The sequence below is a fragment of the Streptomyces shenzhenensis genome, assembly GCF_021462265.1.
Lineage (GTDB): Bacteria > Actinomycetota > Actinomycetes > Streptomycetales > Streptomycetaceae > Streptomyces > Streptomyces shenzhenensis.
Window position 1 is genome coordinate 1 of record NZ_JAJONF010000007.1, and the last position, 114,000, is coordinate 114,000.

The 114,000-nt window shown below is 71.0% G+C and carries 100 protein-coding genes, 1 tRNA gene and 2 pseudogenes (1 of these 103 only partly in view); 47 read left to right on the forward strand and 56 right to left on the reverse strand.

The window, feature by feature from the left end:
- Window positions 1–403 precede the first annotated feature (403 nt).
- Window positions 404–3,415, forward strand: a complete 3,012-nt coding sequence (locus LQ326_RS11980) for a S53 family peptidase (RefSeq protein ID WP_234535543.1) — start codon at window positions 404–406, stop codon at window positions 3,413–3,415.
- A gap of 529 nt (window positions 3,416–3,944) precedes the next feature.
- On the opposite strand, the gene LQ326_RS11985 is transcribed toward LQ326_RS11980, so the two are convergent.
- The 4 genes from LQ326_RS11985 to LQ326_RS12000 form a co-directional block, all read right to left on the reverse strand.
- Window positions 3,945–4,017 (reverse strand) — tRNA-His (locus LQ326_RS11985).
- A gap of 114 nt (window positions 4,018–4,131) precedes the next feature.
- Window positions 4,132–4,734 (reverse strand): oligoribonuclease, encoded by a 603-nt coding sequence (gene orn, locus LQ326_RS11990; RefSeq protein ID WP_234535545.1) that lies wholly within the window; start codon window positions 4,732–4,734, stop codon window positions 4,132–4,134.
- Window positions 4,735–4,968: 234 nt separating this feature from the next.
- Window positions 4,969–6,141, reverse strand: a complete 1,173-nt coding sequence (locus tag LQ326_RS11995; protein ID WP_234535546.1) for a helix-turn-helix domain-containing protein — start codon at window positions 6,139–6,141, stop codon at window positions 4,969–4,971.
- Window positions 6,142–6,518: 377 nt separating this feature from the next.
- Window positions 6,519–6,857: a hypothetical protein gene (locus tag LQ326_RS12000; protein WP_234535548.1), complete on the reverse strand. Its 339-nt coding sequence runs from the start codon at window positions 6,855–6,857 to the stop codon at window positions 6,519–6,521.
- A gap of 389 nt (window positions 6,858–7,246) precedes the next feature.
- Here LQ326_RS12000 and LQ326_RS12005 point away from each other — a divergent pair, with 389 nt between their 5' ends.
- Entirely contained in the window at window positions 7,247–7,774 is a 528-nt protein-coding gene (locus LQ326_RS12005; protein WP_089105170.1) for a universal stress protein, read from the forward strand.
- 154 nt (window positions 7,775–7,928) lie between these two features.
- Window positions 7,929–8,495, forward strand: coding sequence for a GPR1/FUN34/YaaH family transporter (locus tag LQ326_RS12010; protein ID WP_234535550.1), 567 nt, complete (start codon window positions 7,929–7,931; stop codon window positions 8,493–8,495).
- A gap of 210 nt (window positions 8,496–8,705) precedes the next feature.
- Here the strand turns inward: LQ326_RS12010 and glmS are convergent, their stop codons facing one another.
- On the reverse strand, window positions 8,706–10,523 hold the full coding sequence (glmS, locus tag LQ326_RS12015) for a glutamine--fructose-6-phosphate transaminase (isomerizing) (RefSeq protein ID WP_234535552.1): 1,818 nt from the start codon (window positions 10,521–10,523) through the stop codon (window positions 8,706–8,708).
- A 30-nt stretch (window positions 10,524–10,553) separates the two neighbouring features.
- Window positions 10,554–10,811 (reverse strand): hypothetical protein, encoded by a 258-nt coding sequence (locus LQ326_RS12020; protein WP_089105178.1) that lies wholly within the window; start codon window positions 10,809–10,811, stop codon window positions 10,554–10,556.
- Window positions 10,812–10,976: 165 nt separating this feature from the next.
- Between LQ326_RS12020 and LQ326_RS12025 the strand changes: the two genes are divergently transcribed.
- Window positions 10,977–12,542: a purple acid phosphatase family protein gene (locus LQ326_RS12025; RefSeq protein WP_234535554.1), complete on the forward strand. Its 1,566-nt coding sequence runs from the start codon at window positions 10,977–10,979 to the stop codon at window positions 12,540–12,542.
- A 69-nt stretch (window positions 12,543–12,611) separates the two neighbouring features.
- Here the strand turns inward: LQ326_RS12025 and LQ326_RS12030 are convergent, their stop codons facing one another.
- Window positions 12,612–13,745 carry a DUF4429 domain-containing protein gene (locus LQ326_RS12030; protein WP_234535557.1) on the reverse strand — a complete coding sequence of 378 codons (1,134 nt, stop codon included), beginning with the start codon at window positions 13,743–13,745 and terminating at the stop codon, window positions 12,612–12,614.
- Window positions 13,746–13,827: 82 nt separating this feature from the next.
- Here LQ326_RS12030 and LQ326_RS12035 point away from each other — a divergent pair, with 82 nt between their 5' ends.
- Window positions 13,828–15,429, forward strand: coding sequence for a beta-N-acetylhexosaminidase (locus LQ326_RS12035; RefSeq protein WP_308401904.1), 1,602 nt, complete (start codon window positions 13,828–13,830; stop codon window positions 15,427–15,429).
- A gap of 59 nt (window positions 15,430–15,488) precedes the next feature.
- On the opposite strand, the gene LQ326_RS12040 is transcribed toward LQ326_RS12035, so the two are convergent.
- From LQ326_RS12040 to LQ326_RS12065, 6 genes are all read right to left on the reverse strand, one after another.
- Window positions 15,489–17,258, reverse strand: coding sequence for an IucA/IucC family protein (locus LQ326_RS12040; RefSeq protein ID WP_234535559.1), 1,770 nt, complete (start codon window positions 17,256–17,258; stop codon window positions 15,489–15,491).
- Window positions 17,255–17,818, reverse strand: a complete 564-nt coding sequence (locus LQ326_RS12045; protein WP_234535561.1) for a GNAT family N-acetyltransferase — start codon at window positions 17,816–17,818, stop codon at window positions 17,255–17,257. Before LQ326_RS12045 ends, LQ326_RS12040 begins: the two co-directional genes overlap by 4 nt.
- Window positions 17,815–19,092, reverse strand: a complete 1,278-nt coding sequence (locus tag LQ326_RS12050; protein WP_234535563.1) for a lysine N(6)-hydroxylase/L-ornithine N(5)-oxygenase family protein — start codon at window positions 19,090–19,092, stop codon at window positions 17,815–17,817. Before LQ326_RS12050 ends, LQ326_RS12045 begins: the two co-directional genes overlap by 4 nt.
- On the reverse strand, window positions 19,076–20,518 hold the full coding sequence (desA, locus tag LQ326_RS12055; RefSeq protein ID WP_234535565.1) for a lysine decarboxylase DesA: 1,443 nt from the start codon (window positions 20,516–20,518) through the stop codon (window positions 19,076–19,078). Before desA ends, LQ326_RS12050 begins: the two co-directional genes overlap by 17 nt.
- A 127-nt stretch (window positions 20,519–20,645) precedes the next feature.
- Window positions 20,646–21,491: a siderophore-interacting protein gene (locus tag LQ326_RS12060; RefSeq protein WP_234535567.1), complete on the reverse strand. Its 846-nt coding sequence runs from the start codon at window positions 21,489–21,491 to the stop codon at window positions 20,646–20,648.
- A 98-nt stretch (window positions 21,492–21,589) separates the two neighbouring features.
- Window positions 21,590–22,636: an ABC transporter substrate-binding protein gene (locus LQ326_RS12065; RefSeq protein WP_234535569.1), complete on the reverse strand. Its 1,047-nt coding sequence runs from the start codon at window positions 22,634–22,636 to the stop codon at window positions 21,590–21,592.
- A gap of 440 nt (window positions 22,637–23,076) precedes the next feature.
- Between LQ326_RS12065 and LQ326_RS12070 the strand changes: the two genes are divergently transcribed.
- Window positions 23,077–23,931 carry a hypothetical protein gene (locus LQ326_RS12070; protein ID WP_234535571.1) on the forward strand — a complete coding sequence of 285 codons (855 nt, stop codon included), beginning with the start codon at window positions 23,077–23,079 and terminating at the stop codon, window positions 23,929–23,931.
- Between the two features lie 699 nt (window positions 23,932–24,630).
- Here LQ326_RS12070 and LQ326_RS12075 read toward each other — a convergent pair.
- Window positions 24,631–24,999 carry a VOC family protein gene (locus tag LQ326_RS12075; RefSeq protein ID WP_234535573.1) on the reverse strand — a complete coding sequence of 123 codons (369 nt, stop codon included), beginning with the start codon at window positions 24,997–24,999 and terminating at the stop codon, window positions 24,631–24,633.
- A gap of 63 nt (window positions 25,000–25,062) precedes the next feature.
- On the opposite strand from LQ326_RS12075, the gene LQ326_RS12080 reads away from it, so the two are divergent.
- Both LQ326_RS12080 and LQ326_RS48660 read left to right on the forward strand, forming a co-directional pair.
- Window positions 25,063–25,524, forward strand: a complete 462-nt coding sequence (locus LQ326_RS12080) for a MarR family winged helix-turn-helix transcriptional regulator (protein ID WP_234535575.1) — start codon at window positions 25,063–25,065, stop codon at window positions 25,522–25,524.
- Window positions 25,525–25,546: 22 nt separating this feature from the next.
- A pseudogene (locus LQ326_RS48660) lies at window positions 25,547–25,813 on the forward strand (methyltransferase domain-containing protein); the annotation flags it as partial.
- Here LQ326_RS48660 and LQ326_RS12085 read toward each other — a convergent pair.
- Window positions 25,810–26,643, reverse strand: coding sequence for a hypothetical protein (locus LQ326_RS12085; RefSeq protein ID WP_234535577.1), 834 nt, complete (start codon window positions 26,641–26,643; stop codon window positions 25,810–25,812). The pseudogene LQ326_RS48660 and the gene LQ326_RS12085 sit on opposite strands and share 4 nt — an antisense overlap.
- 537 nt (window positions 26,644–27,180) lie before the next feature.
- Here LQ326_RS12085 and LQ326_RS12090 point away from each other — a divergent pair.
- On the forward strand, window positions 27,181–28,374 hold the full coding sequence (locus LQ326_RS12090) for an RNA-guided endonuclease InsQ/TnpB family protein (RefSeq protein WP_372496816.1): 1,194 nt from the start codon (window positions 27,181–27,183) through the stop codon (window positions 28,372–28,374).
- A gap of 34 nt (window positions 28,375–28,408) precedes the next feature.
- Here the strand turns inward: LQ326_RS12090 and LQ326_RS12095 are convergent, their stop codons facing one another.
- Both LQ326_RS12095 and LQ326_RS12100 read right to left on the reverse strand, forming a co-directional pair.
- A complete protein-coding gene (locus tag LQ326_RS12095) occupies window positions 28,409–29,053 on the reverse strand; it encodes a dihydrofolate reductase family protein (RefSeq protein WP_234535580.1) in 645 nt (214 codons plus the stop codon).
- Window positions 29,054–29,402: 349 nt separating this feature from the next.
- Entirely contained in the window at window positions 29,403–29,783 is a 381-nt protein-coding gene (locus LQ326_RS12100) for a hypothetical protein (protein ID WP_234535582.1), read from the reverse strand.
- A 430-nt stretch (window positions 29,784–30,213) separates the two neighbouring features.
- Between LQ326_RS12100 and LQ326_RS12105 the strand changes: the two genes are divergently transcribed.
- Together LQ326_RS12105 and LQ326_RS12110 are read left to right on the forward strand one after the other, a co-directional pair.
- Window positions 30,214–30,933 (forward strand): peptidoglycan-binding protein, encoded by a 720-nt coding sequence (locus LQ326_RS12105; protein WP_234535584.1) that lies wholly within the window; start codon window positions 30,214–30,216, stop codon window positions 30,931–30,933.
- A gap of 27 nt (window positions 30,934–30,960) precedes the next feature.
- Window positions 30,961–31,854, forward strand: a complete 894-nt coding sequence (locus LQ326_RS12110; RefSeq protein WP_234535586.1) for a helix-turn-helix domain-containing protein — start codon at window positions 30,961–30,963, stop codon at window positions 31,852–31,854.
- Between the two features lie 40 nt (window positions 31,855–31,894).
- Here LQ326_RS12110 and LQ326_RS12115 read toward each other — a convergent pair whose 3' ends face one another.
- The 4 genes from LQ326_RS12115 to LQ326_RS12130 are packed head-to-tail and all read right to left on the reverse strand — an operon-like array spanning window position 31,895 to window position 37,543.
- On the reverse strand, window positions 31,895–33,055 hold the full coding sequence (locus tag LQ326_RS12115; RefSeq protein ID WP_234535589.1) for an acyl-CoA dehydrogenase family protein: 1,161 nt from the start codon (window positions 33,053–33,055) through the stop codon (window positions 31,895–31,897).
- A gap of 5 nt (window positions 33,056–33,060) precedes the next feature.
- Window positions 33,061–33,993 carry a hydroxymethylglutaryl-CoA lyase gene (locus LQ326_RS12120; protein ID WP_234535591.1) on the reverse strand — a complete coding sequence of 311 codons (933 nt, stop codon included), beginning with the start codon at window positions 33,991–33,993 and terminating at the stop codon, window positions 33,061–33,063.
- Complete coding sequence (locus LQ326_RS12125; RefSeq protein WP_234535593.1) at window positions 33,990–35,915, reverse strand: acetyl/propionyl/methylcrotonyl-CoA carboxylase subunit alpha; 1,926 nt, start codon at window positions 35,913–35,915, stop codon at window positions 33,990–33,992. The genes LQ326_RS12120 and LQ326_RS12125 overlap by 4 nt, the downstream gene beginning before the upstream one ends.
- Before the next feature lie 11 nt (window positions 35,916–35,926).
- Window positions 35,927–37,543 carry a carboxyl transferase domain-containing protein gene (locus tag LQ326_RS12130; protein WP_234535595.1) on the reverse strand — a complete coding sequence of 539 codons (1,617 nt, stop codon included), beginning with the start codon at window positions 37,541–37,543 and terminating at the stop codon, window positions 35,927–35,929.
- Between the two features lie 85 nt (window positions 37,544–37,628).
- Between LQ326_RS12130 and LQ326_RS12135 the strand changes: the two genes are divergently transcribed.
- From LQ326_RS12135 to LQ326_RS12150, 4 genes are all read left to right on the forward strand, one after another.
- The gene (locus LQ326_RS12135; RefSeq protein ID WP_234535597.1) at window positions 37,629–38,246 is read left to right on the forward strand and encodes an SACE_7040 family transcriptional regulator; all 618 of its coding nucleotides are present in this window, start codon (window positions 37,629–37,631) and stop codon (window positions 38,244–38,246) included.
- 110 nt (window positions 38,247–38,356) lie between these two features.
- Window positions 38,357–39,514 (forward strand): acyl-CoA dehydrogenase family protein, encoded by a 1,158-nt coding sequence (locus LQ326_RS12140; protein WP_181802430.1) that lies wholly within the window; start codon window positions 38,357–38,359, stop codon window positions 39,512–39,514.
- A gap of 35 nt (window positions 39,515–39,549) precedes the next feature.
- Entirely contained in the window at window positions 39,550–40,443 is an 894-nt protein-coding gene (locus tag LQ326_RS12145; protein ID WP_234535599.1) for an acyl-CoA thioesterase, read from the forward strand.
- Between the two features lie 225 nt (window positions 40,444–40,668).
- Complete coding sequence (locus LQ326_RS12150; protein ID WP_234535601.1) at window positions 40,669–40,980, forward strand: hypothetical protein; 312 nt, start codon at window positions 40,669–40,671, stop codon at window positions 40,978–40,980.
- Window positions 40,981–41,070: 90 nt separating this feature from the next.
- On the opposite strand, the gene LQ326_RS12155 is transcribed toward LQ326_RS12150, so the two are convergent.
- Window positions 41,071–41,859, reverse strand: coding sequence for a phosphatase (locus LQ326_RS12155; RefSeq protein ID WP_234535602.1), 789 nt, complete (start codon window positions 41,857–41,859; stop codon window positions 41,071–41,073).
- A 157-nt stretch (window positions 41,860–42,016) separates the two neighbouring features.
- On the opposite strand from LQ326_RS12155, the pseudogene LQ326_RS12160 reads away from it, so the two are divergent.
- Both LQ326_RS12160 and LQ326_RS12165 read left to right on the forward strand, forming a co-directional pair.
- Window positions 42,017–42,179 (forward strand): annotated as a pseudogene (locus LQ326_RS12160) (agmatinase); the annotation flags it as partial.
- A complete protein-coding gene (locus LQ326_RS12165; RefSeq protein ID WP_234535603.1) occupies window positions 42,176–43,867 on the forward strand; it encodes a thiamine pyrophosphate-binding protein in 1,692 nt (563 codons plus the stop codon). The pseudogene LQ326_RS12160 and the gene LQ326_RS12165, both read left to right, overlap by 4 nt.
- Window positions 43,868–44,274: 407 nt before the next feature.
- Here LQ326_RS12165 and LQ326_RS12170 read toward each other — a convergent pair whose 3' ends face one another.
- Window positions 44,275–45,624 carry an NsdA family TPR-like regulatory protein gene (locus tag LQ326_RS12170; RefSeq protein ID WP_234535606.1) on the reverse strand — a complete coding sequence of 450 codons (1,350 nt, stop codon included), beginning with the start codon at window positions 45,622–45,624 and terminating at the stop codon, window positions 44,275–44,277.
- Window positions 45,625–46,184: 560 nt separating this feature from the next.
- On the opposite strand from LQ326_RS12170, the gene LQ326_RS12175 reads away from it, so the two are divergent.
- From LQ326_RS12175 to LQ326_RS12185, 3 genes are all read left to right on the forward strand, one after another.
- Window positions 46,185–46,538 (forward strand): hypothetical protein, encoded by a 354-nt coding sequence (locus LQ326_RS12175; RefSeq protein WP_234535609.1) that lies wholly within the window; start codon window positions 46,185–46,187, stop codon window positions 46,536–46,538.
- 358 nt (window positions 46,539–46,896) lie between these two features.
- Entirely contained in the window at window positions 46,897–47,421 is a 525-nt protein-coding gene (locus LQ326_RS12180) for a P-loop nucleotide/nucleoside kinase family protein (RefSeq protein WP_234535611.1), read from the forward strand.
- A 118-nt stretch (window positions 47,422–47,539) separates the two neighbouring features.
- On the forward strand, window positions 47,540–48,046 hold the full coding sequence (locus tag LQ326_RS12185) for a hypothetical protein (RefSeq protein ID WP_234535612.1): 507 nt from the start codon (window positions 47,540–47,542) through the stop codon (window positions 48,044–48,046).
- A gap of 1 nt (window position 48,047) precedes the next feature.
- Here LQ326_RS12185 and LQ326_RS12190 read toward each other — a convergent pair whose 3' ends face one another.
- A complete protein-coding gene (locus LQ326_RS12190) occupies window positions 48,048–48,407 on the reverse strand; it encodes a peptidase inhibitor family I36 protein (protein WP_234535614.1) in 360 nt (119 codons plus the stop codon).
- A 193-nt stretch (window positions 48,408–48,600) separates the two neighbouring features.
- Here LQ326_RS12190 and LQ326_RS12195 point away from each other — a divergent pair, with 193 nt between their 5' ends.
- Entirely contained in the window at window positions 48,601–49,140 is a 540-nt protein-coding gene (locus tag LQ326_RS12195) for a Uma2 family endonuclease (RefSeq protein ID WP_234535616.1), read from the forward strand.
- Between the two features lie 54 nt (window positions 49,141–49,194).
- Here LQ326_RS12195 and LQ326_RS12200 read toward each other — a convergent pair whose 3' ends face one another.
- Window positions 49,195–50,001 (reverse strand): endonuclease I family protein, encoded by an 807-nt coding sequence (locus LQ326_RS12200; protein WP_234535618.1) that lies wholly within the window; start codon window positions 49,999–50,001, stop codon window positions 49,195–49,197.
- Window positions 50,002–50,139: 138 nt separating this feature from the next.
- Window positions 50,140–52,494 (reverse strand): ArnT family glycosyltransferase, encoded by a 2,355-nt coding sequence (locus LQ326_RS12205; RefSeq protein WP_234535621.1) that lies wholly within the window; start codon window positions 52,492–52,494, stop codon window positions 50,140–50,142.
- A gap of 260 nt (window positions 52,495–52,754) precedes the next feature.
- Here LQ326_RS12205 and LQ326_RS12210 point away from each other — a divergent pair, with 260 nt between their 5' ends.
- The 3 genes from LQ326_RS12210 to LQ326_RS47825 are packed head-to-tail and all read left to right on the forward strand — an operon-like array spanning window position 52,755 to window position 58,054.
- A complete protein-coding gene (locus LQ326_RS12210; RefSeq protein WP_234535623.1) occupies window positions 52,755–54,008 on the forward strand; it encodes an AAA family ATPase in 1,254 nt (417 codons plus the stop codon).
- On the forward strand, window positions 54,008–54,688 hold the full coding sequence (locus tag LQ326_RS12215; protein ID WP_234535625.1) for an RloB family protein: 681 nt from the start codon (window positions 54,008–54,010) through the stop codon (window positions 54,686–54,688). Before LQ326_RS12210 ends, LQ326_RS12215 begins: the two co-directional genes overlap by 1 nt.
- 48 nt (window positions 54,689–54,736) lie before the next feature.
- Complete coding sequence (locus LQ326_RS47825) at window positions 54,737–58,054, forward strand: N-6 DNA methylase (RefSeq protein ID WP_308401905.1); 3,318 nt, start codon at window positions 54,737–54,739, stop codon at window positions 58,052–58,054.
- Window positions 58,055–58,120: 66 nt separating this feature from the next.
- On the opposite strand, the gene LQ326_RS12230 is transcribed toward LQ326_RS47825, so the two are convergent.
- Both LQ326_RS12230 and LQ326_RS12235 read right to left on the reverse strand, forming a co-directional pair.
- On the reverse strand, window positions 58,121–59,176 hold the full coding sequence (locus LQ326_RS12230; RefSeq protein ID WP_234535627.1) for an esterase-like activity of phytase family protein: 1,056 nt from the start codon (window positions 59,174–59,176) through the stop codon (window positions 58,121–58,123).
- Between the two features lie 111 nt (window positions 59,177–59,287).
- Window positions 59,288–60,133, reverse strand: coding sequence for a serine hydrolase (locus LQ326_RS12235; RefSeq protein WP_234535629.1), 846 nt, complete (start codon window positions 60,131–60,133; stop codon window positions 59,288–59,290).
- Between the two features lie 72 nt (window positions 60,134–60,205).
- On the opposite strand from LQ326_RS12235, the gene LQ326_RS12240 reads away from it, so the two are divergent.
- A complete protein-coding gene (locus tag LQ326_RS12240; RefSeq protein WP_234535631.1) occupies window positions 60,206–60,709 on the forward strand; it encodes a hypothetical protein in 504 nt (167 codons plus the stop codon).
- On the opposite strand, the gene LQ326_RS48665 is transcribed toward LQ326_RS12240, so the two are convergent.
- Window positions 60,698–61,729, reverse strand: a complete 1,032-nt coding sequence (locus LQ326_RS48665) for a 3-alpha domain-containing protein (protein ID WP_372496817.1) — start codon at window positions 61,727–61,729, stop codon at window positions 60,698–60,700. The two genes, LQ326_RS12240 and LQ326_RS48665, sit on opposite strands and share 12 nt — an antisense overlap.
- On the opposite strand from LQ326_RS48665, the gene LQ326_RS12245 reads away from it, so the two are divergent.
- Together LQ326_RS12245 and LQ326_RS12250 are read left to right on the forward strand one after the other, a co-directional pair.
- Entirely contained in the window at window positions 61,614–65,426 is a 3,813-nt protein-coding gene (locus LQ326_RS12245; protein ID WP_234535632.1) for an ABC transporter ATP-binding protein, read from the forward strand. The two genes, LQ326_RS48665 and LQ326_RS12245, sit on opposite strands and share 116 nt — an antisense overlap.
- A gap of 112 nt (window positions 65,427–65,538) precedes the next feature.
- Window positions 65,539–65,931: a hypothetical protein gene (locus tag LQ326_RS12250; protein WP_234535634.1), complete on the forward strand. Its 393-nt coding sequence runs from the start codon at window positions 65,539–65,541 to the stop codon at window positions 65,929–65,931.
- 104 nt (window positions 65,932–66,035) lie between these two features.
- Here LQ326_RS12250 and LQ326_RS12255 read toward each other — a convergent pair whose 3' ends face one another.
- A complete protein-coding gene (locus LQ326_RS12255) occupies window positions 66,036–67,910 on the reverse strand; it encodes a glycoside hydrolase family 3 protein (RefSeq protein WP_234535636.1) in 1,875 nt (624 codons plus the stop codon).
- A 287-nt stretch (window positions 67,911–68,197) separates the two neighbouring features.
- Between LQ326_RS12255 and aroA the strand changes: the two genes are divergently transcribed.
- Window positions 68,198–69,451, forward strand: a complete 1,254-nt coding sequence (gene aroA / locus LQ326_RS12260; protein ID WP_234535638.1) for a 3-phosphoshikimate 1-carboxyvinyltransferase — start codon at window positions 68,198–68,200, stop codon at window positions 69,449–69,451.
- Here aroA and LQ326_RS12265 read toward each other — a convergent pair.
- Window positions 69,435–70,235 (reverse strand): sugar phosphate isomerase/epimerase family protein, encoded by an 801-nt coding sequence (locus LQ326_RS12265; RefSeq protein ID WP_234535640.1) that lies wholly within the window; start codon window positions 70,233–70,235, stop codon window positions 69,435–69,437. The genes aroA and LQ326_RS12265 overlap by 17 nt on opposite strands.
- Window positions 70,236–70,269: 34 nt before the next feature.
- On the reverse strand, window positions 70,270–71,205 hold the full coding sequence (locus LQ326_RS12270) for a bifunctional helix-turn-helix transcriptional regulator/GNAT family N-acetyltransferase (protein ID WP_234535642.1): 936 nt from the start codon (window positions 71,203–71,205) through the stop codon (window positions 70,270–70,272).
- 396 nt (window positions 71,206–71,601) lie between these two features.
- On the opposite strand from LQ326_RS12270, the gene LQ326_RS12275 reads away from it, so the two are divergent.
- The gene (locus LQ326_RS12275; protein ID WP_234535644.1) at window positions 71,602–72,018 is read left to right on the forward strand and encodes a hypothetical protein; all 417 of its coding nucleotides are present in this window, start codon (window positions 71,602–71,604) and stop codon (window positions 72,016–72,018) included.
- Between the two features lie 165 nt (window positions 72,019–72,183).
- Here the strand turns inward: LQ326_RS12275 and LQ326_RS12280 are convergent, their stop codons facing one another.
- On the reverse strand, window positions 72,184–73,230 hold the full coding sequence (locus tag LQ326_RS12280) for a LacI family DNA-binding transcriptional regulator (RefSeq protein ID WP_234535646.1): 1,047 nt from the start codon (window positions 73,228–73,230) through the stop codon (window positions 72,184–72,186).
- A 239-nt stretch (window positions 73,231–73,469) separates the two neighbouring features.
- Between LQ326_RS12280 and LQ326_RS12285 the strand changes: the two genes are divergently transcribed.
- The 5 genes from LQ326_RS12285 to LQ326_RS12305 all read left to right on the forward strand — a co-directional run bounded on the left by LQ326_RS12285 (window position 73,470) and on the right by LQ326_RS12305 (window position 77,356).
- Window positions 73,470–74,627 (forward strand): Gfo/Idh/MocA family protein, encoded by a 1,158-nt coding sequence (locus LQ326_RS12285; RefSeq protein WP_234535648.1) that lies wholly within the window; start codon window positions 73,470–73,472, stop codon window positions 74,625–74,627.
- Window positions 74,624–75,775, forward strand: coding sequence for a dihydrodipicolinate synthase family protein (locus LQ326_RS12290; protein WP_234535650.1), 1,152 nt, complete (start codon window positions 74,624–74,626; stop codon window positions 75,773–75,775). Before LQ326_RS12285 ends, LQ326_RS12290 begins: the two co-directional genes overlap by 4 nt.
- 32 nt (window positions 75,776–75,807) lie before the next feature.
- Window positions 75,808–76,605: a sugar phosphate isomerase/epimerase family protein gene (locus LQ326_RS12295; RefSeq protein ID WP_234535972.1), complete on the forward strand. Its 798-nt coding sequence runs from the start codon at window positions 75,808–75,810 to the stop codon at window positions 76,603–76,605.
- An 80-nt stretch (window positions 76,606–76,685) separates the two neighbouring features.
- The gene (locus LQ326_RS12300; RefSeq protein ID WP_181805319.1) at window positions 76,686–76,967 is read left to right on the forward strand and encodes an Arc family DNA-binding protein; all 282 of its coding nucleotides are present in this window, start codon (window positions 76,686–76,688) and stop codon (window positions 76,965–76,967) included.
- Entirely contained in the window at window positions 76,964–77,356 is a 393-nt protein-coding gene (locus LQ326_RS12305; RefSeq protein ID WP_234535652.1) for a PIN domain-containing protein, read from the forward strand. Before LQ326_RS12300 ends, LQ326_RS12305 begins: the two co-directional genes overlap by 4 nt.
- A gap of 19 nt (window positions 77,357–77,375) precedes the next feature.
- Here LQ326_RS12305 and LQ326_RS12310 read toward each other — a convergent pair whose 3' ends face one another.
- Window positions 77,376–77,555: a DUF397 domain-containing protein gene (locus LQ326_RS12310; protein WP_234535654.1), complete on the reverse strand. Its 180-nt coding sequence runs from the start codon at window positions 77,553–77,555 to the stop codon at window positions 77,376–77,378.
- Between the two features lie 141 nt (window positions 77,556–77,696).
- On the opposite strand from LQ326_RS12310, the gene LQ326_RS12320 reads away from it, so the two are divergent.
- From LQ326_RS12320 to LQ326_RS12330, 3 genes are all read left to right on the forward strand, one after another.
- Entirely contained in the window at window positions 77,697–77,915 is a 219-nt protein-coding gene (locus LQ326_RS12320; protein ID WP_308401907.1) for a hypothetical protein, read from the forward strand.
- A 46-nt stretch (window positions 77,916–77,961) separates the two neighbouring features.
- On the forward strand, window positions 77,962–79,029 hold the full coding sequence (locus LQ326_RS12325) for a DNA polymerase III subunit beta family protein (protein WP_234535658.1): 1,068 nt from the start codon (window positions 77,962–77,964) through the stop codon (window positions 79,027–79,029).
- 383 nt (window positions 79,030–79,412) lie between these two features.
- Window positions 79,413–80,426, forward strand: a complete 1,014-nt coding sequence (locus LQ326_RS12330) for an ArsR/SmtB family transcription factor (protein WP_234535660.1) — start codon at window positions 79,413–79,415, stop codon at window positions 80,424–80,426.
- Window positions 80,427–80,460: 34 nt separating this feature from the next.
- Here LQ326_RS12330 and LQ326_RS12335 read toward each other — a convergent pair whose 3' ends face one another.
- The 8 genes from LQ326_RS12335 to LQ326_RS12370 all read right to left on the reverse strand — a co-directional run bounded on the left by LQ326_RS12335 (window position 80,461) and on the right by LQ326_RS12370 (window position 89,173).
- Window positions 80,461–81,435 (reverse strand): hypothetical protein, encoded by a 975-nt coding sequence (locus tag LQ326_RS12335; RefSeq protein ID WP_234535662.1) that lies wholly within the window; start codon window positions 81,433–81,435, stop codon window positions 80,461–80,463.
- A gap of 39 nt (window positions 81,436–81,474) precedes the next feature.
- Window positions 81,475–81,990, reverse strand: coding sequence for a peptidase inhibitor family I36 protein (locus tag LQ326_RS12340; protein WP_234535664.1), 516 nt, complete (start codon window positions 81,988–81,990; stop codon window positions 81,475–81,477).
- Window positions 81,991–82,208: 218 nt separating this feature from the next.
- The gene (rbsD, locus tag LQ326_RS12345; RefSeq protein WP_234535666.1) at window positions 82,209–82,598 is read right to left on the reverse strand and encodes a D-ribose pyranase; all 390 of its coding nucleotides are present in this window, start codon (window positions 82,596–82,598) and stop codon (window positions 82,209–82,211) included.
- Window positions 82,595–83,584: a ribokinase gene (locus LQ326_RS12350; protein ID WP_234535668.1), complete on the reverse strand. Its 990-nt coding sequence runs from the start codon at window positions 83,582–83,584 to the stop codon at window positions 82,595–82,597. The genes rbsD and LQ326_RS12350 overlap by 4 nt, the downstream gene beginning before the upstream one ends.
- Before the next feature lie 109 nt (window positions 83,585–83,693).
- Complete coding sequence (locus LQ326_RS12355; RefSeq protein ID WP_234535670.1) at window positions 83,694–85,640, reverse strand: ABC transporter permease/substrate-binding protein; 1,947 nt, start codon at window positions 85,638–85,640, stop codon at window positions 83,694–83,696.
- A complete protein-coding gene (locus LQ326_RS12360) occupies window positions 85,630–87,189 on the reverse strand; it encodes a sugar ABC transporter ATP-binding protein (RefSeq protein ID WP_234535673.1) in 1,560 nt (519 codons plus the stop codon). The genes LQ326_RS12355 and LQ326_RS12360 overlap by 11 nt, the downstream gene beginning before the upstream one ends.
- Window positions 87,186–88,217: a LacI family DNA-binding transcriptional regulator gene (locus LQ326_RS12365; RefSeq protein ID WP_234535675.1), complete on the reverse strand. Its 1,032-nt coding sequence runs from the start codon at window positions 88,215–88,217 to the stop codon at window positions 87,186–87,188. Before LQ326_RS12365 ends, LQ326_RS12360 begins: the two co-directional genes overlap by 4 nt.
- Window positions 88,218–88,528: 311 nt before the next feature.
- Window positions 88,529–89,173 (reverse strand): class I SAM-dependent methyltransferase, encoded by a 645-nt coding sequence (locus LQ326_RS12370; RefSeq protein WP_234535677.1) that lies wholly within the window; start codon window positions 89,171–89,173, stop codon window positions 88,529–88,531.
- A 268-nt stretch (window positions 89,174–89,441) separates the two neighbouring features.
- Here LQ326_RS12370 and LQ326_RS12375 point away from each other — a divergent pair, with 268 nt between their 5' ends.
- Window positions 89,442–90,056 carry a helix-turn-helix domain-containing protein gene (locus LQ326_RS12375; protein WP_234535679.1) on the forward strand — a complete coding sequence of 205 codons (615 nt, stop codon included), beginning with the start codon at window positions 89,442–89,444 and terminating at the stop codon, window positions 90,054–90,056.
- Window positions 90,057–90,144: 88 nt separating this feature from the next.
- On the opposite strand, the gene LQ326_RS12380 is transcribed toward LQ326_RS12375, so the two are convergent.
- Together LQ326_RS12380 and LQ326_RS12385 are read right to left on the reverse strand one after the other, a co-directional pair.
- Entirely contained in the window at window positions 90,145–91,128 is a 984-nt protein-coding gene (locus LQ326_RS12380) for an alpha/beta hydrolase (protein WP_234535681.1), read from the reverse strand.
- 167 nt (window positions 91,129–91,295) lie between these two features.
- Window positions 91,296–92,219: an SDR family oxidoreductase gene (locus LQ326_RS12385; protein ID WP_234535683.1), complete on the reverse strand. Its 924-nt coding sequence runs from the start codon at window positions 92,217–92,219 to the stop codon at window positions 91,296–91,298.
- 137 nt (window positions 92,220–92,356) lie between these two features.
- Here LQ326_RS12385 and LQ326_RS12390 point away from each other — a divergent pair, with 137 nt between their 5' ends.
- A complete protein-coding gene (locus tag LQ326_RS12390; protein WP_234535685.1) occupies window positions 92,357–92,959 on the forward strand; it encodes a TetR family transcriptional regulator in 603 nt (200 codons plus the stop codon).
- Window positions 92,960–93,181: 222 nt separating this feature from the next.
- Entirely contained in the window at window positions 93,182–93,958 is a 777-nt protein-coding gene (locus LQ326_RS12395) for a methyltransferase domain-containing protein (protein ID WP_234535687.1), read from the forward strand.
- Between the two features lie 105 nt (window positions 93,959–94,063).
- On the opposite strand, the gene LQ326_RS12400 is transcribed toward LQ326_RS12395, so the two are convergent.
- The 5 genes from LQ326_RS12400 to LQ326_RS12420 all read right to left on the reverse strand — a co-directional run bounded on the left by LQ326_RS12400 (window position 94,064) and on the right by LQ326_RS12420 (window position 98,812).
- Window positions 94,064–94,963 (reverse strand): aminoglycoside phosphotransferase family protein, encoded by a 900-nt coding sequence (locus LQ326_RS12400; RefSeq protein ID WP_234535689.1) that lies wholly within the window; start codon window positions 94,961–94,963, stop codon window positions 94,064–94,066.
- 57 nt (window positions 94,964–95,020) lie between these two features.
- Window positions 95,021–95,935: an MBL fold metallo-hydrolase gene (locus LQ326_RS12405; RefSeq protein WP_234535691.1), complete on the reverse strand. Its 915-nt coding sequence runs from the start codon at window positions 95,933–95,935 to the stop codon at window positions 95,021–95,023.
- Window positions 95,936–96,066: 131 nt separating this feature from the next.
- A complete protein-coding gene (locus LQ326_RS12410; protein ID WP_234535693.1) occupies window positions 96,067–96,849 on the reverse strand; it encodes a VOC family protein in 783 nt (260 codons plus the stop codon).
- A 171-nt stretch (window positions 96,850–97,020) separates the two neighbouring features.
- Window positions 97,021–97,845 (reverse strand): VOC family protein, encoded by an 825-nt coding sequence (locus LQ326_RS12415; protein WP_234535695.1) that lies wholly within the window; start codon window positions 97,843–97,845, stop codon window positions 97,021–97,023.
- Window positions 97,846–97,978: 133 nt separating this feature from the next.
- Window positions 97,979–98,812, reverse strand: a complete 834-nt coding sequence (locus LQ326_RS12420; RefSeq protein ID WP_234535696.1) for a helix-turn-helix transcriptional regulator — start codon at window positions 98,810–98,812, stop codon at window positions 97,979–97,981.
- Between the two features lie 169 nt (window positions 98,813–98,981).
- On the opposite strand from LQ326_RS12420, the gene LQ326_RS12425 reads away from it, so the two are divergent.
- Window positions 98,982–99,722, forward strand: a complete 741-nt coding sequence (locus LQ326_RS12425; protein ID WP_234535698.1) for an SDR family oxidoreductase — start codon at window positions 98,982–98,984, stop codon at window positions 99,720–99,722.
- Here LQ326_RS12425 and LQ326_RS12430 read toward each other — a convergent pair.
- Window positions 99,716–100,039 (reverse strand): hypothetical protein, encoded by a 324-nt coding sequence (locus LQ326_RS12430; RefSeq protein WP_234535973.1) that lies wholly within the window; start codon window positions 100,037–100,039, stop codon window positions 99,716–99,718. The genes LQ326_RS12425 and LQ326_RS12430 overlap by 7 nt on opposite strands.
- A gap of 102 nt (window positions 100,040–100,141) precedes the next feature.
- Window positions 100,142–100,576, reverse strand: coding sequence for an ATP-binding protein (locus tag LQ326_RS12435; RefSeq protein ID WP_234535700.1), 435 nt, complete (start codon window positions 100,574–100,576; stop codon window positions 100,142–100,144).
- Window positions 100,577–100,781: 205 nt separating this feature from the next.
- Between LQ326_RS12435 and LQ326_RS12440 the strand changes: the two genes are divergently transcribed.
- Both LQ326_RS12440 and LQ326_RS12445 read left to right on the forward strand, forming a co-directional pair.
- Window positions 100,782–101,633 carry a helix-turn-helix domain-containing protein gene (locus LQ326_RS12440; RefSeq protein ID WP_234535702.1) on the forward strand — a complete coding sequence of 284 codons (852 nt, stop codon included), beginning with the start codon at window positions 100,782–100,784 and terminating at the stop codon, window positions 101,631–101,633.
- A 7-nt stretch (window positions 101,634–101,640) separates the two neighbouring features.
- Window positions 101,641–101,841, forward strand: a complete 201-nt coding sequence (locus LQ326_RS12445; protein WP_234535704.1) for a DUF397 domain-containing protein — start codon at window positions 101,641–101,643, stop codon at window positions 101,839–101,841.
- 66 nt (window positions 101,842–101,907) lie between these two features.
- On the opposite strand, the gene LQ326_RS48275 is transcribed toward LQ326_RS12445, so the two are convergent.
- Window positions 101,908–102,207 (reverse strand): DUF4328 domain-containing protein, encoded by a 300-nt coding sequence (locus LQ326_RS48275; protein WP_234535706.1) that lies wholly within the window; start codon window positions 102,205–102,207, stop codon window positions 101,908–101,910.
- A 271-nt stretch (window positions 102,208–102,478) separates the two neighbouring features.
- Between LQ326_RS48275 and LQ326_RS12455 the strand changes: the two genes are divergently transcribed.
- From LQ326_RS12455 to LQ326_RS12465, 3 genes are all read left to right on the forward strand, one after another.
- On the forward strand, window positions 102,479–104,377 hold the full coding sequence (locus LQ326_RS12455; protein ID WP_234535708.1) for a multicopper oxidase family protein: 1,899 nt from the start codon (window positions 102,479–102,481) through the stop codon (window positions 104,375–104,377).
- Between the two features lie 252 nt (window positions 104,378–104,629).
- Window positions 104,630–106,900 (forward strand): SF1B family DNA helicase RecD2, encoded by a 2,271-nt coding sequence (recD2, locus tag LQ326_RS12460; RefSeq protein ID WP_234535710.1) that lies wholly within the window; start codon window positions 104,630–104,632, stop codon window positions 106,898–106,900.
- Window positions 106,901–107,097: 197 nt separating this feature from the next.
- Window positions 107,098–108,387, forward strand: a complete 1,290-nt coding sequence (locus LQ326_RS12465; RefSeq protein WP_234535713.1) for a citrate synthase — start codon at window positions 107,098–107,100, stop codon at window positions 108,385–108,387.
- 651 nt (window positions 108,388–109,038) lie between these two features.
- Here the strand turns inward: LQ326_RS12465 and LQ326_RS12470 are convergent.
- The 4 genes from LQ326_RS12470 to LQ326_RS12485 form a co-directional block, all read right to left on the reverse strand.
- Window positions 109,039–111,336, reverse strand: coding sequence for a heavy metal translocating P-type ATPase (locus LQ326_RS12470; protein ID WP_234535715.1), 2,298 nt, complete (start codon window positions 111,334–111,336; stop codon window positions 109,039–109,041).
- Window positions 111,337–111,455: 119 nt separating this feature from the next.
- A complete protein-coding gene (locus tag LQ326_RS12475; RefSeq protein WP_234535975.1) occupies window positions 111,456–111,695 on the reverse strand; it encodes a heavy-metal-associated domain-containing protein in 240 nt (79 codons plus the stop codon).
- A 73-nt stretch (window positions 111,696–111,768) separates the two neighbouring features.
- Window positions 111,769–112,719 (reverse strand): PrsW family intramembrane metalloprotease, encoded by a 951-nt coding sequence (locus tag LQ326_RS12480; protein WP_234535717.1) that lies wholly within the window; start codon window positions 112,717–112,719, stop codon window positions 111,769–111,771.
- Between the two features lie 190 nt (window positions 112,720–112,909).
- Complete coding sequence (locus tag LQ326_RS12485; protein WP_234535720.1) at window positions 112,910–113,110, reverse strand: helix-turn-helix transcriptional regulator; 201 nt, start codon at window positions 113,108–113,110, stop codon at window positions 112,910–112,912.
- Window positions 113,111–113,416: 306 nt separating this feature from the next.
- Here LQ326_RS12485 and iolC point away from each other — a divergent pair, with 306 nt between their 5' ends.
- A protein-coding gene (gene iolC, locus LQ326_RS12490; RefSeq protein WP_234535722.1) for a 5-dehydro-2-deoxygluconokinase crosses the window boundary here: on the forward strand, window positions 113,417–114,000 show its 5' portion. 391 nt of this gene lie beyond the right edge of the window; 584 of the gene's 975 nt are visible here — the first part of the coding sequence; its start codon is at window positions 113,417–113,419; the stop codon falls past the right edge of the window.

Below are 114,000 nucleotides of genomic sequence, written 5' to 3' on the forward strand. Positions count from 1 at the left end.
GGTCACCAACGGGAAGGTCGACTTCTACAACGCCTCCGGGAACGTGAACCTGATCGCGGACCTGACCGGGTACTTCACCAAGTAAGCCCGGGGTGCTGGCCGAACTGCTACTCGTCGGACTGATCGCGGAGTTGGCGGAGGGCGGGCGGGACCGGGGAAGGGGCGACAGAGGGCACGGACCCCTCAGGGATCACCGGACTCGACACCCACGTGATGTCGGAAGTCCTGCGGTTACGTTGAAACCCTGCTGGGGGACATAAGCCATCGATTCTGATAAGAAATGCTCCAAATTCCGGCGAAGTTGGTTAGTTCCCTGCGTGCCGCGTTGAAACCAGCCCGCCGGATTCCGCTCAAGGCGCCGGCGCTGACCGTATTGACGGTGCCTCAGTTGTGAAGGGAATGCATGACCAGGAAGATTCAGGCCGCGCCGGGACGTCGCAGACGCTCGGCGGGCGAGATCGACACGAGGGCCAGGGGAGTGGTGGCGTCCACCGTCACCCTCACTCTCATCACTGCGGCCGCCCTCTCCGCCACCGCGGTCAGCGCCAACGCCACGACGCGGCCGGACGCGCCCAACCGAATAGGCACGGCTCCACGGGTGCCGGCCGGCGCGAGTGCCGTCGGCGCCACCGCCCCGGGAACCACGCTGCACCTCAGCGTGCACCTGTCCCCGCGTGACCCGAAGAGGCTGACCGACTTCGTCACGGCGGTGTCCACCCCGGGCAGTCCCCTGTACCACCATTACTTGGCCAAGGGGCAGTTCGCCTCGGCCTTCGGCCCCACCCGGGCCACCATCGCCGGCGTCTCCCAGGCGCTGAAGGCGGCCGGCCTCAGCCCCGGCAAGGTCAGCTCCGACGGCCTTTCCATCCCCGTGACCGCCACCGTGGCACGAGCGTCCCACGCCTTCGGCACCAAGTTCAGGAACGTCCGGCTGAAGGACGGCACGACCCGCTACCTCAACACCTCGGCCCCCGCACTGCCCGCCGACGTCGCGGCGTCGGTGACCGGGATCGTCGGCCTGAGCAACGTCAGCACCGTCACCAGCCACCACTCGGCCGTCCGGCATGTGAGCGAGCCAACCTCTCTCGCAAGGAGCAGCCCCCGCACGGTGGCCCCCCGGACGTACAGCCCGGGGCTCTGCGCCGACTTCACCGGTTCGGGTCTCACCGACGGCACCGACTACTACAGTCCCGGGAAGCTGGCCGGCAATTACGGGATGACGAGTTCCTCCGCCGTCGGAGCGGGGCAGACGGTGGCCGTGTTCGAGCTGGAGAACGTCGACAACGCCAGCATCGCCTCATACCAGTCCTGCCTGGGCACCAGCACCTCGGTCTCCCACGTGTACGTCGACACGACGGCCGGGTCGGGTGCCGCGGCCGGCAGTACGGTGGACGGCGCGACGGTCGGCGTGGAGTCGGCTCTCGACATCGAGGACCTGATCGGCCTGGTGCCGGGCGCGAGCATCATCGACTACCAGGGCGTGGACGCCTCGTCCGCCACCGACCAGAACGTGATCGACGTCTATCAGAAGATGGTCACCGACGACCAGGCGCAGGTCATCTCCACCAGCTGGGGTCTGTGCGAGGCGCTTGAGAGCAGCGCGACCGCGAACGCCGAGAACACGATCTTCGCAGAAGCCGCCGCCCAGGGCCAGAGCGTCGTCGCCGCCTCGGGCGACAGCGGTTCCAGCGACTGCGAACCCGCGACCGGCTCCTCCTCCGCTGCCGTCGACGACCCGGCGAGCCAGCCCTACGTCACCGGCGTCGGCGGCACCACCATGAACGGTTCGGGCAGCTCCGCGACCCAGGCGGCGTGGAATTCGGGCGGCGCCGGCAGCGGCGGCGGCGTCTCCGCACGCTGGAAGCCGACCGTCTACCAGGGCGGTGTCGCCACCACGACCATGCGGGCGGTCCCGGACGTGGCCGCCCTGGCCGACCCGGGCGCGGGCTACCCGATCTACTACCTGGACGACACCCAGTCCGCCAGCCCCCTCCCCGGCATCATCGGCGGAACCAGTGGCGCGGCCCCTACCTGGGCCGCCGCCATCGTCCAGGCCAACGCCTCCGGCGCCTGCCAGACCAACGGCCAGGTCGGTTTCCTCAACGACGCCGTCTACCGGGCGGGGCGGAGCGACTATCCGAGCGGCTTCTGGGACGTCACCAGCGGCAACAACTCCGTGTTCGCCACCGGCTTCACCGCGGTCGCGGGCTATGACGAGGTCACCGGCCTGGGGGCGCCCAAGGAAGCCGGCCTGATCACCTCGGTGTGCGCCCCCAAGGGCACGGCGGCCACCGGAGCCTCCACCTTCCACCCGCTCGCCAGCCCCGAACGGGTGCTGGACACCCGCAACGGCACCGGCTGGGGCCTGAGTTCCGTCCCGACGAAGCATGCTCTTGTCGCCGGCGGCACCGCCCCGGTCAGGATCGAGGGCGCGGCGGCGATACCCAACAGCGGTGTCACCGCCGTGGTCGTCAACTTCACGGTCACCGGGACCACCGGCGGCGGGCACCTCACCGCATGGCCCGACGGCACCACCAAGCCGTCGACCAGCAGCCTCAACTGGAGTTCCGCAGGCCAGACCATCGCGGCCTCCGCGACGGTCAAGCTGGCCGGCGACGGCGTCCTGGACATCTCGACCAACACCACCACCCAGCTGATCGTCGACGTCCAGGGCTACTACACGAGCGGCACCACCGGGACCCGGTACTCGGCGCTGAACCCGTACCGCCTGCTGGACACCCGCAACGCCACCGGGATCTCCACCACCAGCAAGATCTCCAACGCGGTGATCAGCCTCAAGGTCCGCGGTCATGGAGGCGTACCCAGCAGCGCCACCTCCGTGGTGCTCAACCTGACGGCGACCCAGACCGGCAGCAGCGGCTACCTGGAGGCATACCCCGAGGGCGCCGCCCGCCCGACCGCTTCCAACCTCAACTGGTCGGCCACCGGGACCACGCTCGCCAACATGGCCGTCGTGCCGATCGGCAGTGACGGCAACGTCAGCATCTTCGTCCACGGCACCAGCCACGTGCTCGCCGACGTCTTCGGTTACTTCTCGTCGTCCGGCACGACCTTCAAGACGGTGACCCCGTCACGGCTGTTGGACACCAGGCAGACGACGGCGCTCGGCTCCGGCAAGTCGCTGGCCCTGCAGATCTCCGGTCGTGACGCCATTCCGACGACCGGCGTCAAGGCCGTCGTCCTGACCGTCACGGTCACCGGCACCACCGGAACCGGTCACCTCATCGTCTGGGCCGACGGCACCAGCCGTCCGACCTCCTCCAACCTGAACTGGGTGAAGGGCAGGACGATCGCCAACCAGGTGATGGTGCCGGTCGGCTCCGACGGCAAGGTGGACTTCTACACCAACAGCACCACCAACCTGATCGTGGACGTCGCCGGTTACACCAGCTGAGGCGATCCGGCGCCGCGCTGGTGATGCCCCGCAGACCATCGTGGTCTGCGGGGCATCACAGTTCGGAGTGTCATTGACCTCGATCCTGCGCGCACCCAGCAGAGTCGTAGTCTTGATGACGTAGTTGATCTTCGGGTCCGGGTAGCTGCCAGGAGGCCCGGTAGCAGACTGGCGGCGTCGGGGATTGACACCTCTCAACTATGCACGGACGGGTGCGGACGCGGGAACAACTGCAGGCCGGCTTCGGCGTCAGTGCCGCGACGGGTTACTCCGCATCCGCAGCACCACTCTCCTCCTCGCGTCCTTCGTCCCTGACCAGGATCCCGTCACTCACCGGCGGATCGATGCACAGAAACCAAACAGTCTGCGACTGGACGGATGCTTCAAGTGAGATTCCATATGGATGTACGGCCATCGTCCCTTCCCGGGTGACTCGAATCCCGGGCGTATGGACCGTAGCTCGGCCGCGGCCAAACGACAGAAAAGCCCCTAACCCACGTTTCCGCAGGGCAGGGGCCCTTCCTGTAAGGGTGAGTGACGGGACTCGAACCCGCGACATCCTGGACCACAACCAGGTGCTCTACCAGCTGAGCTACACCCACCACGACCGGCGGTGATTCTGTGGTTTCTCCGACCGGCCGAGAAAAAGTGTACAGGGTCCGAAGGGGTGCTCGCGCACGGCTTTCCGGGAGCCGTCTCCGGGGCCTCCCGGGTGCCTATTCCGCAGGCAGGACGTGCTTGGCCGCGATCGTCCGCGCGGTGTCCGAGTCCGGGCCGGGCTGCGGTACGAAGATGGCCTCGCGGTAGTAGCGCAGTTCGGCGATCGACTCGCGGATGTCGGCGAGGGCGCGGTGGTTGCCGTTCTTCTCGGGGCTGTTGAAGTACGCCCGCGGGTACCAGCGCCGGGCCAGCTCCTTGACGCTGGAGACGTCGACGATCCGGTAGTGGAGGTATCCCTCCAGGGCCACCATGTCCCGGGCCAGGAAGCCGCGGTCGGTGCCGACGGAGTTTCCGCACAGCGGGGCCTTGCCGGGTTCCTTGACGTGCTCCCGTACGTAGGCCAGGACCTGCTCCTCCGCCTCGGCGAGCGTCGTGCCGCCGGCCAGTTCGTCGAGCAGGCCGGACGTGGTGTGCATCTGCCGCACCACCTCCGGCATCGTCTCCAGGGCTTTGGCCGGCGGACGGATGACGATGTCCACGCCCTCGCCGAGCACGTTCAGCTCGGAGTCGGTGACCAGTGCGGCCACCTCGATGAGCGCGTCGTCGGACAGCGAGAGGCCGGTCATCTCGCAGTCGATCCACACCATGCGATCGTTCATGCGACCACCCTAAAGCTGACGTCGGCGTTTGGGTGCCCCCGGTGCAGCGCCGACGTTCGGCCGCCGCCGTGGAGGCTGCGCCGCCCCCGGCCCCGCATCATCGGCCTGCGGCCTCGTCTTCAGAGGCCGGGCGGGCCGAGTGGGGGCCGGGCGCCGTTGTTCCTGGGTGCGGATCGGGCCGGGTGGGGTGGTGAGGGCGGCCCACCCGAGCGGGTCGGGTGGGCCGGTGGTGGGTCAGCTGCCGGTACGGGGGCCCGGGAGGCTCGGTGACAGGCCCACCGTGGCTGTCCTGCGGGTCTGCATCGGTAGGACGCCCTCGGGGTACGGGACCGCGAGCGGACCCGTCTGTGCCAGCGGGGCCGGTTCCGGCGTGTCGGGGCGGTCGGACTGCGGGCGGCGTGCCCGGTAGGCCGCCCGGTACGCCGCCGGGGACGAACCCAGCTGGCGCCGGAAGTGGCCGCGCAGGGCGACGGGGGAGCGGAAGCCGCAGCGGCCCGCCACCTCGTCCACCGAGTAGTCCGACGTCTCCAGGAGCCGCTGGGCCTGGAGGACCCGTTGCGTGATCAGCCACTGGAGCGGCGCCGACCCCGTCAGCGAACGGAAGCGGCGGTCGAAGGTGCGGCGGCTCATGTACGCGCGGGCAGCCAGCGTCTCCACGTCGAACTGCTCGTGGAGGTGCTCCAGCGCCCAGGCGACGACCTCGGCGAGCGGGTCGGCGCCGATCTCCTCTGGTAAAGACCGATCGAGGTAGCGCTCCTGACCGCCCGAGCGGCGCGGCGGGACCACCAGACGGCGGGCGAGCGCGCCGGCCGCCTCGTTGCCGTGGTCCGTCCGCACTATGTGGAGACAGAGGTCTATTCCGGCCGCTGTTCCGGCGGAGGTGAGGACGTCGCCGTCGTCCACGAAGAGTTCCCGTGGGTCGACGTGCACCGACGGATAGCGCTTGGCCAGCGTCGGCGCGTACATCCAGTGGGTGGTGGCCGGGCGGCCGTCCAGCAGGCCTGCGGCGGCCAGCACGAACGCGCCCGTGCACAGTCCGACGATGCGCGCACCCTCTTCATGGGCGCGGCGCAGCGCGTCCAGTGCCTCTTCCGGTGGCGGCGCGGTGATCGAGCGCCAGGCCGGTACGACGACCGTGCCGGCGCGTGAGATCGCCTCCAGGCCATGCGGCGCGGTGAGTTCCAGGCCCCCTGTGGTCCGCAGCGGGCCTTCCTCGCCTCCGCACACCAGCAGTCGGTAGCGCGGTACGCCGGCGTCCTGGCGGTCTATCCCGAACACCGACAGCGGGATGGAACTCTCGAATATGGGGCCGCCGCTGAACAGCAGCACCGCGACGATCTCCTTGCGGCGTCGCCCGGAAAGTTTCCGGACCGCGGCTTCCGGCGCGGCAGTGGAGTCGTGGCTCATCCTGCTAAGCCCCCCTCGGTGGTCGCGGCTCCTCGGTTGTGTCGCTCCTGCACGTTTCCCCTTGGTCCTGCACGAGTCCCCCGCCGTAAGACGTCAAGATCGAATCTACTGGTTTCCGCGGTCTCGCGGTGACCAGTTCGACACGCCGCCGATTGTCGACATGACAACTTGGCGTGAAGCATTCGATCACGAAGGGTTGCACTCACGGGCCGTGCAGGGAAGTGCGCCTCGTGGCAGTGGCCAAACCGCATAGGGTGCGGAGGGTCCCGCAGACCCTTTCCGTGCAGGTGGAACGGGGGTTGGGGGGTGGTCGGAAACCCTCTTTCACAGGTCCGGGAAGTTGGCTGAAAATCAGCGTTCGTGTGCGCGGAAACCGGTCAGTCGACCGGTGTACTGCTCCGGGTGTGACGTCCGCCTCTCCGGGCGGCCGCCGGGTGCCTCGCACCGTGCTCCGAGCGGCGCAGCAGGAAGCGACAGGCGGCGGTGACGGCGGCGAGGCCGAGGGCGGTGCCGGCCGCGCCGGCCGGCGAGGTGCCGTACCAGAGGAGCACCACGGGGACGAGCGCGCAGGAGAACGCGGCCCAGCGGACCACTTCGTCGGCGGTGCCGGGGGCCGGGCGCGGGCCTGGCGTCCGGGGCGGGCCCGGCGTCCGGGGCGGGCCCGGGGCCCGGTGGGCGCCGGGGGCGGTGGGGGCGGTGGCGCGCGGTCGGGGCATGGTCGTATTCCTTCTCGGTGCTCGCGCTAGTCGCGGTGCTTGTGGTACTCCTCGTGCTCCCTCGTGCTCCGTCGTGACGCACTCGTACCGGAATCAACGCGTGTGCGAGCCGTCGGTCACCGTGCGTGCGGCTTCCGGTGCTGTCCGAATCCTGTGCAAACCGCCTGTACGGGGCAGCAACCATTGCGTTACGGGCGCGGCTCGTGCATGCTCCCTGGAACCCCTAACCGACTCCGGGGAAGGTCCCCTACGGAGAGTGCGCGGGATCTGGGCTGAGGAGGCGTGCCGCCGTACCCTTGGGGGTATGGGGTTGGGAAGATGTTTCCCGGACACAGCTCCGCCGCACACTGTCGTCCCTCCCACACAAGGATCACAACGCCGAGACAGCCATGGCCGGTCACGAATTCTTCGATCCAGCGGACCGCAAGCGGCCGGTCGCCGACCCCACGGCGGCCGATGCGCTGGCGGCGGAAGAGTCACGCCCTTCCTGCGATCCCGCCTTCAAGCACGGGGTGGTCGTCGGCTTCGACGGTTCCACCTCCAGCGAGCGCGCCCTCGCCTATGCGATCGGGATGGCCCATCGCTCCCGCGCGGGGCTGATCATCGTCCATGTCGCCAACCGGCTGCCGACCACCGTGTGGGCCGGCTGTGAACCGCCGGTGTTCGTCGACGTGCCGGACCACCGCACCGAGGTGCTCGGGCTCGAACTCGCCTGCGCGGAGTACCTGGCCGAGGTGCCCTGGATCCTCGTCGAGCGCGGCGGCGACATCTGCCACGAACTCGAAGAGGTGGGGCGGGAGTACGAGGCCGACGCGATCGTCGTGGGGTCGACCCACGGAATCGTCGGCCGGATCTTCGGCTCCGTGGCCGGCAGACTCGCCAAGCGGGCCAAGCGGCCCGTCGTTGTCATTCCGTAACTCCGCGTTCTCCCAGGCGAGATGCGCCATGGGGACGGTCCGGCTCTCTTCGTGCGGTGCCTGAAATTCCTGGCGCGTGGAGGTGTTTGTGCCCTTGTGAAGGGCATATATCGGTCACCGCGCACAACTGCACAAGGCATGAAGGGAGCCCGCCGTGGACAATGACGTCTCCGCGGGAAGCGGAACCACCACCGTGGCCGGTCGACTCGCCCTGGGAATAACCCTGTTGGCGTTCGGACTCGGCACCACCGGTGTCATCGACAACGTCACCACCTCTGACGCCGTGTCAATCGCCCACTACGTGGGCGGAGTCGCCCTCTTCCTCGTCGGCCTGCTGGCCTTCCGTGACCGGGACGCCGTGACCGGCACGGGCTATGTGGTCCTCGGCGCGCTCTGGTTCACCTGGGCCGTCTCGTCCGGCGGCCAGTCCTCGGCCAACGGCGCCGGGCTCTTCCTGCTCCTCTTCGCCCTCGTGGCACTGTCGTTGACCCTCGCGGGCGGCGACCAGCTCGGACAGGGCATGCACGGGCTGCTGTTCCTGGCGATGCTGGTGCTCGCCGTCGCGCAGTTCGCCGGCAGTTCGTCACTGACCAAGGCCGGCGGCTGGGTCGCGGTGGCGGCGGGGGCGGTGGCCTGGTACGCCGCGACGGCCGCGCTCGCGCACTGGCCGACGGTGCTTCCGGGACGGGCTGCCGGCCGGGGAGTGACGGCCCACGGCTGAAAAGGCAGCCGACGCCGGGGAGTCGGGCGGCCCCGGCGATCCAATGAGCGGACCCTCGCGTGGCGTTCTGCGCACGTGGGGGTCCGTTCGGCTGTCCGGCCCGTGCGGGTGCGTGGGGGGCTTGTCGCGCAGTTCCCCGCGCCCCTGAAAGAGCAGGGGCCGCGGAACTGCGCATGCATCCCCCAACGCACCCGCACGCCTCGAACGGTCCTACTCCACCGTCACCGACTTGGCGAGATTCCTCGGCTTGTCGATGTCCCGGCCGAGCGCCTTCGCCGTGTGGTACGCGAGGAGCTGGAGGGGGATGCCCATCAGGATGGGGTCCAGTTCGTCCTCGTTCTTGGGGACGATGATCGTACGGTCCGCCTTCTCCTGGTGCTGGTGGGCCACCGCGAGGATCTTGCCGTGGCGGGCCTTGATCTCCTCCAGGGCCGCGCGGTTCTTCTCCAGGAGGTCGTCGTCGGGGACGATCGCCACCGTGGGGAGAGCCGGCTCGATCAGCGCCAGCGGGCCGTGCTTGAGCTCGGAGGCCGGGTACGCCTCGGCGTGGATGTAGGAGACCTCCTTGAGCTTCAGGGAGGCCTCACGGGCCACCGGGTAGCCCCGGACGCGGCCGATGAAGAGCATCGAGCGGGCCTCGGCGTACTCCGCGGCCATCTTCTCGATGTCCGCCTCCTGGGCGAGGATCTCCGAGATCTGGGCCGGCAGCCTGCGCAGCCCCTCGATGATCCGCTTGCCGTCGCGGACCGAGAGGTCGCGGATGCGGCCGAGGTGGAGGGCGAGGAGGGCGAACGCGACCGTCGTGTTCGTGAAGCACTTCGTCGAGACCACGCAGACCTCGGGCCCGGCGTGCACGTACGTGCCGCCGTCCGCCTCCCGCGCGATCGCCGAGCCCACCACGTTCACCACGCCCAGCACCCGCGCGCCCTTGCGCTTCAGCTCCTGGACGGCGGCGAGGACGTCGTACGTCTCACCGGACTGGGAGACGGCGATGTACAGGGTGTCGGGGTCGACCACCGGGTTGCGGTAGCGGAACTCGGAGGCGGGCTCGGCGTCCGCGGGGATGCGGGCCAGCTCCTCGATCATCTGGGCGCCGATCATGCCCGCGTGGTACGACGTGCCGCAGCCGAGGATCTTCACCCGGCGCACGGCACGCGCGTCCCGCGCGTCCAGGTTGAGGCCGCCGAGGTGCACGGTGGAGAAGCGGTCGTCGATCCGGCCGCGCAGCACGCGGTCGACCGCGTCGGGCTGCTCGAAGATCTCCTTGTGCATGTAGGTGTCGTGGCCGCCCATGTCGTACGACTCGGCCTCCCACTCCACGGTGGTCGGCTCGGCCGTCGTCCGGGTGCCCTCGGTGGTGTATGTCCGAAAGTCGTCGGCCTTGAGGGTGGCCATCTCGCCGTCGTCGAGGGTCACTATCTGGCGGGTGTGGGCGACCAGGGCCGCGATGTCGGAGGCGACGAACATCTCCTTGTCGCCGATGCCGAGGACGACCGGGGAGCCGTTGCGGGCGACCACGATCCGCTCGGGGAAGTCGGCGTGCATGACGGCGATGCCGTAGGTGCCCTCGATTAGGTGCAGCGCCTGGCGGACCTTCTCCTCCAGGGTGTCGGCCTGGGAGCGGGCGACGAGGTGGGTGAGGACCTCGGTGTCGGTCTCGGAGAGGAACGCGACGCCGTCCGCCTCCAGCTTGCGGCGCAGCTCGGCGGCGTTGTCGATGATGCCGTTGTGGACGACGGCGACCTTCTGGTCGGCCGACATGTGCGGGTGGGCGTTCACGTCGGAGGGGGCGCCGTGGGTGGCCCAGCGGGTGTGGGCGATGCCGGTGGTGCCCTTGAAGCGCGCCGGCACCTTGGCCTCCAGGTCCCGGACCCGCCCCTTGGCCTTCACCATCTTGAGGCCGGCCGTCTTCGGCGCCGAGACGACGATGCCCGCCGAGTCGTAACCGCGGTACTCCAGCCGCTGGAGGCCTTCGAGAAGGAGGGGGGCGACGTCGCGCCTACCGATGTATCCGACAATTCCGCACATGTATGGGTGTTCCGTATCCCTAGGCCGTAGTCATCCGTAGACCATGCGACGCAACTGCCGGAGGGTGAGCTCCGGCGGAGCGACCGCCCTGTACTTCAGATCCGCCGCGATCCGTTCGAAGATCTCCGCGTTCACCAGGCCTTCCGCCTGGAGCTCGCGGTGGCGGCGCCGGACGTAGTCCCCGGCCGTCTCGTCGAAGTAGGCGAGCACATCCTGGATCACCCGCAGCGCCTCGCCCCGGCTGAGGGGCGTGGACCGCGTCAGGTGATCAACAAGTTCGTCGTGCACCCGGTAGATCCTCGGTTACCGGCGCCGGTTTCGCAAGAATCCTGCCCGATTCCGGGCAGCAGCCTGTTGATCCCCTTGTGGGGTGGTGTTCGGGCGCTGTCCATCCGGAGTCCCGCGCATCGTTGCCTGGGGAGACGATTTTCAGACGCTATGGACATTCCTCGTATGGGCGTACCCGATGAGCTCGCCGAGCGCATGAGCATGGCCGAGCAGCACGAGTACCTCCGCGCCCGGTTCTCCCGGCGCTCCATGATCAGAGGCGGCGCCGTCACACTGGGCGCCGTCACGGGCGGCTCGTTCGTCCTGGGCAGCACCGCCCAGGCCGCCGTCCCCACCCAGTCCTCCGCCCCCGCCACCGAGTACGTCAACGGCGCCTTCGTCGCCCCGTTCGGCCGCCACCTGGCCTACGGCAACGACGCCAGCACCGAGATGACGATCTCCTGGCAGGTCCCGGTCGCGGTGAAGAAGCCCTTCGTCCGCATCGGCACCCACGCCTCGCACCTCTCGGTCAAGATCGACGCCGAGATCCGCACCCTCTACACCCCGGCCGGCATCGGCGCCAGCGGCAACCACACCCAGTACTACGTGCACGCCAAGCTGACCCACCTCAAGCCCGGCCGCACCTACTTCTACGGCGTCGGCCACGACGGCTTCGACCCGGCGTCGCCCCAGTTCGCCGGCACCATCGGCACCTTCACCACCGCTCCCGCGCACAAGGAGCCGTTCACCTTCACGGCCTTCGGCGACCAGGGTGTCAGCTACCACGCCCTGGCCAACGACAGCCTGATCCTCGGCCAGAACCCCAGCTTCCACCTGCACGCCGGCGACATCGCCTACGGCGACCCGGCCGGCCAGGGCAAGTCCACCGACACCGGCTTCGACTCGCGCACCTGGGACCAGTTCCTGGCCCAGACCGAGTCGGTCGCCAAGTCCGTGCCGTGGATGGTGTCGTTCGGCAACCACGACATGGAGGCCTGGTACTCGCCCAACGGCTACGGCGGCGAGGAGGCCCGCTTCACCCTGCCCGACAACGGGCCGGACAAGAAGAACCTGCCGGGCGTCTACTCCTTCGTCCACGGCAACACGGCGGTCATCTCGCTCGACCCGAACGACGTCTCCTTCGAGATCCCGGCCAACCTCGGCATCTCGGGCGGCACCCAGACCACGTGGTTCGAGGCGCAGCTGAAGAAGTTCCGCGCCGCGAAGAACATCGACTTCATCGTCGTGTTCTTCCACCACTGCGCCTACTGCACCTCCACCGCGCACGCCTCGGAGGGGGGCGTGCGACAGGAGTGGGTGCCGCTGTTCGAGAAGTACACGGTGGACCTGGTGATCAACGGCCACAACCACCAGTACGAGCGCACCGACGTCATCAAGGGCAACACCGTCGTCAAGAAGCTCCCGATCGGCGAGACGGCCTACCCCGAGACCGAGGGTGTCGTCTACGTCACCGCGGGCGCGGCCGGCCGCAGCCTCTACGCGTTCTCCGCCCCGGACTCCTACGAGGGCCACCTGAACGAGGTCGACTCCGTCGCCTCCTTCGTCAACACCAAGGGCGGCAGGGTCAACGAGACCGTCACCTGGTCCCGGGTCCGCTACCTGAACTACTCCTTCCTGCGTGTGGACGTCGAGCCCGCACCGCGCGGCCAGTACGCCAAGCTGAAGGTGTCGGGCATCGCCGAGACCGGTGACCGCATCGACCACTTCACGGTGGCGCGCAAGGCCAAGTAGGGCCGGGCCGCGGGGCCGGGCAAGGCCGCCCGCCCGCGAAGCAGGGCGCAAGGCACCCGCAGGCGGTCCTCACATGCGTCTGAGGACCGCCTGTTTGGCCGTCGCGAACTCCTCGTCCGTGAGCACCCCCTCGCGGCGCAGCTCACCCAGCCGACGCAGCCGGCGCAGCAACACGTCGTGATCGGCCCCGGCCGCTTCCGGTTCCGGGGCCGCTTCCGGTTCCCGGACGGCTTCCGGTTCCGGGGCCGCTTCCGGCCTCCGGGCGGTCTCCGGCCCCTGGGACGTCTTCGGTTCCCGGACCGTCTCGGGCCTCCGGACCGTCTCGGGCCTCCGGGCCCTCTCCCGCCTCTGGGACGCCTTCGGCTCCGGGGCCGTCTCGGGGTCTGGGGCCGTCTCCGGCCTCCGGGCGGTCTCCGGCTCCCGGGCGGTCTCCGGCTCCCGGGCGGTCTCCGGCTCCCGGGCGGTCTCCGGCTCCCGGGCGGTCTCCGGTGCCATGGCCGCCGCCGACGGATGCGGCAGCCGTGCCTGTACCGCCGCCGCGAGCAGTGCCGTCAGCGGATCCCGCCTGAACCCCCACAGCTCCACCGCGTTCGGGTCGTACGTGGCCCGCTCCCCGGCCGGCGCGCCGGCCACCCGGAACCGCAGGCAGCCTCGCTCCAGCCCGGCGGACGGCCGCCACTCCACACCGAGGATGTCCGCCAGGGCGAGGGTGCGCGGCCCCGCGGCGGCCTTGGCGGCCTCCGTCTTCCAGTTCCACTCCAGGCGCACCCGCGCCCCGTCGAACGACGCCGTGCCGTCCCCCGCGGAGACCGAGAGCGGCAGCGGCGGACCCGGCAGCAGGTACTCGCGCACCGGCGTGCTCGGCACCCGCGCCAGCAGCAGCGCCTCGCGCACCTCGTCCGTGAAGTACTCGGCGACCCCGTGGCGCTCCGACTCGACGGTCAGCCGATAGGGGTCGTGGGGTTCGGCGAGGCGGCCCCCGGTGGCGTGCAGCAGCGGATCGGCGCCGTCCCGCAGCCGCAGCCTCAGCCGCCCCCGCCTACGGCCCCGCTCGAACGAGATCCCCGCCAACGCGCCCAGCGGGACGACGAGTTCACCCAGCGTCCGGCGCAGCACACTGGCGTTCCCGTCCCGCCCGGGAGTCAGCCGCAGAGCGTCCTGGTCGAAGGCCCAGACGCCGCCCGTCTGGATGATTTCCGCCATGCGTGGATTGTTCCACCGCGAGTGCGGGAGATTGGGCTTGACCAATCCTGGTCGGTCTCGACCCCCGCTGAAGGGAGCGCATGTGCGATCGCACCACAGAACGACTCCCCGTACGGCCCGCGTCCTCGGAACCCTGCTGCTGGTCGCGGCGGCCGGCTCCGTGACGGTCGGCGCCACCCCGGCGGCGGCGCCGCCCGCGCCGACCCCGCTCGGCCGGGTCGTCCCGGCGCCCGCCTCGGTCACGCCCGGCGCGGCGCCGTACCGGATCACCCGCTCCACCGTCATCCGCGCCGACGGCTCAGGCGCGGGCCGCCGGGTCGCCGAGTACCTCGCGCACCTCCTGCGCCCGTCGACCGGCTACCGGCTGCCCGTGACCAGCCGTGGCCCGGCGGGCATCCGGCTCGTCCTGTCCCCCGGCCCGTTCGGGGCCGAGGGCTACCGTCTCCACAGCGGCCGCGACGGCGTCACCATCACCGCGGCCGCGCCCGCCGGCCTCTTCCACGGCGTCCAGACGCTGCGCCAGCTGCTCCCGGCGGCCGTCGAGAAGGACACCGTGCGGCCCGGTCCCTGGCTGGTGGCCGGCGGCACCATCACCGACCGCCCCCGCTACGCCTACCGGGGCGCGATGCTCGACGTCTCCCGGCACTTCTTCACCGTGGCCCAGGTCAAGCGCTACATCGACCAGCTGGCCCTCTACAAGATCAACGAGCTGCATCTGCACCTCAGCGACGACCAGGGCTGGCGCATCGCGGTCGACTCCTGGCCGCGCCTGGCGGCCTACGGCGGCTCGACCCAGGTCGGCGGCGGCAAGGGCGGCTTCTACACCAAGGCCCAGTACCGGGAGATCGTCCGTTACGCGGCCTCCCGCTATCTCGAAGTCGTCCCCGAGATCGACATGCCCGGCCACACCAACGCGGCCCTCGCCTCCTACGCCCGCCTCAACTGCGACGGCGCCGCACCGCCGCTGTACACCGGCACGGAGGTCGGCTTCAGCTCGCTGTGCGTCGGCAGGCGGGTGACGTACGACTTCGCCGACGACGTCATCCGCGAACTGGCCGCCCTCACCCCCGGCCGCTACCTCCACATCGGCGGCGACGAGGCGCACTCCACCAGCCACGAGGACTACGTCACCTTCATGGACCGGGTCCAGCCGGTCGTCGCGAAGTACGGCAAGACCGTGATCGGCTGGCACCAGCTGACCGGCGCCCGTCCGGCGCGCGGAGCCCTGGCGCAGTACTGGGGGCTGGACGACACCGGCGCGGCCGAGAAGGCCCAGGTGGTCAGGGCCGCCCAGCACGGCACCGGCCTGATCCTCTCGCCCGCCGACCGGATGTACCTGGACATGAAGTACACCGAGGACACCAAGCTGGGCCAGGACTGGGCCGGACTGGTGGAGGTGAGGCGGTCGTACGACTGGGACCCGGGCGCCTACCTCCCCGGAGTCCCCGCCTCCTCGGTCCGGGGCGTCGAGGCGCCGCTGTGGACCGAGACCGTCGCCACGGACGCCGACATCGACTACATGGCCTTCCCGCGGCTGCCGGGAGCCGCGGAGCTGGGCTGGTCGCCGGCCGCCACCCACTCCTGGGACGCCTACAAGGTGCGGCTGGCCGCCCAGGCCCCCCGCTGGGACGCCCTCGGCATCACCTACTACCGCTCGCCGCAGGTGCCGTGGCCCGCACCCTAGGGTGAAACCGCCGACGGGCTCCCCCGAGGACCGTACTCGGGGGAGCCCGTCCGTCCGGATCAGAACCCCGCGACGGGATTCCTCAGGGTTCCGACCAGCTGGAGGGCGCCCGACGGGTCCGCCAGGTCCACCATCTGCCTGTTGTCGCGCAGCTGGAGCCGGTTGAGGCAGGACAGCGCGAACTCCGGGGCGAAGATGTCGTACCGTTCGAATTTTTCGGCGAGTTGGGGCGCCGACTCCTGGTACTCGCGGATGACCTCGGCGACCGTCCGCCAGAAGTCGTCCTCGGCCAGGACCCCTTCGGTCGCGAGGTTCGCGGCGAGGAAGCGGAAGAAGCAGTCGAAGACGTCCGTGAAGAGGGAGAGGAGCCTCTTCTCCTCGGGGACGTCGACGCGCAGCCGCTCGACCGCCGGCGGCAGCACCGCGTCCGGGTCCATGACCGCGATCTCCTCGGCGATGTCCTTGTACACCGCCCGCCGCACCACGCCGTCCCTCAGCACCAGGATGACGTTCTCGCCGTGCGGCATGAACACCAGGTCGTAGGCGTAGAAGCTGTGCAGGAGCGGGGTGAGGTAGGCGCGCAGGTACGACCGCAGCCACTCCCGCGCGCCCAGTCCGCTCTGTTCGGCCAGCGCGGCCGCGAAGGAGGCGCCCTCGTGGTCCACGTGGAGCAGGGCGGCCATGGTGGCCAGGGACTCGCCCTCCTGGAGGGACGCCACCGGACTCTCCCGCCACAGCGCGGCCAGCATCTTGCGGTACGGCGAGTGGCGGCCGGTCGCCTTCTCGTACTCCAGGTGCCGGTAGCCGACGGCCGCCCGTTCCCTGATGATCGACAGGCCGGTGGACCTGAGCACCGGGTCGTTCTCGATGAGCCGGGCCAGCCAGTCGTTGATGGCCGGGGTGGCCTCCATGTAGGCGGCCGAGAGCCCGCGCATGAAGCCCATGTTGAGGACCGAGAGAGCCGTCTTGACGTAGTGCTTCCCGGGGTGCGAGCGGTTGAAGAAGGTCCGGACGGACTGCTGGGCCAGGTACTCGTCGTCGCCCTCGCCCAGGCAGACCAGGTGGCCGCGGGCGACCTCGGCGGCGAAGGTGACGGTGAGCTTGTTCCACCACTGCCAGGGATGGACCGGGATGAGGAGGTAGTCGGCGGGATCCAGCCCCCGGTCGCGCAGGACACCGTCGAAGCGCTCGACGGTCCGCACGCCCAGCTCCTCCCGCACGAAGGACCCGTACTCGATCCCCACGCCCGCCGTGAACACGGCCCGTGACCGGTGCGCAGCCAGCCACACCAGCCGGACGGGGCTCGCGGTCTCGGGGGCGTACGCCAGGTAGTCGTGGACGCCGAAGCCGAGCCGCCCGTTGTTGGCGACGAAGCAGGGGTGGCCCTCGGTCATCCCGGCCTCGACGGCCTGGAAGCCGGCCCGGGTCAGCTCGGCGGCCGTGACCGGCGGTCTGGCGAGTTTGTAGCAGGTGCCGGAGAGCGTGGCGGAGATCTCCTCCAGGTAGACCGGCAGGATCTCGTCGCCGAGACCCAGGGTCTGCTTCAGCTCGATGAAGAAGTCCAGGGCGGCGAGGGGGAGTTCGGCACCGTCGCGGGTGCGGGAGACGGAGTCGGCGGCCACCTGCCAGTGGTCGAGGGCGCGGCGGACGGCGGTGAAGCGGTAGCGGGTGAGCCCGTCGTCGCTGCGGACGACGTAACCGTCCCCGTCCTCCTCGGGGGTGATCAGGCGCTCGTGCGCGAACTCGGCGAGCGCCTTGCGTATCAGGAGCCGGTTGGCCTTCTCCCAGCGCTCGGGGGACAGGTGGGCCACGGCGTCGGCGAGGGTCATACGGCGGCCACCGCCCTCTCGAACCGCTCCCGGGTGCAGTAGCTCAGCAACGCCCGCTTCTCCGGCTTCTGGATCTCCCGTACGGGCACGAACCCGACGGCCGCGTTCAGCGCGTGCACGGCCGTGTTGCGCACGTCCGGCTCGACGACGATCCGGCGGGTCGCCGGGTCCTCGAAGAGGTGGGCCACCACGGCCGTGATGACGGCTCTGGTGAAGCCGTGCACGGGGGTGTCCGTGGCGGGGGTGAGGAAGTGCATCCCGACGTCGCCGGGCTCCGGCTCGTACAGTCCGACCAGCTCGCGGTGGGCCGGGTCGTAGTACTCCATGAGGAAGGCGGGCCGGCCGTCCGCGCCGAGGCCCAGCAGCGCGTTGTGGTGCTCGTCGGCCGCGATCTCCAGGTACGCCCGCTCGACGTCCTCAAGCCGGGCGTCCCGCATCATCCAGTAGGCCGCCTTGGGGTGGGTGACCCAGCGGTGCAGCAGCTCGGCGTCCTGGAGGGGGTCCAGGGGCCGGAAGGCGAACGGCGTCGGAGTCGGCGTCGGCATCGGCATCGAGGTCATACGGCGAACTCCTGGAAGGCGATCGTCTTCTCCACCGGGTAGTAGGCGGAGCCGAGCAGCTCGCGGATGATGTACGCGTTCCGGTAGGGCCCCATGCCCAGGTCGGGGCTGGTGACGCTGTGGGTGTGGACGCCGGCGTTCTGCAGGAAGACGCCCCGGCCGGTGACGTCGATCGCGTAGTTGCGGGCCACGTCGAAGTTGCCGTGCGCGTCGTAGCGCAGCCGGTCCCGGACGGGCGCCAGGAACCCGGGCTCGGCGTACTGGTAGCCGGTGGCCAGGATCAGGCCCTGGGTCTCGATCTCGTAGTCCTTGCCCTGCTCCTCCTGGCGGAGCCCGAGCGTGTACGTGCCGTTGTCGTAGGACGCCGCGTTCAGGGACGAGTTGGTGAGGAGCCGGGTGGGGACCGGGCCGCCGAGGTTCTTCCGGTAGAGCAGGTCGAAGATCTCGTTGACCAGGTCGCCGTCGATGCCCTTGAAGAGGCCCTTCTGCTCGGCGGTGAGCCGGTAGCGGGTCGCCTCGGGCAGGGCGTGGTAGTAGTCGATGTACTCGGGGCTGGTCATCTCCAGCGTGAGCTTGGTGTATTCGAGCGGGAAGAAGCGGGGGGAGCGGGTCACCCAGTTCAGGCGGTAGCCGTGGACGTCGATCTCGCCGAGCAGGTCCAGGTAGATCTCGGCGGCGGACTGGCCGCTGCCGACCAGCGTGATCGACTCCTTGGACTGCAGTTCCCGCTTGTGCCGCAGATAGCGCGAGGTGTGGATGAAGTCACCGCCCAGGCCCCGGCAGGCGTCGGGGATGTGCGGCGGGGTGCCGGTGCCGAGGACCAGGTGCCGGGCGCGGAACTCCTCGCCGGCGGCCGTGGTGACGACATAGACGTCGTCCTCGTACCGGACCTGCGTGACTGTCGTGGAGAAGCGGACGCTGGTCAGTTTGTGCGCCGCCCACCGGCAGTAGTCGTCGTACTCGACCCGCAGCGGATAGAAGTTCTCGCGGATGTAGAACGAGTACAGGCGGCCCTTCTCCTTCAGGTAGTTGAGGAAGGAGAACTCGGACGTCGGGTCGGCCAGGGTGACCAGGTCCGACATGAACGGGGTCTGCAGATGTGCGCCGTCCAGGAACATCCCGGCGTGCCACTCGAAGTCGGGCTTGGACTCGAGGAAGACGCCGTCCAGTTCGGCGATCGGCTCGGTGAGGCAGGCGAGGCCGAGGTTGAAGGGGCCGAGCCCGATCCCCACGAAGTCATGGATTCCGGCGGGGTTTTCAGGACGCGCGGTCAAGGGACTCTCCCAGGTACTGCTCGGCGTGGCCGGCGATCAGGCCGAGGACGGCGGCGATGTCGGCCGTCGTGGTCTCGGGGTTGAGCAGGGTGAACTTCAGGTAGTGGCGGCCGCCGACCTTGGTGCCCGCGACCACGGCGTCGCCGGAGGCGAACAGGGCCTTGCGGGCGTACAGGTTGGCGCGGTCGATCCGGTCCGGGTCGGTGACGGCCGCCGGGACGTAACGGAAGACGAGGGTGGAGAGGGCGGGCGCCACGACGACGTCGTAGCGGGGGTCGGCCGCCAGGAGCTTCCAGCCTTCTTCCGCCAGTTCGCAGACCTCGTCGAAGAGTGCGCCGATGCCGTCGGCGCCCATGGTGCGCAGGGTCATCCACAGCTTGAGGGCGTCGAAGCGGCGGGTGGTCTGGAGGGACTTGTCGACCTGGTTGGGGATGCGTTCGGTGACCATGCGGCGCGGGTTGAGGTAGTCCGCGTGGTAGGTCGCGTGGCGCAGGGTCGAGGCGTCCCGGACCAGCACGGCGGACGAACTCACCGGCTGGAAGAAGGACTTGTGGTAGTCCACGGTGACCGAGTCGGCCCGCTCGATGCCGGCGAGCCGGTCCCGGCGCTTGAGGGAGGCGAGCAGCCCGCAGCCGTAGGCCGCGTCCACGTGCATCCAGACGCCGTGCTGCTCGCACAGCCCGGCGATCTCGGGGAGCGGGTCGATGGAGCCGAAATCGGTGGTGCCGGCGGTGGCGACGACCGCCATGGGGACGAGCCCGTCCCGCGCGCAGCGTTCCAGTTCGTGCGCGAGCGCGACCGTTTGCATGCGCTTTTCGTGGTCGACCGGCACCGGGATGACGGAGTCCTGGCTCAGGCCCAGCAGTTTCGCGGACTTCCTGACGCTGAAGTGGCCGGCCTCGGAGGCGAGGATCCGCAGTCCGGCCAGGCTGGCTGTCTTCGCCTCCTCCCTGGCCAGCAGCAGCGCCTGGAGGTTGGACTGGGTGCCGCCGGAGGTGAACACGCCGTCGGCCGCTTCACCGAGACCGATGCGGGCGGTCGTCCAGTCGATCAGTTTCCGCTCGATGAGGGTGCCGCCGGCCGACTGGTCCCAGGTGTCCAGGGAGGAGTTGACGGCGGAGAGCACCGCCTCGCCGAGCACCGCCGGGATGACCACCGGGCAGTTGAGGTGGGCGAGGTAGCGGGGATGGTGGAAGTAGACGGCGTCCCGGAGGTAGACGTCCTCCAGTTCGTCCAGGACCGCGAGGGTGTCGTGCAGCGGCCGGTCCAGGTCGATGCCGTCGATGAGGGGGGCGAGGGCGTCGACGGTGACACCCGTGAACGGCCGGTCGGTGGTGGCGAGTCTGGCCGCCACCCGCTCTACTCCTTCGGTCACGGAGCGGCGGTAGTGCTCCGCGGTCAGGTCATTGAGCAGGTGCGAGCGCATGCGGGGGGCCTCCGGGGCGATCCGTGCGGGAGAGGGGAGCGATCGACTTTGATTAGGTTAGCCTAACCTAAGTAACGCGGGTCAAGTGCTGCTCCTTCCGTGCCAGCCGTCGGGCCGTCCGCCCTGACTACTCGCCCGCGTCCCGGAGTTGTTCCTCCGTCAGTCCCCGCCGCCAGTACCCGACGAAGGTGACCCGCCGCCGGTCGAACCCGCGCTCCCCGACGAGATGCCGGCGCAGTTCCTTCACCCGCCTGGACTCCCCGGCGATCCAGGCGTACGGGCTCGCGCGGAAGGGGAGCCGTGCCCCGCGGATCTCCGCCACGCCGTCGCGGCCGCCCATCAGCCAGGTGATCTCCGCGTCCGCCTCGGTGGTCACGTCCTGGACGTCCCCGGCGCACGGCACCTCCAGCCAGGCGCGCACGCGGACACCGGCGGGGAGGGATTCGAGGATGGCGGTCGCCGCGGGTACGGCCGTCTCGTCGCCCCAGATCAGCACCGGGCCGGTGTCCTCGGGCGGCCGGAAACGGATCGCCCGGTTGTCGGCGACGGCGGGTCCGAGCAGGATCACCCGGTCGCCGGTGCGGGCCCGTGACGCCCACCGGGAGGCGGGCCCGGCGGGGGCGGCCGCGCCCGGCCTGCCGGGCCCGACCCCGTGCAGCACGAAGTCGATGTCGATCTCGTCGGGGTCCCGGCGCAGCGCCCGCAGCGTGTACGACCGCATCACGGCCCGTACGTCGTCCGGGAGTTCACGCCAGCCCTGCCACCAGTGGTCGCCGAGCTCGATCGGCACGGCGGGCTCGGTGTGCCCCTCGGCCGGCAGGAACAGGGAGAGCGACTGGTCGCGCCCGTGGGAGTGGAAGTGCGCCAGATCGGCACCGGCGAAGGTGACCCGGACCAGAGACGGACCGAGCCGCCTCGTCCGTACGACCCGGAGGGAGAAGAAACGGAACGGGGCGGCTACGGCCGTCGTCATATGGGCTCCTGGGAGTCAGGAAGTTGTGTGACGTGCTGGAGTCGGGGCGGGGCGGGGCGGGGCGGCGCGGCGCGGGGCCGGGGCGGGCGGCTTGCGGGTCAGCTGACCTTCTTCGCGGTCTCGATCGCCTTGGCCAGGTTCTCCACCATTGCGACGCACTTGTCGTAGGAGAAGATCGGCTCGGGGGAGCGGGCGATGACCTGGCCCGCCTTGACCGCCGGGAGCTTCTTCCAGGTGGCCTGGGTGATGTCGGCGGGCTGGATGGTCGCCGTACGGTCGTCCATCATGATGATGTCGGCCCGGTACTTGTCGACGTTCTCCCAGCTCAGCGACTCGTACCAGCCGCCGCTCGCCTTCAGTACGGACGCCGACGGCTCGACGAAGTTCACGCCGAGGGCCTTGAAGTACTCCAGGTCCACGGAGAGGCCGGTGCCGGAGACGTAGAACAGGTCCTGGGCGGCGGAACCGGCCAGCACCGTGATGCCGGGGTGTGCCCTGGCCGCGGCGCGCAGCCGCGCGGAGGCCTCCTCGAAGCGCTTCTTGGCGTCCGTGACCTTGCCGGCCGTCATGTCGGCGCCGAGCGACTCGGCGAGCGCCCAGACACGCTGGAGCGGGACGGTCAGCTGACGGTCGTAGGCCGAGATGCCGATGCTGGGGGCGAGCTCGGCGATCTTGTCCTTGGACTCGTCCGGGACGTACCAGAGAGTGCCGGCGCCGTCGAACATGGTGGTGATGAGCACGTCGGGCGCGAGCGCCGCGTACTTCTCGACGTTGAACTGCCCCCACTCGTTGCCGAGGACAGTCAGCTCGCTGATGTCCATGTCGCCGGCCTGGACATCGGCCTTGCCGGCCTTGGTCCTGGTGGGTCCGAAGACGCCCTTGACGCTGACGCCGTAGTCGTACAGCGCGGCCGCGACCCCGACGAACGCGACGATGTTCGCCGGGGCCTTGGCCAGCTTCACGGCCGTCCCCCGGTCGTCCTTGAACGTCCAGGGGCCGGACCTGGCGGCCGTCGTCCCCTTGTCGGAGGAGCCGCTTTTCGCGTCGTCGTCGCCACAGGCCGCGAGCGCGACACCGAGGCCGAGGGCGCCACCGGCGGCGAGGATGCCGCGGCGGGAGAGGTGGGCTGCTCTGACGTTGGACATGGGAATGGCCGCTTTCGGATGTGCGGAAACACCGCCGGACGAGTCGATGCTTAGGTTAGCCTAACCTCACATGTTGTCCAGGCTTCGGGGTCCGTCAATTCGTGCGAAAGTCAGCTCGGTGGCGCCGACTTCCCTTCATCCCGAGCTGGTTGGATCGGTCATGTGGGGCAGTCGCCGGGTCACCACGTCGGATCTGGGCGCGGCGAGACGCGCGGAGTCGTCGGCCTGCCGGGCCGGGGCTCGGCATCGCCGGGGTGGTGGACGGCTCCGGATTCACGGCGCGGTGTGCGCACGAGCAGCCGGCCGATGACCTGCCCCCGTGTGTCCCGGAGTTGCCTGGTGTTCGACATGACGCTATGGCTGTCTGCACGACCGGCGGTTACCGTTACCGCGAGCACGGAGGCTTGAACGCAGGAACTTCGGGTCTGCCGGGGGGAGCCATGGATCCGTTGACGGCGGTGAGCGCCGGCAAGGCTGCGGCGGGGAGACGGTTCGCCTTCTACGTTTCCGTGCAGCTGACCTCTGTCGTGGTCCCTGGCCTCGTCGCGGTGACATGCATGGCCGCGCTCATGTTGCACGCCCAGCACCCGGGAAGAATCGGCCCAGCCCTCAGCGGCGCTGCCCAGAGTCTTCGCGGGCCCGCCATGATCCTCGTCGATGTTTCCTGGCTGGCCTCTGCGTATGTGGTGGGGTACGTCGGCCGGGAGCTGGCGTTCCGCCTGCTCGGCATGGCGGAGCGGCTGAGTTCGCGCCACCGGGTCTCGCTGAGCACGCTGTACGGGGAGTTGGAAGCCTCCTACGGGCGTGCGGCCCTGCGCCGCTGTCTTCGGACCCACCCCCTGCTGAAGTACCTCTTGGACACGGCGAACGGCACGTCATCACGGTCTCAGACCCTGCGGCAGCCAGGTGGTGCGCTGCGCACCGGCAACGTCTACGAGGCTTTCCTCTACGCCAAGTTATGGCTGCGCGAGCACAACCCCGGGCTTGCGCCGGACGCGACCGAGGCGGAGATCAACATCCTCGTCTCCACACTGCTGCCGCTCGCCCTCGGCACCTGGTCCCTGATCGCCCTCGCGTCATTGAGCGTCGCGGCAGCCGCTGCGACCGCAGTCGTCGCGGCAGCCGTCTCTGCCGTCACCTTCGCTCAGGTGCTGCGCCTGCGCCGGATCGAATGCTGGGAGGCGCTGCGCAACCTTCTGGAGGACCACGAGATGCGCCTCGCTGCCGCACGGTTACCGGGATCGCCTTTCACAGCCGACCCCGGCGACGACAGTCAAGACAGCGGAGCGGCGTAGTGGCGCAAGTCGGGCAGTATGCTCTCGCAGGCCGGCCCAGAGAGTGAACACAACGACAGATGTATGTCCGCGTCGGCCCGGTGAGCGGCCACAGCGCGATGGTTCCCGTCAAGCAGGACACAGTGCCTCTCGTCGACCCGGTACGCCGGGAGCATGAGCCGCAGGGGCTCGGTGTCCACGCCGAAGGCTTGCGTCAACGCGGTGACAGTGTTTCTTCGCGCCTCGGGCCAGCTGGGTAGCGTCCGGGCCGCCGCCGCGACAGACAGCGGTCGGCTGTCCGGAGCGTCCCAGCTGCTGCTGGCACCTGCGGGGTCGGCGTACCAGACGGTGAACAGATCTGCCAAACGCCGCTTGGCCGCGTCTCGAGTGAGGACCTCCACCCGGACACGTGTATGAACCTTCGCCAGGCACGCCCAGTTGAGCTGCGCTCGGATGTCCGAGCGGAATCGAGTGGCGAAGTCATCGAGATCCATCTGCAGGCATCCCTTCGTCCGGTCAGAACGAGGCTTTCCCCTCAGGCGCCTGTGAGCAACAACCATCAAGGCAATGGCGATGTCTGCATCCCCCCACCAGGTGCTCACCCCAACCCTGCCCTTCCCGGTGCTGCCGGGAAGGGCGACGATGAAATCGCGAATCAAGGAGCCGACGTGCGGCTGGTTCTGAACGGCGCCTGCCGCGCCGAAGAGCGGGACGTCCGGCTCAGCCGCGGTCGTGGAGGGTCACGTGGTAGCCGTCGGGGTCCGCGAAGGTGAAAGTGCGGCCGAACGGCCCGTCGACGGGCGCCGAGACGATCGTCGTGCCGGCCGCGGCGAGGACGTCGTGGATGTCCTGCGCGTCGGGGGCGTGCAGCCACAGCGCCATGCCCTGGCCCGGCTGCGCGATCGCGTCCAGGTCGACGCCCGCGACGACGTCGCGGACGGCGAACGCGATCGGCTTGGTGTCGAACACGACAGCGTGCGGCGGTCCCGCGGCGGAGCGTTTCAGCCCCAGGTACTGCTCGTAGAAGACGGCGGAGCGCTCCAGGTCGCGCACCTGCAGTGAAATGAAGTCGGGTCCGGTAACGGCCACGATTCCTGCCTCCCATGACATGTCAGTCTTCTGACATGCGAGCCCGTATGTCAGACTTCTGACATGAGTCAAGGTGAATCCGGAATCGAGCTGGACACATCACTGGGGTACATGCTGAAGGCGGCCGCGAGCGCCCTGCACTCCGCCCTGGAGGCCGTGCTGAAGCCGTTGGGCATGACGATCACCCACTACTCCTGCCTGGAGCTGCTAGCCCAGCGACCGGGTCTGTCCAACTCCGAGCTGGCCCGCGGCACCTTCGTCACCCGGCAGTCGATGAACGTGCTGCTGCAGGCACTCGAACGCCAGGGACTCGTCGTCCGCCCGGCACAGGCACCCGTCGGCAGGGCCCTGCCCACCGAGCTGACCGACCGCGGGCGCAGCCAGCTCAAGGTGGCCAGCGCGGCGGTGCGCCGCGTCGAGCAGAACATGCTGGCCGGTCTGGATGCCGGCGAACAAGAACAGATGCGACGCCTGCTCACCGCGTGCATCGCCGCACTGACCGAACCGCCCACGCCGGCGACGTGACCGCTCGGCCGGTGGCACCGGCCGTCACACCACCTGCCCGCACGAACTCGGCCACGAGGTGATCGGCGTCGACGCCTCGCCGGACATGGCCGCCCTGGCCCGCGAGAGCCCGCCGGATGCCGATCTCCACGAGGCCGGCCTGCACCGGCTGCCGCTTTCCGCCGGCTCGCTCGGCACCGTCGTCCGCGCGCCCGCCCTGACACACGTGCCCGCTCTGGCCCCGGCGCCGGCCGAGTTCGCCCCCCGAAGGACTGAGCAACCGGAGCGGATCACTCGGGACGGACCCTAGCCGAGCTTGCGCAGCACCTCGGCGATGGTGGCCCGGTACGTGCGCAGCGCCTGCAGACCGGCGGCGTAGCGGTCGCGGTGCCGTGTGATGTCCACGGCCTGCTGCCGAGCCTGTGCGGCGTGCCAGATCTCGGCCGTGTGGTGGCGGCGCTTGCAGGTGACGTCCGCGACGGCGGTGGCCCGCTCTCGCCGCGTCTGCCGGGTGTTGCCGTCACTGCCCCGTTGCCAGGCGGGGTCCGAGTACGCCGCGACGGGGTCGGGATAGCGGGTGAATCCTTGTTCTGCCACACAGCGGGACCACACGTCCCAAGCCGAGCGGAGGCGCGGGTCGCGCTTGACCGCCTTGTCGACCTCGATCGCCCGGGTACGTGCGTAGAGCCAGTCCCGCTTGACGTCGATGCCGCGCATCAGCCGCCGGCTCGCCTCGGCGTTGCAGGCGGGGAAGTCCGCATACTCGGCGTCGGTCATCCGGCGGCCCTTCGGCTGGAGGACCGGGGACTGTGCCGGGTCCCAGCCGTAGCCCCAGCGGCGGGCGGCGGCGAGATCCAGGGCGCCGTAGTCGGTGCCGACCGCGGTGGCGACGATGGGATCGGTGGGGTAGCGCGGGTCGAGCGGGAAGTCCGGGTGGCCGTGCTCCGCCATGCACTGCCGGACCAGCAACGCCGATGCCCGCTGCGATCGCTGGTAGTCCCGCGGTGTGTAGTCGTAGCGGTCGGCGGGCAGAGGGCCCAGGTCCGACGCCGTGCGGATGATCTCCGGGCCCCCGGCACCGGAGACGCAGATCGCCGCCAGCACCGCCGCGACGCCCAGTCGCCACCCCCGCTTCGTCATGCGTGGAGATGCTAGCGGGCGGCGTGCAGCGGTCGGCCATGGCCCCCGGTGCTCTGGCGGAGAGCTCGATCAGGCGACACCCGCCGAGCGGCTCTCCAGAGCGGCGTACCGCGATCCTGGGGGAAACTCCGCGCTCACCCGGAGCACATACCGCGGGCAAGGAACGCGTCGGCATCTGCGGAGAGAAGGGCGTCCGCTGGGGCGGACGCCCCCTCGCAGTCGCGGTCCGGCCGCAAGCGGGCCCTCGTGTCACCTGGTGTCCTGTGAGGAGGCCCCGGCGTTCACGCCGGGGAGGAATCGCATGACAGCGACGCGGAGCGTCGCTGTATCGGGCCCGTGGGTGCGGAGCGTCACCGTGCCCCTCGGCGGAGCCGGGCGATGGCGAACGTGTGTGCCTGTGTTCGCTGATGGGGGTGATCGTGGCGGGAGTTGTATGTAGGTGTGCGAAGCTCGCTCATATGGTCGTGTGAGGGCAGGGCGGGTGACGGGAGCGAGAGCGGGGGTGTTGGAGTGACGGAAGTCGCGGACAGTGGTTGCGTGGGCCATGCCCGTTACACCTACCGGCTGCGCGTGTCGTCTGCCGCCCGCGCCGCTCTGGTGGCGGAGTGGGACCGGTGCCGCTGGATCTGGAATGAGTGCGTCGCCAAGTCCAGGGCCGTGCACCTGCGCAACAGGGCAACCGGGCAGAAGGCCGCGTGCGGTCCGGCGCAGCTCGACAGGATGCTGACCGAGGCCCGCGCTCGTACGCCGTGGCTGCGTGGGGGCTCGTCGGTTCCCCAGCAGCAGATCATCCGCGATTTCGGCCGCTCCCGCGCCAAGGCGCACAAGGACATCCGGGGGCGGTTGCCGATGGCGCGCCGGGCCGGGATGCCCGGGCACAAGAAGAAGCGCGATGCACTGGCGAGCCTCAACTACACCCAGCGCGGCTTTCGGCTGAAGGACGGCCGTCTGCATCTGGCGGGCGGCATCGTGGTGACGGTGGTGTGGTCGCGGGAGTTGCCGGCCGAGCCGTCCTCGGTGCGCGTGTACCAGGACAGCCTCGGGCACTGGTATGCCTCGTTCGTCGTCCCCGCCCAGGCTCAGCCGTTGCCGGAGACCGGCCGTGCAGTCGGTGTGGACTGGGGTGTGAAGGAGACCGCCACCACCACGTCCGACGACCACGACCTGCCGCACGCTGGGCACGGCAGGAAGGCTCAGACGAAGCTGACCCGGTACGACCGGATGATGGCCCGTCGCAGACCGAGGAAGGGACAGCCCGCCTCGAAGGGCTACCGCGAGGTGAGGAGACTGCGCGCGAAGGCGTACAAGAAGGCAGCCCGGCAGCGGCAGGACACCGGCCGTAAGTGGGCCAAGAAGGTCGTCCGCGACCACGACGCTGTCGCCGTCGAGGACTTCAGGCCGAAGTTCCTGGCCAGGACCACGATGGCCCGTAAGGCCGCTGACGCCGCCATCGGCGCCACCAGGACGGCCCTGATCGAGATGGGCCGCAAGCACGGGCGGGACATCCGCCTCGTCCACCCCGCGTACACCACGATGGACTGCGCGCACTGCGGAGCGAGAGCCAAGCACGCATTGCCGCTGGGTGAGCGCACCTACACCTGCACCGCATGCCGGACCGTGTCCCCCAGGGACAAGAACTCCGCACGCGTGATGCTCGTCCGGGCTGGTCTCAACCCGGCTGGTGCCGATGGCGCAAGACCTCCTGGAGCGCTGCTCCAGGAGGCAGCCTGAGCCAGGAATCCCCTCCCCTCAGGGAGGGGAGGATTCAACTTCGCCAGAACAGGTGGTGCGTCACGCCGCTCGGGCTGGGCACGACCTCCAGGTGGAACCGGTCGAGCAGTTCGTCGGGGGACTCCCAGAGTCGCAGTCCGGACCCGAGCTTCAGCGGCGAGACCGCCACATGCAGGGTGTCGACGAGGCCGGCATCGAGGAACTGCCGGATGGTGGTGACCCCGCCGCCGAGCCGGACGTCCATGCCCCGCGCCGCTTCCCGCGCATGGTCGAGGACCGTGGCCGGGTCGCCGTCGACGAAGTGGAACGTGGTGTCGGAGAGCGTGAACGACGGACGCTTGTGGTGGGTCATGACGAACACCGGTGTGCGGAACGGGGGCTCCTGGCCCCACCAGCCGCGCCACCCATGGTCCTGCCAGGGCCCGCGCTGGGGCCCGAACTTGTTGCGGCCCATGATCTCGGCGCCGATGTTGCGTGCGAAGTCCCGCGTGAAGTAGTCGTCGAGGCCCCGGCTTCCGCCGGGATCCGTGCGCATGGGCGAGTTCGCCGTGGCTCCGGCCCAGCCGAACAGTCTCTCGGGACGGTCGAGGCCGAACGGCCGCTCGAGGCTCTGGTGCTCACCGGCACCGATCCCGTCACTCGAGACGCAGAAGTTCATGACTCTCAGCAGTTGGTCCACGGGTGTCCTCGTCAGTCCTGTCGCGTCATCGTGCGGCGAGGCGCCGCACATCATGACGTCGAACGGGACGCACCCGAATCGACAGCGGCCCGCAGTTTCTTTCCGGGGAACACCGCCCGGGGCCGGCTCGCCGTGCACCACCTGCCCGGGACCGTCCGCACCAGGGGACGGCGCGCTCGGCGACGGATTCGGACTCATGGCGGGCCGCGACGGTGCCCCGTGCGCGTGGCTCGGTTCACCCGAGGCGTCCTGGCCGGTGCGGCCGGCGTCCGACCCGCCCCGTCCGCCTTCCCTCGAACACGGGTCGGCCCCGACGGCGTGGCGGCGTCGGGGCCGAGGCCGGGGAAGGTCAGCCTGTGGTGTCCCACTTCCACGGGCCGCAGATGTCGGGGGCGGCGGGAAGGTTGACGCAGGCCCGGTACTTGATCGTCTGGCCGTTGGTGAAGCTGCGGTTGAAGTCCGTGTGCGTGCCGCAGCCTCCGCTGTGATTCAGCCGCACCGTGCCCGCGCCGGCCCTCTGGTACTGGGCGTACACGCTGTGCCCGTCGCAGCTCGTGTCGGAGACCCGGAAGTCGTCGGTGCTGGTCCAGTAGTTCACCCGGCCCCGCTCCACGCTGCGGGTGTACACCGATGCCTTCCCCGTGGCCGAGGCCGGCACCGTGACCATGACCGTCACGACACCGACGGCGCAGACCGCCACCGCCGTCCTGGCGAGATTGCGAACGTACATGCGGGACCTCCGTTGTGTGGAACGATGTTCGAACGCTCTGCGCCGGTCCCGGACCGGGCCGGGACCGGCGAAACCGACAGCGGCCGATGCCGCTCGGCACGATTCTGAGCGTGACGCCTGGCGTCACGATCGAGCGTGGTGGATGGGCTGGGCACGTCTCCAGGGGCCGTGCACGGCCCGGGACATCCCGGGACGTCTCAGGCCGTGACCTGTGCGGACGCCGCCACCGGGACACGTTCCCGGGAAGTCCTGTGGGGAGGGCGACGGGCTCGTGGACCGTTTGCTGGAGTGACCGGAATCGATCGCAAGAAACCGGGCTTTCAGGCGAATCCCTGACAGGAGCGTCCGAACGACGCGAGAATCGCGATAAGTCCGGCAACGCGGCGTTCCGGAGCTCGTGACGGATCCGGGAGCTGACGGGGGAGGCACGGTGAGGTGGAAGGAACTGCCCGAGTCCCTTGATCCGCACGCCTGGCGGCTTGTGGTGGAGCTGCGGCGGCTGAAGGATCACAGCGGGCTGAGCCTGAAGTCCCTGCAGGCGAAAACGCCCTTCAGCAAGTCGTCGTGGGAGCGGTATCTCAACGGGAAGGCGCTTCCGCCGCAGGACGCTGTCGAAGCGCTGGCGGGGATGGCCGGCGCGGACGGCACCCCGCTGCTGGCCCTGCGGGACGCCGCGCAGCGGACCTCGGCCGCCGCCGCGGTCGCGTCGGCGGAGAGCGGTCCGCCGGTGCACAGGCAGGATCCGCGGCCGGAGATCCGGGTGGCGGCGCTGTCCGTCGCCACGGGGGCGCTGCTGGTCTCCGCGGTCACCTCGGTCCTGCTGATCGCCGGCCCGGGGCGCGGGCAGCCCCCCGCGGCCGGTGCGGCCGGCGTAGGGAAGTACGGATGCACGTACACCCGGCACGGTGACCAGGTGTTCGCAGGGAACAGCACCACCACTTCCCACCTGGTCATGCGGAACGGGACCGGACCCGATGTCGCGGAGGTGCAGTGCCTGCTGCTGCGTCACGAACTGTCACCCGGTGACGTGGACGGGTACTTCGGAGAGCGCACGGAGGCGGAGGTCAGACGGTTGCAGCGGCGGGACCACGTGTCCGACGACGGGATGGTCGGCGAGCAGACCTGGGCCCTGCTGCGGCACGTGGCATAGACGACCGAGGAAGGAAGGACCGGGGCCATGGTGTACTCCGCGGCTCGTCGTCGAGAGCTGCCTCCCGAGCTGCCCGCTGCCTGGTCGTGCCTCGTCACCGGCCTGCGCGACCTGAAGGACGGCAGCGGGCTGACGCTCGCCGAACTGGCGCGGGCGACGGCGATCAGCAGGTCGTCCTGGGAGCGGTACCTCAACGGCAAGCAGTTCCCGCCCAGGCATGCCGTCCAGGCCCTGTGCAAGGCCGCCCGTCACACCGAGGACGAACTCCTGGCGCAGTGGGCGCTGGCGGACGGGGTCTGGAGCAGACGCGGGCAACCGCTGTCCGCCGGTCCCGACGCGGCACCACCGCCCGCTTCCGCCGCTGACGCCGCCGTACTCCGCGGCCCGTCTCCCGCGCAGCGCGCCGGCCGGGTGCACCGCATGCTGATCGCGGCCTCCGCGCTGGTCGACGAGCGGCCCGTGGGTACGGCGGCCGGCGTGCTGCTGCTGTGCGCGGCGATGGTGACGCCCGCCGCCGTCGTCCACGCCTCCCGCACCGCTGCCTCTCAGCCGGCCGCTCGCCCGCCGGTGTGTACGTTGCGGTCGTGCGAGGGCCGGAATCCGCGGACGACGGCGTGCGAGGATCCCGTCACCACCGCCTCCCACACGGCGGCGGACGGCGCCCGGCTCGAAATCCGGCTGAGCCCCAGCTGCCGGGCCGGGTGGATCCGGGCCTGGCCCACGCACCCCGGCTTCGGCATCGAGATCACCGGCCCGGACGCACGCCCTCAGAGCGCGGTCGAAGGAGCACGGCCGGCCGGCGGCGAGGTGACGACGACGACCATGATCGCCGCCCCTCACCCCGGGAGCCTGCGCGCGTGCTACTACCCCTCCCTCGGCCATCTTGGGAGGGAGTGCTTCTACGGCACCCGGGCGCCGTGACGTTCGCCCTGGGGCCGCCGCACGGAGTCCCCCGGCCGGTTCAGCCCCCCAGCCCCAACTCCCGTGCGATGAGCATCCGCTGCACCTCGCTCGTCCCCTCCCCGATCTCCAGGATCTTGGAGTCGCGCCACATGCGGGCCACCGGGTACTCGTTCATGAAGCCGTAGCCGCCGTGGATCTGGGTGGCGTCGCGGGCGTTGTCGACCGCGATGGTGGAGGAGTGGAGCTTGGCGAGGGCCGCTTCCTTCTTGAAGGGCTCGCCGGCGACCAGGCGGGAGGCGGCGTCGCGCCAGGCGAGGCGGGCGGTGTGGGCCTTCAGCTCCATGTCGGCGATCTTGAACTGGATGGCCTGGTTGGCGCCGATGGGGCGGCCGAAGGCGTGGCGTTCCTTCGCGTACTTGACGGACTCGTCCACACAGCCCTGGGCCAGGCCGGTGGCCAGGGCCGCGATCGCGATGCGGCCCTCGTCGAGGATGCGGAGGAACTGGGCGTAGCCGCGGCCCTCCTGGCCGAGCAGGTTGGCGGCGGGGACCCGGACGTCGGCGAAGGACAGCTCGCGGGTGTCGGAGGCGTTCCAGCCGACCTTGGAGTAGGGGGCGGCGACGGTGAAGCCGGGGGTTCCGGAGGGGACGATGATCGACGAGATCCGCGGCTTGCCGTCGGGCTTCCGGCCGGTCACCGCGGTGACGGTGACCAGACCCGTGATGTCCGTCCCCGAGTTGGTGATGAAGCACTTGCTGCCGTTGATCACCCACTCGTCGGTGTCGGGATCGAGCCGCGCCGTCGTACGGGTCGCGCCCGCGTCGCTGCCGCCGTCGGGCTCCGTGAGGCCGAAGGCGCCGAGGAGTTCGCCGGAGCAGAGGCGGGGGAGCCACTCCTGCTTCTGCTCCGCGGTGCCGAAGAGGTGGATCGGCATGGCGCCCAGGGAGACCCCCGCCTCCAGGGTGATCGCCACCGACGAGTCGACGCGGGCCAGTTCCTCCAGGGCGATGCCGAGGGCCAGGTAGTCGCCGCCCATCCCGCCGTACTCCTCGGGGAACGGCAGTCCGAACAGGCCCATCCGGCCCATCTCGCGGACGATCTCGTAGGGGAACTCGTGCCGCTCGTAGAAGTCGCCGATCTTCGGCGCCACGACGTCGTGCGCGAACTCCTCCACCGTACGGCGGAGTTCTTCCAGTTCGGGGGAGAGGCGGTGGTCCATGGTCGTCACTCCTGGTGGGAGAGGGCGCGGACGGTACGGGACGGGCTGGGCCGGCCCAGCTGTTCGGCCATCCACACGCTGGTGGCGGTCAGGCGGCCGAGGTCGACTCCGGTCTCGATGCCGAGGCCCTGGAGCATCCAGACCAGGTCCTCGGTGGCGAGGTTGCCGGTGGCGGACTTCGCGTACGGGCAGCCGCCGAGCCCGCCGGCGGACGCGTCGACCGTCGTCACGCCGTGCTCCAGGGCCGCGTAGGTGTTGGCGAGCGCCTGGCCGTAGGTGTCGTGGAAGTGCACGCCGATGACGTTCGTCGGCACGCCCTCCTCGTTCAGCAGGGAGAGGAGTTCCAGGACGTGGCCGGGGGTGGCCACGCCGATCGTGTCGCCCAGGCTCAGCTCGTCGCAGCCCATGTCGCGCAGCGCCCTGCAGACCCGGACGACCTGGTGGAGCGGGACGGCGCCCTCCCAGGGGTCGCCGAAGCACATCGAGACGTACCCGCGCACGTGCACGCCGGCGTCCTTGGCCTGCCGGACGACCGGGTCGAAGACGGCCAGGGACTCGTCCAGGGAGCGGTTGAGGTTGGCCTTGGCGAAGGACTCGGTCGCGCTGGCGAAGACGGCGACCCGGCGGGCGCCGAGGGCGAGGGCGCGGTCCAGGCCGCGCTGGTTGGGGACCAGGACGGGGAGCGAGACGTCCCGGAGGTCGGCGAGCTGGGGGAACAGGTCCTCCGCGTCGGCCAGTTGGGGCACCCACTTCGGGTGGACGAAGCTCGTCGCCTCGATCGTGGTCAGGCCCGCGTCGGCCAGGCGGTGCACGAACTCCGCCTTCACCGACGTCGGTACGGCCGTCTTCTCGTTCTGCAGGCCGTCGCGCGCGCCGACCTCGTGGATCCGGACGCGGGCCGGGAGGCCGGCCGCCGGTACGGTCATGGGGAGTGTCACTGGTCCTCCTCTGCCGGGGTGATCACGGCCAGCACCTGGTCCATGGCGACCGTGGCCCCCGGTTTCACGTCGAGTTCGGCGACCGTGCCGGCGTGCGGGGCGGAGATGACGTGCTCCATCTTCATCGCCTCCACCACCAGCAGGCTCTGCCCGGCGGTGACCTCGTCCCCCACGGCGACCTTCACGACGGTCACCGTGCCGGGCATCGGCGCGGTGAGGGAGTCGGCGCCGGCGTGCGCGGTGCGGTTCAGCGAGGCGGCGACCAGGTCGTGGTCTCGGACCTGCCAGGCGTCGCCGTCGCGGCCGATCCAGTCGGCGGCGCGGCGGAAGGTGTGCCGGACGCCGTCCAGCACCACCGACACGCGGTCGGCGGTGACGGTGTGCGTGCCGCGCGGGGCGTACTCCACCGGGTCCTGCACCCGGAGGTGGAAGCCGACAGGTCTGGCGGTACCGCCGAGGCGCCAGCCGCTGGGCACGGAGAAGGGGTCCGTCCAGCCCCCGTCCCCCTGCCCGGCGGCCGGCCGCAGCGCCTCCAGCCGTACGGCCGCGGCCGCCTCGTACACCTCGTCCGGTACGTCCGTGGAGACCAGGTCGTCCACCACCCGCTCGACCAGGCCGGTGTCCAGCTCGCCCGCCACCACCGCCGGATGGGCGAGCAGCCGGCGCAGGAACCCGGCGTTGGTCTGCACGCCCAGCGTGACCGTCTCGGCGAGGGCCCGGCGCAGCTTGCGGAGCGCGGTCGCCCGGTCCGGGCCGTACGCGATCACCTTGGACAGCATCGGGTCGTAGAGGCTGCCGACCTCGGAGCCCGCGCTGAGGCCGGAGTCGGTGCGGACGCCGTCCCCGGCGGGCTCCTCCAGGAGGAGGACCGTGCCGCCGGTGGGCAGGAAACCGCGTGCCGGGTCCTCGGCGCAGATCCGGGCCTCGACGGCGTGCCCGGTGAGCGTGACGTCGTCCTGGCCGAAGGACAGCCGCTCGCCGGCCGCCACCCGCAGCTGCCACTCCACCAGGTCCACACCCGTGATCAGTTCGGTGACCGGGTGCTCCACCTGGAGGCGGGTGTTCATCTCCATGAAGTAGTAGGAGGAGGGATCGCCGCCCGGCACGATGAACTCCACCGTGCCCGCGCCGACGTACCCGCACGAGCGCGCCGCCTGTACCGCAGCCGCGCCCATCGCGGCCCGCGTCGCCTCGTCCAGCAGGACCGAGGGCGCCTCCTCGACGACCTTCTGGTGCCGGCGCTGCAGCGAGCACTCGCGTTCGCCGAGGTGGACGACGTTGCCGTGGCCGTCGGCCAGTACCTGGATCTCGATATGCCGGGGGCGGTCGATCCACCGCTCGACGAGGAGGGTGTCGTCGCCGAAGGAGGCGCGGGCCTCGCGGCGGGCGGCGGCGATCTCGTCGTCCAGCGCTCCCAGGTCCCGGACCAGCCGCATGCCCTTGCCGCCGCCGCCGGCGGAGGGCTTGAGGAGCACGGGGGCGCCCAGTTCGCGCGCGGCGGCCGCCAGTTCGGGGTCACGGCCGCCGGGCACCACCGGCACCCCGGCCGCCGACACCGTCTCCTTGGCGCGGATCTTGTCGCCCATCAGCGCGATCGCGGCCGCGGGCGGCCCGATGAAGACCAGTCCGGCCTCCTCGCACGCCCGCGCGAAGGCCGCGTTCTCGGCGAGGAAGCCGTAGCCCGGGTGGACGGCCTGCGCCCCGCCGCGGGCAGCGGCCGCCAGCAGCCGGGGCACGGACAGATAGCTCTCGGCCGCCGGCGCCGGACCGATCCGGACCGCGGTGTCGGCCTCGCGGACGTGCCGCGCGTCCGCGTCGGCGTCGGAGTACACGGCCACCGAGCGGACGCCCAGCGAGCGGAGCGTACGGATGACCCGGACGGCGATCTCGCCCCGGTTGGCCACGAGTACGGTGTCGAACACGAGTCCCCTCCTCACATCCGGAAGACGCCGAACTGGGGCTCACCCAGGGGCGCGTTGCCACAGGCCGTCAGGGCCAGTCCCAGCACCTGCCGGGTGTCGAGGGGGTCGATGACCCCGTCGTCCCAGAGGCGGGCGGTCGCGTAGTAGGCGTTGCCCTGGCGCTCGTACTGGGCGCGGACGGGTGCCTTGAAGGCCTCCTCGTCCTCGGCCGGCCAGGACTCTCCGCGGGCCTCCAGCTGGTCCCGCTTGACGGTCGCCAGCACCGACGCGGCCTGTTCGCCGCCCATCACCGAGATCTTGGCGTTGGGCCACATCCACAGGAAGCGGGGGGAGTAGGCCCGGCCGCACATGGAGTAGTTCCCGGCGCCGTACGACCCGCCGACCACCACCGTCAGCTTGGGCACCCGGGTGCAGGCCACGGCCGTCACCATCTTCGCGCCGTGCTTGGCGATGCCGCCTGCCTCGTAGTCCCGGCCGACCATGAAGCCGGAGATGTTCTGCAGGAACACCAGCGGGATGCCGCGCTGGTCGCACAGCTCGATGAAGTGGGCGCCCTTCTGGGCGGACTCGGAGAAGAGGATGCCGTTGTTGGCGACGATGCCGACCGGGTGGCCGTGGACACGGGCGAAGCCGGTGACGAGGGTCTGCCCGAACTCGGCCTTGAACTCGGCGAACCGGGAGCCGTCGACGACGCGGGCGATGATCTCGCGGACGTCGTAGGGGGTGCGGGAGTCGACGGGGACGGCGCCGTAGAGGCCGTGGGGGTCGGCCTTGGGCTCGGTGACGGGCGCGACCTCCCAGGGAAGCGCGCGCCGGGCCGGCAGCGTGGCGACGATGTTCCGGACGATGCGCAGGGCGTGCGCGTCGTCCTCGGCGAGGTGGTCGGTGACACCGGAGACCCGGGAGTGGACCTCGCCGCCGCCCAGCTCCTCGGCGGTGACGATCTCACCGGTGGCCGCCTTCACCAGCGGGGGCCCGCCGAGGAAGATCGTGCCCTGGTTGCGGACGATGACCGCCTCGTCGCTCATGGCCGGGACGTACGCGCCGCCGGCCGTGCACGAGCCGAGCACGGCGGCGATCTGCGGGATGCCCGCCCCGGACATCCGGGCCTGGTTGTAGAAGATCCGCCCGAAGTGGTCGCGGTCCGGGAAGACCTCGTCCTGCATGGGCAGGAAGGCGCCGCCGGAGTCGACCAGGTACACGCACGGCAGGCGGTTGTCGAGGGCGACCTCCTGCGCGCGCAGGTGCTTCTTCACGGTCATCGGGTAGTACGTGCCGCCCTTGACCGTGGCGTCGTTGGCGACGATCACGCACTCGCGCCCGCTGACCCGGCCGATCCCGGCGATCACGCCGGCCGCCGGGGCCGCCCCGTCGTACATCCCGTCGGCGGCCAGGGGAGCCAGCTCCAGGAAGGGGGAGCCGGGGTCGAGGAGGGTGTCCACCCGGTCCCGGGGCAGCAGCTTGCCGCGTGCGGTGTGCCGGGCCCGCGCCTTCTCACCGCCGCCCAGCGCGGCCGCGGCGAGCTTGGCGCGCAGCTCCTCGACGAGGACGCGGTGCGCCTCCTCGTTGGCCCGAAAGGCCTCCGACGCGGGGTCTGCCGCGCTCGTCAGCTCCGGCGCCTGGTCCATGCCGCGATCCCCTCACCTTGTTAATGAGCGTTAACGCATTGCGTACAGGTTAACGACCGCTAACCTCCCTGTCTAGAATTGCTCCATGGTCACGAGAACCGACGCCCCGAGCCGTCGCGAGCAGATCCTCAAGGAGGCCGCCCGGCTGTTCGCCGAGCGCGGCTTCCACGGCGTCGGCGTGGACGAGATAGGGGCCGCGGTCGGCATCAGCGGGCCCGGTCTCTACCGGCACTTCGCGGGCAAGGACGCGATGCTCGCGGAGCTGCTGGTGGGGATCAGCGAGCAGCTGCTGACGGGGGCCAGGCGCCGCCTGGCGGAGGCCGGCGGGGACACCGCCTCCTCGGCGGTCCTGGACTCCCTCATCGAGGGCCACATCGACTTCGCCCTCGACGACCGTCCACTGATCACCCTGCACGACAGGGAGCTGGACCGCTTGCGCGACAGCGACCGGAAACTGGTGCGGCAGCTGCAGCGGCAGTACGTCGAGCTGTGGGTGGAGGTGGTCCGGGGCGTCTACCCGGCCCTCCCGGAGCCCGCGGCCCGCTCGGCGGTCCACTCGGTCTTCGGCCTGCTGAACTCCACCCCCCACTTGGGCCGACCGGGTTCGCTGCCGGGCCGGGCGGCGACGGCGGTCCTGCTGCACCGGATGGCGCGGGGCGCCTTCGGCGCGGCGGCGGAGGGTGACGGCGGCTCTCCGGCGTGACGAGCGTTACCCTCGCGCTCTGTGCCCCGCCCTGGACCCGCCCGCTACCCGCCGGTACCTTGAGTCTGAGCAAGCGCTTAGACATGCCGAAGTCCGTGGAGGTGGCGGCCGTGCGCCGTACGTTGTTCGACGAGGATCACGAGGCGTTCCGGGAGACCATCCGCGCCTTCATCGAGGCCGAGGTCGTACCCGTGTACGACGAGTGGTTCGCCGCTGGCCAGGCCCCGCGGGAGTTCTACTACAAGCTCGCCGAGCTCGGCGTCTTCGGTATCCGCGTCGACGAGGAGTACGGCGGCGCCGGCATCGACTCCTACAAGTTCGAGGCCGTCCTGTACGAGGAGACCGCCCGCGCGGGCGTCGCCTTCGGCGGTTCCGGCGTGCACGTGCTGCTCGGCCTGCCGTACATAAAGCTGCTGGCGACGGACGAGCAGAAGAAGCGCTACCTGCCGAAGTTCGTCTCCGGCGAGGAGATGTGGGCGATCGCGATGACCGAGCCGGGCACCGGCTCCGACCTCGCGGGCATGAAGACCACCGCCAAGCTCAGCGAGGACGGCACGCACTACGTCCTCAACGGCGCCAAGACCTTCATCACCGGCGGCGTGCACGCCGACCGGATGATCGTCTGCGCCCGTACCTCCGCGCCCACCAAGGAGGACCGCCGGCACGGCATCTCCCTCTTCGTGGTGGACACGAAGGCGGAGGGCTACTCGGTCGGCCGCAAGCTCGACAAGCTGGGCCTGAAGACCTCCGACACCGCCGAGCTGGCCTTCGTCGACGTCAAGGTGCCCGTGGAGGACCTGCTCGGCGAGGAGAACAAGGGCTTCTACTACCTCGGCCACAACCTCGCCTCCGAGCGCTGGGGCATCGCCTTCGGCGCCTACGCGCAGGCCAAGGCCGCCGTCCGGTTCGCCAAGCAGTACGTCCAGGACCGCGTCGTCTTCGGCCAGCCGGTCGCCGCCTTCCAGAACACCAAGTTCGAGCTGGCCGCCTGCCAGGCAGAGGTGGACGCGGCCGAGGCCGTCGTCGACCGCGCCACCGAGGCCCTCGACGCCGGCGAGCTGACCCCGGCCGAGGCCGCCAGCGCCAAGCTGTTCACCACCGAGGTCGCGCACCGCGTGATCGACCGCTGCCTCCAGCTGCACGGCGGCTACGGCTTCATGAACGAGTACCCGATCGCCCGCCTGTACGCGGACAACCGCGTCAACCGCATCTACGGCGGTACCAGCGAGATCATGAAGACGATCATCGCGAAGGACATGGGCCTGTAAGGTCCCCGCAATTACCGGCCAGTAGAAAAGGTGCCATGAACCAGGCACTAAGTGATCTCCTCGACCTGCTCGACCTGGAGCAGATCGAGGAGAACATCTTCCGCGGTCAGTCCCGGTCCGCCGTCGTCCCGCGGGTCTTCGGCGGACAGGTGGCGGCCCAGGCGCTGGTCGCCGCCGGGCGCACCGTCCCGGCCGACCGGCACGCCCACTCACTGCACGCGTACTTCCTGCGGCCCGGCGACCCGGGCGCGCCCATCGTCTACACCGTCGAGCGCATCCGCGACGGCCGCTCCTTCACCACCCGGCGCGCGGTCGCCGTCCAGCACGGCCGGCCGATCTTCACCCTGTCGGCCTCCTTCCAGGTGGACGAGGAGGGCCTCGAACACCAGGCCCCGATGCCTTCCGCGCCCGACCCGGCGACCCTGCCCACCTCGGCGGATCGTTTCCGCGACTACGGCCACCTTGACCCCGCTGTCGTGGAGAAGTTTCTTGAGGCCCGCGAGGCGATCGACCTGCGGTACGTCGAGGAGCCGCCGTTCGGCAAGTACGGCGAGCCGCGCGAGCCGCACAGCCAGGTGTGGTTCCGCACCAACGGCAAGCTCGACGACGACCCTCCCCCAGACTCCGTCTGGGGGGACCCCCAGCTGCACATCGTCCTCGCCGCCTATATCTCCGACATGACCCTCCTCGACTCCGTCCTGCTCGCGCACGGCCGCGGCGGCTGGGCGGTCGGGGACGTGGTGGGCGCCTCGCTCGACCACGCCATGTGGTTCCACCGGCCGTTCCGCGCCGACGAGTGGCTGCTGTACGACCAGGAGTCGCCGTCCGCGCACGGCGGCCGCGGGCTCGGCCAGGCCCGGATCTACACCCAGGACGGATCACTCGCCATCTCCGTGATCCAGGAGGGTGTGGTCCGCGTCCCCAGGTAGCACGGGGCACGGCCCGGGCCGAACGGCGGTCCCGGCCGGCTCGGGGGCCGGCTCAGGGGACGACTTCGACCCCGGTGAGCTGGAGCGATCACGGATGGTGACCATCCGAGGTGGCCATCGCCTTTATGCCGATTTAAGCTCTATGAGTGAAATGCCGCACAGTGCATGTGCCGCATAGCGGACGTGCCGCGTAGCGGACGTAAGTCCGGCAGAAAGGTATTTCCCATGCGAGTACAGCGCGCGAGGCGTCTCGCCGCGATGTCTGCCGTCGGCCTGCTGCTGGCCGGTGGCACCGCGATCGGCGCCGCGGGTACCGCCTCGGCGGCCCCCGCCTCCACTCACCAGACTGTCGTCACCGGCGGCTTCGGCTGCAACGGCTTCCGGGGCGGCTTCAACAACTGCGGTTTCCGCAGCTTCGGGTTCGTTCCCGTCGTCCCTGTCGTCCCGGTCGTGGTCGTCCCCACCGTCGGCTTCGGCGTCAGCGGCTTCGGCGGCTTCAACGGCTTCAACGGCTTCAACGGGTTCGGGTTCGGCTGAGCCGGCCAAGCGTCAACACACCAGGAACTGAGGGTCTGGGGTCAGGCCACGATGTGCGGCTCCCGCTGGCGGGGGCCGCACATCGGTCTGTCAGGCCAGCCCCGCCTCGGCCAGCAGATACGCGGTCATCGGGTCGTAGTACCGCGGGCTGATCACATGGTCGTCGAGCGGTACGGCCACCAGCAGGGTGCCCTCCGCCTCCGCGAGGAACAGCGCCGGGTCGTTGCAGTCGGCGTATCCGACGGAGTCCAGGCCCGCCTGCGCCGCGTGGCCCGCCCAGCCGTGGTCCGCGACGACCAGGTCCGGCAGCGGGCGCCCCTCGCGCTCGAGTCCGCCCAGAACGGCCTTCATCGGCTCCCCGGAGTGGGTGTGCCACAGCGTCGCCCCGTGTTCGAGGACCGCCACGTCGGCGAACTGCATGACGTACCCCTCGTCCGTCTGCAGCCCGTCCGGGATGACCACGATCTCGCAGCCGGCGGCGCGCAGCGCGGCCGCGGTCGCCCGGTGCACGTCCAGCAGACCGCCCGGGTGACCGGTCGCGAACAGCACCCGCTGCTGCCCGTCGGCCGCCTTGCGCAGCCGGGCCGCCAGCCGGTCCAGGCCGTCCACGGTCAGCTCGGGGTCGATGGTGTCCTGGCCGTACCGGTACTCGGGATCGTCGTTCACCCCGACCCGCTCGGCCATCACGGCCAGCACGTCCTGCTCGTCACTCCAGCGGTCGCCGAGTTCCAGCCCCAGCCACCAGTTGCGCTCGCCGTTGGCCAGCTTGCGGTAGTGGAGCAGGTTGTTCTCGCGGGGGGTGGCGACATCGCCCGCGATACGGGTCTTCACGAGGTGCTCTACGAGCTCGGCGCGGCTGGGCGTCCCGGGTATCGGCATGGCTCCATTCTGGGGCAGCGCGCGGTGCGCTTCGCCCGCGTATCGCGCGCTGGGACGTGGATCACTGAGACGGATCACTCCTGCCCCGGGGCGAAACCACCGCTCCATCCGCACGTCGGAGGCGTCGAGTTCGTCATCGACGGTCCGGACTCCGCGCGCCCCGGCCGCCGGCCCGCCCGAGGCCGGTGGTATGACGTCCGGGGAGCCGCTGGAGATCCCGCGCGGTCCGGCCGCGTGCGACCTCGGTGGCGGCCTCGCACACCGCGTACCGACCGAGCACGATCACGACCCGAAAGATTGCCGAGGCGCGTTCGAAGTGACCCACGACCACGACCTGGTGCTCCGCCCGACCGAGGCGCAGACGGCCGCAGCCCTGAACCCGCCCGCCGGCCGAAGCGGCGGGGACCTGGTCGTGGAGACCCTGGCCGGGCTCGGCGCGACCACCGTCTTCGGGCTGCCCGGCCAGCACGCCCTCGCCGTCTTCGACGCGCTGCGCCGCTCCGCCCTGCGCTATGTCGGCCTGCGGGTGGAGAACAACGCGGGCTTCGCGGCCGACGCCTACGGCAGGATCACCGGCGAGGCGGCCCCGCTGCTCCTCTCCACCGGCCCCGGCGCGCTGACCTCGCTGGCCGCGCTGCACGAGGCGGCCGCCGCCTCCGCCCCCGTCCTGGCGATCAGCAGCCAGATCCCGACGGCGGGCCTGGGCGGCGGCCGCCACGGATATCTGCACGAACTCCCGGACCAGGCGGCCGCCTTCCGGGGCGTGGTGAAGTCGGTCCACACGGTCCGCGCCCAGTCGCAGATCCCGTCCGCGCTCGCGGCGGCCTGGAAGTCGGCCCTGACCGCCCCGCACGGCCCGGTGTGGGTGGAGATCCCGCAGGACGTGCTCCTCGCCAGGACCGCGCTGCCCGTGGTGACGGCGGTGGACGCCACCCCGGACGAACTCCCCCCGCGCCCCGAACTGACGGCGGTGGCGGCCGACCTGCTCTCGCACGCCGCCCGGCCGGCGATCATCGCGGGCGGGGGAGTGGTACGAGCGGACGCGTCCGGCAAACTCCGTCAGCTGGCCGAGAAGCTGAACGCCCCGGTCGTCACCACCTTCGGCGGCAAGGGCGCGTTCCCCTGGCACCACCCCCTGTCCCTGCAGTCCTGGCTGGAGGACCGCCACACCACGGACTTCCTGGCGGACGCCGACGTCCTGCTGGTGGCCGGCTCGGGCCTGGGCGAACTCTCCTCCAACTACCACACGTTCAAGCCGCGCGGCCGGGTCGTCCAGATCGAGGCGGACCTCGGCAAGCTGGAGTCCAACCACCCGGCACTGGGCATCCACGCGGACGCGAGGCCGGCGTTGCAGGCGTTGCTGGAGACGGTGAGTCCGCGCGAGGACGACAGTGCGGCGGACCGGGTACGAGACCTGCTCTCGCGTGTCTCGGAACGCCTCACCGCCCAGGAACTCACCCTGGAACAGGAGGTGCTGGCGTCGGTCCGCCGCGCCCTGCCCGCCGGCTCCCCGTCCTTCTGGGACATGACGATCCTCACGTACTGGGCGTGGTCAGCGTTCGACGCCCAGGCGCCGAACCTCATGCACTCCGCCCAGGGCGCCGGCGGCCTCGGCTACGGCTTCCCGGCGGCCCTCGGCGCGGCCGTCGCCGACCCCACCCGCCCGGTGCTGGCGGTCTCCGGCGACGGCGGCGCCCTGTACTCCGTCGCCGAACTGGCGACGGCGAAGCAGCACCACCTCCCGGTCACCTGGCTGATCGTCGACGACGGCGGCTACGGCATCCTCCGCGAGTACATGACCGACGCGTTCGGCGAGGCCACGGCGACGGAACTGACCCGCCCCGACTACGTGGCGCTGGCCGAGTCCTTCGGCGTCCCGGGCGTCCGGACATCCCCCGAGACGCTGGCGGCGGACCTGGCGACGGCGCTCGCGACGCCGGGTCCCTCGGTGGTGGTGCTTCCGGCGGTACTTCGGATGTTCGCGCCGACGCACCTGGGCTCGCTTTGATCACCTGATCGGCTGTCCGCGGTGGCCTGCACGGGATATGTCGGAGTTCCGGCTTTCCTGCGGGGCAGATCGCGCGACGGCTGCCGGCGGCCCGTGAGCCCGGTGGGTACGACGAGGCGGGCGATCGAGTGGGCCGGAGCGCGACTGATGGGGCGGGCGCAGAGGGGCAAGGACTCGTGGGAGAGTCCGGGCCCACAGGGCGGACAGCGCAGGCGCCAGGTCTTCGTCTTCACCGAGGGCAAGGTGACCGAGCCGTCGTACCTCGGCATCCTCAAGGACCAGGCTGTCCCGCAGTCCGACAAAGTCCCGGTGGAGATGCACATCGCCGACCGCAAGGCGGACAGCGGGCGCAAGCCGCTCGCGCTGAGCCGCACCCCAACAAGTTCGAAGACCCGGTTTTACGGACCTCACGCCGCCTTGGCCGCAGCCACATCGCGCGCACGGCGTACAAGCTCACGTACCGGCCTGGCAGTTGGGTGCCGACGCAGTTCCATGCTCATCGTGCGGAAGTGGTCGTCACCGCGGTTGGACGAGACGTGTTCGTATTCGTCCAGAAAACGTGACCAGCTCTCGCAGGCCGCGTCCAGGTGGCCGACGCGCAGCTGGCGTTGTGCGAGCAGGGCGTAGGAGTGCACGCGGCCTTGGCGTTCCTGTTTCGGCTGGAGACGGATCGACTGCTTCAGCGCTTTGATCGAGCCCGCGAAGTCCTTCTCCTCGTGCAGGACGTGGGAGACGTGGAAGAGGTAGGCGGTCTGGTCGTAGCCGCCGATCGCGTCCCTGTGGTTGTCAGCCTTCGACAGTGCGTCCTCCGCCTCCTTCAGGCGAGCATGGGCTTGTTGCTTCAGGCCCACCATGGACGCGGAGTGGGCCTGCTGGCCACGTAGGAACGCCACGAGACGCGGGCCCGCAGAGGGGGCTGCTTCCGCTGCGGAGTCCGCGAGTTCCAGGGCCTTGGGGCCGTAGCCAAGGTTGGAGGCCTGGAGGGACATGCCGCGCAGGGTCCGGCAGTAGGTGACGTGGTCTTCCGCCTCGCGAGCCAGGCCGAGGGCTTGGACGTAGTAACGCTGTCCGAGGCCGTGGGCCTTCTCGTACATGGCCATCCAGCCGGTCAGGTACGTGAGGTCGGATGCGGCGGCCAGCATGTCCTTGCGGACGGATTCTGTGGCCTGCGCCTGGAGCCAGGGGCCGACGGTGTTGACGAGGAATGCGGACGCCATGGGCAACGCGTGCCCGGCACCGAGTTCGTCGAGGATGTCCGCGATCCGATCGGTCATGGTGCGGATGGACTGCACCTGTGAAGAGCCGATACGAACCGTCTTCTTGCCCGGAGTCACAGATTCGGATGCCGCTCGTGCGGGGAGGGGGAACGCGGGTACAGACAAAGCGGCTGAGAAGACCGTGGCTGCCAGCAGGCTGCGGCGGGACGGATCCATTGTTGCCCTTCCGAGGTCGATCAGCTCCTCGACAGTGTCGGCGGACTGTGCCCCCATGAGTGACGGCGCGGGCTCCAGGCCCGCTTCCGCGTGGGTGACGGGTCGTCCAAGTCGCGCCGAGAGGGCCTCGACGATCAGGGCCCTGACCTGGTGCTTTGGCTGGACCCCTGCAATCCAGTGCGCGACTGCGGTGCGGTCGTACGAAAGGTCGAGTCCTGCCTGAGGGCCGAGGCGGTTCACCTGCTGTGCGAGCTGGGTCCTGGTCCATCGTGCCTGGTCAAGCAGGTTGTCCAGGGCGCGGTTGGGGGTGCGCTTCCGTGCCATGTCCTCAACTCCCGAGGGCCTTCATGGTGTCCAACGACGGCGTTCACGGCGTTCACGGTCCCACCGTCCTCCAACGGTACCTGCGGAGGGTGTCCGAGCGGTTACCTCTTGCACAGGCGCCGAGTGATCTCGGCCGAAACGGGAGACCCCCGCGACCGCTAGCGACGGCCCGGGGGCATGGCACTCAACCACTATGGAGTTGAGAACGTGTTGCACCATATCGCCCGCCTCATCGAGCCGCTGCTGCGGCTGGTGTGGCCCGCCTCCGGGCGCCGACGGCATTTCCCCGGGGGAGGGGCGCTGCTCACCCCCGTGTCTGCCGCTACCCACCTCGCGCCCAACCGCGCGCCCTCGCTGTACGAAACCCCCCTCCGTGGCGAAGACTCCCCACTTGTCCGCCCCTACCTCCTCGCCCACGAACAACGCGAGCAGGCCAGACGGCAGCGCGCTCGCCGTCGGACCCTCTGGCTCGCCGTGCACGGCGTCGATGCGGGGCCTCGGCAAATCCACGGAGCGGACATCGGTTCGGACCGAACTCACGCCACCGAGGTGACCGTCGCGTGATCTACGAGAGCCACGACATCGCCGCCTCCACAGTCAGCCGGCCCCGCCTCCTTCCCTGGCCCAACCTCGATGGCAACCCCTGCTACCTCGTCACCGACACCACCGGCACCGGTCATCTCTCCCGCATCGCCGACAACGTCGAAGCCGTCCAACTCGACATGGCCGACGACCTCCTCGACCACGCTGCCGATCTCCTGGGTGACAGCAAGGCCACCGCGCCCCAACTTCATTTTCTCGCAGCCCGATTGACCGAATCGCTGCGCGACGTGCACCGCATCGCCCGTAGCAGGGGCGCCCGCCTGTCCGTCCCGGATGACGACGAGGTCCTTGCGGAGGACACCGGCACCTGACCCGCCGATCCGGCCCGTCACCGCCGAGCGTGCGGACGTTCCCGCCATAAAGCCTCGTACGTCCGCGCGCTCAGCCATGTCCCCCGTCCGGATCTCCTCCCCCTACCCCGCCGCCGAGGCGCAGGGACGCTGGTACCTGACCGATTCCTGGACCCTGCCACCCGTCCGGACCATCCCCGTGGACGCGGCCCACGCACCGCTTCGCATCGTGACGCGCAGGCCAGACACGCTCAGCGTGTACCGCCTCCTCCGAGCGCTGGCACGCACCCGCAGCGCCGTCGTACGGCACCGGCACCGTGACTTCGATCCGCCTCTGGCTCACACCGTGATCGCTTGGCCTTCGTGACAAGATCTGGGCGTGACGACGTTGTTCCTGACGGTTGGCCTGCCCGGGGCCGGAAAGACCACGAGAGCTCGACAGCTGGCCAAGGAGCACAACGCGCTGCGGCTGACGCCGGATGAGTGGATGCGCCCGCTGTTCGGCGATCCGCAGCCGGCCGGGAAGCGCAATGTGTTGGAAGGTCGGCTGCTCTGGCTGGGTCTGGAGGCGCTGAAACTGGGAACGAACGTGATCCTGGATTTCGGATGCTGGTCTCGTGACGAGAGGTCCGCGATCCGCTGGCTGGTGATGTCTGTGGGCGCGTCCTGTCAACTCGTGTACGTACCGGTGGACCACGAGACCCAACGTGCTCGGATCGCCCATCGCCAGTCGACCACCCCCGATCAGACCTTCGTGATGAGCGAGACGGAGCTCTTGCACTGGAGGACGCTGTTCGAGGAGCCCGACGCCACGGAACTCGATGGACATGAGGTGGGAGAGCCGCCTCCCGGGTGGTCAGGATGGCTGGAGTGGGCCGCCGACCGGTGGCCATCGCTCGCGTGACTGCCCGGCCAACCTTGGTGCCGCCCGGTAACGCAGCCGTGCCAGAAGCGCCGAGCCAGGAAAGATCCGCCGGACAGGCCCCATGCAGGGTGTCAGAGGCAGCCCCTACCGTGCTCGCATGACGCACTGGATACGCCGGCCCCTCCCACCTCACGAAGAGGTCAACGTCGTTTTCTTCCGCGGGATGTCGCTGGACGAGCTCGTCCGGGGACTCCTCGCCGCACAACGCATGCCTCTCGCGTACGGCAAGGGCGCCGACTGGGGTGTGATCATGCACGACATGCTGGGCTGGGACAGCGACGACCACGGCCTGGTCGACTACGGGCGGCTGTGCCGGGCCGGCGGTGAACTCGCCGTCTTCGTGACAGAGCCGTGCATCGCCAAGGCGCACGGTCCCGAGTTCGGCTACTACCGCGACGGACGTCTGATCACCGGCCTCAGCTTCGAGACCCCGTCCTACGGGGTGGGCGAGCGGCCCGACCTGCTGGCATCCGTCCTCGCGGCGGCGAACCTGATCGGGCCGCACGCGGAATGCGGCGGCGACGGCGAGGCAGGGATCGCGCGGTCGATCGCGGCTCACTTCTCGCTGCCCGACCTCGACCTGCCCGCCCCCGCCCTGCCGTGATTCAGCAGGGCCCCGGGCCCACCCCGTCGATGCGGCCGCCGAAGTCGCCGCCGTACTGGGAGCGCCAGTCGCCGTTGTAGACGTCGCGCTTCTCGACCGGGGACCAGTTGACGAAGCAGGCGCGGGTGGAGGCGACGAAGGAGCCGACGTTGTCGTGGAGGTTCGGCGGCATGTCGCGGTAGCCGCTGCGGGACGTCCACTCCCAGTAGTCGCCGTCGAAGCCCTCTCCGCTCCAGAAGCACACCGAGCCGTCGGGGCAGGCGGGAGGACCGGCGGCCGCATGTGCGGAGGCGCTCTGGGCGGGGACGACGAGCGCGGTCAGGGCGAGGGCGGTGGCCAACGACCACGTACGCAGCTTCACGGGATTCTCCGGAACGATGAGTCGGGGCGCCCCGACGGAACTGTCGAGGCGCACCCATGCTCCTGGGCGATCACCGTGACACGCCCGACGCCAAGATCGACTTCACTGGTGTGGGGGAACTAGTAGTTCAACACCACCGGAGGGATCCACCCCACGACATAGTGCAGGCAGGAGGTGAGCTGCAGTGTCCATCATGAGCGACCTGATCGAGCGGGGCGGTATCCCGGAGGGCTTCAAGGTCGAGGTCTTCGACGGAAGGGTGATCATGACCCCGCGGAGCCCGGAGCAGGACTGGACCGTTTCCGATGTGAAGGACGCCGTCAAGGCCGCGGGGATCGCGCGGGAGCGGGTCTTCGGGGACGTGCTGATCACCTTCCCGGGAGAGAATGACGCGGCGCCGGATCTCACGATCGTCGGCTTCGACGCCGAGCGGCGTAAGAACAGCTACTCCTGCCTCGATGTCCTCGCGGTGGTCGAGGTTCCCTCCGAGCCGGGGGACGAGAAGGACTACGTGCGGAACGTCCAGAAGTACGGGCGGTTCGGGATCGACTTCTACCTGATCGCGGACCCCTTCAAGAAGATGGTCACCCTGTTGTCGGAGCCGCAGCCCTCCGGGTATGGGCAGGCCGCCGAATTCCCGTACGGCGAGACGGTCAGTTTCACTCTCGCGACGGGGGAGCGGGTAAAGGTCGACACCAGCACGTTTCCCACGCGCGGCGAAAGTGAGCGGTGACGGGTGACGACGGCCGTACAGGTGCATCCGTACGACCGTTGTCTCCTCTAGTTCCTACCAGATCGCGTCGACCCACTCGGGGTGGTCGATGAACGGGTTCCGGTTGTGCTGGTAGGTGCTGTAGATGACGTCGTTGCGGTTCTCCTCGAAGGAGTCCGGCGGGTCCTCGTCGTTCCACTGCTTGAGGACCGAGAGCTTGCCGATGTACGGGGTGGAGCCGTTGTTGACCTTGTCGTCGGGCTCCAGGTCGGCGAACCCGTCGCCGCCCTCGTAGCGGACGGCCATGTAGAGGATCATGCGGGCCACGTCGCCCTTGACCGCGTCGCGCGGCTCGAAGGAGTCCGAGTCGACCTTGCTGCCGCCGCTGTTGGTGAAGGTGGAGCCGCCCTCGTCGAAGTCGAGGTTGCCGCGCTTGCCGTTGACCGCCACGTCCTCGGGCCGGATGTGGTGCAGGTCCGTGCCCGGGCCGGTGGACGTGGTCAGGTCGCCGTGCGAGATCGCCCACACGTGCTCGCGGTTCCAGTCGCCGCCGGCACCGCCGTTGAGGGACTTGCTGCGCGAGATGCCCGAGTACAGCAGGATCACGTTGCTGCTGTTGTTCGGGTCCTGGTCGGTCTTCTTCAGGGCGTCCCACAGCGCCGAGTACGAGAGATTGGTGACGTTCGCGCTGATGATCGTGTGCAGGGACGACTTGAGGCTCGTACCCGTCTTGCCGATCGCGTTCTTGTAGTACGTCGAGTCGTACGCGGTCGTGGTGGCGGCGGCCGGGGTCGCCGTCAGCGCCGGGGCGGTGAGGCCCACCAGGACGGCGGCGGTCGTCAGGGCCACCGACTTCCAGCGCCGGATGTATGTCGCCAGCATAAAGAGTTTCCCATCTACGCGGGTTGACGAGGCGGCAAGAAGGAGCGTGGCATGGACATGAAGACATGCAGGTAAACGGAACGTAAAAAGAGGCCCCCGGCCGTGTGGCCGGGGACCATCTTCGGGTGCCGGACCGCGTCAGCTGACGTCCGACGGGTCCAGCCGGTAGAGCGTCGAGGTGGTGCTCTGCGACGAAGAGGAGGACGAGGAAGAAGAGGACGAGGAGCTGGAGGACTTCGAGCTCGACGTCGAGCCGCTCGTCGTGCTCTTGCTGTACGCGCTCTCCTTCACCGCCGTGCCGTACTTCTGCACCCAGGCGGTCACCGCGGAGCTGACGCTGTTGTTGCCGCCCATGCCACCGCCCATGCCGCTGCCGCCGACCTGGATGTAGTGCAGCTTGCCCGCCTTGACCAGTTCCTTGAGCTTGGCGACGGTCATCGCGTTGTCGGAGCCGGTGAAGCCCCACATGGAGATCACGGGCTCCTGTGAACTCAGCTCGATCTGCGCGGCGGACTGCGAGTTGGAGACGGCCAGCAGCCAGGTGGCGCCGTCCCGGTGCTTCTTCAGGTAGGCGATCAGGCCGCTGTCGACAGCGCCGCCCATGCCGCCCATGCCACCGCCGCCGAAGCCGCCGCCCATGCGCCCGGTGCCGGTACCGCCGCCGGGCATCTCGCCGGTCCCGCTGGGCAGTTCACCGTTGCCGGCGCCCGGCAGTTCGCCGTTGCCGCCGCCGGGTGTCATCTGGCCGCTGCCGGTGCCGCCGGGAGCCTGGCCGGGCATGCCACCGCTCGGCGCCTCGCCGTTCGCACCGCCCGGGAAGCCGCCGTCCGTCTCGCCGCCGGCCTGGCTGTTCTGGCCGCCGCCCTGCTGGGTACCGGCCGGCATCTCGCCGCCGCCCGGGAAGCCGCCGCTGCGGTTGCCGCCGCCACCGCCGGGGCCGCCACCCATGCCGCCGCCCGTGGAGGGGCCCGCGGTCGGGTTCGTACCGCCCATGCCGCCGCCGGTGCTGCCGAACGGCACCGCCATCGCGTACGCCGTCGGACCCGCGAGGGCCGCGACCAGGGCCACCGCCAGGGAGGCCGTCAGCAGCCGGACCCTGGCACCGGAGCGGAAGACCAGCATGCCCACGATGCCGGCGACCGTCAGCACGCCGATCGTCGGCCACAGCCAGGTGTTCCAGCCGGAGGCCCGGCGCAGCAGCACGATCGCCCAGACGCCGGTGACGCCGAAGGCGAGCGGCAGGACCCAGATCCACCGCTTGTCGGTGCGGAAGGCCCGCACCAGCATCGCGCCACCGCCGCCGCACAGCACCGCGATGCCGGGAGCGAGCGCGGTCGTGTAGTACGGGTGCATCGTGCCCTGCGCGGTCGCGAAGATCACGTAGTGCAGCAGGGTCCAGCCGCCCCACAGCACCAGCGCCATCCGCCTCAGGTCGGTGCGCGGGGCGCGGCCGCACAGCACCAGGCCGCCGGCCAGGGCGATCGCGGAGAAGGGGAGGAGCCAGGAGATCTGGCCGCCGAGGATGTCGTTGAACATCCGGCCGAGGCCCGCCGAACCGGAGAAGCCGCCGCCCCCGCCCCCGCCGCCCCCGCCGTTGCCCTCGCCGCCGAAGACACGGCCGAGACCGTCGTAGCCCATGATCAGGTCCCAGGCGGAGCCGTCCGTGGAACCGCCGATGTACGGCCGGTCCGAGGCCGGGACCAGGGAGACCGCGATCGCCCACCAGAAGCTGGAGACGGCCAGCACGACGGCGGCCAGCAGCAGGTTGACGGCGCGCTTCGCCCAGGTGGCCTTCGACGCGTAGAGGTAGAGCGCGAACACGGCCGGGAGCGCGATCCAGCCCGCGAGCAGCTTGGTGTTGAAGGCGAGACCGAAGCAGACCGCCGCGCCGAGCAGGGGGAGCAGCTTCTCGTCACGGGTGGCGCGGAAGGCGAGCGCCGAGCCCGACACCATGAGGAAGACCAGCAGGGTGTCGGGGTTGTTGTCGCGGTTGATCGCGACGGTGATCGGGGTGAGCGCCAGCACCAGCGCGGCGACGGTCGCCGCGCCGTGTCCCCACACCCGCTTCACGGTGGAGTGCAGGATGCAGATCGTGGCGAGCGCCAGCACGATCATCGGCGCCATCATCTGCCACGTGCCGAAACCGAAGATCCGGCTCGACAGGCCCATGACCATGGTCGCGAGCGGCGGCTTGTCGACGGTCAGGAAGTTGCCCGGGTCGAGCGAGCCGAAGAACCAGGCCTTCCAGCTCTTGGTGGCGGCCCAGACGGCGCCGCTGTAGAAGGTGTTCATGCTGGAACCGGAGAGGTTCCAGGAGTAGAGCACCGACGCCAGGAGCAGGATCGCGATCAACGCGGGGAGCGACCAGCGCGGTGCCGTGTCCGGCGGGGCGGCGGCGGGAGTGGCCGTGGGGGGCGCCGCGGCGGACGCCGTGGGCGGGCCCCAGTCGGGGGACACGGGCGTGTGGGGGACGGGATCGGTGGCAGATGTCACCACGCCACCATGCGGGCGGCCGATGGGTGAGGGCTGTGCCGATCCTGGGCGCAGGCTGTGGGTGGGTGAGATGCCGGTAAGAGGGCGGCCGGTGCGGCCGACGACCGGTACTCCGCCGCGAACGGTCGCTCCGGTGTGCCGCGATCATTCGTTCGGCCATGCGGTACCAGCGGTACCGGGTATGTTGCCCGAGACCAGGACGGCCGACGGGAGAATCTGGTGCCTGGGGCGACTACGCTGAGGCAGGAGAGGAGGACAGCGTGCTGCTGAGGTTCCGTGTCGCGAACGTGCGGTCCCTGCGCGACGAGCAGGAGCTGTCCTTCGTGACCCCCGAGGATGAGCCGACGTTTCCGGCCCGTCCGGTACGTCTGGCGGGCGACCGGTCGATCGGTGTCTTCCCGCTGGTCGGAATCTTCGGCGCCAACGCCTCCGGCAAGTCGAACGTGCTCGCGGCACTCGTGGACATGCGGAGCGCGGTGCTCGACTCCTATGCCCGCTGGGCCTCGTACGACGGCGTGCCCCGCTCGGTCTTCGCGCTCGACCCCAAAGGGACCGAGGAACCGAGTTTCTTCGAAGTGGATCTCCTGCTGGACGGGGTTCGCTGGACATACGGATTCGAGCTGGGCGGCAGCCGCGTGGAAGCCGAATGGCTGCACAGCTACCCGCGCGGACACCGGCAGGTCTGGCTGGACCGGGACGCCTCCCGCGCCGAGCCGTACGACTGGCCGGGAAGCCGGGTCAAGGACCGTGCGCAGCTCGCCCGGCGCACCCGCCCCAACGCCCTCCTGCTTTCCACCGCGGGCACCGACAACCATCCGCAGTTGTCGCCTCTCTTCCACTGGTTCCGCCGCAACCTGTGGCTGATCGATCCGGAGGTCGAGCGGGACCAGCGCGAGGCGTTCACCCGCGAGGAACTCTCCGGAACCCGCGCCCGCCGTATCGAGGAACTCCTGCGCGTGGCCGACCTCGGCATCACCGGGACCGAAGTGGTGGACGATGGCAGAGGCCGGTCGACCGTCCGGCTCGTCCATCGCTCGACCGCCGGGGAGGCCGCCCTCGACTGGCAGACCGAGTCCCTCGGTACCCGCTCCTGGTTCGCCCTCCTCGGCCCGCTGCTCCTGGCGCTCGACGAAGGTGCTGTCCTGCTCGTCGACGAACTGGACGCCAGCCTGCATCCGCGCTTCGCCGCTGAGGTCGTCCGGCTCTTCAACGACCCGTACGCCAATCCCGACGGTGCCCAGCTGGTCTTCACGTCACACGACCCGACGGTTCTGACCACCCCCAGCGGCGGCCGGCTGCTCGATCCCGGCCAGGTATGGCTGACGGAGAAGGACGCGGACGGGGCGACCGAGCTGTATCCGCTGACGGCGGCGTCCCCGGCGAGGGAGGAGGACCTGATGAAGTCGTACCTGGCGGGGGCCTTCGGTGCGGTGCCGTCCCTTCACGAGGGCCAGATCGCCCGCCGTCTGCTCGCCGACCAGCAGCAGGACGCACCCGAGGCGGGGCGGAGCTGATGGGGAAGGCGAAGCAGGGGAAGGAGTCGCTGGGCCCCGCGCAGCGGCGTGGACGGCGCAAGAGGGTCGTCCATGTCTTCACCGAGGGGCTGGTCACGGAACCCTCCTACATCGACATCATCAGGGCGTGCGGTGAGCCGGCCGACCCGGTGGTCACCGTCGAGGTGCGGATCGCGAACGCCTCTGCTCCGGGCTCCCAGCGCAAGCCGCTCAAGCTTGTCGAAGCGGCGGTCGACCTGATGAGCGACGAGCAGCGGGCGGCCAGAAAGAACGGGCTGGCGAAGGAGTACTGGCCGCAAGTCTGGGTTTTGTTCGACCGGGACGAGCACGAGGGCATCGAGACCGCGCTCAAGCACGCCCGCGAGGGGAACGTGAAAGTCGCCTTCTCCCATCCCTGCTTCGAGGTCTGGCGTCTGCTGCACCACAAGCCGGTCACCGGCACGTTCGGCGGAGTCTGCGGGCACGTGACCACGAGGCTGCCCTTCGCCAGGGATCCGAAGGACGGAGCCAACATCAAAGTGGTGCTGCCGCACCAGGTCACCGGACGCTATCGGGAGGCCCAAAAGCGCGCCCTTCAGATGAACGCGGAGCACGGTGACCATGTGGCGCTCGTCAACCGGGACCCGTACACCAATGTCCACGAATTCGTGGAACACGGGCTCGGAATCGTTGCGTACTGACCCCACCTGCCACCACCTGACACCATTTCAGGCCGTAGGGAGCCGTTCGTGGCCAAGCTCACGCTCACCCAGTTGGAGCGGCACCTCTTCGCCGCCGCCGACATCGTCCGGGGGGCGATGGACGCCTCCGAGTACAAGGACTACATCGTCGGCCTGTTGTTCCTGAAGGGAGCCAACGACGAGTTCGACGCGGCGCGTGAAGTGATCGAGGAGCATGCGGCTGCGGAACTCGGTCTCACCGGCGGGGCGTTGGCCGACCTCCTCGAAGATGAGTCGGCGTACCGAGAACGCGGTGTGCTCTTCGTACCGAGGATCGCCCGCTGGGCGGAGATATCCACCGCCACGCACGACATCGCCGAGGGCCGACTGCATCCGGCGCTGCGGGCGCTGGAACAGCAGAACCCCACGCTCCAGGGGCTCTTCAGCCACCTCGACTTCGGCCGGATCGGCGGATTCGGCGGCTCCTCGACCGCGCGTGCCGACCAGCGGCTGAAGCTGCTCATCGGGCACTTCGACCGCGTGCGGCTGAGCACACGTGACGTCGAGTCCCCGGACGTGATGGGTGCCGCGTACGAGTACCTCATCAAGGCGTTCGCGGACTCGGGAGGCCGGGCCGGCGGTGAGTTCTACACACCACGCCCGGTGGTCCGGATGATGGTGGACCTGCTGGCACCCGAGCCGGGCATGCGGATCTACGATCCCTGCGTGGGCTCGGGCGGCATGCTCGTCTCCGCCAAGGAGTACGTGGAGGAGCACGGTGGCGACGCCTCGGCCATGTTCTTCGCCGGCCAGGATGCCAACAACGGGTCCTGGGCGACGGCGACGGTGAACCTGGTCCTCCACGGGGTGCGCCGGTTCGACCTCCGCACCGGGGACACGCTCACCGCACCGGCACACGTGCCGACTTCGGACGTCGACCGGTTCGACGGAGTGCTCAGCAACCCGCCGTTCTCCATGGACTACACGCTGAGCGATCTGGCGTACCCGGAGCAGCGTGCGGCGTACGGGGTGACGGGCGAGCGCGGCAAGGCGGACCTGATGTTCGTCCAGCACATGCTCTGGGAGACCCGGCGTCAGGGACGGGGCGGCACGGTCGTCACGGTCATGCCGCTCGGTGTGCTGTACCGGGGCGGCGGAGAACGGACGGTCCGCACGAAGCTGTTGGACGACGACACGATCGAGGCGGTGATCGGCCTCGCTCCGAACCTCTTCCACGGCACCGGCATGCCGGCCTGCGTCCTGGTACTGCGTCCGCCGGGGAAGAAGGACCCGGCGCGGGCGGGCAAGGTTCTGTTCATCAACGCGGACCGCGAATTCCGTGCGGAGCGCGCGCAGAACGTGCTGCTGGCCGAGCAGTCGGAGAAGATCACGTCCGTCTTCCACGAGTTCGTGGAAGTGCCCGGATTCTCGCGTCTGGTCGACCGCGAGGAACTACGGGCGAACGACGACAACCTCAACGTCCGCCGGTACGTGGACAGCACGCCGCCTCCGGAGCCGCAGGACGTGCGTGCGCATCTGGTGGGCGGTGTGCCCCGCGCGGAGATCGAGGCGAAGCGGGAACTGCTCGGCGCTTATGGGATAGCACTGACCGACCTCTTCGAGGAGCGCCTTCCGGCCGACCCCGAGTACGTCGACTTCCTGCCGAAGGGCCGACGGCCGGACACCGAATGGTTCGCCGACCTGGCCCGTCCCCGGGAGGAGCTGCTCGGCGTGGCCTTCAGCGAGTGGTGGGAGACGGAGGCAGGGCATCTGGTGGCACTGGCCACGTCCGCCGAGAGGTCGGCGGGTCCGTTGTCGGCTCGGCGCCGGGCGGCGTTGTGGGCCGCGCGGGAGTCGCTGGTCGAGTCCTTCGTGACCCGCCTCGGCGAAGTCGGGCTCGTCGACCGGTCCGCCCTCACGGGCGCGGTGATCGACTGGTGGCGCGAGGCCAGGTATGACCTGCTGGCGCTCGCCGAGAGAGGGTTCGCGGGGGTACTCGACGGCTGGATGGCGGATGTCGTGACACAGCTCGCGCCGGAAGCCGACCCGAGAACCGGTGCGCTGCGCCGGCCGACGGCGGGGGAGCGGCGTGCGGCGTACCAGCACAGGCTCGTGGCCGCTGTCGCCCCGGAATTCCTGGCGGAGCTGGCGGCGGCGGACGCGCGGAGGGCCGAACTCGACGAGCGCTGGCACGAGCTGCGCGCCCGGCCGGACGAAGGCGACCGGGAGGACGACGGGAGCGGCGGCGAGTCCCCGGCGCAGGAGGCGGCTGCCGCGGGCGAGGAGCAGCGGGCGGAACTTGCTCAGGTGAAACGTGAGCGTGCGCATGCCATCACCGTGGTCCGTCGCCTCGAAGACGGCGCGCAGGAGCGGCTCACCAGCGCTCGAGCCGCCCTGGCCGCCGATCACCAGGAGCGCCGGGCGGTACTCGACATCCTTCGCCAGGGGCTGCGGCGCAGGCTCGACGACCTTCTGCGGGGCCGGCGCCAGGAACTGGTCCGTGCCTATGAGAACTGGTGGGAGAAGTACGGACTGTCCTTCCGGGAGATCGAGCAGCAGCTGAAAGAGACGACGGGCACCGGTCCCGCCCCGACCTACCCCTGGTCCCGGCGGTGCGCATGGGAAGTTATGGCCGACGGTACACACCTCCTCGCCGACCGGACCGTGGTGGCCGATGTGGTGCACTCCCTGATCGAGGCCGAGAAGGACGTCGAGGGGGAACTCGCCAAACTGGATGTCGAGGAACTGCTCGCGCTGCTTGCCGCGGTCGACTCCCACGAGGTGGGCCGGGCGCGGCGCTTGCCCCTGCGTGAGGTGGCCGAACTGGTACGGCCCGTCATCGCCCCCAGCGCGGGGGACAGCCTCGGGATACCGGTTCTCCGCCCGGCGGACCTGACCGAGCGCGTCCTGGCGCCCCCCGCCCGGCAGACCGCCGAAACCGGACTGTCACCACGTCAGCCGAGGCTGCCGGCGACACTGCGGTCAGGAGACGTCCTGTTCGCACCCGCGGATGCGACGGGACGGACCTTCCGCGCCGCTGTGTGGCGAGGTGGAGCCGGGCAAGCGACGTACAGTCCTGGCGTCCTGTGCATCAGGCCCGACGTCGGCCGTCTGTCCGCGGATTACCTGGTCGCGTGGCTGATGCTGCCGGAAGCCCAGGAAAGCGTGTACACGGTGGCACGGTCCGACGGCGACCTGCGCCTCGTGAGTCCGGCAAGGCTGCTCGACGTGGAAGTGCCTGTACCGGTCCCAGCGGCCCAGAAGGAGTTCACCGAACGTGTAGCCATGCTGGCCCGGGAAGGGGGGGTGCGTCACGCTCAACTCGCCAAACTCCGCCTGGTGAAGGGCATCCTGGTACGCAACCTCACCGCGACCGCACGCGGCTGACAGCCGTGCCGACGCGGGTCTGTACCTCGGCGGACCCGCGCCGTGCCACCTGCCCGGCAGCATCTGTCAGACACGGACTCGCAGGTAGTAGAACCGCGTCGTCTGGGCGGCGTTCTGGTTGTCGTCGCTGACCAGGAGGACCTTGTACGCGCCCTTCGCGCGGCCGGTGACGACCATGCCCTCGATGTTGTCGAGGAGCGGGTTGGGCTGCGGCTGCTTGGCCGTGGCGCCCAGCGACGGGCAGCTCGCGATGTCCGTGAGCAGGGTCTTCCTGATCAGCCGTACACCGGCCTGCCCGGTGAGGTTCTCGATGCCGCTGGTGTCCGTGGCGCGCCGCGGGTCGGCCAGGAAGAGGCGGACGGTGTTGCCGACACCGGAGGTGAAGCCGCGCTCCAGGACGAGGAGACGGCCGTCGGGCAGCGCCTGCACCTCGGGAACGCCGAGGGTCGGGTCGTCGGTGCGGTAGGCGTACTGGGCCGACAGCCTGAAGTGGTCGTCCTTGGTGCGCTGCCAGGTCTGGAAGCGGACGATCCCGGCGGTGTCGCCGGAGATGGCGTACTCCATCGACGCCAGCAGGGTGCGGCCGCCGTTCAGGAGGGTCAGGCCCTCGAAGGTCTGGTTGGCGGTGGCCCGCCCGGCCGGGGAGACCAGGAGGGCGGAGGGCACGGGGAGGCGGTCCAGGATCTGGCCGTCCACCGAGTAGCGGCGGACGGACGGTTCGGTCTCGGAGGTGATCAGGCGGGTGCCGTCCCGGTCCACGACCAGGCCCTCGGAGTCGAGCGCGGCGCCGTGCTCGTCGGCGAGCCCGACGACCCTCTTCGGCGCGAGGGTCTTTGCGTCCAGGTCGAAGAGGTAGGACCGGTCGGCGAGGGCGGCCAGGGAGCCGTCCCGGTCCACCGCGAGCGCGGAGAGGTTGCCGACGAAATAGCCGCCGAAGGACGTCTTGTCCAGGGCGTCGGAGAAGCCGTCGAGGGAGACCGAGGGCGAACAGGCATGGGTGGCGGCGGAGTTGGCCGCGGCGGTGCTGCCGGTCGCGACGGCGTCGGCGGATCCGGCGGCGGCCAGACAGGTGGCCGCCGCCAGGCCGGCGGTGACGGTGGCGAGTACGGTTCGCAGGCGCATGACGATCACCGTAGGGCGGATCGGCGACGGAGAGGAGACCGCCCCGTGAAGGAAAGGGGCGGTTTACGGCCAAAGGGTGACCACCGTTCGCCGCGGCGGCCGCCGTCCGCCTCAGGAGGCCGCGAGGTCCTTGTGGATGACCTTCGCGACGGCCTGGATGGTGTTGATGCCGTAGCTCATCGTGCTGTTGTCCTGGGTCAGCACGGTCATCTGGTAGTCGTGGCCGCGGCCGGTGAACGTGCCCAGGCTGTGCACCCGCCAGCCGTGCGTGGCGCGCTGCAGCCAGCCGTTCTTGACGTGCACGGAGACGCCGGACGGGGCGCCGTACGGCGTGCCCCACCGCTGGGACGAGACGACCTGCCCCATCAGCTTCAGGATGTAGGCCCGCGAACTGTCGCTGAGCACGGTGTTCTTGGCGGTGACGAGCGCGAGCAGCTTCTGCTCGTCGTGCACGTCGATCTGGGTCAGCCCCCAGTAGTTGTTCGCGCCCGGGGTGGTCTGCGTCATCCCGGCGGCGGTCAGGAAGCCCTTGATCTTCGTCAGGCCGAGCTGCTTCCACAACGTGCTGGTCGCGTCGTTGTCCGACTTGGTGATCATGGCCTTGGCGAGCGACTGCTCGGTGGTGGTCAGGCTCCGGTTGTGCTTCGTCGCGTCCCACAGCAGCGTGGCGAGGACGGTCACCTTGACCGTGCTGGCCGAGTCGTAGTGCGTGGTGGAGCGCAGGGCGCAGGTCGTCTTCGTCGAACGGTCGTACAGGCCGACGGCGATCGTCCCCTTGCGGTTCGCGATGGCCGCGGTGATGTCCTTCTTCAGCTTCGTGGCCAGAGCCGCCTTGGTGGACGTGCAGCTGACGGTGGGCGTGGCGGCCGAGGCGGGCGCGGCGCCGGCCACGCCGGCTATGAGAAACCCGGTGCCGAGCGCGGTGGCGACCAGGCTTCTCCTTCGTCTGTGAGTCATAACCGTGTTGACACACGGGTTCGCGCGAATGGTTGTACGAACGCTCTGGTCTTTAAGGAAACATGCCAGAGGATGGAGCCCATGCGAAACCACCCGAGAGTGTGGGCAACGGCGGTATCCACGCTGCCGGTTGCGCTGTTCGCCGCCACCGGCTGCGGCAGCGGTCCCGGCCACACCGCACCCGCCCCGGCGACCAGGACGCCGGCCTCCGCCGCCAGGACATGGGACTCCGTCACCAAGGCGCCGGCGTTCCCCGACGGTGAGGTCGTCGCCCAGGCGGCGAACGCCACCGGGGGCCGGGAGATGGAGATCAAGGGCGGCGTCGGGAGCGGCATCCTCTCTGTCCAGGTGCAGTGCGAGGGCAAGGGCGAGCTGACCGTCGACCTCGAACCGCTCGGCTTCCGCTTCCCGTTCGCCTGTGCCGCCGGCGAGGTCAACTCCATTGACAACGCGGTGAACACGAAGGGCATGGCGCGCCCCGGCACACCGGGCACGCTGCGGGTGACCGCGTCGGCGGGTGTCCGGTGGGCGATCACCGTCGGCCGCCAGGACGCGTCCGGTGGATCAAATTCCTAGTGGGCTCGTGCCGCTGCCGGCCGGCGCGCTCACGAGTCGCTCAGGGAGCGCGGAACGTCCCCGGCTCCGGCGTGGAGGGGGAAAACCTGCGCCGTGATCGCTCGATCTCCGTGACGACGACAGGTAACTCGTCGCCGGTCCGGAACGCCTCCGGCGCACCGGCCGCAGGCTCGGACTGCCAGTCCATGCGCGCCGCCCTGACACCCGCCGCCGGCTAACGGCGTCGGCTCTCGGCGATCGGTACTGACCGGGGCGGCCCCCGGGCAGGGCCGTGCCGTCGGTGGTGCAGACGGGGACCGAGGAGACGTCGGCGGTCTCGGGGAAGATACGGGCGACGCGCATCGGCCGGAAGCCCGGCGCCCCCGGCTCGGGACCGGGCTGCCCGGCGGCGGCGAGTCCACGGAAGGACTGCTGCCAGCCGGGGCTGAGGTCGGGGACGCGCAGGGCGGTGCGCAGCTTGGCGGGGTCGCGGCCGGGCAGGTAGAGCAGCGCGTCGGCGTCGGCGACGCCGGGTTCTCCCGGGCCCCTGCGGACGAGGGTGATGTCGTCACCGGCCTCGACCCGCGCCCACGGACCGGCCGCGCCCCCGCAAGGGGGCTGCGCCCACGAACCGGCCGCGCCCCCGCAAGTCGGCCGCGCCCCCGCAAGTCCCGCCCACGGACCGGCCGCCCTCACGGACCGGCCGCCCTCACGGACCGGCCTCGTTCCGGCGGGCTGCTCCCGCTGTCCCTCCCGTCGGCTTCCCCTCCCGTCGGCTTCCCCTCCCTCGGCGTCTCCTCCCTCGGCGTCTCCTCCCTCGGCGTCTCCTCCCCCGGCTTCCCCCAGGACTGTTGCGGAGGGATGAAATCCGCTTCCTTCCGTGTTGTGACGTTGCGGACGGGCAGGGCGAACGAAGGGCATCCGCGTGGCAGCGCAACAGGGGGAGCGGCGGCAGGACGGCTGGGCGCGCAGGCTGGCCGGGTATGCCTGGCGGCATCCCCGGGACGTCGTGCTCGCGCTCGGGTCCTCGCTGGCCGGCATGGCCGTGCTGGCCGTCGTACCGCTGATCACCAAGGTGATCATCGACGACGTGATCACTGATCACAGCCGGTCCATGGGGCCCTGGGCCGGCGCCCTGGTCGGCGCCGCGGTCCTCGTCTACGCGGCCACCTTCGTCCGCCGCTACTACGGCGGCCGGCTCGCCCTGGACGTCCAGCACGACCTGCGGACCGAGATGTACGACACCCTGACCCGGCTCGACGGCCGGCGTCAGGACGAGCTGTCCACGGGCCAGGTGGTGGGCAGGGCCACCAGCGACCTCCAGCTGATCCAGGGCCTCCTCTTCATGCTGCCGATGACCATCGGCAACGTCCTCCTCTTCCTGATCTCCCTCGCGATCATGGCCTGGCTGTCGCCGCCGCTCACCCTGGTCGCCCTCGCCGTCGCCCCGGCCCTGTACTGGATCGCCAAGCGCAGCCGCAGCAAGCTCCACCCCGCCACCTGGTACGCCCAGGCCCAGGCCGCCGCCGTCGCCGGCGTGGTCGACGGCGCGGTGAGCGGTGTGCGGGTGGTGAAGGGGTTCGGGCAGGAGGAGCAGGAGACCGGGAAGCTGCGGGAGGTCGGGCGCCGGCTCTTCGCCGGGCGGCTGCGCACCATACGGCTGAACAGCAGGTTCACCCCGGCCCTCCAGGCCGTCCCGGCCCTCGGCCAGGTGGCCATGCTGGCGGTCGGCGGCTGGCTGGCCGTGCGCGGTCACATCACCCTGGGCACCTTCGTCGCCTTCTCCTCCTACCTCGCCCAGCTGGTCGGCCCGGTCCGGATGCTCGCCGTGGTCCTCACCGTCGGCCAGCAGGCCCGCGCCGGCACCGAACGCGTCCTGGAGCTGATCGACACCCGGCCCACCATGACGGAGGGCACCAAGACCCTCCCCGCCGACGCGCCCGCGACCGTCGAGTTCGACGACGTGTCGTTCGGGTACGACCGCGCCCCCGGCCGGGCCGGCCAGGTCCTGAGCGGGCTCAGCTTCGAGATACGGCCGGGCGAGACCCTCGCCGTCGTCGGCTCCTCCGGCTCCGGCAAGTCCACGGTCTCCCTCCTGCTCCCCCGCTTCTACGACGTCACCCACGGCGCCGTCCTGATCGGCGGCCACGACGTCCGCGAGCTGACCCACGACTCGCTGCGGGCCGCGATCGGCCTGGTCCCGGAGGACTCGTTCCTCTTCTCCGACACGGTCCGCAACAACATCGCCTACGGCCGTCCCGACGCCACCGAGGACGAGATCCTCGCCGCCGCCCGCGCCGCCCAGGCCGACCGTTTCATCGCCGAGCTGCCCGGCGGCTACGACACCAAGGTCGGCGAACAGGGCCTGACCCTCTCCGGCGGCCAGCGCCAGCGCATCGCCCTCGCCCGCGCCCTGCTCACCGACCCCCGTCTCCTCGTCCTCGACGACGCCACCTCGGCCGTCGACGCCCGCGTGGAACACGAGATCCACGAGGCCCTCGCCCACGTGATGCGGGGCCGCACCACCCTGCTCATCGCGCACCGCCGCTCCACCCTCAACCTCGCCGACCGCATCGCCGTCCTCGACGGCGGCCGGCTCGCCGACATCGGCACCGACGAGGAGCTCCAGCAGCGCTCGGCCCTGTACCGCAGGCTTCTGACCGACCCCGACGAGCTGGGCGGCGTCTCCCCGGGGCACGCCCTTCCGGCCGCCTTGCGCGAGGACACGTCCGTACGCGAGGAACTGGACGCCGAGTTCGACGCCGAGCGCGGCGTGACCCCGCGGCTGTGGACCGGCGACCGTACGCCCCGCGACCTGGCCCTCGCCGGCACCCCGGCCACCCCCGAACTCCTCGCCCAGGTCGAGGCGCTGCCCCCGGCGACCGACACCCCCGACGTCGACGAGGCCGGCGCCGTGCGCCCCGAGGACTCCTACGGCCTGCGCCGCCTGCTGCGCGGTTTCGGGCTGCCCCTGCTGGTCAGCCTCGGCCTGGTCGCCGTGGACGCCGGCATGGGCCTGCTGCTCCCGGTCCTGATCCGGCACGGCATCGACCAGGGCGTCAGCAAGATGGCGCTCGGCGCGGTCTGGGCGGCCTCGCTGCTCGGCCTGTTCGCGGTGCTCGCCCAGTGGGCGGCCCAGATCGGCGAGACGAGGATGACCGGCCGTACCGGCGAGCGCGTCCTCTACGCCCTGCGACTCAAGATCTTCGCCCAGCTCCAGCGGCTCGGGCTCGACTACTACGAGCGTGAGCTGACCGGCCGGATCATGACGAGGATGACGACGGACGTGGACGCGCTGTCCACCTTCCTCCAGACCGGCCTGGTCACCGCCTTCGTCTCCGTCGTCACCTTCTTCGGCATCATGGCCGCCCTGCTGGTGATCGACGTACAGCTCGCGCTCGTCGTCTTCATCACCCTGCCCCCGCTGATCGTCGCGACCTTCTTCTTCCGCCGGGCGAGCGTGAAGGCGTACGAGCTCGCCCGTGAGCGGGTGTCGGTGGTCAACGCCGACCTCCAGGAGACGGTGTCGGGCCTGCGGATCGTGCAGGCCTTCCGGCGCGAGAAGGACAGCGGCCGGCGCTTCACCGAGCGCAGCGAGAGCTACCGCGAGGCCCGCGTCCGGGGCCAGTGGCTGATATCGGTCTACTTCCCGTTCGTCCAGCTGCTGTCGTCGGTGGCCGCGGCGAGCGTGCTGACGGTGGGCGCCCACCGGGTGGCGGCGGCGACCCTCACCACCGGCGCGCTGGTCGCGTACCTGCTCTACATCGACCTGTTCTTCGCCCCCGTCCAGCAGCTCTCCCAGGTCTTCGACGGCTACCAGCAGGCCACCGTCTCCCTCGGCCGCATCCAGGAACTCCTGCGCGAGCCGACGTCCACGAAGTCGGCGGCCAGGCCCGTGGAGGTGACCTCGCTGCACGGCGACATCGCCTTCGAGGACGTGTACTTCGCGTACGGCGCCGCCGACGTGGGCGACGCGGCGCTGGGCGGCGTCGACCTGACCATCCCCGCCGGGCAGACGGTCGCCTTCGTCGGCGAGACCGGCGCCGGCAAGTCGACCCTGGTCAAGCTGGTCGCACGCTTCTACGACCCCACCGCGGGCCGGGTGACGGTCGACGGCACGGACCTGCGCGACCTCGACCTCACCTCCTACCGGCACCGGCTCGGGGTCGTCCCGCAGGAGCCCTACCTCTTCCCGGGGACGGTCCGGGACGCCATCGCCTACGGCCGCCCGGACGCGACCGACGCCGAGGTGGAGGCGGCGGCCCGCGCGGTCGGCGCCCACGAGATGATCGCCACCCTCGACGGCGGCTACCTCCACGAGGTGGCCGAGCGCGGCCGCAACCTCTCGGCGGGCCAGCGCCAGCTGATCGCCCTCGCCCGCGCGGAACTCGTCGACCCCGACGTGCTGCTCCTGGACGAGGCGACGGCGGCCCTGGACCTGGCGACGGAGGCTCAGGTCAACCTGGCCACCGACCGCCTGGCGGGACGCCGGACGGCCCTCCCGTCGCCCGACCACCACCCCTCAATGAGCGCTTACGCGCGCACCACCTTGATTGTCGCCCACCGGCTGACCACTGCCGCCCGCGCCGACCGGGTGGTGGTCATGGACCACGGCCGGGTCGCCGAGGACGGCACCCACGACGAACTGCTGGCCCGCGACGGCCGGTACGCCGAACTGTGGCGCACCTTCATCGGCCAGCCCGAGGAGCCGGAGGAGCCGGTGGGCGCGACCCGCTGACCCGTCCCCGGGGACTCGCGGCCCTGACGGCCGTGCAACCATCCGACACATGTCGGGCGTCCGTACATCCGTACGGTGATGGTGCACGGCTGCGGTACGGGAGGGGACGACTGTGGACAGTGGTGCGATACGCCGGTGGTTCGCGCTCGGTGCGGCCGCGCTGGCCGCCTCCGGGGCGCTCGCCCTCGTGGCACCGGCCGAGGCCCAGGCCGCGACGGCCGCGAACTGCGCCGGACGCGAGGTACGGACCCTGTCCTTCGCCACCGGCACCGTGCACGTCTACCGGCAGGGCGGCTACGTCTGCGCGATCACCCTCCCCAAGACCTCCGGCGGCAGGCGGATGATGTCCGTCAGCGTCCAGGCCCGCGGCAACCGCCCGGTGGTCGACAAGGGCAAGTACAGCTACCGCGCGGGCCCGGTCACCGTCCACGCCGGACACCGCTGTGTGTGGGTGAAGGGCGCGGTGGACCGGAGTTCGGTGAGCTCGGGATGGATCCTGTGCTGAGGGGCCGGGGCTGACACCCGGCGTTCACACCCGGCGGGCGCGGCCCACCGGGTGCTCGCCGCCGGGCTGGACGTACAGGTCGGATACGTGGCCTGATGCGGCGTCTAATACGTCAGACCGTGGCCGATCGGATACAGCACCCGTGTCGGATCGTCCGCCCGCTGCACCGGCACCGGGAGTCTGCCGCGCGGTGCCACCCGGCCGGCGATCACCCGTGCCGCGGCCCGCAGTTCGACGTCGGTCCACGAGTAGGTGGCCAGGCAGGCGTGCACGAAGGCGAGTTGGGCGACGTCGTACGGATTGCGCATCGCCACCGCCACCACCGGGCGGCCGGTCGCGACCAGTTGCTCCACCAGCTGCCGCTGTCCGCCGCCCGCCGTGACGTTGTACGTACCGACGACCACCGCGTCCGCCGCCCGCGCCGCCGAGACCGCCTTGTCGACGGTGGCGGCGGACGGCGCCGTACCCGTCGGCAACGCGGTTGTGGTGAAGCCCAGTTCGGTGAGGGCGGCGGCGAGCACACCGGTCGGCGGGCCGGTCGTGCCGGACGGCGAGTCCGGGTCGGCGCCGACCACCAGCACCGTGCCGTGCGTGCGAGGGGAGAGGGGAAGCAGCCCGCCCTCGTTGACCAGCAGGGTGGTGGTGCGTTCGGCGATCCGGTCGGCGGCGGCGAGGTGCTTCGCCGTGCCGACCACCCGGCCGACGTCCTTGGCGTTGACGTACGGCCGGTCGAGCAGCCCCAGCCGGGACTTCAGCCGCAGGATCCGCAGCACCGACTCGTCCAGCCGGGACTCGGTCAGCTCTCCGTCCTGTACGGCCTTCAGGACGGCGTTCCAGGCGATGTCCAGGGTGGGCGGGTTGAGGAGCTGGTCGGCACCGGCCTTCAGAGCGAGCACGGGGACGCGGTCGTCGCCGTACTTCGTGCGGACCCCCTCCATGCCCAGGGAGTCGGTCACCACCACCCCGTCGTAGCCGAGTTCGCCGCGCAGGATGCCGGTGAGGACGGGGCGGGAGAGGGTGGCCGGGTCGCCGGAGGCGTCCAGGGCCGGGAACTGGATGTGCGCCGTCATGATCGAGTCGACGCCGGCCGCGATCGCCGCCCGGAAGGGGACCGCGTCCAGTTTCTCCCACAGTTCCCGGCTGTGCGTGATCACCGGGAAGCCGGTGTGGCTGTCGACGGCGGTGTCGCCGTGCCCCGGGAAGTGCTTGGCGGTGGCCGCGACCCCCGCTTCCTGGTACCCCCGCACCTCGGCGGCGACCAGTGTCCCGACCGCGTCCGGAGCGGCCCCGAAGGACCGTACGCCGATGATCGGGTTGGCCGGGTTCACGTTGACGTCGGCGTCGGGGGAGTAGTCCTGCCGGACGCCCATCGCCCGCAGTTCCGCGCCGGAGAGGCGGCCGAGGGTGCGGGCGTCGGCCGGGGAGCCGCCCGCACCCACGGCCATGGCGCCCGGGAAGAGGGTGGCGGGCTTGCCGATCCGGCAGACCGCGCCGTGCTCCTGGTCGGTGGCGATGAGCACGGGCAGACCGCGCGGCCGGGCCAGCGAGGCCCGCTGGATCCCGTTGGACAGTTCGGCGATCTGCCGGGGATCACGGGTGTTGTGCGCCCAGGTGAAGTAGATGATCCCGCCGACACGGTACTTTTCGACCAGCTCGGCGGCGGTGCGGACGCCGATCTCCTTGAGGTTGGCGTCGATGTCGGCCTGGTCGGGGTCGGTGGCGGAGTCCCCGTAGACCCGCATCACGAACAGCTGCCCGACCTTCTCTTCCGGCGTCATCCGCGCGATGAGCGCACGGAGTCTGTCGTCGTGGGGGTTCCTGGCGGGGGAGTTCTCGTCGTCGGCGCCGAGGGCGTTCGCACCGGTGCCGACGGCCAGTCGCGCGGTGACACCCGCGGTCGCGGCGAGGACGGTACGTCTGGAGGGCACGTGCGCTCCTTCCGGTGGGAAACCGGCTGAAGGAAACTTCCGTGTGGTCATGCGTATGCGGGAAGTTTCTTTCCGTCAAGGCAACGCACGTTAACGGGAAAGAGGCCGCCATCGGCGCATTGGAGGGGCACGTCGACGGCGGTGGGCCGACGGCCGTGGTGCGGCGGAGAACCGTAATCCGGGAGGGGGAGCTGAAAGGTGCGTCAGGGACAGCGCCCCTGAAAGGGGCGCGGGGAACTGCGCGACCAACCCCCACCCGCCCGCACCCGACGAACGACCCGTTTCACCTTGTGGAAACCCCCCGCACTTGAAACCCCCAAGCGGCGATCATGGGCGGTATGCCCCTCGTCGCCATCCCCGGTTCCAAGTCCGTCACCGCCCGCGCCCTCTTCCTCGCGGCCGCCGCCGACGGAGTCACCACCCTCGTCCGCCCGCTCCGCTCCGACGACACCGAGGGCTTCGCCGAGGGCCTGGCCCGGCTCGGCTACCGGATCGGCCGCACCCCCGACACCTGGCAGGTGGACGGCCGCCCGCAGGGCCCCGCGCTGCCCGCGGCCGAGGTCTACTGCCGGGACGGCGCCACCACCGCCCGCTTCCTGCCCACGCTCGCCGCGGCCGGCCACGGCAGCTACCGCTTCGACGCCTCCGAGCAGATGCGCCGCCGCCCGCTCGGCCCGCTCACCCGCGCCCTGCGCGATCTCGGTGTCGGCCTGCGCCACGAGGAGGCGGAGGGGCACCATCCGCTGCGCATCGAGGCGGCCGGGGTCGAGGGCGGCGAGGTGACGCTCGACGCCGGGCAGTCCTCGCAGTACCTCACCGCCCTGCTGCTGCTCGGCCCGCTCACCCGCAAGGGCCTGCGGATCCGGGTGACGGACCTGGTGTCGGCGCCGTACGTGGAGATCACGATCGCGATGATGCGGGCGTTCGGGGTGGAGGTGGCGCGGGAGGGCGATGTCTTCGCCGTCCCGTCCGGCGGCTACCGGGCCACCACCTACGCCGTCGAGCCCGACGCCTCCACCGCCAGTTACTTCTTCGCCGCGGCGGCCGTGACGGGCCGTGAGGTCACCGTCCCCGGGCTCGGGCAGGGCGCGCTCCAGGGCGACCTGGGCTTCGTGGACGTGCTGCGGCGGATGGGCGCGGAGGTGGAGGTCGCCGCGGACCGTACGACCGTGCGGGGCACCGGCCGGCTCCATGGTGTCACCGTCGCCATGCGGGACATCTCCGACACCATGCCCACCCTCGCGGCCATCGCCCCCTTCGCCGACGGCCCCGTCCGTATCGAGGACGTGGCCAACACCCGCGTGAAGGAGTGCGACCGGCTCGACGCCTGCGCGGAGAACCTGCGCCGGCTGGGCATCGAGGCCGCCACGGGCGAGGACTGGATCGAGATCCGCCCCGGCACCCCCGCCCCGGCTGAGATCAAGACCTACGGCGACCACCGCGTGGTGATGTCCTTCGCGGTCACCGGCCTGCGCACGCCGGGGATCTCCTTCGACGACCCGGGGTGCGTGAAGAAGACCTTCCCGGGCTTCCACGAGGCGTTCGGCGCGCTGGCCGCGGGGTGGGGGATCCCGGTCACGCCGACTCGGTGAGCAGCCGGGCCAGGTGTTCCCGGCCCGCGGCGAGCAGGCCGGGCAGCGGGGCGGCGGACTCGTACCAGCGCTTCTCGTACTCCCAGCACAGCCAGCCGTCCCAGCCGTGCCGGGCGAGGACCTCCACGCAGTCGGAGAGGGGGAGGACGCCGGCGCCGAGCGGGAGCGGGGTGGTGTCGTCGGCCGAGGCGATGTCCTTGACCTGGACGTAGCCGAGGTGCGGGGCGAGGGCCGCGTAGGTGTCGGCGGGCTGTTCGCCGCCCAGCCAGGTGTGCATGACGTCCCAGAGCGCGCCGACCATGCGGTGGCCGACCGGGCCGAGGACGCGGATCGCGGCGGCGCCGGTGCGGTGCGAGTCGTGGGTCTCCAGCAGGAGCCGGACGCCGAGCGCGGCGGCGTCCTCGGCGACCGTGCCGAGCCGCCGGGCGGCGATCGCGTCGGACTCGGCGGCGGGCAGGGACGGGTCGGCGCCGGGGAAGACGCGGGCGTAGGAGGCGCCGAGGTCGTGGGCGAGCTGGAGGAGCCCGCGCATCTCGTCGATGACCGGGGCGTCCGCACCGGGCGCCGCGACCCGCGCGTACCCGGCGACGCCCAGGACCTCCACCCCGGTCGCCTTGAACTCGGCGGCCACGTCGGACCGCGCGGCCGGGCCGAGGCCGGGATGCACGGGCTCTTCCGGGTGGGCGCGCAGTTCGACGCCGTGGTAGCCGTGGGCGGTGGCGAGGGCGAGCACGTCCGGCAGCGGCAGGCCGGGCACCCCGAGGGTGGAGAAGGCGAACTTCATGCTCCCCAACCTACTTCTGTCCCCGACCTGCTTCTCACTTACCGGTCGCGTGCAGGTCCAGCCGCCAGTCCTGGCCGACCAGGTCCCTGCCGAAGGAGCGGTGCGGTTTCTCGGCGGTGAGGACGAAACCGTGCCGCTGGTAGAGGCGGCGGGCGGCGGACAGAACGTCGTTGGTCCACAGCACCAGGTCGCGGTAGCCGACCCCGCGGGCGAACTCGGTCACGGCGGTGACCAGATGGTCACCGATGCCGAGGCCGCGGGCCTCCGGCTCGACGAGCAGCAGCCGCAGCCGCGCGGTGCCCGGGGCGTCGTCCCGTACGCACATCACGCAGCCCACCGGCCGCCCGGCCCACTCGGCGATCCAGGTCCGCTCCAGGTGCGGGTCGTGGTCCTCGGCGTAGTCGGCGACGATCCGGGCGACCAGGCCCTCGTAGTCGGTGTTCCAGCCGTACTCGGCCGCGTACAGGGCGGCGTTGCGCTGCACGATCCAGCCCAGGTCACCGGGGTGCGGCTCGCGCAGCACGACCTCGCCGGGCCCGGCCGGGGCGTGCCCGTCGCCGAGGATCGTGCGGATGGTGCGCATGGCCTCGGCGAGCCGGGGCCGCTCACCGGGGTCGACGGCGCCCAGCAGCGAGCCGACCGATTCCCGGGCGCGCTCGTCCAGCAGCTCGGCGGCGGCCCGGCCGCCCGCGGTCAGGGACACGCGCCGCCGCCGCGGGTCCTTCTGCGAGGGCGCGCGCTCGATCAGCCCGGCCTCCTCGAACTTGTTGAGGATCCGGCTCAGGTACCCGGCGTCCAGCGCGAGATCGGACCGCAGGTCGGCCGCGTCGGTGTCGGCGGAGTGCGCCAGCTCGTACAGCACGCGGGCCTCGGTGAGGGTGTACGGGGCGTAGAGGTGGCGGCCGTAGTCGAGGGCGCCGATGAGGTTGGTGTAGAAGCGGTTGAACGCACGGACTTCCTGGACGGTCATGGCTGGACCCCGATGGTTGACTGAGTCAGAGATACCGTGTCTCCGAGGCTACCCGCCGCCCCGCCCGGCCGGAAGGTGCCGGCCCGAACGGCGGTTCATCAGGCTTTACTTGTTCTTTTTGTCCGGACCTGGTCCTGCTTTTGACTTCGGCGCCCCCTCGCCGTAGGTTTATACACGAACGTCACTTATGTCCGTTTCAACCAGGACGTGACGTGGTCCGCCGAAGGGCCCGGACGGTGCCGAGAAAGCCCGGCATCGCGGGCGGCGGACGCGCCCAGAGCTGCGCGCAGGCTCTGGAGCGCACGCAGGGCGGTCCGCCCACCGAATGCGGCGGCCGTCGTCAGACAACCACACCCTCTGAGAGGGGCTGAAAACATGCGCGCGCACAGCACACGTATGAAGAGGGTCGTCATCGCTGCGATCTCGGCACCCATCCTGGCGCTCGGCGTCGGCGCCGGCGTCGCCAGCGCGGCAACTCACTCCGCGCCGGCCCAGGTCGCCACCATCCAGGACAACGGCGGTGGCGGCGGTCACGGCGGTGGCGGTGGCGGTCACGGCGGTGGCGGCGGCCATGGCGGTGGCCATGGCGGTGGCGGTTACGGCGGCCACGGCGGTTACGGCGGCCACGGTGGCTATGGCGGTTATGGCGGCTATGGCGGCTATGGCGATCACGGCTATGGCGGCTATGGCGGCTATGGCGATCACGGCTACGGCGGCTACGGCGGCTACGGCGGCTATGGCGGTCACGGTGGCTATGGCGGTCACGGTGGCTATGGCGGTCACGGCGGCTATGGCGGTCACGGCGGCCGCTAGTGGCGCTAGCCGGGTCGCGGCGTCTGCCGTCTCCTGACAGCACAGAGTGGGTCCGGGTGCCCGTCCTTCGGGCACCCGGACCCGTGTGTCGAAAGACCCCTTACCTGTCCGGGGGCACCTGAGCCGCGCCCCCCGGCTTCCGGTACGTCCTCTCCGGGCGGCCGGTCAGGTGCGCGGCACGCCCGAGGACCCCCGCACCATCAGCTCACCCCGCACCGTCGCGATCCCGCCCGGCGGCGGCTCCTCGCGGCCCATGGCGATACGGCCGGCCCGCGCCCCCGCCTCGGCCAGCGGCAGCCGCACCGTCGTCAGCGACGGCACCACGTCGATGCTGAACGGCAGGTCGTCGAAGCCGGCCACCGACACGTCCGCCGGGATCCGCAGCCCGGACTCCCGCAGCGCCGCGCACGCGCCGAGCGCCACCGAGTCGTTCGCGGCCACCACGGCCGTCAGCGTCGGATCCCTGCGCAGCAGTTCGAGCGTCGCCTCGTACCCCGCCCGGCGGTCGTACCGCCCGTGCACGGTCCAGCGCGGGTCCTCCTCGATCCCCGCGTCGGCCAGCGCGGCCCGGTGGCCCTCCAGCCGGTGCCGGGTGGTCGTCCGCTCCTCCGGGCCGGCGATGTAGCCGAGGCGCCGGTGGCCGAGCCCGATCAGGTGCTCGGTCAGCTGCTTGCCGCCGCCGCGGTTGTCGAAGGTCAGCGCCACCGCGTCGGTGTCCGGGGCCGGCGGCCGCCCGCACAGCACCACCCGGGTCCCGGCGTCCGCCAGCTTCCGCAGCTTCGCCGCCACCGCCGCCGCGTGCGGCGGGTTCTCCATCGCCCCGCCGGTCAGGATCACCGCCGCCGCCCGCTGCCGCTGCAGCAGGGTCAGGTACGTCAGTTCCCGCTCCGGTGACCCGCCGGTGTTGCACACCACCGCCAGCCGCTCGCCGCCCGCGCGCCCGCCCGGGCCGCCGATCTCGGCCTGGATCGCGCTCGCCATGATCCCGAAGAACGGGTCGGCGATGTCGTTGACCAGGATGCCGACCAGGTCGGAGGTGGCCGCCGCGAGCGCGCTCGCCGGCCCGTTGAGGACGTAGTCCAGCTCGTCCACCGCCCGCAGCACCCGTTCCCGCGTGGACGCCGCCACCGGGTAGTTGCCGTTCAGTACGCGCGACACTGTCGCGGGCGAGACCTGGGCGCGGGCCGCCACGTCCGCCAGGGTCACCGTCATCTCGTCGTCCTCCGGTCGCGCATCTCGTCGTATGCCGTCCTGCACAGGTCCATCGACAGCCGGCTCACAGAAAGCCCCCCTGCCGTGCAGACCATAAGGTCATTCATTTCTGCTGTTCGCCCCCTCGAACGAGTCGCTCCCACCCCGGTCTTGTACAGACCAGGGTTCAAAGGCTAACTTCTGACCATATAGAAAGCGCTTGCTGCGTTGCTGAGACGCACGCGGACGAAGGGAATCACGTGAACCGCAAGACGGTGCGTATCGCCATGAACGGCGTCACCGGGCGCATGGGCTACCGCCAGCACCTCGTCCGCTCGATCCTCGCCCTGCGTGAGCAGGGCGGACTCGACCTCGGCGACGGCACGGTGCTCTGGCCGGAACCGGTCCTCGTCGGCCGCCGCGAACACGCGCTCCGCGAGATCGCCGACCGGCACGGCCTGTCCGCCGAGCACATCGCCACCGACCTGGCGGCCGTGCTCGCCGACCCCACCATCGACATCTACTTCGACGCCCAGGTCACCTCCGCCCGCGAGGAGGCCATCAAGCAGGCCGTCGCCGCCGGGAAGCACATCTACACCGAGAAGCCGACGGCCACCGGCCTGGACGGCGCCCTGGAGCTGGCCCGGCTCGCGCACGCCAAGGGCGTCAAGTCCGGCGTCGTCCAGGACAAGATCTTCCTGCCCGGCCTGCTGAAGCTGAAGCGGCTCATCGACGGCGGCTTCTTCGGCCGGATCCTGTCGGTCCGCGGCGAGTTCGGCTACTGGGTCTTCGAGGGCGACTGGCAGCCTGCCCAGCGCCCCTCCTGGAACTACCGCGCGGAGGACGGCGGCGGCATCGTCGTCGACATGTTCCCGCACTGGGAGTACGTCCTGCACGAGCTGTTCGGCCGCGTGCAGTCCGTACAGGCCCTCACCGCCACCCACATCCCGCAGCGCTGGGACGAGAACGGCAAGCCCTACGACGCGACGGCGGACGACGCCGCGTACGGCATCTTCGAGCTCGACGGCGGTGCCGTCGCCCAGATCAACTCCTCCTGGACGGTCCGCGTCAACCGCGACGAACTGGTCGAGTTCCAGGTGGACGGCACCGAAGGCTCAGCGGTCGCCGGCCTGCGCAACTGCCGCGTCCAGCACCGCAGCGCGACCCCCAAGCCGGTCTGGAACCCGGACATCCCCGCCACCTACGCGTTCCGTGAGCAGTGGCAGGAGATCCCGGACAACACCGAGTTCGACAACGGCTTCAAGGCCCAGTGGGAGCTGTTCCTCAAGCACGTCTACGCCGACGCCCCCTACCGCTGGGACCTGCTGGCCGGCGCCCGTGGCGTGCAACTCGCCGAGCTGGGCCTGAAGTCCTCGACGGAGGGCCGCCGCATCGAGGTACCGGAGATCGCGCTGTGACCATCCGACTGCCCGACTCCGAAGGGGGCCTCAGGGCGTACGAGCCGCGCACCGAGCCGCTCGCCCTCACCCCCGGCACCCCCTTCACCTCCCGTACGGTCTTCTCGGCGGCGCACGTCGTCGCCGACCCGTTCGCGGACACGAACCCCGACGCGCCGGCCGCCGTCGACTGGGACGCCACCCTCGCCTTCCGCCGCCACCTGTGGTCGCACGGCCTGGGCGTCGCCGAGGCGATGGACACCGCCCAGCGCGGCATGGGCCTGGACTGGGCGGGCGCCGCCGAGCTGATCCGGCGCAGTGCCGCCGAGGCGCGTGCCGTGGGCGGCCGGATCGCCTGCGGGGTGGGCACCGACCAGATCGCGGGCGGTTCCCTCGCCGAGGTCCGGGCCGCGTACGAGGAGCAGCTCGCGCTCGTCGAGGAGTCCGGCGCCCAGGCCATCGTGATGGCCTCCCGGGCGCTCGCCGCCACGGCCGCCGGTCCCGAGGACTACCTCGGCGTCTACGGCCACCTGCTGCGCCAGGCCGCCGAGCCGGTGGTCCTGCACTGGCTCGGCCCGATGTTCGACCCGGCGCTGGAGGGCTACTGGGGCTCGTCCGACCTGGACGCGGCCACCGACACCTTCCTGGAGGTCATCGCCGCCCACCCCGACAAGGTCGACGGCATCAAGGTCTCCCTGCTCGACGCGCGGCGCGAGGTCGACCTGCGCCGGCGCCTGCCGGAAGGCGTCCGCTGCTACACCGGTGACGACTTCAACTACCCCGAGCTGATCGCGGGCGACGCGCAGGGTTTCAGCCACGCCCTGCTCGGCATCTTCGACCCGCTGGGGCCGCTGGCGGCACAGGCGGTCCGGGTCCTGGACACCGGGGACACGGCCGGCTTCCGCGGCCTCCTGGACCCCACTGTCGAGCTCTCCCGGCACCTCTTCCAGGCCCCCACCCGGTTCTACAAGACCGGCGTGGTCTTCCTGGCCTGGCTGGCCGGCCACCAGTCCCACTTCACCATGGTCGGCGGCCTGCAGTCGGCCCGCTCCCTGCCGCACTTCGCGCGCGCCTACGAACTCGCCGACGGCCTGGGGCTGTTCCCGGACCCGAAGCTGGCCGAGGAGCGCATGAAGACCCTTCTCGCCCTGTACGGAGTCGACCAGTGACCGGCGACCTGTCCCGCTTCTCCATCAACCAGATGACCGTCAAGCAGCTGTCGATGCCCGAACTCGTCGACGCCTGCCTGGAACTGGGCGTGCCGGGCGTCGGCCTGTGGCGCGAGCCGGTGCGGTCGTACGGGGTGGAGGCGAGCGCCAAGCTGGTCCGTGAGGCGGGCCTGGCCGTCACCACCCTGTGCCGGGGCGGCTTCCTCACGGCGATCGACCCGGACGAGCGGGCCGCCGCCGTCGCCGACAACCGGCGGGCCGTGGAGGAGGCCGCGGCCCTCGGCACGGACACCCTCGTGCTGGTCTCCGGCGGCCTGCCGGCGGGCTCCAGGGACCTGCGCGGCGCCCGGGAACGCATCGCGGACGCCCTCGCCGAACTCGGCCCCTACGCCGAGGAACACGGCGTCCGGCTGGCCATCGAGCCGCTGCACCCCATGTTCGCCTCCGACCGCTGCGTGGTCTCCACCCTCACCCAGGCGCTGGACCTCGCGGAGCGCTTTCCTTCGCACCAGGTCGGCGTCACCGTGGACACGTACCACATCTGGTGGGACGACCAGGCGCCCGCGCAGATCGCCCGGGCCGGCGCGGGCGGCCGCATCCACACCTTCCAACTCGCCGACTGGATCACCCCGTTGCCGGAGGGCGTCCTCAACGGCCGCGGCCAGATCGGCGACGGCGCGATCGACATGCGCGAGTGGCAGGGCTACGTGGAGGCGGCCGGCTACACCGGCCCCATCGAGGTCGAGCTCTTCAACGACGGGCTGTGGGCGAGGGACGGCCGCGAGGTGCTGGCGGAGACGGTGCACCGGTTCCTGGAGCACACGGCGTAGTCCAGCGAGGCGGCCGAAGAAGCGGACCTGTTCTCCGGCCGCCGCCCCACGGTGGCGTATACGTGACGTATACTCGACATATGTCCGACGTCATGATCCGCGTGCCCGCAGAAGTCCGTGACCAACTGGCCGCCGTGGCCGAGGCGCGAGGCACCAGCCTCCGTGCCCTCATGCAGGACATAGCCGCTCAGACGCTGACCCCCGAGCAGATCAGGGAGCGGGCCGACCGCACGCGTGCGCTGCTGGCCGAGCGCTTCGGGCACTACGTCTCGGATGAGGAGTCCGCCGAGATGCGGCGCAAGATGCGGGAGGCCGCCACCGCTCACCGTGCTGCCTCGGCCGGGACGGAGCGGAACCCTTGAGCTGGACCGAGCACTACGTCCTCGACACCCCCACCCTCCTGGCGATGGGGGGCGACAAGCAGGTCTCCGGCCTGATCCATGCCGCTGCCGCCAGTGACGACATGCGTCTGTGGGTACCTGCCCTGTGTCTCCTGGAGGCCGAGCGCCAACGTGCCGGGATCGTCGACCACGTGGGCGTGTTGGTGGACGTACTCCATCTCGTCGACGACGACTACTCCATGGCGGTCACCATCGCCGAGCTACGCGGCGCGGGCGTGGACTTCGGTGTTTCCGCCGCCGTGCACACCGCGAGGCCGAACCAGACGCTCCCCATGGGCGGCCTGATCGCCTCCGTGGCACCGGAGCCGTACGAAGGACTCGGCGTCGGGGTCATGGACCTGAACCGATGAGCTCTGCACTTCCGGGGCGTCAGCGACTGATACGCCCGTCCCGCACGGCCCCGACGAACGCGGCCCAGCCGTCGGACGAGAAGACCAGCGCCGGGCCGGTGGACCCCGCCTTGCTGTCGCGGACGGGTACGACGGCGTGGCCACGGGCTACTTCGAGGCAGTCGCCCTGATCCCCGCCGCTGTAGCGGACCGCCCACACAGCGCCGCAGCACCGACTCGTCGAGCAGCGTCCAGATGACCGGATTCAACGGCCCTTCGGGAATCCGGGCACGCTTTGTTCGAATGGCAACGGCCTCGTCAAGCTCGTCCGCCGTGCGGGTCGGCCGGTACCTGTTACCTCGTGGGTGACGGCGTAGGCCGTGTCTCCCGGCTCGCGGATCAGATCGAGGGGCTGCAACTCGGCATGGCGGAGGGGCTGTTGGACCATGCGGCCGTACTCCTCACCGAGCACCGCCTGACCGGCGAGGAACTCCACCACCTCGCCCGGCGGCTGAGCGAATCGCTGAGGGACGTCAAGCGTGTCGCCGAGAGCCGCGGTGCGCGGTTGCCGTCCGGTTGACCCTCGACCATGTGCAGGGCCCAGAGTGCGGGGTGTGGAGAACGACATGCGCAGCATCGGAGAGCTGGCCCGTGACAGTGGCCTGGGCATAAGCGCCCTGCGGTTCTACGACCGTGCCGGTGTGCTGGTCCCCGCCTGGGTGGATCCGGTGAGCGGTTACCGCTGGTACGAACCCGGGCAGCTCGAAGAGGCACGGCTGCTGGCCTGCCTGCGCCGGGCCGGGATGCCGCTGGCGGACATCCGGCTGGTGCTGGCCGGCTGGTCCGGCGCGGACACCGAACTGGTCCGGAAACTGCTCAAGGCACACCTGCGCCGTCTCGAACAGGGGCTCTCCGATGCCCGCAGCGGGTTCTCCGCGCTCCGCGTACTGCTCGATCACCGGGAGAACACCATGACCTCGTTCCGCATCGCCACCGTCCGCCTGTCCGTCGCCGCGCCGGAACTGGCGGCCGCGCTGGACACGGTTCGTTTCGCGGCGAGCACCGATCCCGAACTGCCGATGCTCGGCGGGATTCTGTTCGACGTCGAGGGCGAGAGCCTTCATGCCGTGGCCACCGACCGGTACCGCATGGCGGTCGCGCGGGCCGGTGTCGCCGGGCACGACGGGGGCCGGGTCCAGGTCGTCGTGCCCACCCCGCTCGCCGACGCGATGCGGGCGCTGTCGGACGGCGAGGGACCGGTGCGGCTCTCTGTCGACGGTGACCGCGTGGCACTGGAGGCCGGGGACAGGCAGGCGGCCGGTCGGTGCCTCGACCATGACTTCCCCGACTACCGCCGGCTGCTGCCCCGGACCGGCGGACGCCGCGCCGTCGTCGAGGTGGCGGCCTTCCGGCGGGCTCTGGAGACCGGTCCGGTCCGTTCCGGAGAGTCCGGAGCGCATGACCTCAGCGTGCTGAGGGTGGTGGACGACGGCGCGGTGACCCTCTGCGCCGATGACGACGAGGACCCGGACCGCGTCGCCGTGAACCGTGAGTTCCTGCTGGCCGCGCTGGCCGCCGGGGCCCGTGAGCAGCTGGTTCTGGAGTTCGGCGCGCCCACGGCGCCGATCGCGGTCCGCCGCCCCGACGACGCGGGCGCCTTCTCGTTGCTGATGCCGGTCCGGCTGGAGGACTGACAGTTCGTTCACCTCGTTCCGGCCCGTGCAGCCCGGGCGGTCCGGTCTGCCGTGGGAACGGAGCAGGTGGCCGAGCACGGCACACGGAGCGGCGGTCCACGCCATGGGACGGCGACCGAGAAATCCCGGACCGGCGTACAACCCTTTCCCGCCCCGCAGGTCCTATGTGGCGTCAGGACTTTCGGAGGGGGATCCGGGGGGATCGCGGGGGTTCTGATACGGAGGGGAAAACCGAGGGGGTTCGGTCGCTGGACCGGGCCCCCTCGAAGCATCTCCGGGCCCGTGCCGCGCCGACGCGGCCGATTCCTGAGTTGTCTCTGACAGCCGTGTGCCGCACGCTGCTTTCTGGGCGGGACGGCAGTTCGACTCGGGGGGCGGTTCTCGTGCTGCGTATCCACTTCACGTCTGAGGACCTGGTCCGGGTCCGGGTGGCGAGCGCCCCCGACCCGCTCTGGGAGATCACCTGCAGCCTGCACCGGTTACAGACCTCGCGGGGCCGCTGGGCGTACGCCGACTGGTACCGGGAGACCCGGACCACCCTCTCCGGCACCCCGCTCGGCGTGGCCGTACGACGGCTGCTGGTCCCGATGCTGCCCCGGGCCCGCTACCTGCCCGACTTCCTCACCCCGCACGAGGCCGCCGACGGCCTGGACCGGGGGCTCGCGGCGGTCGTCGACACCCCGCCCGTCCGGGTCGCCCACGAGATCCGGCTGCTGGACCGGCTCACCGGCGCCCCCGACTGGGCGCCCCGGCTGGTGGAGCGGGAGACCCGGGAGGAACTGGCGAAGCTCCTGCGTGCCTACCACGACGCGGTGATCGCGCCCCACGAGAGCCGCGTCGCCGTCGGCGTCGCCGGGGAACGCGCCCTGCGGGCCCGGGACGCACTCGACAACGGGCTCGACGCGATGCTGCGCGGCCTCTCGCCCGCCGTCCGCTGGCAGCCGCCGGTGCTGTACGTCGACTACGTCGAGGACCGGGACCTGTACCTCGCCGGGCGCGGACTGCGCCTGATTCCCTCGTACTTCTGCTGGCAGTCACCGATCTCCATGGCGGACGACACCCTCCGGCCCATCCTCGTCTACCCCGTGCACGGCCTGCGCGCGACCGCCCCCGACGTCCCGCCCGACGCCTCCCTCGCCGCGCTGCTCGGCCGGACCCGCGCGGCCGCGCTGCGATCCCTCGCGCTCGGCGCGACCACCTCCGAACTGGCCCGGTTCCTGGGCGTGTCGGTGCCGACCGCCACCCGCCACACCACCGTCCTGCGCGACGCCGGCCTGGTCATCAGCCAGCGCCGCCACAACGCCGTCCTGCACACTCTCACCCCGCTCGGCGCCGCGATGCTCAGGGCGACGTCACGTCAGGCACCGCAGGACCCTCTTGCCCCCGGGGTCACCTGAGCGTTTCCCGGCACCGGCCCCGGTCCGGGGGACTTCACCCGGGGTCCTGGCCGAGCAGGGCCGCCGCCCGCGTCAGGGCCTGCTGCCGGTGCTGCCAGACCGTTTCCAGGCGGGCCCGGGTCCCGGCGGGCCCGCTTCGCAGGAAGACGTCGCGCTGCGCGGCGGCCGTGCTGCGCAGGCCGCTTTCCGCGTCGCAGCGCTGGTCGGCCGTCGCGGCGGCCCGCTGCTCCCGCGCCAGCTCCGGTGCGCTGGCCCCCTGGACGGCCCGGGCCTGCAACGACTGGATCAGCGCGGCGGGCGTCTTCGCCGCATGGCCGGCACCGTCCATGCAGTGCTGCCATCGCTTCAGCGCCCTCTGGTACGAGGAGTCGGTGGTCAGGTACCGCTCCAGCAGATGGTCGACGTCCTGCGGTACGAGCGTGTCCTCCAGGGCGGCCCGTACGGTGCCGTACAGCCCGGCCCGGGCCCTGGCGACGCAGCCGCCCGTGGCGTAGGACCCGCTCGCTCCACTGGGCAGGGTCAGCGGGGCCGTCCGGTCGGCGGGGCCGTCGAGCGCGGTGGTGTAGCGGGCCTGTTCGACCGCGGACAGGGAACGGACGTACCGGTCCTGGGCCGTGGGGCCGCGGTTCATCCGGCCGAGCGCCGTGGAGATGCCGTAGCCGGGTGCCGAGCGGGAACCGATCGTGTCGGCCGTGGTCGCTCCGGCCGGTGGCAGCGGGCCCGCGCTGGTGACCAGGTAGCGCAGCCCGCGGTCGCGCATGCAGCGCTGGGTGAGGATCTGCAGGGCACCGAACAGCTGCCGGCGCCGGCGCAGACCGCTGGCGTCCTCGGTGAGGACGGCGGCGGCGTGACCGGGCTCCCGCGCCACCGGCGCCGCCCCGGCGGATGCGGCCGTGCTCGGTCCGGTGCACGCGGTCGCGGAGGCGCAGACCAGGGTCACGGCAAGGATCAGCAGGGGCAGCAGGCGGGTCGGTGCGCGCCGGGTACGGCGGCGCGAGAGCTCTGTCATGGGTGATCGCCCGTCATCCGGTGGCCGGAGGGTTCCCGGTCAGCAGTTCGAGGTCCAGAAGTTGCTGCTGATCGAGTCGTTGAAGCTGGTGCTCGAATCCGGCCAGACGAGGTTCGCGAAGTTGCTGCTGGACCAGTCCTTGGGCAGGCAGGCGGACAGCCCGGTGTAGCCCGTGCCGTTCCACACCTCGACACCCAGACCGCTGGTGCCGTGGTTGTACCCGGAGGAGGCGCAGTTGTTCCACGTCCCGCCGGCGCAGCTGGAGTGGCTGTAGTCGCCCCAGTTGGTGTTGGCACCGGAGAACTTGCCCGGGCCGTCGCCGTAACCGGAGTTGACCCAGAAACAGAAGTAGGTGCTCGGGCAGTCCCCGATGGCCTGCGGGGAGACCAGGCCGGAGGCGGTGCCCCGGGCCGCCTGCGGCGCGGCGGCGGCCGGCTTGGCCGCCGGGACGGCGGAGTGGCCGTCGGCGGCGGCAGCGCTGCCGGGGAGGCAGAGACCGAGGAGAACGGCCAGGACGGTGGCGGCGAGTGCTGCGGCTGAACGGAAGGATCTCATGCAAATTCCCTCTTTCTCAGGCTGTTCGCACATGGAGTGCCTTCGGCGCGTCGACGCCGAGGCCGACGTCGTTCGCCCCCACTGGGCACAAGGGGCGATCCGTGACGCCGTTGAGTGATGGTGTCAATCGGGGCAGAAGGGGGCCATCACCTTGCACCGGGATGAAAAGTCGCAGGTACGGCGCGGGAACCTGGTGCTCCGCCTGCCGGCGCCACGGTCTAGAAGAACACCCCGCACCGCAGCAGCACGTTGGCGTACGGGCGGGCCTCGCCCGTGCGGACGACCAGATGCGCCTGCGCCGACAGGTCCTTCAGCTGCTCGTGCGGGACCAGGACCAGGCCGGGAAAGTGCCCGGTCAGCAGCCCGGCGGCGGCCGGATTGGCCCCGCGCACCTCGGACGCCGCCGTCGCGCCCTCCACGACCAGCTCCGCCAGCAGCCCCTCCAGCACCTCGGCGAAGGACGGCACCCCGGCCCGGAAGGCGAGGTCCACGACCCGCGGGCCCTTCGGGATCGGCATCCCGGCGTCGCACACCAGCACCCCGTGGCCGTGCCCCAACTCGGCCAGCGCGCCCGCGAGATGACGATTGAGGATGCCCGCCCGCTTCACAGCATCCCGCCTTGCCCGCCAGACCCGGTCGCGCTGTCCGACCCCCGGCCGGGCGTCCGGGGGTCGCCCCCCGGGATGGCACAGCACAGTGCGTCGACCTCCGCCGCCGTCGGGTACGACTCCTGCGCGCCCCGCCTCGTGACCGCCGCCGCCCCGACCCGCGCCGCGTAGGCGGCCGCCCCCGCGAGCGACTCGCCCGCCCCGAGCCGCATCGCGAGGGCCGCCGTGAACGCGTCCCCGGCACCGGTCGTGTCCACCGCGTCCACCCGCACGGACGGCACCGGCTCGACCCCGTGCCCGTCGGCCACCAGCGCGCCCTCGGCGCCCAGCGTCACCACCACCGACCTCGGGCCCCTGGCGAGCAGCAGCCGCGCCCAGTCGGCCGGTTCCTCGCTCGCGCACGCCTCGCCGAGGATCACCCGCGCCTCGTGCTCGTTCACGATCAGCGGGTCGCAGGCCGCCAGGACCTCGTCCGGAAGGGGGCGCGGCGGGGAGGGGTTGAGGACGAACCGGCTGCCGGGAGCGAGGTTCCGTACCACCTCCACCACCGTCTCCAACGGGATCTCCAGCTGCGCGGACACCACCCGGGAGGCGTGGACGAGGCCGACCGCGGCCCGCGCGTCCGCCGGTGTGAGACGGCCGTTCGCGCCCGGGGAGACGACGATGCTGTTCTCGCCCGAGGGGTCCACGGTGATGAGGGCGACCCCCGTCGGCGCGCCGCCCACCAGCACGCCCACGGTGTCCACACCGGCCGCCCGCTGCGAGTCGAGCAGCAGCCTGCCGTGCGCGTCGTCGCCGACCCGGGCCAGCAGGGCGGTACGGGCGCCGAGCCGGGCGGCCGCCACCGCCTGGTTGGCGCCCTTGCCGCCGGGGTGGGTGGCGAGATCGCCGCCCAGCACGGTCTCGCCGGCGCCCGGCCGCCGCTCGACATCGATCACCAGGTCGGCGTTGGCCGAGCCCACGACCAGGAGGTCGTAGTCGTACATCAGTTGACTCCCTATGCGGCTATGCGGCTATGCGGCGCTACGGCTGGACGACGGACGGGATGAGGCGGCCGGGCGCTCGATTCGAGCCCCCGGCCGCCCCGCTGGTGCCTCAGCCCGTGAAACCGGCCACGTTGTCCTTCGTGACCACCTTCACCGGCACCTTGATGGCCGACGGCAGCTTCTGGTCCTTGACGGCCTTGAGGGCGTTGTCCACGGCGATCTTCCCCAGCTGGCTGGGCTGCTGGGCCACCGACGCGTACAGCGTGCCGTTCTTCACCGCGGTCAGGCCGTCCGGGGTGCCGTCGAAGCCGATCACCGAGACCGACGAACCGGCCTTGGAACCCAGCGCCTTGATCGCGCCGAGGGCCATCTCGTCGTTGGCGGCGATCACACCCTGGACGTCCGGGTGCGCCTGGAGCAGGTTCGACATCACGTCGAGGCCCTTGGTGCGGTCGAAGTCGGCGGGCTGCTGGGCCACCACCTGGATGCCGGGGTAGGCCTTGAGACCGTTGGCGAAGCCCTGCGCCCGCTCCCGGGCGGCGGAGGTGCCGGCCTGGCCCTGCAGAATCACGATCTTGCCCTGGCCGCCGAGCTTCTGCGCGAGCGTCTTCGCGGCCAGCTCGCCGCCGGTGACGTTGTCGGAGGCGACCAGCGTCGCCGTCGTGGCGTTGTTGACGCCGCGGTCGACCGCGATCACCGGGATGCCGGCCTTGTCGGCGGCCTTCACGGAGTTGCTCGCCGCGTCCGAGTCGACCGGGTTGACGATGATCGCGCCGAGGCCCGAACTGGTGAAGTTCTGCAGCTGGTTGGCCTGCTGCGAGGCGTCGTTCTGGGCGTCGGTGACGGTCAGGTCCACGCCCTGCTTCCGCGCCTCGGCCTGGGCACCGGCCCGGATCTGCACGAAGAAGGGGTTGTTGAGGGTGGACAGGGACAGGCCGAACTTCGGGGTGGCGGAGGAGGAGCCGGTGTGCAGCAGGGAGGTCGCGGCGACCAGCGCCACGGTGACGACCGCGGCGAGGGCGTACGTCCCGGCCTGCCGGCCCTTGTTGCCGCCGGTGCCGGCGGCGAGCGGGGTGGCCCCGGCCTTGCGGCGCACGGTGTCCAGGAGCACGGCCAGCGCGATCACGACACCGATGACGACCTGCTGCCAGAACGCGGACACGTTGAGCAGGTTGAGGCCGTTGCGCAGCACCGCGAGTATCAGCGCGCCGATCAGCGTGCCGGACGCCTTGCCGGTGCCGCCGGCCAGCGAGGCACCGCCGATCACGACGGCCGCGATGGCGTCCAGTTCGTAGCCGTTGGCGGCCTGCGGCTGCGCCGAGGAGAGCCGGGCGGCCAGCACGACGCCGGCGACGGCCGCGAACAGCCCGGACAGCGCGTAGATGGCGAGCTTCTGCTTGTTCACCCGCAGCCCGGAGAGCCGGGCGGCCTCCTCGTTGCCGCCGATCGCGTACATCGAGCGCCCGATGTAGGTCCGGCCGAGCACGAAGGCCGCGATCAGCCCCATGAGGACCATGACCAGTACCGGCACCGGCAGCCAGCCGCCGAGGGTGTCACCGAGGTGCGAGACCGAGCCGGGGAAGGCGATGGGGGAGCCCGCCGAGATCACCAGCGCGAGGCCGCGTCCCACCGACAGCATGGCGAGCGTCGCGATGAACGGCGGCAGCTTGCCGTACGCGATGAGGAAGCCGTTGACGAGACCCGCCGCGACACCGGTGGCCACGGCGAGGACGACGGCCAGGAACACCGGCACCCCGTGCGAGGTGGCGCTCCACGCCAGCACGGTGGCCGACAGGGCCGCCACCGAGCCGACCGACAGGTCGATGCCCGCCGCGACGATCACGAACGTCGCGCCGAAGGCGAGGATGGCCGTCACGGCCGCCTGGACGCCGACGTTGAGCAGGTTGTCGGTGGTGAGGAAGTCCCCGGACAGCGCCGACATGGCGATGACGAGAACGATCAGCGCGGTGAGCGCGCCGTTGTCGAGGAGCAGCCGGCGCACGCCCGCGGCGCCACCGGCGCCCGTGCCGCTGCTCTTGAGCGTGTCAGTGGCCACGTCCGGCCTCCTTGTCGGTTGTGGTGGGGGTGAGGGAGGTGGTGGGGGAGGCGGGAGTGCCGGGAGTGCTGACGGCGAGGGCCATGACGGAGTCCTGGGTGGCCTCGTCCGCGGCCAGTTCGCCCGCGATCCGGCCCTGGGCCATCACCAGCACCCGGTCGCTCATCCCGAGGACCTCCGGCAGATCGCTGGAGATCATCAGCACGGCGGCCCCGGCGGCCGTGAGTTCGTTGATCAGCTGGTAGATCTCGACCTTGGCGCCGACGTCGATGCCGCGCGTCGGCTCGTCGAGGATCAGCACCCTGGTGTCGGCGAGCAGCCACTTGCCGATGACGACCTTCTGCTGGTTGCCGCCGGACAGGGTGCGCACGTGCTGGCCGAGCCCGGCCATCCGCACGCCCAGCTGCCCGGCGATCCGCTCGGCGGCGGCGTGCTGTCCCCTGAGGTCGACGATCCCGGCCCGGGTCGCCTGCCGCAGGGTCACCAGTCCGAGGTTCTCCTCGACGGAGGCGTCGAGCACCAGCCCCTGGCCCTTGCGGTCCTCCGGGACGAGCCCCAGCCCGGCCGCCAGGGCCGCGCCCACGTCGTGCCGCCGGAGCGCCGTACCGGAGACCTTCACGGCCCCCTTGTCGTACGGATCGGCCCCGAAGACGGCCCGTACGACCTCCGTACGGCCGGCACCCACGAGCCCGGCGATCCCGACGACCTCGCCCGCGTGCACCTCGAAGCTCACGTCGTGGAAGACCCCGTCGCGGGTCAGCCCCTGGACGGAGAGCAGCGCGGCCCCCGTCTCGGTCCGCTCGCGCGGGTACTGCTGCTCGATGGACCGTCCGACCATCAGCCGTACCAGCTCGTCCTGCGGGGTGGCGGCGGGCACCTGGCCCACGCTCTTCCCGTCCCGGATGACCGTCACCCGGTCCCCGAGGGCGGCGATCTCCTCCAGGTGATGCGTGATGAAGACGATCCCCACCCCGTCGGCGCGCAACTGCCGCACGATCACGAAGAGCTTCTCCACCTCCTCGGAGGTGAGGACGGCGGTCGGCTCGTCCATGATGAGCACCCGCGCGTCCAGGCTGAGCGCCTTGGCGATCTCGACCATCTGGAGCCGGGCGATGCCGAGTTCACGGACACGCGCGCGTGGCGACACGTTGACGCCGACCCGCTTCAGCAGGACCTCGGCGTCGGCCTCCATCCGCTTCCGGTCGATCATCCCGAAGCGGCGCGGCTGCCGCCCCAGGAAGATGTTCTCGGCGACCGTGAGGTCGGGTACGAGGTTGAACTCCTGGTAGATGGTGGCGATCCCGAGCCGCTCGGAGTCCTGCGCACCATGGATGCGCACCTCCTCGCCGCCGGCCAGGATCCGCCCCGCGTCGGGGGTGTAGGCGCCGGAGAGCATCTTGATGAGGGTGCTCTTGCCCGCGCCGTTCTCACCGAGGAGCACGTGCACCTCGCCCCGGCGCAGATCGAAGTCGACGCCGTCGAGCGCGACCACTCCGGGGAAGGACTTGCGTATGCCCTCGATGCGCAGCAACTCGTCCGGGTTGCTCACGATGTGCTCCTTTGCACGGGGGTCTGGTGCTCGTCGCGGCCTTCGCCGCAGGAGCGGCGGACGACGAGCCGGGCGGGGAGGGTGACGGACCGCGGGTGACGGCCCTCGATGCGGTCGACCAGCGCGCGCACGGCGGCGCGGCCCAGTTCGCCGGTGGGCTGGGCGATGGCGGTGACGGGCGGGTCGGTGTGGACGAACCAGGGGATGTCGTCGAAGGCGGCCAGTGCGATGTCCTGCGGCACCCGCAGCCCCCGCGCCCGGATCGCGTCCAGTGCGCCCAGCGCCATCAGGTTGTCCGCGGCGAACACGGCCTCGGGCGGCTCGGGCAGGTCGAGGAACCCCTCGGTGACCCGCCGTCCGCTCTCGGCCTGGAAGTCGCCCTGGCCGGTGTAGGCGTCGGGGAGGGGGACGCCGTGTTCGGCGAGCGCCTCGCGGAAGGCCCGCACGCGTTCGCTGCCGGTGGTCGTGGCCGCGGGCCCCGCGATGATCGCGACCCGCCGGTGTCCGAGCCGGCACAGGTGGGCGACGAGATCGCGGATGGCGGCCTGCCCGTCCGCCCGCACCACCGGCACGTCGACGCCCGGGATCCACCGGTCGACGAACACCATGGGCGTCCCGGCCCGCGCGGCCTCCAGCATCAGCGGCGAGCCGCCGTCGGTGGGGGAGACCAGCAGACCGTCTATCCGCCGGTCGAGGAGCGTGCGTACGTGGTGGTCCTGGAGGTCCGGCCGTTCGTCGGCGTTGCCGATGATGACGCTGTAGCCGAGGGCACGGGCCGCCTCCTCGACCGAGCGGGCCAGCTCGGTGAAGTAGGGGTTCATCACGTCGCTGATGACCAGGCCGAGGGTGCGGGTCTGGTCGGTGCGCAGGGAGCGGGCGACGGCGTTCGGGCGGTAGCCCAGCGTCTGTACGGCGGCGAGCACCCGGGTACGGGCGTCGTCGCTGACCGACGGATGGTCGTTCAGGACCCGGGACACCGTGGCGACGGAAACGCCTGCCTCGGCGGCGACGTCCTTGATGCTCGCCATCGCCGCTCCACCTCCTCGTGGAATCGATTACACGGTTGCGTGTACCGAGGATTGGAATCGATTACATGGCCGGAATGCAAGGGCTCGGAGGTGGCCGAAATCCAATCGTGACCGGAGGGGGGTCGGAGGGAGGGCCGAGGGGGGGCGAGGGGGCCGAGGGGGGGCGAGGGGGGTGAGGGGGGCGAAGGGAGAGCCGTAGGGAGGCCGAAGGGAGGCCGAAGGGAGAGCCGGAGGGGGCCGGGTGCGGGGGCGGCCTGTTTGTGCCCCAGCCCCCGGGTCCATGACGGGCGCTCAGGACTGCCTGATCATCCTCACCGGGAAGCGCGGGTGCGCCGGGCGGTGAGGACGGCGTCGTGGATGGTCACCGGCGTGCCGTCGGGCGTGGTGGCGGTGCGCGGGCGCGCGGTTCGGGTGAGGACCTTCCACTCGTGGCCGGGGAGGCCGGCCGCGAGGTCGTCGGCGGTGTAGAAGAGGCCGGGTTCGGCCGGGCGGGGCATGGCGGTGTCGAGGTCGCCCGGGTGGTGGCCGACGATCACCAGATGCCCTTCGGGGGCGACCCGGTCGGCGAGGGCCGCGAAGACCGACTCCCGTACCGGTCGGGGGAAGTGGCTGAAGGACGCGGTGACCAGGTCGTAGCGGGGCCGTTCGCCGGGCTGCCAGTGGCGGATGTCGGCCTGCTGCCAGGTGACGCGGCCGGCCAGGCGGGCGGGGGTGTGCCCGGCGGCCCGCTGGAGGGCCTGGGCGGAGAAGTCGACACCGGTGACCTGCCAGCCCTGCCCGGCCAGCCAGATGGCGTCCGCGCCCTCACCGCATCCCACTTCCAGCGCCGTCCCGGGCGCGAGGAGCGAGACCTCCTCGACGAGCGCGGAGTTGGGCTCGCCGCTCCACACCTGGCCGGTGCCGCTGTAGCGCCGGTCCCAGAAGGCGGCACTGAAACGCGGGTCGTTCTCGGTCATCACGGACTCCTTGGGACGGTAGGGCAGGGTCATACGCGGCTGGTGCCGGAGGCGGGGACGCGGCGTGCTCACACGCCGAGGAGGATGAGGCCGGCCGGCGGCGCCGAGGCGGTGTCGGGCGCACCCGCCGGGGCGGTGGGCGAGCTGTCCCGGGTCATCGCGCCGTCTCCCGTCCTGTGCCGTCGCCCGCTGGCGGGGCGCCTGCCGACACAGTCGGACCACGCGGACCGACATGCAAAGATCCTTGCTGCGGTGGCAAAGTGGGGGCATGGACGAAGAGACCGCGTCGACGATGGCGGCGGTCGGGCCCCGCCTGAAAGGGCTGCGCACTCAGCGCAACCTGTCGCTGACCTCCCTGGCCCGGTCCACCGGGATCTCCCTGAGCACACTCTCCCGCCTGGAGACCGGTCAGCGCCGCCCCACCCTCGAACTGCTGCTCCCCCTGGCGCGCGAGCTGCGCGTGGACATCGGCGAACTCATCGGGGCGCCGCAGACCGGCGATCCCCGCCTGCGGCTCAAGCCCGTCACCCGCCACGGCATGACCATGCTGCCGCTGACCCGGCGAGCAGGAAGTCTGCAGGCCTACAAACTGATCATCTCGCCCAGGATGCGCTCACCCGAGCCCGAGCAGTCCAGCCATGAGGGCTACGAGTGGATCTACGTCCTCGACGGCCGCCTGCGCCTGGTCCTGGGAGACAAGGACCTGGTCATGGGGCCCGGTGAAGCGGCCGAATTCGATACCCGCACCCCCCACTGGTTCGGCAACGCCGACGAGAACCCCGTCGAGATCCTCAGCCTCCTGGGCCACCAGGGAGAGCGCGCACACCTCCGGGCCCGGACCGTACGGCTACGGCCCGAGGGCGCCGCGGCAGGCACCGAGTGACACGGCACGGCGGCGGTTGCCGGGTTTCCACAGGTCCGGGCGGCGGCCTGCCGGCCGGCACCGCGCGGCCGGGCCCCGAACCGGGCGCTCAGCGCTGACGGGCAGCGAACCGACGGCGCAGGTATCCGTACCAGGCGTGGACGTACGCGGCACTCACCGCGGCCTCGGGGGCGAACAGGTCGAAGGCGTGGTAGGCGCCGGGGTACAGGTGCAGTTCGACGGGCACGCCGGCGGCCTGGAGCCTGGCCGCGTAGCTCAGGTCCTCGTCGCGGAAGACGTCGAGTTCGGCGGCCGCGACGAAGGTGGGCGGCAGGCCGGTGAGGTCCGTCGCGCGTGCGGGCGCGCAGTACGGCGGCACCTCGTCGGCGCCGGCGCGGTCCCCGAGGATCAGGTTCCAGGCCAGGATGTTGGTCGCGCGGTCCCAGATGCCGATGTCGGTGACCTCGTGACTCGAAGCGGTGGTGTTGCGGTCGTCGAGCATCGGGTAGCTCAGCGCCTGGAACAGCGGCGCCGGCTCGCCCTGGTCGCGGATCATGAGCGCGGTGGCCGCGGCGATGCCGCCGCCACCGCTCTGCCCGGCCAGGGCGACGCGGTCCTCGTCGATGCCGAGCGCGGCCGCCTGACCGCGGAGCCAGCGATAGGCGAGCAGTCCGTCCTCGGCGGCGGCCGGGGCGGGAGCCTCCGGCGCGAGCCGGTAGTCGACGGAGGCGACGACGCAGCCGACCTCCAGGACCAGGGACTTGAGGGTGGGATCGTCCTGGGCCGCGTATCCGAGGACCTGCCCCCCGCCGTGGAACCAGAGCAGCACCGGAAGCGGCCCGGCTGCCTCGATGGGCCGCAGCAGCCGGACGGGGAGGGTGGATCCGTCGGGGCGGACCACGTCGGCCTCTTCGACCGACACGGACGGCTCGTCCGGTGTCTGGGCCGCGATCGCCTCGGCGAAGGCGCGGACGCCGGCGCGCGTGCCCTCCAGGTCGCTGACGTCGAACACCCCCGCCTCCGTCATCGGCACCGCTTTCAGTGCCTCGGCGAGTTCGGGGTCGATCCGCTCGTGTGTGTTCTCGGCGTTCATGTCGTTCGTCTCCTCGCGGCCGCACAGCAGCCGGTCGTGCAGGGGGGATGGCGGGTCGTTCGGACCGGTTTCGCCGGGCCGTCCGGATGCGCGGGGCCGGTCGTCCGGTTGCGCGGGGCCGGTCGTCCGGTTGCGCGGGGCCGGGCGGACGGAGAAGGGGGGCGGGCTCAGCGCCGGGTGGTCGCGGGGGCGTCGAAGTAGTGGCCCTGGCCGAGGTCGTCGACGAGGCCGGGCTGGACGGGCTTCCAGCCCAGGAGGTCCCGGGTCAGCGTGCTCGCGGACGGGTTGTCGGCCTGGGCGTGGGCGCTCAGGAAACCGAAGTGGGCCTCGGCCTCGGTCGGCGGGACGCTGACCACGGGGAGGTCCAGGCCGCGGCCGATGCCCTCGGCGATCTGGCGGAAGGTGATCCCCTCGTCGTCGACGGCGTGCAGCCGTGACCCCGCCGGCGCGGATTCCAGCGCCAGCCGGTACAGGCGTGCCGCGTCGAGCGTGTGCACGGCGGGCCAGCGGTTGGCCCCGTCGCCGACGTAGGCCGAGACGCCCTTGGACCGGGCGATGGAGACGAGGGTCGGGATGAAGCCGTTGTGGTCGAGCGGGCTGTGCACGGTCGGAGCGAGCCGGACGACGGACGAGCGGACGCCGCGCTCGGCGAGTGCGACCACCGCGTTCTCGGCGTCGATCCGCGGTCCCGCGTCGAGCGCGTCGGCCTCGGTGGCGGCGTCTGCCAGTCCCGCGAAGGCCAGCAGCATGGTTCCCGACGTGGTCACCAGAGGCTTGCCGGTGCCGGCGAGCGCGTCCCCGAGGGCGTCGACGGCGCGCAGATCGGCCGCGACCGCGCTGTCGAAGTCGCCGGCGAACATGGCGTCGTGCTTGAAGGCCAGGTGGATGACGCCGTCGGCTGCGGCGGCGGCCGATGCGAGGCCGTCGAGATCGTCGAGGTCGCCTCGGTGCGCCTCGGCACCGGCAGCGGTCAACGCGGCGGCGGACCTGTCCGAGCGGGCCAGCCCGACGACCTGGTGTCCGGCTGCGAGGAGTTCGGGGACGACGGCGGAGCCGACATGTCCGGAGGCTCCGGTGACGAATACGCGCATGATGCGCCTTCCTGCTGGACGCTCCCCGGCCTGCGCGGAGAGCAGTGATGTCAGTTCGTGACATCACGATAGCGCCCATGTCAGGCTCTGTCATCACTCTGATGTCAGATTCTGACATCGGTGGGTAGGATCGGAACATGGGCCGATGGAAACCGGACGCGCGAGGCCGCCTGGAGCAGGCGGCGATGGAGCTCTACAACGACAAGGGCTTCGACGCCACCACCGTGGCGGAGATCGCCGCCCGGGCCGAGGTCACCGAACGCACCTTCTACCGGCACTTCGCCGACAAGCGGGAAGTCCTCTTCCAGCCCAACGCCCTGGCTGACGTCCTCGCGCACGCCACGGCCACCGCCGCCGGCCCGCTGGCGCCGCTGGAGGTGATCGCCCACGCCCTGACCGAAGCCGCTCCCGTCTTCGAGGAACGCGCGGAACTGGTACGGCAGCGGCAGGCCGTCATCGCCGCCAATCCCGAACTGCAGGAACGCGAACTGGCCAAACTGGCCTCACTCGCCTCCACCCTCGCCGACGCGCTTCGCGAACGCGGTCTGGAGGCCACCACCGCCACCCTCGCGGCCGAGATCGGGATCGCCGCGTTCAAGGTCGCCTTCGAACGCTGGACCGACGGCCCCGGCGGGCACACCCTCGCCCGGCAGATCCGGGAGACCATGGACGACGCCACCACGCACCTCACCGCACCGGCCGGGGACGGACCGCGGCCACCATCCGGGCCGGCGTCGTGACCCGTGCGGCAGAACCGGTTGTTCACCAGCCGCACCACCGCCCGGTCGAACGACGCGCGCGGCCCAGAACACCGCCACCAACCGGGCGTCCCGCTGGCACTTCCCGGGCCGCCGGCGGGCCGGCCGTCCCACCCGGATCACCTTTCCACGCTCCTGGCGGTCGGCACCGCGGGCTCACGGTCAGGACCCCGTCGGCTCGCCGGAGTTGGTTGACTGGCGCCCATGACCTCAACAGCGTTCGAGACCGCCACCCCCGACCCGATCGCCTACCTCGATCGGGTCGCCGCGACCGACCTCGGCCGCTCCTACAAGGGGCGCATGCTCGACGAACTCGACATCCGTCCAGGCCAAACGGTGCTCGACCTGGGCTGCGGCCCCGGCACCGATCTCGCCTCTCTCGCCCAAGCCGTCACCGCCACCGGCACGGTGATCGGTGTCGACCACGACCAGACCACGGTCGACGCCGCCAGGGAACGCACCGCCGACCAGCACACCGTCACCGTGCGACTCGCCGACCTCCACGACCTGCCGCTGCCCGGCCACACCGCCGACCGTGCCCGCACGGACCGGGTACTGCAGCACGTCGCCGACCCCACCCGAGCGCTCCGGGAAATGCACCGCGTGCTACGACCCGGCGGACGGCTCGTCATGGGTGAGCCGGACTGGGACACCCTGACCGTCGACCATCCGGACAGCGACCTTTCCCGCGCCTACACCCAGTACGTAACGGACCAGGTCATCCGCAACTCCCGTATCGGCAGGCAGCTCCCCCGACTGGCAACACAGGCCGGATTCACGGTGCCCTCGGTCATCCCGATCACCCACGTATTCCGGGACGCCCGGGCAGCCGACCGGATCCTCGGACTGGAGCGGACGACGCGACGCGCGGTGGCCGCCGGACATCTCACCGAGGAAGGGGCACGACGCTGGCTGGACCACCTCTCCACCGGACCCTTCCTCGCGGCGGTGACGCTCTACATCGTCGTAGCCGAGTCGTAGTCGCCGGTCCGGCAACGACAGCCCGCCGGGAACAGCTCCCTGTGGGCACGGACGGTGACCAACCCGGTTCCGTCCGCTGCCGCACGGTCCCGGCGGGCGGCCGTCTCAGCCTTCCTCCAGCACCGTCCGGATCACGTGCCGGGCGTTGGACGCCATCGCCGGGTTCGTCTTCCGGTAGTACGGCAGCGCGATCAGCGCCTGCGAGAGAGTCCGCCCCCGGCCGCGGATCCAGGTCGCGTCGTCCACGCCCAGCGCCTCGCGGAAGGTTTCCCTCGCGTCCGCCGGCAACAGATTCCACGCCGGGAACAGATCACAGGCCGGATCGCCCACCCCCAGGCATCCGAAGTCGATCACCGAGGTCAGCCTGCCCCCGTCCACCAGCAGGTTGCCCGGCATGAGGTCGGCGTGCAACCACACCGGCGGCCCGTCCCAGCCCGGGGCCGCCAGCGTCTGTTCCCACACGGCGGCGGCGGCATCGCAGTCGATGCCCTCCTGCGGGATTCGGCGCAGTTCCCCGATCGCCGCCCGGGTCCCGGCGTCGAGCGAGGCGACCGGCCCGCCGCGGTGCGCCCGCGGCGCGCCCGGCAGGGTGATGCTCCGCATCGCCGCCACGAACCCGGCCAGGTCCCCGGCCAGCAGCACCGGCTCGCTCAGGGCTCCCGCTTCGGGATTCTCCCCCGGCAGCCACCGGTACACCGACCACGGCCACGGAAATCCCTCGGCGGGCTCTCCGGCCCCGAGCACCTCAGGGACGGACGTGGGCAGGTGGGGCCTGAGCCGGGGCAGCCAGGCCCGCTCCTTCGGCACGTCGTCGGCCCCGCCCCGCACCAGCGGCAGCCGTACGGCCATGTCGTCTCCCAGCCGGAACATGGCGTTGACCGTGCCGCCGGACGGGAACCGCTCGACCGCCAGTCCCGCCCACCGCGGGAACTGCCCCGCGACCAGCCGCCGTACGAGGTCGTCGTCGACGGGGTGCGTGCCGGGATGCGTCTGCCCTGTGCTCATCGACGTCATCCGACCGTGTGCCGCCGACGGGCGTCAAACGCCTTTTCGGCAGGAAGCTCACCAGCGCACCGCGGTGAAGTCCACAGGGCGGGGCCGGAGTTCCCGGGTGCGGGCCGCCAGGTGCCGTAGCCGGGAGGTCATTTCCTCGCGGGGCAGACGGCGGCGGTCGCCGTGTCCCGGCAGCAGCCACTCGAAGCGCAGCCGGTCGGCGGCCCGGGTCAGCGAGGCGGCCAGTTCGCGGATGGAGTACCAGGTGACGCTGTCGGCGACTTCGAGGTCGGCCGTCGTACGGGCCCAGTAGAAACTGTCGCCGCTGAAGCAGTAGCGCTCGTCCGCCAGGTACAGCACGCTGCCCCGGGTGTGCCCGGGGCAGGGGACGGCGAGGACGCCGGCGGCGATCTCGGCCGGAGCGGTGCCGCGCAGCACCCGGTCGGCGTCCGGGGCGGCGTCCAGATCGCCCTCGTGGATCCAGAGCCGGGCGCCGAAGCTGTCGGCGTACCGGCGGCCGTGCGCTGCGTGGTCGCGGTGGGTGAGGAGTACGTCGGTGACGGGACCCGGCGCCTCGTAGCGGGCGGCGAGCGCGGGGCTGAAGCGCGGGGTGTCGATCATCATCGACGTACCGTCGGGGCGGCGCAGGAGGTAGGAGTTGGCGCCGGCGGTGTGCGGGGAGTTGTGCCCGCACAGCAGCACGGAGCCGGTACCGCCGCCTGCGCCGGTGTCGTCGTCCAGGGGCATCGGGAACGGATCCCGGGCCGGGTCCAGCCGCCCGCCCGGGGGCCGGACGGACCGGGTGGGGCAGGCGTGCGCCGCCGCGTGCAACCGTGCCGCCTCCGCCGGGTCGCGCGGCTGGCGCAGTACGGCCGAGCGCCCCGCCACCTCCCCGATGAGCCCCGGCGCGAGCTGCCGCGCGACATCGCAGTTCGTGCAGCGCCCGTCCACCCGCCAGTCCCGCTCGGTCTCTTCGATCCCCATGGCCCCGTCCTCTTCCGTTCCCGTCCCGCCGGTCACCTCAGGGGTATCCCGGCCCGCGCGGAAAGCGGAAGGGGGGCAGGACCTGGCGCTTGCGGCAGGGGGCTGCTCTGCCGAGGGCGTCTCACGGCGGCTCACATCGGCTTGGGCTTGAAGACCGCGAAGACGGCGCCCTGCGGGTCGGCGACCACGGACATGCGGCCGGCCATCATCTCGAACGGCGGTGCGATCACCGTGCCGTTGCGCTTGACGAGGGCGTCCACTGTGGAGTCGACGTCGTCGACGGCGAAGTAGGTGAGCCAGTGCGGCGGGACGCCGGGCCGGTCGTCGCCGAGCCGGGCGGCGCCGCCGACGCTCCGGCCGCCGACGTTCAGCGACCAGTAGGTCCCGCCGGCGCCCTCCATCGGCTGGATCTCGATCCCGAAGGCCTCGCCGTAGAAGCCGGTGGCGCCGGGTACGTCGCTGGTGTTCAGCTCGTTCCAGATCAGCGCGCCCGGCTCGTTGACCACCCCGGCACCGTGGAACTCGCCCGGCTGCCACACCCCGAACACGGCGCCCTGCGGGTCGGCGGCGATCAGCATCCGGCCGATGGCGCCGACGTCCATCACCGGGGCGATCAGCGTGCCGCCGGCCGAGACGATGGTGTCCTGGGTGGCCTGGGCGTCGGTGCTGGCCAGGTAGGTGGTCCACACGGTCGGCGGCTCCGGCTGCCCCTCCGGCGCCATGGCCGCGCCGATGCCCGCCACCGGCCTGCCCCGCAGCGTGCAGACCGCGTACCCGCCGAAGTCGGCGCCGCCGACCTCGCCCTGCCAGCCGAACAGGTCACGGTAGAAGTCCAGCGCCGCCTGCTGGTCCTGCGCCATCAGATCGACCCAGCACGGGGTGCCGGTGGCGTACGGAGTGGTGATTTCAGGCATGTGCGACTCCCTGCGCGCGAAAAAGTTCCCCGCCGCCCACCATCACCGCCCCGGCCCGTTCCCGCCACCGGAACGGACGGGGTCCTACGCTCGGCTCCTGCGCGCGGCCGGCAGCCCGAGTCGTCCCGCGAGCCGTGGCGGCCAGGGGGCGACGACAGCCCCGCTGCCCCGCTACCGAGGGCGCCGCACGCGGAACTCGTTGCCGTCGGGGTCGAGCATCAGGACGCCGTCGCCGTCGCCGTCGCCGTTCCGGTCGTGGTCGTGGTCGCGGTCGCCGCCGCGGTCCCGGTTGCCGTCGCCCGTGCCTGCGCCGTCGCCCGTGCCTGCGCCGCTGTCCGCGCCCGCGCCGCTGTCCGTGCGCGTCGCGCCCAGCGAGACCAGGCGGCCGACCTCCGCAGCCCAGTCGTCGTCGGCGGGCACCTCCAGTTCGAGGAACAGCCTGTTCTTCCCCGTCTTCGGTGCCACCGGCGGGCCACCCCACGTGATCTTCGTACCGCCGTCGGGCGACTGGATCGCGGTCTCCTGGTCCTGGTCCCACACCAGCGGCCACCGCAGCGCCCTGCTCCAGAAGTAGCCGACCTCCTGCGTGCCGTCGCAGGCCAGCGCTCCGATGAAGCCGGTGCCGGCGAGGAACTTGTTGCCCGCCTCGATGACGCAGAACTCGTTGCCGTCCGGATCGGCGAGCACGACATGCCCCTCTTCCGGGAGCTGGCCGACGTCGATGTGCTTCCCGCCGAGCTCCAGCGCCCGAGCCACCGTCCGCCGCTGCTCCTCCGGAGAGGCGCTCGTCAGGTCGAAGTGGGCCCGGTTTTGGCCGGTCTTCGGCTCCTGGCTCGGCAGGAAACGGATGCGGAAACCGGCGCTGTCAGGGGGGAGGATCGCGACATCGCCGTCCGGACCGTCGGCCGGTTCCCAGCCCAGGACCCCGGACCAGAACCGCGCCAGGCCCGACGGCCGGGTCGCGTTGAAGCAGATCGCGAACAGTTGACTGGTCATGTCCCGGGCCTCTCCGATCCGCTGACGGCCGCTACGTCGCCCGGCCCTTCCCGCGGGCGCAGCCTAGGGGGCCGCGCGGTACCCCCGCATCCGAAAATCGGGCGCCCGCGCGGGGTCCGCCGGCCCGCCGGGGCTACCTGGCGTCCTGGTCCGAGGTCGCGTGGAGCGAGCCCAGCAGGGCGAGGGCCTGGGCGCTGGGGCTGCCGGGTTCGGCCTGGTAGACGACGAGTTGCTGGCCCGGAGCGTCACGTACGTCGAAGGCCTGGTACGTGAGGGTCAGGGGGCCGACGTCGGGGTGGAGCAGGTGTTTGGCGTCCTGGGTCTTGCCGCGCACGGCGTGGGTGTGCCAGAGACGGGTGAAGTCCGCGCTGTGCTCGGTGAGGACGCGGACCAGTTCCCGCAGGCGTGGGTGGTCCGGGTCGAGACCGGCCGCCTGACGCAGGTGACCCACGGTGGTCTGCGCCGTCTCGGTCCACCGGGTGTAGAACTGCCGCCCGGCCGGGTCGAGGAAGACCATGCGGGCCAGGTTGTCCGCCGGCTCGAAGGGTGAGTGCAGAGCGTCGGCCAGGGCGTTGCCCGCCAGCACCTCCAGAGTCTGGTCGACGACGAACGCGGGGGCGCCCGGGTAGCCGTCCATCAGCTGGCGAAGTGCGGGACCGACCCGGTCCGTGGTGTGGCCGAACTGGTCGCCGGGCACCGTCCCGGCCAGCCGGTGCAGGTGGGCGAGGGCGTCGGCGTCCAGCCGCAGGGCGCGGCCGAGCGCGTCGACGACGGGGGCCGAGGGGTGGCGTTCGCGGCCCTGTTCCAGGCGGGTGTAGTAGTCCACGTTCACCCCGCCCAGGACGGCGACCTCCTCGCGGCGCAGTCCGGCGACCCTGCGCACGCCGTGGCTCGCCATCCCGACGTCCTGCGGCCGCAGGGCCGCTCTGCGGGCGCGCAGGAACTCTCCCAGGTGGTTGCCGGTCATGCCGCCAGGCTAGGCGCCGGTGCGGAGCGCTGCCTGGGTGTACCGCACCTGGGCAGCACCCACCCTGGCCGACCGCCTCCGGCCTGCCCAGACTCGGCCGGGTGGGCGGTATCCGCGACGGAGCGCGCCACCACGGACACCCCGTGCTCCACCGAGAGGAACAGCAGACATGACGACGACAGACACCCCCAAGGTCGTGGCGGTCACCGGAGCGAGCAGCGGGATCGGCGAGGCGACCGCCCGCCGGCTCGCCGCCGACGGCCACCGCCTGTTCCTCGGAGCGCGCCGCACCGGCCGTCTCGAAACGCTCACCGGGGAGATCACCGCCGCGGGCGGCACCGCGGCCTTCCGGCGGCTGGACGTCACGGACGCCGCCGACGTCCGGGCCTTCGTCTCGGCCGCCCGTGAGCACTACGGCCGCGTGGACGTGCTCGTCAACAACGCCGGTGTCATGCCGCTCTCGCCGCTGGAGGCGCTGCGGACGGACGAATGGGACCGGATGATCGACGTCAACATGCGGGGCGTCCTGCACGGCATCGCCGCCGCCCTGCCCGTGATGCGCGCCCAGGGCGGCGGCCACTTCGTGAACATCGCCTCCGTCGGGGCGTACGAGGTCTCTCCCACCGCCGCCGTCTACTGCGCCACCAAGTTCGCCGTCCGCGCGATCTCCGAAGGACTACGGCAGGAGTCCACCGGCGCGATCCGGGTCACCCTCGTCTCCCCGGGCGTGACCGAGTCCGAACTCGCCGACACCATCTCCGACCTCGCCGCCAGGGAGGCCATGAAGACCTACCGCGCCGTGGCACTCCCCGCCTCCGCCGTCGCGGAGGCCATCGCCTACGCCGTCGCCCAGCCCCCGCAGGTCGACGTCAACGAAATCGTCGTCCGTCCCGCCGCGAGCGCTCAGTAGTCCCGCGCGGTCCCGTCGACGAAGCGCAGCAGCACGGCGGCCTCCGCGCGCAGCCGTCCGGCCCGGTCGGCGTGCGCGGGAGCGGTCAACTGCTCCGCGGCTTCCAGTCGCTCGGCGGCCTCGGCGCGCACGACCTCCACCACGTCGCGCTCACTCAGCTCTCGCCGCGCCGCTTCGGTGGCACCGGCTCCGACCGGCGACGCCTCAAGGGCCAGACCACGCAGCTCCGTCTCGGCCACGGGCACCGCCTCGGCGTTGTCCAGAGCGGCGAGCGTAGAGCGCAGGGCGCTCACCGCGACCTTGTCATGGGCACGCATGGCTTCCGGCAGTGCTTGACGCATACGCAGACGTACAGACATGCCGGTGACCTTATGGCGGCCGCCTTGGACCCACAACGCGATATACGAGTGGAGGCGTGATCAGCGGGAGCCGGCGCCACCGTACAGCGGGACCGCGGCGGCGACCTCACACCACACGTACTTCCCCCTGTTGCCGAACCGCGACAGCGGCTGCCAGCCCCACAGATCCGAACAGGCCCGCACCAGCGCCAGCCCCCGCCCCTCCTCCACCTCCCCGAGCCGCTCCAACGGCACCGGCGGTTCGGGCGGTTCGGGGTCCGCGTCCCACGCGCCGATCCGGAGAGTGCCGGGCGGCGACCAGCGGATGCGCAGGGCGGCGGGGCCTTTCGTATGCCGTACGGCGTTGGAGACCAGCTCGGTGGCGAGGAGTTCGGCGACGTCGAGGGAGGGCACGAGCTCATGGGCGGTGAGCACCAGTCTGAGCGTGTGCCGGCTGACGGGGACGGCGCGCAGGTCGTTGGGGATGGTGAGCGTGTACTCCCAGGCTTCGGGCATGCGTCATCAACTCCATTGTTCGCGGGGGAGTTTCCGGCAGGGTGGCGTTGCCGCGGCCGTCGTGGCAGGACGGGGCGGTGCACTTCCGCTGCGTGTGCGGTGCGTCACTGACGGTAGACCTGAAAGTTTCGGTTGGGCAAGTCGGTCGCGTAATCTGACCTCGAACGAGTCGCACGGGCAGATGCGTTGGAGCAAGGAGCGGTTGATGGGCACCAGGCGCGAACCAACGGCTCGGCAACTGCGTCTGGCAAAGGAGTTGCGCAGACTCCGCGATGCGGCCGGTCTCACCGCGCGCGAGGCGGCCAAGCTGCTCGGGGTGAGCAACGTGCAGATCAGTCAGATCGAGGCGGGCTTGTCCGGTGTGAGCGAGCAGCGACTGCGTCGTCTCGCATCCCATTACGCCTGTACGGACGAGGTGTTCATCGACGCTTTGGTGGCGATGGCGACCGACCGGACGCGGGGGTGGTGGGAGGAGTACCGAGAGTTGCTACCCACTTCCTTCCTCGATCTGGCTGAGCTGGACCACCACTCCCGGTTTCAGAGGCACGTGGCCATCACGTACGTGCCAGGTCTATTGCAGACGCAAGGCTACGCCCGCGCCGTGTTCTCCGACAGGATTCCGGAACTCGCCGAAGATGAACTTGAGTTGCGCGTACGCCACCGCATGGCGCGTCGTGTGATCATCGAGGGCCCCGCACCGATCCCCCTTCAGGCTGTGATCCACGAAGCAGCTCTCCGCATCAGGGTCGGCGATCGTGCGCTGTCACGAGTTCAACTCGATCGCATCCTGGAACTCTCGCATGCGGATCACATTTCGGTGAGGGTGATCCCCTTCGACTTGGACGGCTTCTCTCAAGCTGGTAGCGCGATGACCTACGTGGGCGGTTCCGTCCCGAAGCTGGACACAGTCGTACGTGACGCTCCTCACGGCACCGTCTTCATCGACTCTGAGGCTCAACTGAACGCCTTCCGGGCTCGCTTCCATAAACTGGAGGCCGTGTCACTCGACGCCGAGCGTTCGCGTGACTTCATCAACAGATTGGCCAAGGAGCTGTGAGGCGGCGATGACCAATCCCGATAGTTGGCGGAAATCGTCCTACTCCGGCGGTGGTGACGGTAATGAGTGCGTCGAGATAGCCACGACCCCAACCCACGCGGCCGTCCGCGACTCCAAGGCCCCGGCCCGCGCCACCCTCACCTTCCCCGCAGGAGCCTTCGCTGTCTTCGTCGAGGGGATCAAGTCAGGGGGCTGGCCCGGACGGTAGCCGCGGCACCCTGCAGCACCGTGACCCGCTCGATGACCAGCCCCGCCAGCACGGCCGCCGCGAGCATCAGGCCTCGGCCACCACGAGGCAGGCCAGCGAGCCGGGGGCCACCCGGCTCGCCACCACGAGCAGCAGCGCGTGCGCCACCCAGGCGGCCCACCACAGATTCACCAGCGTCGTCTCCCGCTTCTCCCATGACGCGGAGCCGGCGCGGCCGATGTCGAGGACGATCCGGCGCGGGGCGACGAGGTTGACCACCGGTATGAACCAGGCGACGACCATCCAGCCCGGACTCGGGACCGCGGCCTCGGGGGACAACTGCTGGGCGGCGCGCCGGGAGTGGGCGAGCCACACGAGGAACACCACGGTCGTGATGTGAACGGGCCACGACGCTCGCCGATCACGCGCGCCGCTTGTGCAACCCGGTGGGTGGACAGCTGACGGTCCGCCGATCCGGTGTGTCTGCCGCCTTCCTCGCGCTGGAGCGGCAGCGCTGAAAGGGCTGAACGGGTGCTCTTCGGCAGAGCGGACCGGCGCACCGCAGCACGCTCCGAACCAGGCCTGTATCTCTGTCTGGAACGTCACCTGAGGCGATGGAAGGCTGGAGAAGATGGCTTTTGAGCGAAGGAAATTCCTCATGGCCGGCGCCATGGGGGGTGCGGCCATGCTTCCCCAGGGTGTTCTGGGAGCGCGGGCGTATGCGGCGACGGCTCACGAGGCAACGTGTCCGGGCGGTCCGATCCCGCACACCCCTCCGCTGAAGAAGTATGTCGACCCGCTTCCCACGCCGTTGACAGCCGTCCCGGATCCCTCCGCCTATCCGGGCGCCGACTACTACGAGATCACGATGCGACAGGACTCGTGGCGCTTCCACCGGGATCTCGGGCCGGCAACCGTGTGGGGTTACTGGGCCAATAACCCGCACGATCCGCACAAGCCGACCGGCATGGGCTACCTCGGGCCAACCATCAGCGTGAGCACGGACCGTCCCACGGTCGTCAAATACCGCAACGAGCTGCCGACCACCCACCTGTTCCAGTTCGTGATCGACGCCATCCGCAACGGGTGCGACGAGCTCACCCCGACCCCTCCGCCTCCCTACAAGCCCGCCCTGCCTTTTCCCTCGAATGTCAATGTGTGGAACGTCGTACATCAGCACGGCGGTTTCACAGCGCCACAGTCCGACGGAATGCCGATGCAGTCGTTCAGTCCGGACGGTATCCACGCCGCGCACTACACCACCCTGGAACCCGGCCGGGTCGCACCCAACGAAGCGATCTACGCCTACACCAACCACGACCGTTCGTGCATGCTCTGGTATCACGATCACGGCATGGGGATGACCAGCCTCAACATCTACGCGGGCCTGGCCGGGCTCTGGCGCATCGGTGACCCCGCCGACGAGCGGCTCGGGCTGCCGCGAGGCGAATTCGAGGTCCCCCTCATCCTGCAGGACCGGACCTTCCACCCGGACGGCTCGCTCGCCTACACCATGACCCTGCAGGAAGGCGAGGACACCCCGATCGTGAACGGGAAGGCGTACCCCTTCCTGACCGTCGAGCCGCGACGCTACCGGCTGCGCCTTCTCAACGCTTCGAACGAGCGTTTCTGGCGGCTGAGGTTCGAGACCCAGCCCAGGGACGCAGTGCCTGAGGCCCAACTGCCGTTCTGGCTGATCGGCACCGACAGCGGTTTCCGCGCCCCGTTGCAGATGCTGAACTTCCTGATCTCGCCGGCCGAGCGGTACGACCTGATCATCGACTTCAGCCAGGTGCGCATGGGTACGAAGGTCAGACTGGTGAACTACCACGCGCCGGTCCACTACCCCGGCATGCCGGGTGAGGGGCCGGAAATCCGGGACATCATGGAATTCCGGGTCACCAAACCGCTGTCCGGAGGCGCGGACAGGTCGAGGCCGCCCAGGGAACTCAGGCTGCCGACACCCGCACCGGTAAAGCCGAAACCGCACACCCGTCGCCGGCAATGGGTCGTGTACCAGCACCAGCTGTTCAGGACCATGACGTTCAACGCGGTGCCGTTCGAGGCGCCGTCCCAGGACTTCATCGAGGAGGGCTCGACCGAGATCTGGGAATACATCAATCCCAACCACGACGCCCACCCGATGCACGTCCACCTTGTCAACTTCCAGGTGCTGGACAGGCAGCCGATCGACGCGGCCGCCTACCAGGCCGATTACGACAAGTGGATTGACGGTGGCCGCAAAACGAAGGACCTGCCGGTGCTGGAGAACTATTTCACCGGCCCACCGGTACCGCCGGACCCGGACGAAGCACGGTCCAACAAGGACACTTTCAAATCCTATCCGGAGACGGTCACCAGAATCATCATCCAGGAATTCACCCCGCCGACGGCTACGATCGCGTCGATTCCGGGCAGTGGTACCAAGCTCCCGGCGACGTACATCCACCACTGCCACATTCTCGAACACGAGGACGACGATCTGATGCGCCCGTGGACGATCGTCGAACACGGCGACCACAGCGGTGGCGGCCAGGACGGCGGCCACGGCCGCTGACGGGATCGATCGACCCGCGTGTGCCGGTCCGCGCCCACAAGGGGCCCGGACCGGCACTGACGCCGTGGCCCGACCCTCCACGGATCCTTGCGAGTGCGCCATCGTCTGCACCGGCGACGTGGACGCCGTCCTGCGGTAGAAGCCGCACGGACAGGTGGCTGCGACCATCGCGGGCGGCTGCCGACGATCACGGAGCGGGCCGTGTACCCCACCCCGCTCCTGACTGTCAGTCCCGGACAGTACCGTCGGATCATGGCTCAGCAGGCGGGGACCCCCACAGGCGAACGACGACTCGCCACCGTCGAAGGCGTGCTCGAACGCATCACGTACGCGAACGAGGAGAACGGCTACACGGTCGCCCGGGTCGACACCGGCAGAGGCGCCGGTGATCTGCTCACGGTCGTCGGCGCGCTGCTCGGTGCCCAGGTGGGGGAGTCGCTGCGGATGGAGGGCCGCTGGGGGTCGCATCCCCAGTACGGCAAGCAGTTCACCGTGGAGAACTACACGACCGTGCTGCCGGCCACCGTGCAGGGGATACGGCGCTATCTGGGGTCGGGGCTGGTCAAGGGGATCGGGCCGGTGTTCGCGGACCGGATCACCCAGCACTTCGGTGTGGACACCCTGCGGATCATCGAGGAGGAGCCGAAGCGGCTGGTCGAGGTGCCCGGTCTCGGGCCGAAGCGGACGAAGCGGATCGCCGACGCCTGGGAGGAGCAGAAGGCGATCAAGGAGGTCATGCTCTTCCTCCAGACCGTCGAGGTGTCGACGTCCATCGCCGTGCGGATCTACAAGAAGTACGGGGACGCGTCGATCTCCGTCGTGAAGAACCAGCCGTACCGGCTCGCGGCCGACGTGTGGGGGATCGGGTTCCTCACCGCCGACAAGATCGCCCAGTCCGTCGGGATTCCGCACGACAGTCCGGAGCGGGTGAAGGCGGGGCTGCAGTACGCGCTGTCGCAGTCCGCCGACCAGGGGCACTGCTACCTCCCCGAGGAACGGCTCATCGCCGACGCCGTGAAACTCCTCCAGGTCGACACGGGGCTGGTCATCGACTGCCTCGCCGAGCTGGCGGCGCCCCCCGAGGACGGGGCGGACCCGGGGGTCGTACGGGAGAGGCTCCCGGGGCCCACTCCCGACGCCGAACCCGTCACCGCGATCTACCTGGTCCCCTTCCACCGGGCCGAAGTCGCCCTCGCCTCCCAGCTCCTGCGCCTGCTCCGCACCGACGACGACCGGATGCCGTCGTTCAAGGACGTCGCCTGGGACAAGGCGCTCGCCTGGCTGAAGGGCCGTACCGGCGTCGAACTGGCCCCCGAGCAGGAGGCCGCCGTCCGGCTGGCGCTGACGGAGAAGGTCGCGGTGCTGACCGGCGGGCCCGGCTGCGGCAAGTCGTTCACCGTCAGGTCGATCGTGGAGCTGGCGCGGGCGAAGCGGGCGAAGGTGGTGCTCGCCGCCCCCACCGGCCGTGCGGCCAAGCGGCTCGCCGAGCTGACCGGAGCGGAGGCGTCGACCGTCCACCGGCTGCTGGAACTGAAGCCGGGCGGCGACGCGGCCTACGACCGGGACCGGCCGCTGGACGCCGACCTGGTGGTCGTGGACGAGGCGTCGATGCTGGACCTCCTCCTCGCCAACAAGCTCGTGAAAGCCGTACCCCCCGGTGCGCACCTCCTCTTCGTCGGGGACGTCGACCAACTGCCCAGCGTCGGGGCGGGGGAGGTGCTCCGGGACCTGCTCGCGGAGGGCGGCCCGATCCCGGCGGTGCGCCTCACGCGCGTGTTCCGGCAGGCCCAGCAGTCCGGCGTGGTCACCAACGCGCACCGGATCAACGCGGGACAGCACCCCGTCACCGACGGCATGAAGGACTTCTTCCTCTTCGTGGAGGACGAGACGGAGGAGGCCGGCAGGCTCGCCGTGGACGTCGCGGCCCGGCGGGTCCCGGCCAGGTTCGGGCTCGACCCGCGGCGCGACGTGCAGGTCCTCACCCCCATGCACCGCGGGCCCGCCGGCGCCGGCGCGCTCAACGGACTGCTCCAGCAGGTCATCACGCCGGCCCGCCCCGACCTGCCCGAGAAGCGGTTCGGCGGGCGGGTGTTCCGGGTCGGGGACAAGGTCACCCAGATCCGCAACAACTACGAGAAGGGCGAGAACGGCGTCTTCAACGGCACCGTGGGCGTGGTCACCGCGCTCGACCCGGTCGAGCAGCGCCTCACGGTGCTGACGGACGAAGATGAAGAGGTGCCGTACGAATTCGACGAACTGGACGAACTGGTGCACGCCTACGCGGTGACCATCCACCGTTCACAGGGCAGTGAATATCCCGCCGTGGTGATCCCGGTCACCACCGGAGCGTGGATGATGCTCCAGCGGAACCTGCTCTACACGGCGGTCACCCGGGCCAGGCAGCTGGTCGTCCTCGTCGGTTCGCGCAAGGCGATCGGGCAGGCGGTGCGGACGGTTTCAGCAGGCCGGCGCTGTACGGCCCTGGACTTCCGGCTCGGCCGGAGCGGATCTCCCGAAAAATGATCGATCAAATGAGTCGTGAAGGTCACAAGGGCCTTCCCGATGGGGAGACAAGGGGGCAGGATGAGCAGGTTGGCGGCACTGAGTGCCGCCAATGGGCCCAATGGTCGACCCCGAGTGCACTCTCCTGAGCCAAATGGGGGATGGTAGAGACAGTCAGGGCACCTCGAAGATGAGGCACTACGTCGGTGAGGGAAGACGTGAGCGACAACTCTGTAGTACTGCGGTACGGCGACGGCGAGTACACCTACCCGGTGGTCGACAGCACCGTCGGCGACAAGGGCTTCGACATCGGGAAGCTCCGCGCCCAGACCGGTCTCGTGACCCTGGACAGCGGCTACGGCAACACCGCTGCCTATAAATCCGCCATCACCTACCTCGACGGCGAGGGGGGCATCCTCCGCTACCGCGGTTACCCGATCGAGCAGCTGGCGGAGCGCTCCACCTTCCTGGAGGTGGCCTACCTGCTGATCAACGGTGAGCTGCCGACGGTCGACGAGCTCACCACGTTCAAGAACGAGATCACGCGGCACACCCTGCTCCACGAGGACGTCAAGAACTTCTACCGGGGCTTCCCGCGCGACGCCCACCCGATGGCCATGCTGTCGTCCGTGGTCTCCGCGCTGTCCACCTTCTACCAGGACAGCCACAACCCGTTCGACGCGAAGCAGCGCGACCTCTCCACGATCCGCCTGCTCGCCAAGCTTCCGACCATCGCCGCGTACGCGTACAAGAAGTCGGTCGGCCACCCGTTCGTCTACCCGCGCAACGACCTCTCCTACGTGGAGAACTTCCTGCGCATGACGTTCTCGGTGCCGGCCCAGGACTACGAGCTCGACCCGGTGGTCGTCTCGGCCCTGGACAAGCTGCTGATCCTGCACGCGGACCACGAGCAGAACTGTTCGACGTCGACGGTCCGCCTGGTCGGCTCGTCGCAGGCGAACATGTTCGCGTCGATCTCCGCCGGCATCTCCGCGCTCTGGGGCCCTCTGCACGGCGGTGCCAACCAGTCCGTCCTGGAGATGCTGGAGGGCATCCAGGCCAACGGCGGTGACGTCGACTCCTTCATCCGCAAGGTGAAGAACAAGGAGGAGGGCGTCCGCCTGATGGGCTTCGGCCACCGGGTCTACAAGTCCTTCGACCCGCGTGCCAAGATCATCAAGTCGGCAGCGCACGACGTCCTCTCGGCCCTCGGCAAGTCCGACGAGTTGCTGGACATCGCGCTGAAGCTGGAGGAGCACGCGCTCTCCGACGACTACTTCGTCTCGCGCAACCTCTACCCGAACGTCGACTTCTACACCGGCCTGATCTACCGCGCCATGGGCTTCCCGACCGAGATGTTCACGGTCCTGTTCGCCCTCGGCCGGCTGCCCGGCTGGATCGCCCAGTGGCAGGAAATGATCAAGGAACCGGGCTCCCGCATCGGCCGTCCGCGCCAGATCTACACGGGCGTCGTCGAGCGCGACTTCGTGCCGGTCGAGGAGCGCTGACCCTTCCCGACGCCGCCGACGGCGCACGGCCCTCGCGGCCGTGCCTGTGGCGAGTGAGCCGAAGGGGCGCCGGCTGCGGCGCCCCGGAGGCGGAGGCGAACAGGCCCCGAAAGAGCTAAGCAGAAGGCGCCCTGGAGCGCCGGTCCCCCCACGGGCCGGCGACCAGGGCGCCTTCCCGTGTCCCGGTGCGGATTCCCCCCACGGGATCCGGCCGGGCGCTCGGTACGGCAGCGCCTGAATCGCTGCGTTGAGCACAACGAGCAGAACTCGCCGTACTTACATCCAGTGATGCGGTGCGATCTGCCGGGACCCGCACCGCACGGGAGGGCCGCTCAAAGCTTCCCGTCGTCCGTGCCCCGGCAACGCATCTCTGAGGAAGTCCCCCAAGACATCCCCAGATGCCAGGTCAGCGCCCCCCAAGACGCATCCCTGACATCGCCAACTTAGACCTTCGAAGCCCTTCGATGGTTACGTTCACATCACTGTGATCTGCGTCTCTTGCATCGGTCCGATGGATGCGCAAGAGCCCCGATACGGTGATCGGGACTCAAGCGTAAGGATGATGCGCGAGCCTTGTGAAGAGCTTATGTGAGGCGCGCGTTGGACTCCAGGGGGACTCCTACATCCACTGCGGCGAACCGGCGGTAACTTTCACCGGAAGGTGCGCAGCCGCAGGCTGTTGGTCACCACGAACACCGACGAGAAGGCCATCGCGGCGCCCGCGATCATCGGGTTGAGGAGCCCCGCGGCCGCCAGTGGGAGCGCGGCCACGTTGTAGCCGAAGGCCCACACGAGGTTGCCCTTGATGGTGGCGAGGGTCCGCCGGGAGAGCCGGATCGCGTCCGCCGCCACCCGCAGGTCCCCGCGCACCAGGGTCAGGTCGCCGGCCTCGATCGCCGCGTCCGTCCCGGTGCCCATCGCCAGCCCGAGGTCCGCGGTGGCCAGCGCGGCCGCGTCGTTGACCCCGTCGCCGACCATGGCGACCGTCCGCCCCTCGCGCTGCAGCCGCCGTACGACGTCCACCTTGTCCTCGGGCAGCACCTCCGCGACGACCTCGGTGATCCCGACCGCCCGCGCGACCGATTCGGCCACCGCCCGGTTGTCCCCGGTCAGCAGCACCGGCGTCAGCCCCAGCGCGCGCAGCTCGCGCACCGCCTCGGCGCTGGTCTCCTTGACCGTGTCGGCGACGGCGAGGACACCCCGTGCCTGCCCGTCCCACCCGGCCAGGACGGCCGTCCGCCCCTCCTGTCCGGCCCGGGAGAGGGCCAGGGCCAACTCCTCGGGCACCACGTCGAAGAGGCGCCCCACGGCCACCTCGCGGCCCGCCACGCGCCCGCGTACGCCCCGCCCGGGGACGTTCTCGAAGTGCTCGACCGGGGGCAGGTCTCCGACCCGCTCCGCGGCGCCGGCCGCGATCGCCCTGGCGACCGGATGCTCGGAGGCGTGTTCGAGGGCGCCCGCGAGCCGCAGCACCTCGTCCGCGTGGTCCTGGCCGGCGCCCTCGGCGACGTACACCTCCTGGAGGCTCATCCGCCCGGTGGTCACGGTCCCCGTCTTGTCGAGGACGACGGTGTCGACCCGGCGGGTGGACTCCAGCACCTCCGGGCCCTTGATGAGGATGCCGAGCTGGGCGCCGCGCCCGGTGCCGACCATCAGGGCGGTCGGCGTGGCCAGGCCCAGGGCGCACGGGCAGGCGATGATCAGGACGGCGACGGCGGCCGTGAACGCGGCGGCCGTGTCCCCGGTGACGCCGAGCCAGACCCCGAAGGTGCCGAGCGCGAGGAGGATGACGACGGGGACGAAGACCGCGGAGATCCGGTCGGCGAGGCGCTGCACCTCGGCCTTGCCGTTCTGCGCCTCCTCCACCAGCCTCGCCATCCGGGCCAGCTGCGTGTCGGCGCCGATCCGGGTCGCCTCGACGACCAGCCGCCCGCCCGCGTTGACGGTCGCGCCCGTGACGGCGTCGCCGACGGCCACGTCCACCGGCACCGACTCGCCGGTCAGCATCGAGGCGTCCACCGCGGACGCCCCTTCCACCACGGTGCCGTCGGTGGCGATCTTCTCCCCGGGCCGTACGACGAACCGGTCGCCGACCGCCAGCGACGCCACCGGGACCCGCACCTCGCGCCCGGCCCGCAGGACCGCCACGTCCCTGGCGCCCAGCTCCATCAGCGCCCGCAGGGCCGCTCCCGCGCGCCGCTTGGAACGCGCCTCCAGATAGCGGCCGAGCAGGATCAGCGCGACGACCCCGGAGGCGACCTCCAGGTAGACGGTGGACGCGCCGTCCATCCGCGAGACGGTGAACCGGAACTCGTCGTGCATCCCCGGCATGCCCGCGTCGCCGAAGAACAGCGCCCACAGTGACCAGCCGAACGCGGCCAGCGTGCCGACCGAGACCAGGGTGTCCATGGTGGCGGCGCCGTGCCGGGCGTTGGTCCAGGCGGCGCGGTGGAACGGCCGGCCGCCCCAGACGACGACCGGGGCGGCGAGCGTCAGCGACAGCCACTGCCAGTTGTCGAACTGCAGCGCCGGGACCATCGCGAGCAGCACGACCGGGGCGGCGAGCAGGGTGGAGACCAGGAGTCGGTGGCGCAGACCGGCGAGTTCGGGATCCGGCGCGGTCTCGGTGTCCTGCCGCGGCTCCGGCTCCGGGGGCGCGGGCTCCTCGGCGGTGTACCCGGTCTTGACGACCGTGGCGATCAGGTCGGCGACCTGGACCCCCTGGGGGTATGTGACCTTCGCCTTCTCGGTGGCGTAGTTCACGGTGGCGGTGACGCCGTCCATCCGGTTGAGCTTCTTCTCGACCCGCGCGGCGCAGGAGGCGCAGGTCATGCCCCCGATGAGCAGCTCGACCGCGGAATCACCGGCCGGGCCCGGAGGGGCTGTCGGTGTCTGTGCGGTGCTGGTTGCGGTGCTGGTTGTGGTGCTGGTTGTGGTGCTGGTGGTCATGTCCGGACTCCAGACAACGGACCGGACCGTACGGAGCCAGTATCAGCTGGTCGGCACGGCCCGGCGGAGAGATGCGTTTCCGTCGTGCGTACTGCTCGTGGTGCGTGCCGTGCGGGCGGTCAGGCGCGGCCGGCGAGCTCGAAGCCCGCCTCGTCGACGGCGGCGCGGACCGCCTCCTCGTCGAGCGGGGCCGCGGAGACGACCGTGACCTCGCCGCTGGCCGCGACGGCCGTCACCGAACTGACGCCGGGGAGCCCGGAGATCTCGGCGGAGACGGAACCCTCGCAGTGTCCGCAGCTCATGCCGGTCACCTTGTAGACGGCGGTCACGGAGCCCGGGGTGTCGGTCTGGGCGGTCATGTCGTTCTCCTCGTCGAGGCGGGTGGGGCCGATGGGGCCCATGAGAGAGCCCCACTGTCGCCAGACTATACCCCTAGGGGGTATTTCTCCAAGAGGGGCACCGGCGCGCCAGCGAGTGCACCCAGGCGACGCCGAGCAGTGCGACGAGTACCAGCAGACCGAGCGAGAACACCGTGAAGAGGTGTTCCTCTGCCGGGCCGGGGCCCGGCACGTACCCCGCGGCGAACAGCCGCCGCTCCACCGCGGTGCCCGCCAGGTACGCCGCCAGCCAGATCGCGATGCCGTGCGTGGAGTCCCACAGGGCGTGCAGCAGGGCGGCCCCGAGGCAGGCGGAGACGACCGGGGCGGTGAGGCGGAAACGGCCGTTCGGGCGGCGGGCGGAGAGCAGGACGCCGCCGGTGATCGCCGTCCACAGGCCGTGCCCGAGGGTGGCCGGCACCGCGCGCAGCAGTTCCGTCTCGATCAGGGCGCGCGGATCGAGGCCCGCGGTGGAGACGGCGGCGCCGAGCGCGTACCCGGCGCTCTCCAGGGCCGCGAAGCCGAGGCCGACGGCGGCGCCGAGCACCAGCCCGGCCCGGATGCCCCGGATCCCGGGCATCCGGCGCAGCACGAACACCAGCGCGCCGAGCTTCACCGCCTCCTCGGCCAGGCCGACGCAGACGAACATCCCCCAGGAGGGGCGGACCAGGTAGGACTCGGCCACCGAGGCGCCCAGCAGCCCGAGCGCGCCGCCGGCCAGGAAGCAGCCGAGGATCGCGCTGACCCCGAGGTCGCGGGCGTGCCGCTCGTACGCCCACAGCACGAACACGACCGGGACGAGGAAGCTGCCGAGCAGGATCAGCGTCGGCAGCAGGGCGGCCTTCCCCGTCACGTACGCGATCACGGCGGTCAGCGCCCACAGGGCGAGCCCACCACCGAGGCAGCGCTTCCACAGGCCGGCGCGGATACGGGGGTACGGCGGTGGCGGCTGCTGCGGGCCGGGGATACGGGCCCGCGGCCGGCCGGACTGCGGAGAGTGGGTCAAGGCGGGTCCCCTTGTGCTCCTGCGGGTACGGGGGTGGCGCTCGTCGGCTCGAATCAGTGCCGTTTAGCCGCACTTTAGGCAGATGCGCCGCATGTCGCAGTCCGGGTGGTTCGCAGGAGTGGCTGTCCGGGACCGGCGCGGCGCGCCGCCGCCGTGCGCGAGGAGTGGCCGAGGGAGCCGGCGCCGGGGCTCAGAAGTCTCTGCGGCCTCGGTTGCGCGGCCGGGAGGCCACCCAGGCGCGGACCGTGTCGGCGTACCAGTAGGGCTTGCCGCCCTCGACGTGGTCGGGCGGGGGGAGCAGTCCGTGCTTGCGGTAGGAGCGGACGGTGTCCGGCTGCACCCGGATGTGCGCCGCGATCTCCTTGTATGACCAGAGCCTTCGGTCGGTCATGAGATGCACCTCCCTGCGCGCACCGCGGGGGCGACCGGAGGCGGTCGTCGGGGGAGCCGGGCGCTGCGCTGGCGATCACAAAGCCTGTGCCCGGTGAACGACGCAGCGTGACTGTGGGCAAGCGGCTGTCGACCTGGTGTGACCGAGGACCCGCGTAGGCGTGACATGTGTGACGCAAGGGGGGTGTTTGTGACGTGGCTGAGACGTGGGCCGGCCCAACTCTCGTCCGAATGTCCGGACAAAGCATTGACACGACCTCCTGTCCCCGACTACAAACCACGGGAGAGGCATGACGAAGGGAAGCCGATGGCGTACGACCTGATCACCATGGGGCGGATCGGGGTGGATCTCTATCCGCTCCAGACCGGAGTCCCGCTCGCCCAGGTGTCGTCCTTCGGCAAGTTCCTCGGCGGGTCGGCGACGAACGTGGCGGTGGCCGCCGCCCGCCTCGGCCGGAACACCGCCGTCATCACCCGCACCGGCGAGGACGCCTTCGGCGCCTACCTGCACGAGGCCCTCCGGGGCTTCGGCGTGGACGACCGCTGGGTCACCCCGGTGCCCGGCCTGAACACCCCCGTCACGTTCTGCGAGATCTTCCCGCCGGACGACTTCCCGCTCTACTTCTACCGGCAGCCCAAGGCCCCCGACCTGGAGATCGACGCCCACGAGCTGGACCTCGACGCCGTCCGGGACGCCCGCGTCTTCTGGGTCACCGGCACCGGCCTGAGCGAGGAGCCCAGCCGCACGGCGACCCTCGCGGCCCTCGCCCACCGCGCCAAGGCGGGCACCACCGTCTTCGACCTGGACTGGCGCCCCATGTTCTGGGGCGGTGACGTCGACGGCTCCCGTCGCGGGCCGGAGGCCGCCCGGCCGTTCTACGCCGAGGCCCT

Bases quoted from the DNA above. Each gene is read 5' to 3' on its own strand.
- glmS (WP_234535552.1), bottom strand. From the start codon at position 10,523: ATGTGCGGAATTGTCGGATACATCGGTAGGCGCGACGTCGCCCCCCTC.
- LQ326_RS12455 (WP_234535708.1), top strand. From the start codon at position 102,479: ATGGCCGGCGCCATGGGGGGTGCGGCCATGCTTCCCCAGGGTGTTCTG.
- LQ326_RS12135 (WP_234535597.1), top strand. From the start codon at position 37,629: ATGGTCACGAGAACCGACGCCCCGAGCCGTCGCGAGCAGATCCTCAAG.
- LQ326_RS12065 (WP_234535569.1), bottom strand. From the start codon at position 22,636: ATGTCCAACGTCAGAGCAGCCCACCTCTCCCGCCGCGGCATCCTCGCC.
- LQ326_RS12350 (WP_234535668.1), bottom strand. From the start codon at position 83,584: ATGTACGACTACGACCTCCTGGTCGTGGGCTCGGCCAACGCCGACCTG.
- orn (WP_234535545.1), bottom strand. From the start codon at position 4,734: ATGAACGATCGCATGGTGTGGATCGACTGCGAGATGACCGGCCTCTCG.
- LQ326_RS11995 (WP_234535546.1), bottom strand. From the start codon at position 6,141: ATGAGCCACGACTCCACTGCCGCGCCGGAAGCCGCGGTCCGGAAACTT.
- LQ326_RS12335 (WP_234535662.1), bottom strand. From the start codon at position 81,435: ATGACAGAGCTCTCGCGCCGCCGTACCCGGCGCGCACCGACCCGCCTG.
- LQ326_RS12130 (WP_234535595.1), bottom strand. From the start codon at position 37,543: ATGGACCAGGCGCCGGAGCTGACGAGCGCGGCAGACCCCGCGTCGGAG.
- LQ326_RS12170 (WP_234535606.1), bottom strand. From the start codon at position 45,624: ATGGCACGGAAGCGCACCCCCAACCGCGCCCTGGACAACCTGCTTGAC.
- desA (WP_234535565.1), bottom strand. From the start codon at position 20,518: ATGCGCTCGCACCTGCTCAATGACCTGACCGCGGAGCACTACCGCCGC.
- LQ326_RS12435 (WP_234535700.1), bottom strand. From the start codon at position 100,576: ATGCCCGAAGCCTGGGAGTACACGCTCACCATCCCCAACGACCTGCGC.
- LQ326_RS12215 (WP_234535625.1), top strand. From the start codon at position 54,008: ATGGGGAAGGCGAAGCAGGGGAAGGAGTCGCTGGGCCCCGCGCAGCGG.
- LQ326_RS12070 (WP_234535571.1), top strand. From the start codon at position 23,077: ATGGATCCGTTGACGGCGGTGAGCGCCGGCAAGGCTGCGGCGGGGAGA.
- LQ326_RS12060 (WP_234535567.1), bottom strand. From the start codon at position 21,491: ATGACGACGGCCGTAGCCGCCCCGTTCCGTTTCTTCTCCCTCCGGGTC.
- LQ326_RS12385 (WP_234535683.1), bottom strand. From the start codon at position 92,219: ATGCGCGTATTCGTCACCGGAGCCTCCGGACATGTCGGCTCCGCCGTC.
- LQ326_RS12230 (WP_234535627.1), bottom strand. From the start codon at position 59,176: ATGCGCCTGCGAACCGTACTCGCCACCGTCACCGCCGGCCTGGCGGCG.
- LQ326_RS12300 (WP_181805319.1), top strand. From the start codon at position 76,686: ATGTCCGACGTCATGATCCGCGTGCCCGCAGAAGTCCGTGACCAACTG.
- LQ326_RS12085 (WP_234535577.1), bottom strand. From the start codon at position 26,643: ATGACGAAGCGGGGGTGGCGACTGGGCGTCGCGGCGGTGCTGGCGGCG.
- LQ326_RS12145 (WP_234535599.1), top strand. From the start codon at position 39,550: ATGAACCAGGCACTAAGTGATCTCCTCGACCTGCTCGACCTGGAGCAG.
- LQ326_RS12045 (WP_234535561.1), bottom strand. From the start codon at position 17,818: ATGACCTCGATGCCGATGCCGACGCCGACTCCGACGCCGTTCGCCTTC.
- LQ326_RS12295 (WP_234535972.1), top strand. From the start codon at position 75,808: ATGACCGTCAAGCAGCTGTCGATGCCCGAACTCGTCGACGCCTGCCTG.
- LQ326_RS48665 (WP_372496817.1), bottom strand. From the start codon at position 61,729: ATGCCGGCCAGCGAGGACCCGAGCGCGAGCACGACGTCCCGGGGATGC.
- LQ326_RS12115 (WP_234535589.1), bottom strand. From the start codon at position 33,055: ATGGACCACCGCCTCTCCCCCGAACTGGAAGAACTCCGCCGTACGGTG.
- LQ326_RS12110 (WP_234535586.1), top strand. From the start codon at position 30,961: ATGGTGTACTCCGCGGCTCGTCGTCGAGAGCTGCCTCCCGAGCTGCCC.
- LQ326_RS12365 (WP_234535675.1), bottom strand. From the start codon at position 88,217: ATGGCGAGCATCAAGGACGTCGCCGCCGAGGCAGGCGTTTCCGTCGCC.
- LQ326_RS12030 (WP_234535557.1), bottom strand. From the start codon at position 13,745: ATGGCGGAAATCATCCAGACGGGCGGCGTCTGGGCCTTCGACCAGGAC.
- LQ326_RS12425 (WP_234535698.1), top strand. From the start codon at position 98,982: ATGACGACGACAGACACCCCCAAGGTCGTGGCGGTCACCGGAGCGAGC.
- LQ326_RS12265 (WP_234535640.1), bottom strand. From the start codon at position 70,235: ATGAAGTTCGCCTTCTCCACCCTCGGGGTGCCCGGCCTGCCGCTGCCG.
- LQ326_RS12040 (WP_234535559.1), bottom strand. From the start codon at position 17,258: ATGACCCTCGCCGACGCCGTGGCCCACCTGTCCCCCGAGCGCTGGGAG.
- LQ326_RS12415 (WP_234535695.1), bottom strand. From the start codon at position 97,845: ATGACCAGTCAACTGTTCGCGATCTGCTTCAACGCGACCCGGCCGTCG.
- LQ326_RS12100 (WP_234535582.1), bottom strand. From the start codon at position 29,783: ATGTACGTTCGCAATCTCGCCAGGACGGCGGTGGCGGTCTGCGCCGTC.
- LQ326_RS12400 (WP_234535689.1), bottom strand. From the start codon at position 94,963: ATGAGCACAGGGCAGACGCATCCCGGCACGCACCCCGTCGACGACGAC.
- LQ326_RS11980 (WP_234535543.1), top strand. From the start codon at position 404: ATGACCAGGAAGATTCAGGCCGCGCCGGGACGTCGCAGACGCTCGGCG.
- LQ326_RS12255 (WP_234535636.1), bottom strand. From the start codon at position 67,910: ATGACCACACGGAAGTTTCCTTCAGCCGGTTTCCCACCGGAAGGAGCG.
- LQ326_RS12150 (WP_234535601.1), top strand. From the start codon at position 40,669: ATGCGAGTACAGCGCGCGAGGCGTCTCGCCGCGATGTCTGCCGTCGGC.
- LQ326_RS12240 (WP_234535631.1), top strand. From the start codon at position 60,206: ATGGAGCCCATGCGAAACCACCCGAGAGTGTGGGCAACGGCGGTATCC.
- LQ326_RS12380 (WP_234535681.1), bottom strand. From the start codon at position 91,128: ATGAACGCCGAGAACACACACGAGCGGATCGACCCCGAACTCGCCGAG.
- LQ326_RS12200 (WP_234535618.1), bottom strand. From the start codon at position 50,001: ATGCTGGCGACATACATCCGGCGCTGGAAGTCGGTGGCCCTGACGACC.
- LQ326_RS12275 (WP_234535644.1), top strand. From the start codon at position 71,602: ATGAAGAGGGTCGTCATCGCTGCGATCTCGGCACCCATCCTGGCGCTC.
- LQ326_RS12280 (WP_234535646.1), bottom strand. From the start codon at position 73,230: ATGACGGTGACCCTGGCGGACGTGGCGGCCCGCGCCCAGGTCTCGCCC.
- LQ326_RS12445 (WP_234535704.1), top strand. From the start codon at position 101,641: ATGACCAATCCCGATAGTTGGCGGAAATCGTCCTACTCCGGCGGTGGT.
- LQ326_RS12420 (WP_234535696.1), bottom strand. From the start codon at position 98,812: ATGACCGGCAACCACCTGGGAGAGTTCCTGCGCGCCCGCAGAGCGGCC.
- LQ326_RS12485 (WP_234535720.1), bottom strand. From the start codon at position 113,110: ATGACCGACCGAAGGCTCTGGTCATACAAGGAGATCGCGGCGCACATC.
- recD2 (WP_234535710.1), top strand. From the start codon at position 104,630: ATGGCTCAGCAGGCGGGGACCCCCACAGGCGAACGACGACTCGCCACC.
- LQ326_RS12080 (WP_234535575.1), top strand. From the start codon at position 25,063: ATGAGTCAAGGTGAATCCGGAATCGAGCTGGACACATCACTGGGGTAC.
- LQ326_RS12025 (WP_234535554.1), top strand. From the start codon at position 10,977: ATGGGCGTACCCGATGAGCTCGCCGAGCGCATGAGCATGGCCGAGCAG.
- LQ326_RS12395 (WP_234535687.1), top strand. From the start codon at position 93,182: ATGACCTCAACAGCGTTCGAGACCGCCACCCCCGACCCGATCGCCTAC.
- LQ326_RS12185 (WP_234535612.1), top strand. From the start codon at position 47,540: ATGACGCACTGGATACGCCGGCCCCTCCCACCTCACGAAGAGGTCAAC.
- LQ326_RS12375 (WP_234535679.1), top strand. From the start codon at position 89,442: ATGGACGAAGAGACCGCGTCGACGATGGCGGCGGTCGGGCCCCGCCTG.
- LQ326_RS12155 (WP_234535602.1), bottom strand. From the start codon at position 41,859: ATGCCGATACCCGGGACGCCCAGCCGCGCCGAGCTCGTAGAGCACCTC.
- LQ326_RS12410 (WP_234535693.1), bottom strand. From the start codon at position 96,849: ATGCCTGAAATCACCACTCCGTACGCCACCGGCACCCCGTGCTGGGTC.
- LQ326_RS12390 (WP_234535685.1), top strand. From the start codon at position 92,357: ATGGGCCGATGGAAACCGGACGCGCGAGGCCGCCTGGAGCAGGCGGCG.
- LQ326_RS12405 (WP_234535691.1), bottom strand. From the start codon at position 95,935: ATGGGGATCGAAGAGACCGAGCGGGACTGGCGGGTGGACGGGCGCTGC.
- LQ326_RS12340 (WP_234535664.1), bottom strand. From the start codon at position 81,990: ATGAGATCCTTCCGTTCAGCCGCAGCACTCGCCGCCACCGTCCTGGCC.
- LQ326_RS12430 (WP_234535973.1), bottom strand. From the start codon at position 100,039: ATGCGTGCCCATGACAAGGTCGCGGTGAGCGCCCTGCGCTCTACGCTC.
- LQ326_RS12005 (WP_089105170.1), top strand. From the start codon at position 7,247: ATGGCCGGTCACGAATTCTTCGATCCAGCGGACCGCAAGCGGCCGGTC.
- LQ326_RS12470 (WP_234535715.1), bottom strand. From the start codon at position 111,336: ATGACCACCAGCACCACAACCAGCACCACAACCAGCACCGCAACCAGC.
- LQ326_RS12370 (WP_234535677.1), bottom strand. From the start codon at position 89,173: ATGACCGAGAACGACCCGCGTTTCAGTGCCGCCTTCTGGGACCGGCGC.
- LQ326_RS12475 (WP_234535975.1), bottom strand. From the start codon at position 111,695: ATGACCGCCCAGACCGACACCCCGGGCTCCGTGACCGCCGTCTACAAG.
- aroA (WP_234535638.1), top strand. From the start codon at position 68,198: ATGCCCCTCGTCGCCATCCCCGGTTCCAAGTCCGTCACCGCCCGCGCC.
- LQ326_RS12000 (WP_234535548.1), bottom strand. From the start codon at position 6,857: ATGCCCCGACCGCGCGCCACCGCCCCCACCGCCCCCGGCGCCCACCGG.
- LQ326_RS12440 (WP_234535702.1), top strand. From the start codon at position 100,782: ATGGGCACCAGGCGCGAACCAACGGCTCGGCAACTGCGTCTGGCAAAG.
- LQ326_RS12270 (WP_234535642.1), bottom strand. From the start codon at position 71,205: ATGACCGTCCAGGAAGTCCGTGCGTTCAACCGCTTCTACACCAACCTC.
- LQ326_RS12195 (WP_234535616.1), top strand. From the start codon at position 48,601: ATGAGCGACCTGATCGAGCGGGGCGGTATCCCGGAGGGCTTCAAGGTC.
- LQ326_RS12235 (WP_234535629.1), bottom strand. From the start codon at position 60,133: ATGACTCACAGACGAAGGAGAAGCCTGGTCGCCACCGCGCTCGGCACC.
- LQ326_RS12325 (WP_234535658.1), top strand. From the start codon at position 77,962: ATGCGCAGCATCGGAGAGCTGGCCCGTGACAGTGGCCTGGGCATAAGC.